100 protein-coding genes, 1 tRNA gene and 1 pseudogene are annotated in these 114759 nt (G+C 62.7%); 53 read left to right on the top strand and 49 right to left on the bottom strand.

All coding sequences use genetic code 11. From position 1 onward, the window contains the following. Positions 1-145: 145 nt before the first annotated feature. Positions 146-544, top strand: a complete 399-nt coding sequence (locus CHU94_RS10515; RefSeq protein ID WP_094479592.1) for an RcnB family protein — start codon at positions 146-148, stop codon at positions 542-544. Here CHU94_RS10515 and CHU94_RS10510 read toward each other — a convergent pair. Together CHU94_RS10510 and CHU94_RS10505 are read right to left on the bottom strand one after the other, a co-directional pair. After that, complete coding sequence (locus CHU94_RS10510) at positions 528-1961, bottom strand: DUF3999 family protein (protein ID WP_094479590.1); 1434 nt, start codon at positions 1959-1961, stop codon at positions 528-530. The two genes, CHU94_RS10515 and CHU94_RS10510, sit on opposite strands and share 17 nt — an antisense overlap. Continuing rightward, positions 1958-4861 (bottom strand): DUF2339 domain-containing protein, encoded by a 2904-nt coding sequence (locus CHU94_RS10505; protein ID WP_094479588.1) that lies wholly within the window; start codon positions 4859-4861, stop codon positions 1958-1960. The genes CHU94_RS10510 and CHU94_RS10505 overlap by 4 nt, the downstream gene beginning before the upstream one ends. 147 nt (positions 4862-5008) lie before the next feature. Here CHU94_RS10505 and CHU94_RS10500 point away from each other — a divergent pair, with 147 nt between their 5' ends. Further along, a complete protein-coding gene (locus CHU94_RS10500) occupies positions 5009-6154 on the top strand; it encodes an alpha-hydroxy acid oxidase (protein ID WP_094479586.1) in 1146 nt (381 codons plus the stop codon). Between the two features lie 18 nt (positions 6155-6172). Here the strand turns inward: CHU94_RS10500 and CHU94_RS10495 are convergent, their stop codons facing one another. Next, positions 6173-7534 carry an ABC transporter substrate-binding protein gene (locus CHU94_RS10495; protein WP_094479584.1) on the bottom strand — a complete coding sequence of 454 codons (1362 nt, stop codon included), beginning with the start codon at positions 7532-7534 and terminating at the stop codon, positions 6173-6175. 68 nt (positions 7535-7602) lie between these two features. Between CHU94_RS10495 and dinB the strand changes: the two genes are divergently transcribed. Further along, positions 7603-8868, top strand: a complete 1266-nt coding sequence (gene dinB / locus CHU94_RS10490) for a DNA polymerase IV (RefSeq protein ID WP_094479582.1) — start codon at positions 7603-7605, stop codon at positions 8866-8868. A gap of 28 nt (positions 8869-8896) precedes the next feature. On the opposite strand, the gene CHU94_RS10485 is transcribed toward dinB, so the two are convergent. The 4 genes from CHU94_RS10485 to CHU94_RS10470 all read right to left on the bottom strand — a co-directional run bounded on the left by CHU94_RS10485 (position 8897) and on the right by CHU94_RS10470 (position 13408). Further along, a complete protein-coding gene (locus CHU94_RS10485) occupies positions 8897-11413 on the bottom strand; it encodes an ATP-binding protein (protein WP_094479580.1) in 2517 nt (838 codons plus the stop codon). 15 nt (positions 11414-11428) lie between these two features. Beyond that, a complete protein-coding gene (locus CHU94_RS10480) occupies positions 11429-12268 on the bottom strand; it encodes an ABC transporter substrate-binding protein (RefSeq protein WP_255033917.1) in 840 nt (279 codons plus the stop codon). Position 12269: 1 nt separating this feature from the next. Then, on the bottom strand, positions 12270-12974 hold the full coding sequence (locus CHU94_RS10475) for an HD-GYP domain-containing protein (RefSeq protein WP_255033965.1): 705 nt from the start codon (positions 12972-12974) through the stop codon (positions 12270-12272). Positions 12975-13042: 68 nt separating this feature from the next. Then, complete coding sequence (locus CHU94_RS10470) at positions 13043-13408, bottom strand: response regulator transcription factor (RefSeq protein WP_094479578.1); 366 nt, start codon at positions 13406-13408, stop codon at positions 13043-13045. Positions 13409-13528: 120 nt separating this feature from the next. On the opposite strand from CHU94_RS10470, the gene CHU94_RS10465 reads away from it, so the two are divergent. Together CHU94_RS10465 and CHU94_RS10460 are read left to right on the top strand one after the other, a co-directional pair. Next, the gene (locus tag CHU94_RS10465; RefSeq protein ID WP_094479577.1) at positions 13529-14197 is read left to right on the top strand and encodes a response regulator; all 669 of its coding nucleotides are present in this window, start codon (positions 13529-13531) and stop codon (positions 14195-14197) included. Next, positions 14194-14943, top strand: coding sequence for a response regulator (locus CHU94_RS10460; protein ID WP_094479575.1), 750 nt, complete (start codon positions 14194-14196; stop codon positions 14941-14943). The genes CHU94_RS10465 and CHU94_RS10460 overlap by 4 nt, the downstream gene beginning before the upstream one ends. 4 nt (positions 14944-14947) lie before the next feature. Here the strand turns inward: CHU94_RS10460 and CHU94_RS10455 are convergent, their stop codons facing one another. Then, positions 14948-15403: a DUF1569 domain-containing protein gene (locus CHU94_RS10455; protein WP_255033916.1), complete on the bottom strand. Its 456-nt coding sequence runs from the start codon at positions 15401-15403 to the stop codon at positions 14948-14950. 271 nt (positions 15404-15674) lie between these two features. On the opposite strand from CHU94_RS10455, the gene CHU94_RS10450 reads away from it, so the two are divergent. The 4 genes from CHU94_RS10450 to CHU94_RS10435 all read left to right on the top strand — a co-directional run bounded on the left by CHU94_RS10450 (position 15675) and on the right by CHU94_RS10435 (position 23677). Next, complete coding sequence (locus tag CHU94_RS10450) at positions 15675-17234, top strand: PAS domain-containing methyl-accepting chemotaxis protein (protein WP_094479573.1); 1560 nt, start codon at positions 15675-15677, stop codon at positions 17232-17234. A 31-nt stretch (positions 17235-17265) separates the two neighbouring features. Continuing rightward, positions 17266-19881 carry an EAL domain-containing protein gene (locus tag CHU94_RS10445; RefSeq protein WP_094479571.1) on the top strand — a complete coding sequence of 872 codons (2616 nt, stop codon included), beginning with the start codon at positions 17266-17268 and terminating at the stop codon, positions 19879-19881. Between the two features lie 65 nt (positions 19882-19946). Beyond that, positions 19947-21026: a TRAP transporter substrate-binding protein gene (locus CHU94_RS10440; RefSeq protein ID WP_094479569.1), complete on the top strand. Its 1080-nt coding sequence runs from the start codon at positions 19947-19949 to the stop codon at positions 21024-21026. After that, complete coding sequence (locus tag CHU94_RS10435) at positions 21026-23677, top strand: EAL domain-containing protein (protein WP_094479567.1); 2652 nt, start codon at positions 21026-21028, stop codon at positions 23675-23677. The genes CHU94_RS10440 and CHU94_RS10435 overlap by 1 nt, the downstream gene beginning before the upstream one ends. Positions 23678-23722: 45 nt before the next feature. Here CHU94_RS10435 and queF read toward each other — a convergent pair whose 3' ends face one another. Genes queF through CHU94_RS10415 form a run of 4 tightly spaced genes read right to left on the bottom strand, consistent with a single transcriptional unit; the run spans position 23723 to position 26813 of the window. Next, the gene (gene queF, locus CHU94_RS10430; RefSeq protein ID WP_094479565.1) at positions 23723-24568 is read right to left on the bottom strand and encodes an NADPH-dependent 7-cyano-7-deazaguanine reductase QueF; all 846 of its coding nucleotides are present in this window, start codon (positions 24566-24568) and stop codon (positions 23723-23725) included. After that, the gene (locus tag CHU94_RS10425; protein ID WP_094479563.1) at positions 24565-25464 is read right to left on the bottom strand and encodes an alpha/beta fold hydrolase; all 900 of its coding nucleotides are present in this window, start codon (positions 25462-25464) and stop codon (positions 24565-24567) included. Before CHU94_RS10425 ends, queF begins: the two co-directional genes overlap by 4 nt. Positions 25465-25493: 29 nt before the next feature. Then, positions 25494-26420 (bottom strand): sugar kinase, encoded by a 927-nt coding sequence (locus CHU94_RS10420; protein ID WP_094479561.1) that lies wholly within the window; start codon positions 26418-26420, stop codon positions 25494-25496. 3 nt (positions 26421-26423) lie between these two features. Next, a complete protein-coding gene (locus CHU94_RS10415) occupies positions 26424-26813 on the bottom strand; it encodes a RidA family protein (RefSeq protein ID WP_094479559.1) in 390 nt (129 codons plus the stop codon). A gap of 216 nt (positions 26814-27029) precedes the next feature. On the opposite strand from CHU94_RS10415, the gene CHU94_RS10410 reads away from it, so the two are divergent. From CHU94_RS10410 to CHU94_RS10375, 8 genes are read left to right on the top strand one after another with little or no spacing between them, the layout of a single operon-like run. Beyond that, complete coding sequence (locus tag CHU94_RS10410) at positions 27030-28535, top strand: ABC transporter substrate-binding protein (protein WP_255033963.1); 1506 nt, start codon at positions 27030-27032, stop codon at positions 28533-28535. A gap of 7 nt (positions 28536-28542) precedes the next feature. Beyond that, positions 28543-29493: an ABC transporter permease gene (locus tag CHU94_RS10405; RefSeq protein ID WP_094479555.1), complete on the top strand. Its 951-nt coding sequence runs from the start codon at positions 28543-28545 to the stop codon at positions 29491-29493. Then, on the top strand, positions 29490-30347 hold the full coding sequence (locus CHU94_RS10400; protein WP_094479553.1) for an ABC transporter permease: 858 nt from the start codon (positions 29490-29492) through the stop codon (positions 30345-30347). The genes CHU94_RS10405 and CHU94_RS10400 overlap by 4 nt, the downstream gene beginning before the upstream one ends. An 8-nt stretch (positions 30348-30355) precedes the next feature. Beyond that, positions 30356-31417 (top strand): ABC transporter ATP-binding protein, encoded by a 1062-nt coding sequence (locus CHU94_RS10395; RefSeq protein ID WP_255033915.1) that lies wholly within the window; start codon positions 30356-30358, stop codon positions 31415-31417. Then, a complete protein-coding gene (locus tag CHU94_RS10390; RefSeq protein WP_094479549.1) occupies positions 31414-32409 on the top strand; it encodes an ABC transporter ATP-binding protein in 996 nt (331 codons plus the stop codon). Before CHU94_RS10395 ends, CHU94_RS10390 begins: the two co-directional genes overlap by 4 nt. After that, the gene (locus CHU94_RS10385; protein ID WP_094479547.1) at positions 32406-33677 is read left to right on the top strand and encodes an amino acid deaminase; all 1272 of its coding nucleotides are present in this window, start codon (positions 32406-32408) and stop codon (positions 33675-33677) included. Before CHU94_RS10390 ends, CHU94_RS10385 begins: the two co-directional genes overlap by 4 nt. 7 nt (positions 33678-33684) lie before the next feature. Further along, complete coding sequence (locus CHU94_RS10380; RefSeq protein WP_094479545.1) at positions 33685-34605, top strand: MurR/RpiR family transcriptional regulator; 921 nt, start codon at positions 33685-33687, stop codon at positions 34603-34605. A gap of 1 nt (position 34606) precedes the next feature. Then, positions 34607-36079, top strand: a complete 1473-nt coding sequence (locus tag CHU94_RS10375) for an amidohydrolase family protein (protein WP_094479543.1) — start codon at positions 34607-34609, stop codon at positions 36077-36079. 64 nt (positions 36080-36143) lie between these two features. Here CHU94_RS10375 and yaaA read toward each other — a convergent pair whose 3' ends face one another. Further along, complete coding sequence (gene yaaA, locus CHU94_RS10370; RefSeq protein ID WP_094479541.1) at positions 36144-36917, bottom strand: peroxide stress protein YaaA; 774 nt, start codon at positions 36915-36917, stop codon at positions 36144-36146. Between the two features lie 147 nt (positions 36918-37064). Between yaaA and CHU94_RS10365 the strand changes: the two genes are divergently transcribed. From CHU94_RS10365 to moaC, 3 genes are read left to right on the top strand one after another with little or no spacing between them, the layout of a single operon-like run. Next, complete coding sequence (locus tag CHU94_RS10365; RefSeq protein WP_094479539.1) at positions 37065-38441, top strand: esterase-like activity of phytase family protein; 1377 nt, start codon at positions 37065-37067, stop codon at positions 38439-38441. 40 nt (positions 38442-38481) lie between these two features. After that, complete coding sequence (locus CHU94_RS10360) at positions 38482-39375, top strand: MaoC family dehydratase (protein ID WP_094479537.1); 894 nt, start codon at positions 38482-38484, stop codon at positions 39373-39375. A 22-nt stretch (positions 39376-39397) separates the two neighbouring features. Then, positions 39398-39910 carry a cyclic pyranopterin monophosphate synthase MoaC gene (gene moaC / locus CHU94_RS10355; protein ID WP_094479535.1) on the top strand — a complete coding sequence of 171 codons (513 nt, stop codon included), beginning with the start codon at positions 39398-39400 and terminating at the stop codon, positions 39908-39910. 20 nt (positions 39911-39930) lie between these two features. Here the strand turns inward: moaC and CHU94_RS10350 are convergent, their stop codons facing one another. After that, positions 39931-40425 carry a cupin domain-containing protein gene (locus tag CHU94_RS10350; RefSeq protein ID WP_094479533.1) on the bottom strand — a complete coding sequence of 165 codons (495 nt, stop codon included), beginning with the start codon at positions 40423-40425 and terminating at the stop codon, positions 39931-39933. Positions 40426-40496: 71 nt separating this feature from the next. On the opposite strand from CHU94_RS10350, the gene CHU94_RS10345 reads away from it, so the two are divergent. Continuing rightward, positions 40497-43415 carry a valine--tRNA ligase gene (locus CHU94_RS10345; RefSeq protein ID WP_094479531.1) on the top strand — a complete coding sequence of 973 codons (2919 nt, stop codon included), beginning with the start codon at positions 40497-40499 and terminating at the stop codon, positions 43413-43415. Positions 43416-43567: 152 nt separating this feature from the next. On the opposite strand, the gene CHU94_RS10340 is transcribed toward CHU94_RS10345, so the two are convergent. The 3 genes from CHU94_RS10340 to cysM form a co-directional block, all read right to left on the bottom strand. After that, the gene (locus CHU94_RS10340) at positions 43568-43795 is read right to left on the bottom strand and encodes a sulfurtransferase TusA family protein (protein WP_094479529.1); all 228 of its coding nucleotides are present in this window, start codon (positions 43793-43795) and stop codon (positions 43568-43570) included. 9 nt (positions 43796-43804) lie between these two features. Further along, a complete protein-coding gene (locus tag CHU94_RS10335; protein WP_094479527.1) occupies positions 43805-44356 on the bottom strand; it encodes an NUDIX domain-containing protein in 552 nt (183 codons plus the stop codon). A gap of 77 nt (positions 44357-44433) precedes the next feature. Continuing rightward, positions 44434-45336 carry a cysteine synthase CysM gene (gene cysM / locus CHU94_RS10330; protein ID WP_094480987.1) on the bottom strand — a complete coding sequence of 301 codons (903 nt, stop codon included), beginning with the start codon at positions 45334-45336 and terminating at the stop codon, positions 44434-44436. A 41-nt stretch (positions 45337-45377) separates the two neighbouring features. Between cysM and CHU94_RS10325 the strand changes: the two genes are divergently transcribed. From CHU94_RS10325 to CHU94_RS10315, 3 genes are all read left to right on the top strand, one after another. Next, positions 45378-45462: transfer RNA gene (locus CHU94_RS10325), tRNA-Leu, on the top strand. Between the two features lie 152 nt (positions 45463-45614). Continuing rightward, positions 45615-46079 carry a (2Fe-2S)-binding protein gene (locus tag CHU94_RS10320; protein WP_094479525.1) on the top strand — a complete coding sequence of 155 codons (465 nt, stop codon included), beginning with the start codon at positions 45615-45617 and terminating at the stop codon, positions 46077-46079. Next, a complete protein-coding gene (locus CHU94_RS10315; protein WP_094479523.1) occupies positions 46076-48349 on the top strand; it encodes a molybdopterin cofactor-binding domain-containing protein in 2274 nt (757 codons plus the stop codon). The genes CHU94_RS10320 and CHU94_RS10315 overlap by 4 nt, the downstream gene beginning before the upstream one ends. A gap of 20 nt (positions 48350-48369) precedes the next feature. On the opposite strand, the gene CHU94_RS10310 is transcribed toward CHU94_RS10315, so the two are convergent. Next, positions 48370-48813: an META domain-containing protein gene (locus tag CHU94_RS10310; RefSeq protein ID WP_176452003.1), complete on the bottom strand. Its 444-nt coding sequence runs from the start codon at positions 48811-48813 to the stop codon at positions 48370-48372. An 89-nt stretch (positions 48814-48902) separates the two neighbouring features. Here CHU94_RS10310 and CHU94_RS10305 point away from each other — a divergent pair, with 89 nt between their 5' ends. Beyond that, a complete protein-coding gene (locus tag CHU94_RS10305; protein ID WP_094479519.1) occupies positions 48903-49610 on the top strand; it encodes a phosphatase PAP2 family protein in 708 nt (235 codons plus the stop codon). On the opposite strand, the gene CHU94_RS10300 is transcribed toward CHU94_RS10305, so the two are convergent. Next, positions 49599-50519: an SDR family oxidoreductase gene (locus tag CHU94_RS10300; protein ID WP_094479517.1), complete on the bottom strand. Its 921-nt coding sequence runs from the start codon at positions 50517-50519 to the stop codon at positions 49599-49601. The two genes, CHU94_RS10305 and CHU94_RS10300, sit on opposite strands and share 12 nt — an antisense overlap. 44 nt (positions 50520-50563) lie before the next feature. Here CHU94_RS10300 and CHU94_RS10295 point away from each other — a divergent pair, with 44 nt between their 5' ends. Next, a complete protein-coding gene (locus CHU94_RS10295; protein WP_094479515.1) occupies positions 50564-51616 on the top strand; it encodes a CDP-6-deoxy-delta-3,4-glucoseen reductase in 1053 nt (350 codons plus the stop codon). Between the two features lie 51 nt (positions 51617-51667). Here the strand turns inward: CHU94_RS10295 and CHU94_RS10290 are convergent, their stop codons facing one another. The 9 genes from CHU94_RS10290 to CHU94_RS10250 form a co-directional block, all read right to left on the bottom strand. Then, a complete protein-coding gene (locus CHU94_RS10290) occupies positions 51668-52051 on the bottom strand; it encodes a hypothetical protein (RefSeq protein WP_141211440.1) in 384 nt (127 codons plus the stop codon). A gap of 124 nt (positions 52052-52175) precedes the next feature. Continuing rightward, complete coding sequence (locus CHU94_RS10285; RefSeq protein ID WP_094479511.1) at positions 52176-52895, bottom strand: ABC transporter ATP-binding protein; 720 nt, start codon at positions 52893-52895, stop codon at positions 52176-52178. Positions 52896-52904: 9 nt separating this feature from the next. Then, entirely contained in the window at positions 52905-53675 is a 771-nt protein-coding gene (locus CHU94_RS10280) for an ABC transporter ATP-binding protein (RefSeq protein WP_176452002.1), read from the bottom strand. Positions 53676-53735: 60 nt separating this feature from the next. Continuing rightward, positions 53736-54821 carry a branched-chain amino acid ABC transporter permease gene (locus tag CHU94_RS10275; RefSeq protein WP_176452001.1) on the bottom strand — a complete coding sequence of 362 codons (1086 nt, stop codon included), beginning with the start codon at positions 54819-54821 and terminating at the stop codon, positions 53736-53738. Positions 54822-54834: 13 nt separating this feature from the next. Next, positions 54835-55764 (bottom strand): branched-chain amino acid ABC transporter permease, encoded by a 930-nt coding sequence (locus tag CHU94_RS10270; RefSeq protein ID WP_094479505.1) that lies wholly within the window; start codon positions 55762-55764, stop codon positions 54835-54837. A gap of 224 nt (positions 55765-55988) precedes the next feature. Continuing rightward, on the bottom strand, positions 55989-57284 hold the full coding sequence (locus CHU94_RS10265) for a replication-associated recombination protein A (protein WP_094479503.1): 1296 nt from the start codon (positions 57282-57284) through the stop codon (positions 55989-55991). An 11-nt stretch (positions 57285-57295) separates the two neighbouring features. Next, complete coding sequence (gene lolA, locus CHU94_RS10260; protein WP_176452000.1) at positions 57296-57928, bottom strand: outer membrane lipoprotein chaperone LolA; 633 nt, start codon at positions 57926-57928, stop codon at positions 57296-57298. 4 nt (positions 57929-57932) lie between these two features. Then, a complete protein-coding gene (locus CHU94_RS10255) occupies positions 57933-60254 on the bottom strand; it encodes a DNA translocase FtsK (RefSeq protein WP_094479501.1) in 2322 nt (773 codons plus the stop codon). 45 nt (positions 60255-60299) lie between these two features. Next, a complete protein-coding gene (locus CHU94_RS10250; protein WP_094479499.1) occupies positions 60300-60974 on the bottom strand; it encodes a Crp/Fnr family transcriptional regulator in 675 nt (224 codons plus the stop codon). A gap of 138 nt (positions 60975-61112) precedes the next feature. On the opposite strand from CHU94_RS10250, the gene trxB reads away from it, so the two are divergent. From trxB to rpmG, 3 genes are all read left to right on the top strand, one after another. Next, positions 61113-62063 (top strand): thioredoxin-disulfide reductase, encoded by a 951-nt coding sequence (gene trxB / locus CHU94_RS10245; RefSeq protein WP_094479497.1) that lies wholly within the window; start codon positions 61113-61115, stop codon positions 62061-62063. A 228-nt stretch (positions 62064-62291) separates the two neighbouring features. Next, on the top strand, positions 62292-62525 hold the full coding sequence (rpmB, locus tag CHU94_RS10240; RefSeq protein WP_087496789.1) for a 50S ribosomal protein L28: 234 nt from the start codon (positions 62292-62294) through the stop codon (positions 62523-62525). A gap of 13 nt (positions 62526-62538) precedes the next feature. Next, the gene (rpmG, locus tag CHU94_RS10235; RefSeq protein ID WP_029707149.1) at positions 62539-62709 is read left to right on the top strand and encodes a 50S ribosomal protein L33; all 171 of its coding nucleotides are present in this window, start codon (positions 62539-62541) and stop codon (positions 62707-62709) included. Positions 62710-63126: 417 nt separating this feature from the next. Here the strand turns inward: rpmG and CHU94_RS10230 are convergent, their stop codons facing one another. Further along, positions 63127-64341: an acyl-CoA desaturase gene (locus CHU94_RS10230; RefSeq protein WP_094479495.1), complete on the bottom strand. Its 1215-nt coding sequence runs from the start codon at positions 64339-64341 to the stop codon at positions 63127-63129. A 149-nt stretch (positions 64342-64490) separates the two neighbouring features. Beyond that, the gene (locus CHU94_RS10225) at positions 64491-65762 is read right to left on the bottom strand and encodes an RsmB/NOP family class I SAM-dependent RNA methyltransferase (protein WP_094479493.1); all 1272 of its coding nucleotides are present in this window, start codon (positions 65760-65762) and stop codon (positions 64491-64493) included. Positions 65763-65778: 16 nt separating this feature from the next. On the opposite strand from CHU94_RS10225, the gene CHU94_RS10220 reads away from it, so the two are divergent. Continuing rightward, complete coding sequence (locus CHU94_RS10220) at positions 65779-66018, top strand: DUF1653 domain-containing protein (RefSeq protein WP_094479491.1); 240 nt, start codon at positions 65779-65781, stop codon at positions 66016-66018. Between the two features lie 39 nt (positions 66019-66057). Here the strand turns inward: CHU94_RS10220 and CHU94_RS10215 are convergent, their stop codons facing one another. Both CHU94_RS10215 and CHU94_RS10210 read right to left on the bottom strand, forming a co-directional pair. After that, positions 66058-67278, bottom strand: a complete 1221-nt coding sequence (locus CHU94_RS10215; protein WP_094479489.1) for an ATP-binding protein — start codon at positions 67276-67278, stop codon at positions 66058-66060. After that, entirely contained in the window at positions 67266-68006 is a 741-nt protein-coding gene (locus CHU94_RS10210; RefSeq protein ID WP_094479487.1) for a response regulator, read from the bottom strand. Before CHU94_RS10210 ends, CHU94_RS10215 begins: the two co-directional genes overlap by 13 nt. 223 nt (positions 68007-68229) lie before the next feature. Here CHU94_RS10210 and xopAW point away from each other — a divergent pair, with 223 nt between their 5' ends. The 5 genes from xopAW (at position 68230) to CHU94_RS10185 (ending at position 73972) form a co-directional block, all read left to right on the top strand. Next, positions 68230-69066: a XopAW family type III secretion system calcium-binding effector gene (gene xopAW, locus CHU94_RS10205; protein WP_141211439.1), complete on the top strand. Its 837-nt coding sequence runs from the start codon at positions 68230-68232 to the stop codon at positions 69064-69066. A 121-nt stretch (positions 69067-69187) separates the two neighbouring features. After that, complete coding sequence (locus CHU94_RS10200; protein ID WP_255033914.1) at positions 69188-70690, top strand: efflux transporter outer membrane subunit; 1503 nt, start codon at positions 69188-69190, stop codon at positions 70688-70690. Continuing rightward, positions 70687-72018, top strand: a complete 1332-nt coding sequence (locus CHU94_RS10195; protein WP_094479483.1) for an efflux RND transporter periplasmic adaptor subunit — start codon at positions 70687-70689, stop codon at positions 72016-72018. The genes CHU94_RS10200 and CHU94_RS10195 overlap by 4 nt, the downstream gene beginning before the upstream one ends. Further along, a complete protein-coding gene (locus CHU94_RS10190; protein ID WP_094479482.1) occupies positions 72015-72764 on the top strand; it encodes an ABC transporter ATP-binding protein in 750 nt (249 codons plus the stop codon). Before CHU94_RS10195 ends, CHU94_RS10190 begins: the two co-directional genes overlap by 4 nt. Continuing rightward, positions 72764-73972, top strand: coding sequence for an ABC transporter permease (locus CHU94_RS10185; RefSeq protein ID WP_094479480.1), 1209 nt, complete (start codon positions 72764-72766; stop codon positions 73970-73972). The genes CHU94_RS10190 and CHU94_RS10185 overlap by 1 nt, the downstream gene beginning before the upstream one ends. A gap of 65 nt (positions 73973-74037) precedes the next feature. Here the strand turns inward: CHU94_RS10185 and purN are convergent, their stop codons facing one another. Beyond that, positions 74038-74628, bottom strand: coding sequence for a phosphoribosylglycinamide formyltransferase (gene purN, locus CHU94_RS10180; protein ID WP_094479478.1), 591 nt, complete (start codon positions 74626-74628; stop codon positions 74038-74040). Positions 74629-74641: 13 nt separating this feature from the next. Between purN and CHU94_RS10175 the strand changes: the two genes are divergently transcribed. From CHU94_RS10175 to CHU94_RS10155, 5 genes are all read left to right on the top strand, one after another. Further along, positions 74642-75310: a YceH family protein gene (locus tag CHU94_RS10175; RefSeq protein ID WP_094479476.1), complete on the top strand. Its 669-nt coding sequence runs from the start codon at positions 74642-74644 to the stop codon at positions 75308-75310. Positions 75311-75384: 74 nt separating this feature from the next. Then, positions 75385-76566: an acyl-CoA dehydrogenase family protein gene (locus CHU94_RS10170; RefSeq protein WP_094479473.1), complete on the top strand. Its 1182-nt coding sequence runs from the start codon at positions 75385-75387 to the stop codon at positions 76564-76566. Between the two features lie 12 nt (positions 76567-76578). After that, a complete protein-coding gene (locus CHU94_RS10165; RefSeq protein ID WP_094479471.1) occupies positions 76579-77694 on the top strand; it encodes an acyl-CoA dehydrogenase family protein in 1116 nt (371 codons plus the stop codon). Positions 77695-77934: 240 nt separating this feature from the next. After that, positions 77935-80133, top strand: coding sequence for a bifunctional diguanylate cyclase/phosphodiesterase (locus tag CHU94_RS10160; protein ID WP_176451999.1), 2199 nt, complete (start codon positions 77935-77937; stop codon positions 80131-80133). A gap of 27 nt (positions 80134-80160) precedes the next feature. Further along, the gene (locus CHU94_RS10155; RefSeq protein WP_094479467.1) at positions 80161-80466 is read left to right on the top strand and encodes a hypothetical protein; all 306 of its coding nucleotides are present in this window, start codon (positions 80161-80163) and stop codon (positions 80464-80466) included. A gap of 51 nt (positions 80467-80517) precedes the next feature. Here CHU94_RS10155 and CHU94_RS10150 read toward each other — a convergent pair whose 3' ends face one another. The 6 genes from CHU94_RS10150 to CHU94_RS10125 form a co-directional block, all read right to left on the bottom strand. Next, positions 80518-80814, bottom strand: a complete 297-nt coding sequence (locus CHU94_RS10150; protein WP_094479465.1) for a hypothetical protein — start codon at positions 80812-80814, stop codon at positions 80518-80520. An 84-nt stretch (positions 80815-80898) separates the two neighbouring features. Beyond that, positions 80899-81288 (bottom strand): hypothetical protein, encoded by a 390-nt coding sequence (locus CHU94_RS10145; protein ID WP_141211438.1) that lies wholly within the window; start codon positions 81286-81288, stop codon positions 80899-80901. Positions 81289-81344: 56 nt separating this feature from the next. After that, complete coding sequence (locus tag CHU94_RS19265) at positions 81345-81602, bottom strand: hypothetical protein (protein ID WP_176451998.1); 258 nt, start codon at positions 81600-81602, stop codon at positions 81345-81347. 551 nt (positions 81603-82153) lie between these two features. Then, positions 82154-82483, bottom strand: a complete 330-nt coding sequence (locus CHU94_RS10135) for a hypothetical protein (RefSeq protein WP_094479459.1) — start codon at positions 82481-82483, stop codon at positions 82154-82156. 312 nt (positions 82484-82795) lie between these two features. Continuing rightward, a complete protein-coding gene (locus tag CHU94_RS10130) occupies positions 82796-83188 on the bottom strand; it encodes a VOC family protein (RefSeq protein ID WP_094479457.1) in 393 nt (130 codons plus the stop codon). 118 nt (positions 83189-83306) lie between these two features. Next, the gene (locus tag CHU94_RS10125; protein ID WP_094479456.1) at positions 83307-84335 is read right to left on the bottom strand and encodes an AI-2E family transporter; all 1029 of its coding nucleotides are present in this window, start codon (positions 84333-84335) and stop codon (positions 83307-83309) included. 153 nt (positions 84336-84488) lie between these two features. Here CHU94_RS10125 and CHU94_RS10120 point away from each other — a divergent pair, with 153 nt between their 5' ends. Further along, a complete protein-coding gene (locus CHU94_RS10120; protein WP_094479454.1) occupies positions 84489-85415 on the top strand; it encodes a histone deacetylase family protein in 927 nt (308 codons plus the stop codon). Between the two features lie 8 nt (positions 85416-85423). Then, a complete protein-coding gene (locus CHU94_RS10115; protein ID WP_094479452.1) occupies positions 85424-88114 on the top strand; it encodes a bifunctional acetate--CoA ligase family protein/GNAT family N-acetyltransferase in 2691 nt (896 codons plus the stop codon). Positions 88115-88181: 67 nt separating this feature from the next. Here the strand turns inward: CHU94_RS10115 and CHU94_RS10110 are convergent, their stop codons facing one another. The 4 genes from CHU94_RS10110 to CHU94_RS10095 form a co-directional block, all read right to left on the bottom strand. Further along, the gene (locus tag CHU94_RS10110; RefSeq protein ID WP_094479450.1) at positions 88182-90698 is read right to left on the bottom strand and encodes an ABC transporter permease; all 2517 of its coding nucleotides are present in this window, start codon (positions 90696-90698) and stop codon (positions 88182-88184) included. 88 nt (positions 90699-90786) lie between these two features. After that, the gene (gene fdhD, locus CHU94_RS10105; RefSeq protein ID WP_255033913.1) at positions 90787-91614 is read right to left on the bottom strand and encodes a formate dehydrogenase accessory sulfurtransferase FdhD; all 828 of its coding nucleotides are present in this window, start codon (positions 91612-91614) and stop codon (positions 90787-90789) included. Beyond that, complete coding sequence (locus CHU94_RS10100) at positions 91592-91846, bottom strand: hypothetical protein (RefSeq protein ID WP_255033912.1); 255 nt, start codon at positions 91844-91846, stop codon at positions 91592-91594. The genes fdhD and CHU94_RS10100 overlap by 23 nt, the downstream gene beginning before the upstream one ends. Continuing rightward, positions 91843-94146 carry an FdhF/YdeP family oxidoreductase gene (locus tag CHU94_RS10095; RefSeq protein ID WP_094479443.1) on the bottom strand — a complete coding sequence of 768 codons (2304 nt, stop codon included), beginning with the start codon at positions 94144-94146 and terminating at the stop codon, positions 91843-91845. Before CHU94_RS10095 ends, CHU94_RS10100 begins: the two co-directional genes overlap by 4 nt. An 80-nt stretch (positions 94147-94226) precedes the next feature. Between CHU94_RS10095 and CHU94_RS10090 the strand changes: the two genes are divergently transcribed. Beyond that, positions 94227-94793, top strand: coding sequence for a nitroreductase (locus CHU94_RS10090; protein ID WP_094479441.1), 567 nt, complete (start codon positions 94227-94229; stop codon positions 94791-94793). Between the two features lie 60 nt (positions 94794-94853). Here CHU94_RS10090 and apbC read toward each other — a convergent pair whose 3' ends face one another. Next, positions 94854-95945, bottom strand: coding sequence for an iron-sulfur cluster carrier protein ApbC (apbC, locus tag CHU94_RS10085; RefSeq protein WP_094479439.1), 1092 nt, complete (start codon positions 95943-95945; stop codon positions 94854-94856). A gap of 139 nt (positions 95946-96084) precedes the next feature. On the opposite strand from apbC, the gene CHU94_RS10080 reads away from it, so the two are divergent. Next, a complete protein-coding gene (locus tag CHU94_RS10080; RefSeq protein WP_094479437.1) occupies positions 96085-97368 on the top strand; it encodes a patatin-like phospholipase family protein in 1284 nt (427 codons plus the stop codon). Positions 97369-97380: 12 nt separating this feature from the next. Here the strand turns inward: CHU94_RS10080 and CHU94_RS10075 are convergent, their stop codons facing one another. Continuing rightward, positions 97381-98316 (bottom strand): LysR family transcriptional regulator, encoded by a 936-nt coding sequence (locus tag CHU94_RS10075; protein ID WP_094479435.1) that lies wholly within the window; start codon positions 98314-98316, stop codon positions 97381-97383. A 116-nt stretch (positions 98317-98432) separates the two neighbouring features. Here CHU94_RS10075 and CHU94_RS10070 point away from each other — a divergent pair, with 116 nt between their 5' ends. Continuing rightward, a complete protein-coding gene (locus CHU94_RS10070) occupies positions 98433-99044 on the top strand; it encodes an FMN-dependent NADH-azoreductase (protein ID WP_094479433.1) in 612 nt (203 codons plus the stop codon). A gap of 109 nt (positions 99045-99153) precedes the next feature. On the opposite strand, the gene CHU94_RS10065 is transcribed toward CHU94_RS10070, so the two are convergent. Then, complete coding sequence (locus tag CHU94_RS10065; RefSeq protein WP_094479431.1) at positions 99154-99909, bottom strand: hypothetical protein; 756 nt, start codon at positions 99907-99909, stop codon at positions 99154-99156. 13 nt (positions 99910-99922) lie between these two features. Continuing rightward, positions 99923-100492, bottom strand: a complete 570-nt coding sequence (locus CHU94_RS10060; RefSeq protein ID WP_094479429.1) for a PadR family transcriptional regulator — start codon at positions 100490-100492, stop codon at positions 99923-99925. Between the two features lie 138 nt (positions 100493-100630). Here CHU94_RS10060 and CHU94_RS10055 point away from each other — a divergent pair. The 5 genes and pseudogenes from CHU94_RS10055 to nadB form a co-directional block, all read left to right on the top strand. Continuing rightward, positions 100631-102655 (top strand): annotated as a pseudogene (locus CHU94_RS10055) (FAD-dependent oxidoreductase); the annotation flags it as partial. Between the two features lie 575 nt (positions 102656-103230). Then, the gene (locus CHU94_RS10050) at positions 103231-104043 is read left to right on the top strand and encodes a crotonase/enoyl-CoA hydratase family protein (RefSeq protein WP_094479425.1); all 813 of its coding nucleotides are present in this window, start codon (positions 103231-103233) and stop codon (positions 104041-104043) included. A 339-nt stretch (positions 104044-104382) separates the two neighbouring features. Next, positions 104383-106569 (top strand): methionine--tRNA ligase, encoded by a 2187-nt coding sequence (gene metG / locus CHU94_RS10045; protein ID WP_094479423.1) that lies wholly within the window; start codon positions 104383-104385, stop codon positions 106567-106569. A 33-nt stretch (positions 106570-106602) separates the two neighbouring features. Continuing rightward, entirely contained in the window at positions 106603-108273 is a 1671-nt protein-coding gene (locus CHU94_RS10040) for a SulP family inorganic anion transporter (protein ID WP_094479421.1), read from the top strand. Positions 108274-108302: 29 nt separating this feature from the next. Beyond that, positions 108303-109910 carry an L-aspartate oxidase gene (gene nadB / locus CHU94_RS10035; protein ID WP_094479419.1) on the top strand — a complete coding sequence of 536 codons (1608 nt, stop codon included), beginning with the start codon at positions 108303-108305 and terminating at the stop codon, positions 109908-109910. Positions 109911-109916: 6 nt separating this feature from the next. On the opposite strand, the gene CHU94_RS10030 is transcribed toward nadB, so the two are convergent. Further along, positions 109917-111155, bottom strand: a complete 1239-nt coding sequence (locus CHU94_RS10030; RefSeq protein ID WP_094479417.1) for an EAL and HDOD domain-containing protein — start codon at positions 111153-111155, stop codon at positions 109917-109919. Between the two features lie 68 nt (positions 111156-111223). Then, a complete protein-coding gene (locus tag CHU94_RS10025; RefSeq protein WP_094480981.1) occupies positions 111224-111922 on the bottom strand; it encodes a glutathione S-transferase N-terminal domain-containing protein in 699 nt (232 codons plus the stop codon). Positions 111923-112010: 88 nt separating this feature from the next. Here CHU94_RS10025 and chrA point away from each other — a divergent pair, with 88 nt between their 5' ends. From chrA to CHU94_RS10010, 3 genes are read left to right on the top strand one after another with little or no spacing between them, the layout of a single operon-like run. Beyond that, positions 112011-113372 (top strand): chromate efflux transporter, encoded by a 1362-nt coding sequence (gene chrA, locus CHU94_RS10020; RefSeq protein WP_094479415.1) that lies wholly within the window; start codon positions 112011-112013, stop codon positions 113370-113372. 9 nt (positions 113373-113381) lie between these two features. After that, positions 113382-113705 (top strand): rhodanese-like domain-containing protein, encoded by a 324-nt coding sequence (locus CHU94_RS10015; RefSeq protein WP_094479413.1) that lies wholly within the window; start codon positions 113382-113384, stop codon positions 113703-113705. 37 nt (positions 113706-113742) lie between these two features. Continuing rightward, entirely contained in the window at positions 113743-114513 is a 771-nt protein-coding gene (locus tag CHU94_RS10010) for a DUF3592 domain-containing protein (protein ID WP_094479411.1), read from the top strand. The last annotated feature ends 246 nt before the right edge of the window (positions 114514-114759 follow it).

Raw genomic sequence — 114759 nt, 5'->3', positions numbered from 1 at the left:
GTAATACGGCGCTCAAACCACGATTTTGCACTTAAACCATGTGCAACATCAGGCCACCATTGCTTGCACAAACGCGCAAAGCCTTTACACGACCGATACCTGGGCGGGCGACCATGCAGGCTCCTTCACTTCCATAGGTCACTCTATGAAATCCACCGCCATGGTGTGCTCCATCGTCATCGCCAGCCTGGGCTTCAGCGCCCCCACACTGGCCAAAGACCAAGGGCGCGGCAAAGACCGGTATGAACACCACCACGATGACAGGGACATGCGCATTGACCACCGCCACGGCCCGCATCACGACCGCCGGGGGCAGTCCCGCTGGGATGGCCACCCCGGCTACTACGGCGCCCGCGGGCCTGACTTCCGCCGCGGCGGCTACCTGCCGCAGGAGTACCGCCGCCCGATTTATGTGGTGAACAACTATTACGGCCACCACCTGCCCCCGCCACGCCGCGGTCACCAGTGGGTGCAGGTGGGTGCGGACTACGTGCTGATTGCGATTGCCACCGGCGTGATTGCGCAGATCATTTTGAGCCAGTGAGCTGGCGCAACAGGGCGTAGGCCACGCCCGCCAGCACCAGCACGCCTGCCACCAGCACCAGCCACAGGGTGGCAGTGCGCAGGCTCACGCCACTGGGCAGGAGCTTGGCGGCCCACAACTGGGGGGCGTCCGGTGCATCGGCCCGCAACTGCTTCACGGCCGCCGCAGGCAACTCGGCCAGCCGAGCGGGCGATACCGCACCAAGCACACCGGCCTCTACGGCAGCCGATGTCGTGTTGGGGCGGCCCACGGCCAGCGTGAACGGCGCCGGGCCCGAGGCCAACACCGCCAACTGCAAGGGGGCCAGCTCCACTGTGGCCTGCAAGCCGCCTGCGGGCAGGGGCTGGCCATTGCTGGCCTCTACCCGCAGCGCCCGCACCGACGTGGTGGGCAAATCCAGCGCGCGGTTGCGGCTGCCCTGGCCCACCGTGTCGAGCCGGTAGACCACGCTGGACGCCAGCGCGCGCCAGGGCTGGCTCGCATCATTGCGGCCCGAAATACGCACAGGCACCAGCGTGTTGTCCTGCAGGGCTTCCACATGCAAGGCCAACAGGGGGGTGGCAAACGGCAGTGTCCATACCAGGCTGTTGCCGTCGGGTGCCCCCGGGGGCAAGGCAGCGCGCACCCGCGGGGCCTGCGTCTGCGCCGTGGCAACCTGACCGGTGAGTGCGGTGACGTTCACGCCGTCCTGCCCGGCCCAGGCCAGGCGCAGGTAACGCCCTTTCACCTCAAGTGGCTGTTGCAGCTCCAGCACCGTGTTGGCAGGTGCGTCGGCGCCGTCAAAACGAAATAGCGGGCCTTTCACCGGCACGCTCTGCCAGTCTTGCAGGTTGGCACTACTCTCCAGGCGCAGGTGCACCAGTGTGTTGCGGGGCAGCTCGGCCGTCAGGCGCAGGGCGGCCAGCGGGTGCTGCTCGGCCCGGGTGTCAAATAGGGCCGCTTGCAGCGGCTGCGCATTGGCAGGGATGGCAGCACTGGCCTTGGTGCCGGTCTTGTCTGCGGCACTCCATCGCACCCAGGCGCTGCCGGGTGTAGCGGTATCGGCTGACAGACGCACCTCTACCGCACCGGGTGCTGCAGGGGCACCGGTGCTGGTTGTGAACAAGGGGTAGGCCGGGTACGCCCGCGTTTGCACAGCCGGTGCACTGCGCTCCAGGTCGGCCGGGCGCAGCAGCGCGTAAGGCACCACGGCGCCATCGGCATTGAACACGCGCACATCGTGGCCTGCAGCACTCTGCATGCGCAGCAAGGCCTCGACCGGCAGCGCCGCCCGCACCAAGCTCGCGCCCGGGGGCAGCACCAGCTGGCCGCGCCAGGCAAATTCGGCTGGCGTGGGGGTATCGGCAGCCCAGGCCGGGCTACCCACACTGCACAGGGCCAGCAGCATGCTCACGATCCAGGGTTTGGACAGGTTCATGCGGCCTCTCCTTGGTCTGCATCTTCGTCTTTTGCCGCCGTTGCCGCCGGGGGAATGGGTGCAAAGTAGCCCACCACCAGCATCATCACGCCCACCGCAATAAAAGCCACGATGCGCTCCGATCCACCGCGGTTGCTCAGGTCCACCAGAAAGAGCTTGGCCACCGTCAGCCCCAGCAGGGCCGCACCGCCCATCCACACCGGGCGCGCCAAGCGACGGTGCGCCACCAGCATCAGGCCCAGCGCCAGCAGCGTCCACAGGATCGAGTAGCCGGCCTGCACCAAGAAGGACTCGAACAGGCGCTCGGCATCCCAGGGAACCCCTGCATACTGGTGAGCCACCCGCAGCCACACGGTGTTGACCGCCACAAAGCCCAGCGCGCACAGCAGCAGCGTCCAGCGACGGTCATGCACCCAAGCAGGCACAGGCAAGTCGCTGTGGCGCACGCGTGTGAGCCACAAGGCTGCAGCCAGCAAGGCCAGCGCCACCGTCAGGTCGGTCGGGTTGAGCAAGGGCACATAGGGCAAGGGCCGCGCATTGCCATCGGACGACACCGCCACCAGCACAGCGCCCAAACCTACCGCCACGGCCAGCGGCACGGCGGCATGCCACAGGTAGGCGTTGGCAAAGCGGTCCAGCGGCCAGGCCTGGCGCACGCGGCTGCCGGCGTCGTACAAACTGCGGCGGCACAGCGCCAGCAGCACCAGCACACTGGCCACCAAAAAGATCACGCTGGCCCACGCCGTGCCGCGCAACTGCGCCTGCTGCACCGCCCAGACCAGCAGGTTGCCCACCAACAGCGCCACCAGCCACACGCCGCCAGTGTGCACCACGCGCCACCAGCGCTGGGGTGGCAGGCTATCAAGGTTTTTGAGCGTGACAAAGTGCAAGGCCAGCGCCGCAGGCCAGACCAACCAGCCCCAAGCCTGGAACACATGGTCCAGCGCCACCACGCCCTCCAGCGCAAAGACTGCCATGATGGGCAGCGAGAACCAGGCAGGGGTAGCCGCAATGGCCCAGGGCTGCGCGCGCGTGGGCCATGCAAAGCGGTGCGCCACCCAGGCACTGAGCAACCAGCCCAGCATCTCCAGGTGGGACTGCAGGGCCGCGCCCAGCACCGGCACCCAGTTGCCATCTGGCCCGGGCAAGGCACGTTCGATGTCGTGCAACAGCGCAAACTGCCACCAGAGAAAGCCCACCCAGAACAACACGGGCGAAGCCTTCTGCTCCACGGTGGCCAGCAGCCGGCGGGCGCCCGAGTCCGAACCCGCAGGCGTTGCCGCGAACCGCGTCCAATGGGCCAAAGCCAGCGCCGACGCAGCCAGCAGCACCGCGCCAATGAAGGCAGGGTTGGCGATGGGCCAGGCGCTGGCATGCATCTGGTCCAGCCCGTTCAGGTAACTACCAGCAGCCAGCACCTGCAGTACCAGCCCGGCCAGGCGCGCCAGCCAGCGGCCCTGGCGCTGGCCCATCCAGTACACGGCGGCGCCCTCGGCCGCCCAGACGGCACTGGTCCAACGCGCATCCAGCGCCAGCGGCACGGCCAGCGTGACAAAGCCCAGGCCCAGCACGGCAAAACATTCGGCCAGCCACTGGCCCACAGCCTGTTGGGCTGGTGGACGCTTCACCGCCCACCAGCCCAGGCCCAGGTACAAAGCGCCCATCACCAGCGATGAAAAGGCGGTGGCGTATTCGATGTCTTTCACCAATGCGGCCTGCAAGCCAAAGGCCACCAGCGGTGTGCCAAACACCAGCGTGGCGTCCACCGCCTGTTTGGGCGCCAGCGAATGGCGCGTGGCGTACAGCAGGCTGGCTAGCAGGTAGATGGCGAAGAACGCGATGAGGAAAGGCTCGGTGCTGGCCAAGTGTTCGGGCTGGTACTTGAGCGCGCCCCAGGCCGTGGCCACGCCAAAGGTGGCAAAGAAGCCCAGCAGGTTCAGCGGCCGCCACGCGCGCAGCCAGGCCACGGCCACGATGGCCAGGTTCAGCACCAGGTAGTAGCTGAACAGCCCCACATGGCTGCCCTGCCCGGTGGACACCAAAATAGGCGCTGCAAACGCACCCGCAAAGCCGATGAAGGCCATGGGCATGGCGTTTTGCAAGAGCGCAATGGCGGTAGAGAACGCGCACACCAGCGCCAGCACGGCAAACGCCGCACCCGCCGGCAAAAACTGGTAGAGCCGGAAGGCAGCAAACACGGTGAGGTAAAACACCGCCACACCCGCGCCCTGCAGCGTCAGCGCGTAAGCCAGCTTGTCGGGCTGGCGGCTGCGCAGACGGAAGCCAAACACCAGCAAGCCAATGCCAGCCATGCCAATGGCCGCCAGGCGCAGCTCCGGCGGCAGCAGCGCGTTGTCCATCGCAAACTTGGCCAGAAAGGCCAGGCCCACGAACAGCACCAGCACACCGGCGCGCACGATAGTGTTGCCCCCGAGCAGCCAGCCCTTGGCCTGGTCCACCAGGCGGATCAGCAGGTCTGGCGGCTGCGCCACCCATTCGGGGGTGTCGGGCAGGTCTTCGCTGCGGCCCACACGCTCGCCGGGCGCGACAGGCGGGCGGACGGGCCGCGGGGCATCCAGAAATTCGTCAGGCTCCTCCTGCGGCACGCGGGGCCGGGGTGAGGCCTCTACCGCCACGGGCACCGGGCGCAGCGCGGCCGCCGCAGTGGTTACCGGCGTGGGGGGCTCAGTTGGTCCTGCAGCGGGGACGGCCGGGGCGACCACCGGTACCGACAGGGTCTGCTGTGCCCGCTGGGCAGCGATTTCACGACGCACCGCCATGCGCAGGGTCAGGCCCGCCAGTGCGCCCAGTATGGCCCCGATGAACAGTCCAGCCTCTTCGTCGTACTCCACCGTCAGAAAGCCAATGATGGCTCCCCAAATTGCGCCCCATAAGACCATGCCGTGACTCCCTTGTGCGTGTTGTCTGCCCTTGCGGCGGGCCAGTCTAGCCCAAGACCGGCGCAAATAATTTCAATCGACCTGGGGGGGATTTCACGCACCGTTTATCCCTGCGTCGCTACCATTTGTGCCATTACAGGAGACCCCATGGCCGTTATCACCAATATTGAAGACCTGCGCGTGCTGGCCGAAAAACGCGTGCCGCGCATGTTCTACGACTACGCCGACTCCGGCTCGTGGACCGAAGGCACCTACCGTGCCAACGAAGACGATTTCCAGAAGATCAAGCTGCGCCAGCGTGTGGCGGTGAACATGGAGAACCGCACCACCGCGACCAAGATGATTGGCATTGACGCCAAGATGCCGGTGGCCATTGCCCCCGTGGGCCTGACCGGCATGCAGCATGCCGATGGCGAAATCCATGCCGCGCGTGCGGCCGAGAAGTTTGGCATTCCGTTCACGCTGTCCACCATGAGCATTTGCTCCATCGAAGACATTGCAGAAAACACCACGGCCCCCTTCTGGTTCCAGCTCTACATGATGCGCGACCGCGCCGCCATGGCGAAGATGATTGAGCGCGCACGCGCCGCCCGCTGCAGCGCACTGGTGCTGACGCTGGACCTGCAGGTGATTGGCCAGCGCCACAAGGACCTGAAGAACGGCCTGACTGCACCGCCCCGCCCGACCTTGGCCAACATCATCAACCTGGCGACCAAGCCGCGCTGGTGCCTGGGCATGCTGGGCACCAAGCGCCACACCTTCCGCAACCTGGTCGGGCATGTGGAGTCGGTCAGCGACATGAAATCCCTGGCGGCCTGGACCAACGAGCAGTTCGACCCCCGCCTGTCGTGGGACGACGTGAAGTGGGTGAAGGAGAAATGGGGCGGCAAGCTGATCCTCAAGGGCATCCAGGACGTGGAAGATGCACAGCTGGCCGTAGCCAGTGGGGCCGACGCGATCGTGGTGAGCAACCACGGCGGGCGCCAACTCGATGGCGCCCCCAGCAGCATCAGCGCCCTGCCTGCCATCGTGGCGGCCGTAGGCAGCCAGATCGAGGTGTGGATGGATGGTGGCGTGCGCAGCGGGCAGGACGTGCTCAAGGCTTGGGCCCTGGGCGCCAAGGGCACCATGATTGGCCGCGCCATGGTCTATGGCCTGGGTGCCATGGGCGAGGCCGGTGTGACCAAGGCCCTGCAAATCATCCACAAGGAGTTGGACGTGACCATGGCCTTTTGCGGCCACACCAACCTCCAGAATGTGGACCAGCGCATCCTGGTTCCCGGCACCTACTGAAAGGTGCGGCGGGGTGGCTTAGCGGTAGCCCCCGGCCATCAAAATATCGGTCACCCGGCCCAAGATGGCGCCCAGCACCTGCTCGGGCGGCACGGCACCGGTCAGGCCCTGGTGCACGGCAGCGCCCAGGGGACCGGTGTTGATTTCATCCCACACGCTGATGATGGGGCGCCAGTCGGGGTCGGCATGGCGCAGCTGCTCGCGCAGCAAAGTGAATTCGGGGTAGCGGCGAAGCAGTGCCGGATCACGCAGAGTGGACAGGCGCAAGGGCGCTGCCCCCAGGGCGCAAACCGCTTGGTCCTGTGCTTTGGAAGTGAGCCACTGCATCAGCAAAAACGCTGCGTTGGCCCGTTCAGAGTTACGGGCAATCGCCAAACCCAAGCCCCCGGTCTGCGAGGCCCGGCGTACACCACGCGGGTGCAAGACGTAACCCACCTGACCGTTCACCCGGGACTGGGGCGAGCTGCGCACAGCACCAAATACCGCGGTGGAGTCCAGGTACATGGCGCTGCGGCCCTCCAGAAAGGTCTGCAGCATCTCGTTGTAGTCAAAGTTGGCCATGCCTTCAGGGCCGGTGTCGGCAATCTCTTTGAGCAGCTGAAGGGCCTGCACCCCAGGTGCCTGGTGGAAGGTAGGCACCCAACGCGCATCAAACACCCGTCCGCCCAGCGGACTGAGGTGCAGTAACCAGGCGTGCACACAGTTGTGCCCAATCTGTCCGCGCGAGGTGAGCGCTGCCATGCCAGATTGGCTGCGCAGCACTGGCAAGAGGCGGCGCAATTGGGCATAGGTGCTGGGCGGCTGCAGCCCCAGCTTGGCAAACACATCACGCCGATACGCCAACACCGAGGTTTCAGCGCCATATGGCAAGCCGTACAGGCGTGCGCCAGGCCCCGGCAAATAACCTTTCGGCCCGCCCACCAAACCGGTGTTTTGCAGGTACACGGGCACCACGTCAGCGAGATCAAAGGCAGGATCCACCAGCGCCGGATTCTGCAAAAAAGCGTCCAGTGGACGAATCAGCTGCTTGCTGACGTACTCGCTCTTCCAGGTGGCCACATACGTCACCAGATCGAAACCGCTGCGGGCCAGCGACAGCTCGGCAAGCTGCCGGTGTTTCATGCGCAGGATGTGTTCACGCGCCAGCTCCACCTTGATCCCGGTCTCTTCGGTAAACCGAGGCAGCAGTTTGACCGCGGCGTCGTAGTGCGGGTGGTCCGGGATGCTGAAGGCCACAGTCTGGCCCCGGTACTTGGCGTAGCGGTCCGAGGCATGGGTGCTGGCCAAGGGCAAAGCCGCACCAAACACGGAAACAGCCGCCTTCAGCACCTGACGGCGAGGCGGCAGGTACAGGGGCTGGAACGGTAACAACGACGTCATACGGAGGGCTTGGAATTGGGGAGCGCCCACCCCATTGTGACACCGGGCGCTTGGTATCCTTGCGCCTCATGAGTGCCGCCCCCCCCGCGATACGCCGCATCGCCCACCTGGACATGGACGCTTTTTACGCGTCGGTGGAGCTGTTGCGCTACCCGCAGCTCAAGGGGCTGCCGGTGGTGATTGGTGGCGGACGCCGCGCCCTGGATGATGCGCTGCGCGCGCGGTACGCCAAGCTGCCACTGCACGAGATTCCAGTGACCGCGTTTCCCCTGCTCAAGGACTACACGGGGCGCGGTGTCATCACCACGGCCACCTACGCAGCGCGCCAGTTTGGTGTGGGATCTGCGATGGGCATGATGAAGGCGGCCAAGTTGTGCCCGCAGGCGATATTGCTGCCGGTGGACTTTGCCCAGTACCGCCATTATTCGCAGCGCTTCAAGGCCATCATTACCGACATTGCGCCTCTGATGGAGAACCGGGGCGTGGACGAGGTGTACATCGACTTCACCGACGTGCCCGGCGGCCAGCGCGAAGGTGGCCGGGTGCTCGCGCGTTTGATCCAAAAGGCAATTTTTGACGACACGGGCCTGACCTGCTCGGTGGGCGTAGCCCCGAACAAGCTGCTGGCCAAGATGGCCAGCGAGTTCAACAAGCCCAATGGCATCGCCATCGTGTATGAGTCAGATGTGGAGACCTCGATCTGGCCACTGGCCTGCCGCAAGATCAATGGCATCGGCCCGAAAGCGGATGCCAAGCTCAAGGGCCATGGCATTGAGACGATTGGCCAGCTGGCGGCCAAAGACCTGCAGTGGCTGATGGACACTTTTGGCCAGCGGACCGGAGCCTGGATGTTTGATGCGGCGCGCGGACGCGACGACCGCCCCATCGTGCTGGAAAGCGAACCGGTGAGCATCAGCCGCGAAACCTCGTTCGAGCGCGACCTGCACGCCGTGCGCGACAAGGCTGAGCTGGGCGCCATCTTCACGCGCCTGTGCGAACAGCTGGCCGACGACCTGCAGCGCAAGGGCTATGTGGGCAAGACAGTGGGCATCAAACTCAAGTACGAAGACTTCACGGCGGTGACGCGGGACATCACCATCGCACACCACATTGCCGATTCCAAAGAAATACGGCGGGTGGCGGGTCTGTGCCTCAAGCGTGCGCCGCTGCACAAGCGACTGCGCCTGCTGGGTGTGCGCATGGGCACTTTGCTAAGCGCAGAAGACGCCCAGGCCCTCAATTTCAAACAAAATTGGCCTCCAGGCCATATGAATACTGCGCAAGCAGCTATCGATTCAGGAGCAAATGACCCACTGACGGGACAGCTCTTCTGATGCGCACACGCCCGAATACAGGGCGCGCTCAATAGATCGAATGGAAATCTGTCTCGCGCTGGGCGCTGCGGCGTGCAGGCAGGTAAATGCGGAACACAGCGCCGCCGTCCGGCGCGTTCTCTGCGGTAATACGGCCGCCGTGGGCGTCCATGATGGTTTTGCAAATCGCCAAGCCCAGGCCGGTGCCACCGGAGCCATCCTGGGTGCGGCTGGACTGGACAAAGGCTTCAAAAATGCGGTCCAGCTCTGCGGGGGGAATGCCCGCACCATGGTCCCGCACGCTGACGCAGATGCGGTCCTCCCCCGTCAGGTAGGCGCTGAGTGCAATACCGGTCTGCGCTGGCGCAAACTTGATGGCATTGGCCAGCACATTGCGCACTACCTGGGCAAATCGCACGGGGTCCACCTTGGCAATCAGGGGCACAGGTCCGAGTTGCATGTCAACAGCCAGGCTCTTGGCATGGATTTGCGGCGTGAGCTCCTGCAACACGGGTCCGATCAGTCCGCGAATGTCCGTGCGCTCCAAATTGACGGCGCCCAAGGTGCTAGCGATTTTGGAGACGTCCAGCAAATCGTTGACCAGAGCCAGCATGCGGGCACCGGCAGCGTGGATGTCGGTGAACATGCCCATCAGCCGGGGCTGATCCTTGCCACGCATCATGCCGAGTTCGGAGAACCCCAAAATGGATTGCAAAGGTGTGCGCAGTTCGTGGCTGATATTGGCAATGAAATCGGACTTGGTGCGCGACGATTCTTCGGCAGCATGCCGTGCCGCATCCTTGGCACGCTCGGCGGCACGGAATTCACTCACATCCATCAGGGTGCTGAGCAAGCCGCCGTTGGCATGTTGCTCATCGCCCGGCAAAACCACCTTGGTGATGATGACCTCCCGCAGGCTGCCATCACGGTGCCGGAGTGCAGACTCGTAACGCAGGCTGCCCCCGGAACGCCAGACCTCGGCATCTTTCGCTGCGTGTAATGCGGCATCGGCGGCGGCCATGAACGCACTGGCCGTCTGCCCAATCACCCGGCTGCGCAGCATGCCGGTGAAATCCTCCCACGCCCGGTTGACCGACACATAGCGGCCATAGCGGTCGAAGGTGGCCACTGGCAAGGGGCTGATTTCCAGCAAGAAGGCCACAAAGTCAAGCTGGTGCTGCAAGGCACTCTCGGCAGCCAGGCGTTCGGTCACATCCACTGCGCTGCCCGCAAAACCAATGATGTCTTCCCCCTCCCACAGGGGCACAACGGCGATATCAAAGCGGTGCAGGCTGCCATCGCTGGCACGCATGCTGGCAGTTTTCGTGCGCACGGCCGCCGTGTTGTCGAGCGCAAACAACTGTGCCACCCCTGCGCGGTCGGCCTCACAGACCCACTCCGTCAAAGCGTGGTTTTGTGCCTGCGCAACGCTGTGGCCCGTCACTGCCATCCAGCGCTCATTCACATAGGTCAACACTCCCTCAGGGTCGGTGCGGAACAGCAACTCTTGCACGCTCTTCACCAGCACATGCAGATCGTGTTCCTTGCGCACCACTTCCGCGCGCGCATTCTCCAGGGCCACCAGTCCCCGTTCCCGGGCGCGCAGGCTGCGGCGTATCCCCACTGTCGTGAGCACCAGGAACAACACACAGACTACAGCCGCGGTGATGAACCAACGCACGGATGTCAGCCAATGCTCACGCGTGAGCGCCAAAGGCTGCTCCACAACGACCACCAGAGGCCGGGTTTTGGACAGCCGGAATGACACCACCTGGGTACCGGGCGAAGCGCCATCACCTTCGTAAGTGAAATGCTCGCGGGAGGGCAAAAACTTGCGAAACACCGGATGGTCCGCAAACACGGCGCCCGGGTTGGCCGCACGCGGGCCACTGCTGACCAATACCACCCCCTGGTAGTTCAAAAGGTAGACACTACCGTGCTGGTCGCCCAAGGTGAGCAGTTGGAAGCTCGACAAGAAATCAGGATTGATCAGCGCAACCAGAAGCAGGGGCTTGCCATCGGCATTGCGCAGCCCCCGACTGAACGGAATGAATCCGATGTTGGTGGCAGCCGATGGGGCTGCACTACCCAAGGCGCTGAGCCCCCGGCCGTGCTGGAAGACACCCAGCACGTCCCGCCCCGGCGCAGGTGTGGGCCCCATGCGTTCCAAGGGTACTGCCATGCCCACATCACTGGCAGCAGTACTGGCCAGCACGTGGCCCGTGCCATCGAGCAAATGCAGGCTGCGCACAAACGGCAGCGCCGCCAAGGCCTGTGCCAGCAACGGGTCCGCCCGGTGGGCCTGTGCCATGTCCGCTGCATGCAGCTGACTGCCCACATAGGCCAGAACCAGCGACGCTGTCTCCACAGTACGGGTCGCGTGGTCATCAATCACGCGCGCTTCCAACTCGCTGCGGGCCCGGTCGGACTCCAACACCTCCTGGTACTCATACCAGCCCAACCACACCACCGCAGCCACAACCGCCAAGGACAGCACCAGCCCCAATGCCGTCGCCAGCGCTGCAAAGCGCCGCAGCGTGTGGGCAGAAAAATCAGGCTGCTGCATGCGGGATGTCACATCTCAATCGTTCACCACAATGGGCAATAGGCCGTGACGCGTGGCAGCCGCACGCAGACGCCCATCTTTTTTAATACGCGCCACAAAACCGTCGACCACGGCCAGCCAGGCGTCATCGCCCGGCTTGACGGCATAGCCGTAGGGCAAGACCGAGAACGGCATCGGCGGCTCAATCAGCTTGGCCCAGTCTGCATTGCTGAGCAAGCGGCGGCTGTAGGGAAAATCGGTCATGAAGACATCGATACGCCCTGCCTCCAGTTCGCGTTCGCGGGTCTGGGGTGGCTTGATGACCACCATCTGGGCCTGCGTCAGCTTGGCCTTCATCACCGGCTCCATGAAGGTGCCACCTTGCACGCCCACCAGCACGCCGGGCTGGTCGATGTCCGACCATTGCCGCACGGTACGGTTGCTCTTGGTGCTGATGGCGTAAATGTCACTCTGCATGTAGGGACGCGAAAACTTGAGATGCTGCAGGCGCTGGGCCAGCATGCCCACGGCAAACATGGCGACATCGCAGCGCTCCGCCGTCACATCGTCCACCAATGTGGCGAATGACGAATCCACATACTGCACCTTAGCCTTGAGGTCTTTTCCCAGCTCGGCCGACAAATCAATGTCCACACCTTCGAGCTGCTGGGTGTTGGGGTTGCGGTGGCTCACGCCAAAGTAGTCCGGCCAAATACAAACGCGCACGGTATCCGTAGCTTTAACGCGCTCCAGCACGCCTGCCGCAGTGACAGGTCCCGCTACAAGCCACCCAATGCACAGCGCACAGGCCCAGCCGAGCACTTTGCTGGGCATTGCGTGGGTGGCATGTGCGGCATTTCCAAATATCTTCATCATCTCAGAAACCTCCCTTTACCAAATCCGAATAACTCAAATGGCTGGCATTGATGCGCTCCCGCAGCGCATTGAGTTCTGCGGCGTTTGCCATGAATGTATCCACAATCTCCGGGTCGAAAGCCTTGCCACGCTGAGCATGCAGCATGGACAAAGCCACTTCGACCGACATGGCCGGGCGGTACACGCGGTCCATGGTCAAGGCATCGAAAAAGTCCACCACTGCCACTATGCGACCCGACAGGGGAATGGCCTGCCCGGCAAGCTGGGAGGGATAGCCGCCGCCATCCCAACGCTCATGGTGCGACAAAGCCAGCTCGGCCGCCAACTGAAACAAGGGAATACGCGATCGCCCCAGAATTTCAGCGCCCATGCGGGAGTGTTCATTCATGATGGCACGCTCTTCGGGGTCAAACGCACCGGGCTTTTTGAGTACGCGGTCCGGAATCCCAATCTTGCCAATGTCGTGCATGGGCGCCGCTTTGCGCAGCATGGCGGCTTTGGCGGGGGACTCCCCGATCAGCAGGGCCAGCGCTTCTGACAAGAAGCCAATTCGGATGATGTGCACACCCGTGTCGTCATCTTTCAGGTCAGCTGCCAAAGACAGACGGAAAAGCGCTTCATGGTGCGCATGGGCCACCTCATTGAGCGCATCGTTGCGCTCGCGGTACATGCGCCCAAAATCCCCGATCAGGCGCTCCATTTGCATCGAGGCCTCTGGCGAAAAACTGTTACCCCCGCCAGGCTCCGGCGGCAGCTCCGTGGCCTGCTCCGTTGTCATGCGGCCTCCCACTGCGCATTGATGGTTTCTATCAGTGCCAGCGGGCTGAAGGGCTTGACCAGATAGGCATCCGCACCGGCTTGCATGCCGGCTTCCAAGTCTTCACTGCGTCCGCGGGCTGACAGCAGGACCACCCGGGGGGGGGTGTATTGGAGCTTGATCATGGAACACACGTCCAGGCCACTGAGTCCGCCGGGCATCATCACATCCAGCAATAGCAAGTCCGGCTCAAATTCTTGGGCCATGGCCAGCGCAGAGTCGCCATCCTCGGCCTCACGAATGTCGTAATTGTCGAACTCCAAGGTCATTCGAATCAATCGCCGAATGTCTGCGTGGTCTTCCACGATCAATATCTTTTTCATAAGCCATCTCCGCACGCAGGGCGGCCTCGGTTGGTTGCCATCAGCGCATGAATCATATCTATCATTTCAATCAAATGCAATCATTTTTCTTCAAGTTGATGTTTTTGATAGACTTAATTGATGCAATCAGACAAGAATCCGCCTCAGAAGGTCGCCGCAGACGCCACTGTCACCACGCTGGAGGCTGCACGCCTGCTGGGGCTGGCGGTGCGCTCGGTCCAGCTGATGGTGGACCGGGGCGAACTGGAGGCATGGAAGACACCGGGCGGACACCGGCGCATCTCCCGTACCTCTGTAGAACGCTGGCGCCAGGGCGAACGGGCAGGCACAGCCTCACAGTCCCCTGCCGCCGCCCTTGCGGACCACCGAAGCGCCCCGCCCCCAAGAACCGCGCGCAACGTCCCCAGGGTGTTGTTGATCGAAGATTCGGCCCATTTCCAGAACCTGATCAAACTGCTGATGGGTCAACAGTTCCCAGAAGTCGAACTGCTGACCGCCAGCGATGGCATTGCCGGTCTGGCCATGGTCGGTCAGTACCAACCCGACGTTCTGATGGTGGACATCCTGCTGCCCGGCATTGACGGTGCAGCATTGATTACCCGCCTGCGTGCGATGCCCCAGTTTCAGGCCATGCAAATCATCGTGGTGACCTCATTGGATGCCTCGCAGCGGGCTCCCTACGCCTTGGCCTTGCACGATATTGCAGTGGTGCACAAGCCGCAGCTTGTAGTTGAACTGCCTGCCCTGCTCGGCGCCTGCCTGGGCAAGCGGGTGCTGCCATCACCATGACCTCCGCAGCGGCCCGCATTCTGCTGGTCGACGACGACCCGGCCTTGCGACGTTTTGTGCACATGGCCCTGGAAGACATGCCGCTGGAGCTGATTGCCTGTGACCGGGTTAACTCTGCGGTGCAGGTGCTGCAAGAAGGTGCCGTTCAGGTCATCATCACCGACCTCATGATGCCGGGTGAAAGCGGGTTGGGCTTGCTGCAACGCCTGAAGGAGCAACCTGCCTTGCGCGGCCCCGCCCGCGTGGTGGTGCTCAGCGCTGGGCTGACTCCCACCAGGCGCGAGGAATTGGTACACATGGAAGTGTGGTGCCTCTTGGACAAGCCAGTATCTGTCGTGCAATTGGTGGATTGCATCAACGAAGCACTTGCGCCGGCCGCACCCAAGCCACCAGCCAATGCCGCACCGGAACCTCTACCGGCAAACGCAGCCCGCGCGCATGCGCAGGCCTCCATTGAGGAATATTTCGGGGGCAATGGCGAGTTGTACCGGGCGTACCGGGCTACCTGCCTGGCCCAATTTGCGCACGATGTCCACAACGGGGACACAGCGGCAGCCACGCGTGACCTCGTGTCTCTGCGCCACCTGGCCCACAACGCCAAATCGGTGTTGCGAATGCTGGGCTACCCAACACAGAGTGCGCAAGCTTTGGCTCTGGAAGAAGACTGTGCTGCGGGGCGCACCCCAGAGTCACTTGCAGGCTGGGACACGCTGCGCTCAGCCCTGCAGGCGATCGGCAAGCCCTGAGGCTTCACACCACAGTAATTTCGTCCTGGTGATTGGCGATGTGCAAGGTGTGCGCCAGCGCAAAGTCGGCACGGCTCAGGGCGCCGTAAGCGAAGTGCGGGCGTAGTGGCCCCGCATACGCCTGAAAGCGCTGCACTGCATTGCGCAAGCGCGCAATCCCCGGTTTGAAGTCGTCACTCTGCGGCAAAACAGGCGCGCCGGGAATCGGTTCGGTCAAGCCATGCGACATCTTGCCGCGCAGTCGAAAAACAGCAAACGCTGCACTGCCCAACGTGGCTTGGAACAGTGCACTTTTGGGCTCCGGGAAACCGTCCATACTCATGTCCACACTTTGTGCCATGTGTTCCAGAACCGCCGACATCTTCCAGACCGTGTTGCTCTGCACTTGGCTGGCGCGGTCCAGTTTGTCGAGCCAATGCATGACGTCGTCCAGCGACTGGACTTTGGGTGTATCGGCCATGGCGGCTCCTGTGGTGAAAGCGAGGGGGCTCAGAAGAAAGTAGCGGCGTTGCATGCTGAAAATCATACTGGTACTACGAGCCTCACGGGAGCATCTACAACCAACAAGCTGGGTAGGCCCCGTTTTTCTGTGCGGGAAACAAGTTTGACGGCCGTCAATTAAGTAACACTCCCAATGTCACCCGAGTTGACTTCTAGCCCCTACTTGTTGCTAAATGTTTTTGCGGTTGATCTAGAACAGTTTTCCAAAATTCTTTGGGGGAGAAGAGCTGATGCGCACCAACCTACCTGTGACCCAACGGGAGTACGAGTACCCTGCCGACCACATGTTGGTGTCCATGACAGACACCAAAGGCATCATTACCCACTGCAACCATGCCTTTGTGGAAACCAGCGGCTTTACTTACGACGAGCTCATAGGGCAACCCCACAATTTGGTGCGCCATCCTGACATGCCCCCCGAGGCCTACAAGGACATGTGGCAAACCATAGGCCATGGCAAGCCCTGGACCGCATTGGTGAAAAACCGCCGTAAAAACGGTGACCACTACTGGGTTCAAGCCAACGTCACCCCGATCTTGGAGAACGGCAAGCCCAAGGGCTACATGTCGGTCCGCATCAAGCCCAGCCGCCAGGACGTGCAGGCTGCCGAGGCACTCTATGCCCAAATGCGCGCCGACAGCCAGGCTGGCAAAAGCCCCATTTACCTTCGCGCAGGCGAAGTACGCTACCGTGGCCCGCGCGGCTGGCTGGGCGCCCTCACCCGCATCACCTTGACAGCACGCTTGGGCCTGGCCCTGCTGGGCATGACGCTATTGGCCATGGTGCCGCAGTTCTTTGGCATGCAGGGGTGGGAGGCGGTGGCTGCACAGCTGGTTTCCCTGTTGATTGGGGCAGGCTGTGTGCTGGCTTGGTTTCAGTTGCGTTTTGCCGCAGCCATTGGTGCAGCAGAGAGCTTTGCCGACGACCTGGCCGGCTGCAACCTCACCACCTCGGTGGAGGGGCAGTATCCGCCGCCGCTGGGCACCATGATCCGTGCGCTGCGACAGATTCAGATCAATTTGCGCGCCGTCGTGGGCGATGTGCGCGGAGAGATTGCCATTTTTACGCGTTCTGCAGCGGAGATTGCGGAGGGCGGCATGGACTTGTCAGCCCGCACGGAAGCCCAGGCCAGCAGCCTGGAAGAAACTGCTGCCTCGATGGAGGAGTTGTCCAGCACGGTCAAACAAACGGCGGACACCGCTGCCCGCGTCAGCAGCCAGAGTGCCAGAAGCACCGAGGTCGCGACGCAGGGTGGCAATGCGGTACACCAAGTGAGCCAGGCCATGCAGGCGATTGACGCATCGTCCGGAAAGATGCGCGACATCATTGGTGTGATTGAGGGTATCGCCTTCCAAACCAACATCCTGGCCCTCAATGCCGCGGTCGAGGCGGCCCGCGCGGGTGAACAGGGCCGCGGTTTTGCCGTGGTGGCCACTGAAGTGCGGGCCCTGGCCCAGCGCAGTGCCGTGGCAGCCAAAGAGATTCGTGAGCTGATTGCGCAGTCGTCGGAGCAAATTTCGTCGGGCTATCACCAGATGACGGGTGCTGGCCGCACCATTGATGAAGTGGTCCAATCGGTGAAGGAGGTGGGTGACCTGATCCAGCTGATTGGAAGTGCGACCAAGGAGCAGGCCATTGGCATTGCACAGGTCAATGAGGCGGTGACGCAACTGGATACTGTGACGCAGCAAAACGCTGCGCTGGTGGAAGAGTCAGCTGCGTCTGCCGCAGGCCTGAACGCGAGTGCCGCCACCTTGGCGCGTTCGGTGCAGGTGTTCAAGCTGCCTTGACCTTTGGGTCAACACCGCACCTGTGTTGACCATGGCGGGTTCTCCCCTTCGCGTTCTGCCGCCCGCTGATCTGCAGCGCCTGCTGGACGCTGTTCCGGTGCCCTTGTTTGTGAAGAACGCACAGGGAGAAGTGCTGTTTTTGAACCAGGCATGGCGAAACACATTGGCTTTGGGCGATACGCCCTTGGCACCCCACGCCGAAGCAGCGTTCTTTACCCCTGCACAGATGGCGCATTTCGCTGCGCAAGACCGTACCGCCTTCACCCAAGGCCACGCCATCAGCAACGAGGACCTGGTGTGGCGGGCCGACGCCGTGCACCGCCGCATGCACACCACGCTGGCCCCGATTTTCGATGCAACGGGCGCACCGCAATACCTCGTGGGGACGACCCAGGACATCACGGAGCAAAGGCACCTGGAGCAGCAAGCCCGCTCCGAACGCAAGCTGCTGGAAATGCTGGCCAGCCAGGCTAAGCTGAGCGACATCATGCACAGCTTCATCCGGGACTTTGAGGCGACTTTCCCAGACGTTCAGTGCTCCGTGCTCCTGCTGGATGATGATGGGCTGCACCTGCGCCATGGCGCTGCGCCCAGCTTGCCGGCTGCGTACTGCGCGGCTCTGGACGGTGCCGCCATCGGCCCGAATGTCGGCTCCTGTGGCACGGCCGCATACACCGGCCGGGACGTGCTGGTAGCCGACATAGCCAACAATCCCCTGTGGGAGCACTACCGCGACCTGGCACTGGGATACGGGCTCAGGGCCTGCTGGTCCATTCCCATCCGGTCCTCGCAAGGCCAAACGCTGGGCACGTTTGGGAATTACTACCGTCACGTGCGTTCGCCGTCGGAGGCTGAACTGGGGGCCATTCAACGCAGTGCGTACCTGCTGGGACTGGCTATCGAGCGCGACCGTCATGCACAGAAACTGGAAGCCCATCGGCGAGCCCTGGAAGACGGTGGGCGCTACCGCCAAGCCATTCTGGACAGCATGGTGGACGGCCTGCTGACGATAGACCCGCAAGGTCAGATCCTGACGCACAACAATGCCGCGGCTGCCATGCTGGGCCTGTCTGCCCTGTCGACACCGCATGGCCACTTGTCCGATTGGCTGGCCAGTGCCACTGACATTCCGACACTGCTGGCCGAGATAGACGCACAAGAGGCTGGCGGAAAAACATTGGAGGCGCGGGCCCGCCGCCCCGGTGGCCCCAGTTTTCCGGTCAGCCTGTCGTTCTCGAAAATACCGAATGCATCGCAACAGAGTTATGTGGTGTTGCTGCGCGACATCACCCAACAACGCCAGGACGAAGAGGAAATCCGGCGCCTGGCCTTTTATGACCCCCTGACAGGTCTGCCCAACCGCCGGCTGCTGCTGGATCGGGTACGCCACGCCATGACCAGTGCTGCGCGGCTACAGCAGCATGGAGCCCTGATGTTCTTGGACTTGGACCACTTCAAGCTGCTCAATGACACGCTGGGCCACGATGTGGGTGACGAGCTGCTGCAGCAGGTGGCCGCGCGTCTGCGCAGTTGCGTGCGCGAGAGCGACAGCGTAGCCCGTCTCGGCGGTGATGAGTTTGTGGTGCTGCTGGAGGGTTTGCCACCCTTGGCCAGCGAAGCCGCAACCCAGGCCGAAGCGGTGGCGCACAAGATCCTGGATACGCTCTCGCAACCCTACAACTTGCGCCAGCACAGCTACAGCAGCACCCCCAGCATTGGCATAGTGGTTTTTATGCAAGACGTGGAAGGCATGGACGAATTGCTGAAGAAGGCCGACGTGGCCATGTACCAGGCCAAGGCCGCGGGGCGCAACACGGCGCGCTTTTTTGATCCCGTCATGCAAGCCGCCGTGGCCACCCACGCCGAATTGGCCAAGGAAATCCGGCGGGGCCTACAGCGGCATGAGTTTGTGCTGCATTACCAAGTGCAGGTCGACCAACAGGGCCACAGCTTGGGGGCAGAAGCCCTGGTACGCTGGCAGCATCCCACCCGCGGCTTGGTGGCGCCAGGACAGTTCATTGGTCTGGCGGAGGAAACCGGCATGATTTTGCCGCTGGGCCAGTGGGTCCTGGAAACAGCCTGCGTCCAGCTGCACGCCTGGAGCCAGCAGCCCGCTACGGCCCACTGGACATTGGCGGTGAATGTGAGTGCGTCACAGCTGGCACAAGCAGATTTCATCGACAACGTCGGCCAGGCTTTGCGCCAATCCGGCGCACCGGCAGCACAACTCAAGCTCGAAATCACCGAGAGCATGCTGGTTAATGACATGGAGGACCTCATCCACAAGATGGTGTCCATTCAGGCACTGGGCGTTGGATTTTCATTGGACGACTTTGGCACCGGCTACTCCTCGCTGTCCTACCTCAAACGCCTGCCCTTGTCGCAGCTCAAGATCGACCAGTCATTTGTGCGCGACGTGCTGACCGACCCCAGCGACGCGGTGATTGCCCGCACCGTGGTCGCCCTGGGCCACAGCCTGGGCCTGCAAGTCATTGCCGAGGGCGTGGAGTCTGCTGCTCAGCGGGACGCTCTGGCCGGGATGGGTTGCGACGCCTTTCAGGGCTATTTTTTGGGCCGCCCGGAATCTGCGCAAGACTTGGCGGCGCGCGCACTGCCAGACCCGCTAGACTTGGCGCCAGGAAGATAAACGCGCTGCATCCGCGCCACAGAAGCGCAAGCACGCCGGTCCCGGCCCGGGCGTGAAAGGTCGTTATGAACACACACACTGCAGCAAGCTTGTGCACCTTGGCTCTTTTGCTGAGCGCCGGGCTTCTGTCGCGCGCCTGGGCAGAGACCCCCGCGCCCCCGGCCGCGACACAAAAATTGCGCATCGTGGGTGGCCTGGCCGGCCTGAATCAGTACACCCGCAATGAAGAGCCGTTCTGGACCAAAGAGCTGCCGCGCTTGAGCCAAGGGCGTTACACCGCCGAAATTGCGCCGTTTGACCGTGCGGGAGTCCCGGGCTCCGAAATGTTGCGCCTGATCCAGCTGGGGGTCGTGCCTTTTGGCACGGCTTTGCTGAGCAATATCTCGGCCCAATACCCCGAGTACGCGGCCCCAGATCTGGCTGGCCTGAACCCCGACATGGCGACCCTGAAGAAGACTCTGGCCGCCTTCCGCCCCTACCTTGAAAAATCGCTGCGTGAGCGTCACGGTGTGGAAGTCCTGGCCGTCTACGTGTACCCGGCTCAGGTTATGTTTTGCAAGCGCCCGCTGGCTTCGCTGGCCGATCTGCATGGGCGGCGGGTGCGCGTCTCATCGGCTACGCAGGCCGACTTCATGGGTGCAGTAGGTGCCATCCCGGTATTGACGGGCTTTGCCCAAATCTTGCCCAATATGGCCTCGGGCAATGCCGAGTGCGCCATCACTGGCACCATGTCGGGTAATCTGCTGGGCCTGCACGAGGTCACCACCCATATCCACACCATGCCGCTGACCTGGGGCTTGGCCGTGTTTGGCGCCAATGCGTCTGCTTGGCAGGCCATGCCCGGCGACCTGCGGGCATTGTTGTCCCACGAGATACCCAAATTGGAGTCTGCTATTTGGAATGAAAGCGAACGAGAAACTGCCGAGGGCCTGGCCTGCAACCGCGGCCTGCCCAGCTGCACCACTGCGCGCAAGGGCCACATGAGCGAGGTGCAACGCAGCGCTGAGGATGAACGCAAGCGCAAGGACATTTTTGTTGGCACGGTACTCCCCCGCTGGTTGCAGCGCTGCAATCAGCGCTGCAAAGAACTTTGGGACCACACCATCGGGCAGACCCACGGCATCGTGGCCCCGGTGCCCAAGTGATGCGGCTAGTGTCCTCCCGAGCGACCCGTGCCGTTGTCGGTTCGGTTCTGCTGTTTGTACTGGCCATCGTATTGGTAGCCGTCCTGGTGGTGCGCGACAGCCATCGCACTGCTGTCACCAACAGCGAAGGCCAAGCCCTGCGGTTTGTGGCAGGCGCCGAAGCCGCTGTGAATCGCAATCTGCTGGGGGTCGATGTTTTGCTGGCCAGCTTGGACAATTTGCTGGGGCTGGCCAACCTGCAACCCGAATGGATCGACAGCACGCTGGCCAGCCGGCTGATCCAGGGTGCATTGCGGCAAAACCTGCTCGTGCGACATGTGGCTTTGCTGGATGATGCAGGGCGCATGTTGGCGTCTTCCGACGCGCGCGGTGCCGAACTGGAGCTGGCGGCCCCACAAGACTTTTTGACACAGGCGCAGGCGCAGGTTGTAGCGGGCTTGTCCATCAGCAAGCCGGTTGTCAATTTCGGCAGCTCGGAACAGGTACTCTATTTCGCCAGACCCATTCGACTGGCTGATGGATCCAAAGTGCTGGCCATAGCCGAGGTCCAAGTGTCCCTGCTCTCCACCATCCTGGTGCAAGGCGTGGACATTGAAGGGCTGGAGGCCACACTGGAACGTGGCAACGGCCAATTGCTGGCCAGCGCGCCGGCCATGGACTCGCTCTCGGGCACATTGCTGCGACCAGCGTTGGGTGAGCGCAATCCGCAAGGTGCGACGCAAATGGCGGCGCGCCTGAGCGGCGTGGACGCGTTGGTCGTGCAGCGCAAGATGCTGTACCACGACATCCTGATCACCGCCAGCATTCCCATGGAAACGGTATTGGGCGAATGGCGGCGCGAGAGCTGGCGGGTAGTCGGCGTCAGCGCGGTCTTTGTCATCATGCTGCTCTCGGCAGGCGCCGTGGCATTGCGCTACCTGCAGCAAATGGCCCAAGCGCAGCGCTCCATCTCGCAGGCCAAGTCCACCCTGGATCAGGCGCTGGAGTCCATGGAAAGCGGCTTCCTGCTGTTGGACGCTCAGCACTGCGTACTGAACTGGAACCGACGCTACTTGGAGATATACCCCTGGCAACGCGCCTACATTGCCGTGGGCATTCCGTTTGAGACCATGTTGGCGGCCACTGCGCGCATCACCCTGCCCCAGGCCGATGCACAAGCGCAACGCCAGTGGGTGCAAGACCGCATGGCCCTGTTGCACAAGCGCGTACACAGCCACGAACGCCATCTGCCCAACGGGCATGTGATCGAGATTACCGAGCGCACGACCCCCGATGGTGGCGTGGTCATCGTCTACCAGGACGTCACCCACATCCGACGCGCCAGCGCCGAGATCGAACAGCTTGCCTTTTTTGACCCCCTGACCGGCCTGCCCAACCGCCGCCTGCTGAGCGACCGGCTGCAACAGGCGGTGGTGGCTAGCGCCCGCAGTGGTCGCAAGGGCGCCTTGCTGTTCATGGATCTGGACCATTTCAAAACACTGAACGACACCCTGGGCCATGACGTGGGCGACCTGCTGCTGCAACAAGTAGCCAAGCGGGTGAGTGCCTGCGTGCGCGAGGCAGACACGGTGGCCCGCCTGGGCGGGGACGAGTTTGTGGTGATGCTGCAGGACCTGAGCCCCCACGCCATGGAGGCAGCATCACAAGCCAAGATCGTGGGCGACAGTATTCTGGCCACGCTGAACGAACCGTTTTCACTCAACGGTGTGGTTTACCGCAGCACCAGCAGCGTGGGCGCCACCCTGTTTGGGGAATCCCTGCAATCCAGCTCTGAGCTGCTCAAGCAGGCCGACATCGCGATGTACCAGGTCAAAAGTGCGGGGCGCAACGCCCTCTGCTTTTTCGACCCGCAGATGCTGGCTGCCATCGAGACACGGGCGGAACTGGAGCGTGACCTGCGCCAGTCCTTGGCGCAAGGCGAGTTTGCGCTGTACTACCAGCTGCAAGTCTCGGATGAAAATCGGCCCATGGGCGTGGAGGCGCTGGTGCGCTGGTGCCACCCCAGCCGGGGCATCGTATCGCCACTGGTCTTCATTGGCCTGGCCGAAGAGACCGGGCTCATCGTGCCGCTGGGCGAATGGGTGATGCGCACCGCCTGCGAACAACTGGCCCGGTGGGCGCGAGAGCCCGGCCGCGCCGAGCTTCAGATGGCTGTCAATGTGAGCGCTCTGCAATTCCGCCAAGACAGTTTCGTGGAATTGGTGCGCACCATCCTGCAAGACACTGGGGCCAATCCCGAACTGCTGAAACTGGAGCTGACCGAGAGCCTGGTGCTGGATGACGTGCAAGGCACCATTGCCAAGATGCGGGAGCTCAAGACACTGGGCCTGCGCTTCTCGATGGACGACTTTGGCACCGGGCAGTCCTCACTGACCTACCTGACCAAGCTGCCACTAGACCAGCTCAAGATCGACCAGTCCTTCATCCGCAACCTGGGCGAGCAAGCGGCCGACGCAGTGATGGTGCAAACCATTCTGGGCATGGCCGAGACCCTGGATCTGGAGGTAATTGCCGAGGGCGTGGAGACCGAGGAACAGTACGAATTCTTGATGGCCCACGGCTGCCACCTGTTCCAGGGTTACCTGTTTGCCACACCCCTGCCTGTGCGGGAGCTGGAAATCTTGCTAAATCGCAAGGAAATTGTGGCCTAGCTCTCGTGGAATATGCGCAATTAGCTCCTAAAGTAATAGCAACAATTACTGTCGTGCGGTGCGTATATTGCCCGGCAGCGCCCGCGGATGACTGGTGCGGAAGGGGTTGATGTCCAACCCGCCGCGGCGCGTGTAGCGCGCGTAAACGGTTAACTTGGTGGGTTTGCAGCGGGACCAGATGTCCATGAAGATGCGCTCCACGCACTGCTCGTGGAACTCGTTGTGGTTGCGAAAACTCACCAGGTACCGCAGCAGGCCTTCTTGCTGAATGGGCAGACCGGAATAGCTGATCTGAACGCTACCCCAGTCGGGTTGGCCGGTCACCAGGCAGTTGCTTTTGAGCAGATTGCTCACCAGCACTTCGTCCACCATGCCTTCGTCGGGCAGCGTGGTCAGCAACTCGGGCGCGGGTTGGTAGTGGGTGCACTCCACGTCCAGCCGGTCCAGGTTCAGACCATCCAACTCATGCACGGGTTCGCGGTCAAACAGCGCGGCATCAATCAGCGTCACGCCCACCGTGCCGGGCGTCGGGGCACCGCGCCATGCGGCTTCCGAAATATCGGCACGCAGCCGCGCCAGCACCTCGCCGGCATCGGCGAAGCGGGTGTTGTTGAAGCTGTTGAGGTAGAGCTTGAAAGACTTGCTCTCCACGATATTGGGCGACTCGCAGGGAAAGGTGAAGTGCACCAGCGCCACCTGCGGCTTGCCACGCAGATTCTGCCAGCTCAGCTCGAAGGCCGTCCACATGTCGGCACCAAAAAACGGCGCCGCGCCGGTGATGCCGATTTCGGCACGCTTGCCTGCGCGGGGAATGGGAAACAGCAGGCTGGCGTCGTACTGGTCCACATAGGCCGAGGCCTTGCCAAGTTGCGATTGTTCGGGGGTGTTCATGCGCTTGCTTTCAAATGGGGGATCAATGCGGCCAATATCTGGCGCACAGGTTCGGGTGGCAGGTCGTGGCCCATTCCGTCAATGGTAAGCAAGGTAGCACCGGGAATGCGGCGCGCGGTGTCTTCACCGCAGGCCAGCGGCACCAGCGGGTCCTCCTTGCCGTGCACCACCAGCGTGGGCGCGGTGATGCGCCCCAGCAGTGCAGCGCGCGTGATGTCGGTCAACACGGCCAGCATTTGCCGCGCCGTGCCCACCGGGTGGAAGGCACGCAGCACGCTGGCGCGCACACGCTCGCGCAGCTCGGGCTCGGGTGTGGGGTAGCCGGGGCTGCCTATAGTCTGGAACAGGCGCACCGATTGGTCCACCACCGCGTCAGTGCCCTTGCCGGCCGGGCGGCTGATCAGGGCGCGCACCACCTCGGGCGCCGCCTGCGGCAGGCCCCGCGCACCGCTGGTGCTCATGATGCTGGTCAAGCTCAGGGTGCGATTAGGAGCTGCCAGCGCCACGCGCTGCGCAATCATGCCGCCCATGCTCACGCCCAACACATGGGCCTTCTCGATCTTCAGCGCGTCCAGCACGCCAATGGCATCGGCCGCCATGTCGCTCAGGGTGTAAGGCGCGGCAGGCACCAGGCCCAACTTGTACTTGATGCTGGCCCACAGCAAATTGGGTTTTCCCAGAGCATCAAAGTGACTGGAGAGCCCGGCATCGCGGTTGTCAAAGCGCACCACGCGGTAGCCCGCCGCCTCCAACGCACGCACCATCTCGGGCGGCCAGGCAATCAGCTGCATGCCCAGACCCATGATGAGCAGCACGGCAGGCTTGTTGGCGAAGGACGCGTCCGTCTGGGCGCTGTCCTCGACTTCGATGGAAATACCGTTGGCAGTGACTTTCATGGCGGGGGCTTGGCTGTCAAACCCGCAGATTACAGCACCGCGCGCACCTCTGCCGCTGTGGGCAAAGGCGCCACTGCACCAAAGCCCTGCACCGCCAGCGAGGCGGCCGCATTGGCATAGCGCACGGAACGGGCCAGATCGTCCCCCAGCGCCAGCCGCGCAAGCAGGTTGCCGTCAAAACAGTCACCCGCACCCGTGGCGTCCACCGCCTGCACCGTGCGCCCCTGCACGCGCTGGCGTTGGCCGGCAGCACTGAGCAGCACGCCGTCCTTGCCCAGCTTCACCACCACCTGGCGTGCGCCCTGGGCGTGGCCCCAGTCGGCAATCGCATCGGGGTCGCTGATACCCAGCAGGGCCTCCATATCGTCCTGCCCCGGCAAGAAGATGTCGCACAGGGCTACCGCCTCGCGGATGCAGGCACGCGCACGCGCCAGCGGCCAGAGCTTGAGGCGCAGGTTCGGGTCAAACGCCACTTGGGCCCCGGCATCACGCGCCAGGCGCATGGCCTCGAACACCGTGTCGCAGGCACTGGCAGAAATAGCCTGCGAGATACCCGACACATGCAGGATGCGGCACTGCTGCAGCAAGCGCGCTGACGCCGCTTGCAGCCAAGCCGGCGTCATGCGGCTAGCGGCAGAGCCCGCACGCAAGTAGCTGAATTCGTGCCCCGCGCTACCGTGGGTCACGAAGTACAGGCCTGTGGGGTGGTCGGCATCGCGCTCCACCGCCGTGCTGTCCACTCCCTCGCGTGCCCACAGCGCCAACACCGCCTGGCCCCAGGGGTCTTGCCCCAGCCGGCTCAGGTAGGCCGTGCGCGCGCCAGCGCGCGCGGCGGCCACCATGGCGTTGCTGGTGTCGCCACCAAAGCCTTGCAGGTACTGTGGCTCGCCGGCGTGCGTTTGGTTGAACTCCACCAGCGCCTCGCCCAGCGCCACGACATCCCAGAGTTTGTCCATGGCTCAGCGGCGCGGCTTGTAGGCGGTGACATCGATCTCCACCTTCGCGTCGATCATCAGACGTGACTCCACGGTGGAGCGTGCGGGGCGGTGCTCGCCAAAACACTCCATGTAGACGCGGTTGAAGCTACCGAAGTCGCGCGCATCGGCAAGCCACACGCTGACCTTGGCCACATCCGCCAGAGTGCAGTCCGCCAGGGCCAAGGCGTCACTGATGCGCTTAAAGACCTGACGCGTCTGCGCCTCGATCCCCCCCACCACAACCTCGCCCTTGTCATCCGTGGGAACTTGGCCGGAGACGAATACAAAGTCACCTGCGCGCGTAGCAGGTGACAGGGGACGGGCCAGACGGTCCGATGCGAGAGGGGCTTGGCCAAGGGTTTCTACTGACATAAAAAACACTCCTTTAAGTAAAGAATTTACACACCTTCAACCGGAAATGCAAAAACACTGTGCAATTCTGGCATCGAATGTGCTTAATCGTGTAATCCTATTACTTCGAGGTGTAAAATGCAAACTTCTGAAACCAATGTGGTGCAAGCACTGTCCGGCACCCAAACCCCTCCCCGCCGCGCAATATTGAAGTCGGCAGCGCTGGCAACGGCCTGCATGCTCGCCTGCGGCGCAGCCTGGTCACAATCCACGGCCCTGACCAAGGGCGGAGCGGCCAACCTAGCGATGGTCGGCGAACCCCAAGGCCTGGACCCCATGGTCAGCACTGCCGACCTCGTGGGCACCATCATGCAGCACGTCTACGAGCCGCTCTACACCTTCGATGGCAACTGGAACATTGCCCCCATGCTCGCCGAGAGCCTGCCCAGCGTGTCCAAGGACGGCCTGAGCTACACCATCCCCCTGCGCAAGGGCGTCAAGTTCCACAACGGCCGTGACCTGAGCGCCGACGATGTGGTGGCCTCGCTGCAACGCTGGATGGAGCTGTCGCCCCGTGGCAAGGCCGTGGGCAAGGAAGTGGCTTCGCTCACCGCCAAGGGCTCGCTGAGCGTGGAGCTCAAGCTCAAGAACCCCTACGCCCCCCTGCTGGCCCAGCTCGCCCTGCCCAGCGGCATGGCCGCCATCATGGCCAAGGACAGCATCGCGCCCCAGCTCAAGGAATTCATTGGCACCGGCCCCTACAAGTTCAAGGAACGCCGCCCTGATCAGTTCACCGTGCTGACCCGCTATGAGGGCTATGCCTCCCGCAAGGAGCCTGCCAGCGGCTACGCAGGCAAGCGCGAAGCGGTGCTGGACGAACTGCGCTTTGTACCCGTGCCCAGTGCCAACACCCGCGTTGAAGGCGCGTTGTCCGGCCAGTTCCAGTATGCGGACCTGCTGCCCGTGGAAGCCATGGGCCGTGTGGAAAAAGGTGCGCCGGCCGTCGTGCCCATCGTGACCAAGAACTTCGGCTTCCCTTACATCGTGTTCAACACCAAGGAAGGTGTGCTGGCCTCGCAACCCGTGCGCCGCGCGGTGCAGACCGCCGTAGGCACTGGCGAACTGATGGCCGCCGGCTTCGGTGACAACCGCTTCTTCACCGTCGAACCCAACTTCTTCCCCAAGGGCACGCCTTACTACTCCGACGCGGGCAGCAAGCTCTACAACGAGCGCAATCCACAATTGGCCAAAGACCAGGCCGCCAAGGCCGGCTACAGCCCCGACCAGCCTGTACGCATCATGGCCAGCCGCCAGTACGAGTTCCACTACAACATGGCACTGGTGATGGCCGAGCAGCTCAAGAAGGCCGGCTTCAAGACCGACCTGCAGGTGGTGGACTGGGCCACCCTGGTACAACGCCGCAACGATGCCAAGCTATGGGATGTGTACTTCACCCACTCCGGCCTGCTGCCCGAGCCTATGCTCTCGCCCCCGCAACTGGGCGATGGCGCGCCGGGCTGGTGGGACTCCGCCGACAAGAAGGCTTCGCTTTCTGCCTTCAACCAAGAAACCAACCCTACCAAACGCGGCGCCTTGTGGGGTAAGGTGCAGCAGGTGGTGTATGACGAAGTGCCTTTCATTGAAGTCGGCAAGTTCAATAGCCTGTCCGCCCGCTCGGCCAAGCTGCAGGGCTACACCCCCGCCATCTGGCCTTTCTTCTGGAACACCGGCTTGAAGAACTGACGTAACCATGATGCGATTTCTGTTGAAGCGCCTGGGCGGTGCGGTGGTGGTGCTGGCACTGGTAGCGGTGCTGGTGTTCTGCCTCACCCGCCTGGCCTCGGGCGACCCGGTGGCCCTGTTGCTGGGTGACCAAGCCACGGTGGAAGACATTGCCGCAGCCCGCGCCCAATACGGACTGGACAAACCCCTGCCCGTGCAGTTTGCGCTGTGGGTCGGCGAGCTGCTGCAAGGCAATCTGGGCCACTCGCTGTTCCTGCAGCAGCCGGTCGCCCAGGCCCTGCTGGAGCGCGCTGAGCCCACGCTGTTCCTGGCCCTGTTTGCCGTGGGCATTGCAGCGCTGGTGGGCGTGCCCAGCGGCATGGCGGCGGCCATCTGGCGCGGCAGCGCGGCCGATCAAGCCGTCAGCAGCGTGGCCATGTTGGGAGCCAGCGTGCCCAGCTTCTGGCTGGGTCTGATACTGATTCAGCTGTTTGCCGTCAAGCTGGGCTGGTTTCCGGCCTCCGGCTATGGCGACCCCAGCGCCACGCTGGGCGAGCGCCTGCAGCACCTGCTGCTCCCAGCACTGGTGCTGGGCCTGCTCAATTCGGCCCTCATCATCCGCTTCACCCGCGCGTCCATGCTCGATATCCTGGGTGAAGACTATGTGCGCACCGCACGTGCCAAGGGCTTGTCTGAAGGCACCATCATGGTCAAGCACGTGCTACGCAACGCGCTGGTACCTATCGTCACTGTGCTGGGCCTGACCATGGCACTGATGATCGGCGGCACGGTGGTCACCGAGACCGTGTTCAACCTGCCCGGCGTGGGTAACCTGGTGGTGCGGGCCGTGCTGCGCCGCGACTATCCGGTCATCCAGGGCACGCTGCTGGTGATCGCTGCCATTTACGTGTTCATCAATCTGGCCATCGACTTTTTGTACACCTTGGTGGACCCGCGCATCCGCCTGGAGGCCCAATGACCCGCTCCCGTTTTCAACCTCTGGTGCGCACCTTGCGCAGGCTGTTCGCGCGCAAGGTCGTGCTGGCAGCAGCGGTCCTGCTCACCACGGTGCTGGCAATAGCTCTTCTCTTTCCGGCCTTGTCCAGCGCAGACCCGAATGCACTCTCCATCCCCGAGCGTTTGAATGCACCCTCTTCCGCCCATTGGGCGGGTACCGATGAGCTGGGTCGCGATGTGCTGCTACGCATCGTCCACGGTGCACGTTACTCGCTGCTGATCGGCTTTGTCACCGCAGCCGGCGCGGTGCTGCTGGGCACGCTGCTGGGTATGTTTGCAGGCTTCTTCCGCCGGCTGGATGCCCCCTTGATGCGGGTCGTGGACGCCATGATGTCCTTCCCTGACATCCTGCTGGGCATTGCGCTGGTGTCCATTCTGGGCGTCTCGCTGTGGAATGTGATTTTGGCGCTGGTCATCGTCTACACCCCGCGCGTGGCGCGGGTGGTGCGCGCTACCACGCTGGTGCTGCGCGAGCTGCTGTTTGTGGACGCAGCACGCGCCCTGGGTGTGCGTACGCCATTGATTTTGTGGCGCCACATCCTGCCCAACCTGATGTCGCCCATCCTGGTGCAGGTGACATTTATCTTTGCCTACGCCATCCTGGCCGAGGCGGGCCTGTCCTTTCTGGGCGTGGGCGTGCCGCCCGATATTCCCACCTGGGGCACCATGATTGCTGGCAGCCTGGACTACGCCGACAAGGCCTTCTGGACCATTTTTTCGCCCGGCGTCGCCATCGTACTGACGGCCCTCTCTTTGCAAATGCTGGGTGACGGCGTGCGCGACCTGCTGGACCCCAAATTGAAAAAGACCGTATGAGTAGCGCAATGCCCCCCACTGCCTTGCCCCCCGACGTGGCTACGCCGCGTCTGGAAGTGCAAGCCCTGTCCACCTCCTTTGCCACCGATGCAGGTCGCATCCAGAGCGTGGCCGATGTGTCCTTCAGCATCCAACCGGGCCAGACGCTGGCGCTGGTGGGCGAATCGGGCTCGGGCAAGTCGGTCACCAGCTTATCGCTCATGGGGCTGCATGCACGCACCTCGCAGGCACAGGTCAGCGGCCACGCCTGGTTTGTACAGCGCGATGGCCGCAAGGTCGATCTGCTGGCCTTGCCCGAGAGCGATAAGCGCAAGCTGCGCGGCAACGAGCTGGCCATGATTTTTCAGGAACCCATGACCAGCCTGAACCCGGTGCTCACCGTAGGCGAACAGATTGCCGAAGCCGCGCGCCTGCATCTGGGGCTGGACCGCAATGCGGCCCACGCCCATGCACGGCGCATGCTGGAGTTGGTGGAGATTCCCGCCGCTGCGCAAAGGGTCAATGAGTACCCGCACCAGCTGTCTGGCGGCATGCGCCAACGCGTGATGATTGCGCTGGCCATGGCCTGCGAACCCACGCTGTTGATTGCCGACGAACCCACGACCGCGCTGGACGTGACTATCCAAGCGCAGATCCTCGCACTCATGGGTCGCCTGCAAAAAGAAACCGGCATGAGCATGCTGTTCGTCACCCACAACCTGGGCGTGGTGGCGCAATACGCGGATGCCGTGGCCGTGATGTACGCAGGCCGGATTGTCGAATCGGCCCCTGTGCATGATCTGTTTGCCCGGCCTGAACACCCTTACACCCGCGGTCTGCTGGCATGCCTTCCCGGCGTAGCACGCCAACGGGAAAAGCGAGAAGCGTCTGGTGTAGGCACGGCACCCACCCGGCGCAAGCTGGTGGCCATTGCCGGTCAGGTATCCAGCCCGCTGGCACCGCCCCCCGGCTGCGCCTTTGCACCACGCTGCACCAGCCGCCAAACCGATTGCGATACTGCCATGCCCACCCTCGACACCACGGCTACCCAACGCCGCGTGCGTTGCATTCACCGCGAGGTGCACGCATGAGTACGACCACGCCTGACACGCCTCTGCTGCTGGACATCCGCAACCTTCGCAAACACTTCGGCCATGGCAACCACCCGGTGCGCGCCGTGGACGATGTGAGCTTCACCATCCGCAGCGGTGAAACCCTGGGTCTGGTCGGCGAATCAGGCTCGGGTAAAAGCACCATAGGCCGCCTGCTGACGCGCTTGCTGGATCCGACCAGCGGGCACATGCACTACCACGGCGCAGACGCACAGCAGGACCTGGCCAGCCTGACACAGGCCCAATACCGGCCGCTGCGTTCGGATATCCAGATCATTTTTCAGGACCCCTACGCCAGCCTGAACCCGCGCATGCGTATCCGCGACGTACTGGCCGAGGCGCTGGACACGCACGGCCTGGCCAAAGGCCCAGCACGCCAGCCGCGCATCGAGCAATTGCTGCAACAAGTAGGCTTGCGCCCCGAGCATGCAGACCGGTTTCCGCATGAGTTTTCCGGCGGGCAGCGCCAGCGCATAGGCATTGCTCGCGCGCTGGCGGTGGAGCCTCAGTTCATCGTGGCCGACGAGCCGCTCTCGGCGCTGGATGTGTCCATCCAAGCCCAGGTGGTGAATTTGCTGGGCGAGCTCAAAGAGCAACTGGGCCTGACCCTGCTCTTCATTTCGCACGACCTTGATGTGGTGGAGTACCTCTGCGACCGCGTGGTGGTGCTCTACCTGGGCCGCGTGATGGAGATTGCCCCCACCGAAGCACTCTACGCCAACCCGCAGCACCCCTACACGCGTGCATTGCTGGCAGCAGCACCGATTCCCGACCCGGCGCAGCGGCGTAGCATCCCTCTGCTGCAAGGCGACCTGCCCAGCCCTGCCAACCCGCCGTCGGGCTGCGTGTTCCGCACCCGCTGCCCGCTGGCCGAAGACCGCTGTGCCAGCGCCACCATGCAACTGCGCGAAATACAGAGCGGGCACTTTCATGCCTGCTGGAAGACCGCCACTACCAACGACACACCATGAGCTCCAATTTCATCCTCGACCACCGTTGCAAGAGCTACCCGCTGAAAGCCGCGCCCTGCCCCGCTTCTGAGCTGGGGCGCAAAGGCTGGAATGTGCTGGCTGGTGACCTTGCCTACCCGCTGGCAGTGCTGCGTAGCTCCGCACTGACCCACAACCTGGCCTGGATGCGCGACTTCGCGCAGCGAAAGGGCGTGGCGCTGGCACCGCACGGCAAAACCACCATGTCGCCCGAACTGTTTGAGCAGCAGTTGCAGGCCGGCGCCTGGGGTCTGACCTTTGCCACCATCTACCAGCTCTCGGTCGGCGTAGAGGCAGGGGCACGCCGCGCCATCATTGCCAACCAGGTGGTCTGCGATGCCGACTTGGACGGCCTGCAAACCTTGCTGGACCGCCATGCCGATTTGCGCGTGTGGTTTCTGGTGGACTCGCTGGGGCAGCTGGCGCTAATTGAAGACTGGGCCGTGCGCCGCAAGATCACACGCCGGCTGGACACGCTGGTAGAAATCGGCGTGCCCGGCCAGCGCACCGGCTGCCGCACGCTGGAAGACGCTGTCACGCTGGCGCAAGCCATTGCGCGCTCGCCCGCCGTGCAGCTGGGCGGCATTGAATGCTACGAAGGTGGCGTGGCCCGCTGCGACAGCGAACACGACGCGCGGGAAGTGACTGCCTTGGTGCGCCGCGTGACCGAGGTCACGCGCCAGTGCGACCAGCAAGGCCTGTTTGCGGATGCAGAGATTTTGCTGACCGCCGGTGGCTCGGCGGTATTCGACCTGGTGGTGCCGCTGTTGCGCACGCAAGGTCTGTCCAAGCCCGTGCTGGGCGTGCTGCGCTCGGGCTGCTACATCACGCACGACCACGGCAACTACCAGCGCTTCCTCAAACATGTGGAGCAGCGTGAAGGGCTGGACGCCTCGCTGCGCCCCGCGCTGGAGGTATGGGCCATGGTGCAGTCGGTGCCCGAACCCGGCCTGGCATTACTCACAGCGGGCCGGCGCGACCTGTCCTATGACCTGGAGATGCCGGTACCAGTGCGCTGGGCGCGACGCGGCGAGCGCAGCGCGCCAGATGTCCCCGCAGGCTGGACCATCAGCGCGCTGAATGATCAGCATGCCTACCTGCGTTTTGACCCCGCTGGCACAAAGCCGGCCGTTGGTGATCGGGTCGCTCTGGGCATCTCCCACCCCTGTACCACCTTTGACAAATGGCGCTGGCTGCCCCTGGTCGACGACAACTTTGCTGTCACCGGCGCCATCAGCACCCGCTTCTGACACCACCATGAGCACACCTTTGACCACCAGCCTGCTGCAGCAACTGCGCGAGCGGCAACCCGAACTGCCAGAGGCCCAGCGCAACGTGGTGCGCGTGGTGCTGGACGACCCGCGTGCAGCTGTCGTTGCCACCGTGGAGCAGCTGGCCCAACAGGCAGGCGTCTCCATGCCCACCATCGTGCGCACCTGCCGCAGCTTTGGCCATGACTCGGTGCGGGAGTTCATGGTCGCGCTGGCACAAGACCTGGCCGTCACCGGCTCCCACCTGCACCGCAGCGTGCTGGCCGACGACAGTGCGCAGGATGTAGCCAGCAAGATCGTGCACGCCGCAGTGTCCTCCCTGACCGAGCTGGGCCGTGCCATCGACGCCGATCTGCTGGATCAGGTGGCCGACAAGCTGGCGCAGGCGCGCCGCATTGACTGCTATTCGGTCGGTGCCGCGTCCACCTTCATGGCCAGCGAGCTGCAGAGCCGCCTGTTCCGCCTGGGCCGCACGGCCAATGCCATCTTTGACGCGCACCAGCAGTTGGTCTCGGCCAGCACGCTGGGGCCAGGCGGCGTGGCCTTTGTGATCTCCCACGTGGGGCGCATGCCCTACACGCTGGAGGCCGCCCGCTTCGCGCGCGCCCAGGGCGCCACCGTGGTGGCACTGACGCAACCCGGCACGCCGCTGGCCGAGGTGGCCGACCTGGTGCTGGAAGTTTCGGTGCCGCAGGACGCCGTGATGCGCGTGGGCACGGAGGCCTATCTGGCGCATCTGGTGGTCATCGAAATCCTCATGGTGCGGCTGGCGCAGAAGCTGGGCCCGGTGGCCACGCGCGACCTGCAACAGTTCAAGCAACTGCTGCACAAGCACGGCTTTGACAGCGCCGAGTACGCGGGCGCGCTGGACCAGAAGCCCCAAGGACATCCCGGGGCAGAGGACTGACATGGTGCAAGCCACACTGCTGAAAAATGGCCTCATCGTGGACGGCTCCGGCCAGCCCGGCTGGACGGGCGATCTGCTCATGGCGGACGAACGCATCGTGGCCCTGGCCACGCCGGGACAGATCAGCCCCGCGCTGCTGGCCAACGCCGAGAGCCTGACCGAGGTGGACTGCACCGAACAGGTCATCGCGCCGGGCTTCATCGATGTGCACACGCATGACGACGCCGCCGTGCTGGACGCACCCACCATGCTGCCCAAGCTCTCACAGGGGATCACCACCGTCATCGTGGGCAACTGCGGCATCTCGCTGGCGCCCGTCGTCACAGACGCGCCCTCGGCCCCGCTCTCGCTGCTGGGGCGCCTGCAGTTCCGCCACGGCAGCATGGCTGAGTACGCTGCCGCCGTGGATGCGGCCCGACCTGCGGTGAACGTGGCCGCTCTCATGGGCCACACGGCGCTGCGCATGCGCCACATGGCCGATCTGCGCCAGCCCGCCAACGCCCAGGAGCGCGAGGCCATGGCGGCCGACATGCAGGAGGCCATGGCGGCCGGTGCGTTGGGCCTGTCTTCGGGCATCTTCTACAACGAGGCCTACGCGGCCGACATGGACGAGCTTGTTGCCGTGGCCTCGGTGGCTGCGCGCAACGGCGGTGTCTACGCCACCCATATCCGCGACGAACTCGCCGGCATCCTGCCTGCGCTGCAAGAGGCCGCGCTCACTGCCAAACAGTCCGGGCTGCCGCTGGTCATCTCGCACCACAAATGCGCGGGTCCGGCCAATTGGGGCCGCACGCGCGAGACCCTGCCGCTGATCGAGCAACTGGCCCGGGGCCAGGAGATCGGCATGGACGTCTACCCCTACACCGCCGGCTCCACCGTGCTGCGCGAAGACCTGGTGGACGGCATCATCGACATCCTCATCACCGGCAGCCAGCCCCACCCCGAGATGGGCGGGCGTTACCTGGGCGACATTGCGCGCGAATGGGGCGTGAGCCAGCAAGAGGCCGCAGTGCGCCTCAAACCCGGCGGCGCCTGCTACTTCCAGATGCGCGAGGACGATGTAGAGCGCGTCATTGCCCACCCGCTGTCCATGATCGGCTCCGACGGCCTCCCGCACGACGAACGCCCGCATCCGCGGCTGTGGGGCGCCTTCCCGCGTGTGCTGGCGAGCTACTGGCGCGACAAGGGGCTGCTGGAGCTCGAAGAGGCCGTGCACAAGATGACAGGCCTGTCGGCCCGGCGCTTCCGCCTGGGCGGACGCGGGCAGCTGCAGGCGGGGTACATGGCCGATGTGGTGGTGTTCGACCCGCAGCGCGTGCGCGACCTGGCCACCTTCGAGCAACCGCAGCAGTTCAGCGAGGGGATCGAACAGGTGTGGGTCAACGGCGTGTCCAGCTACACCCGAACCGGACGCGCCAGCGCCAACCGCGCGGGCCGCTTTGTCCGCCGCAACAACGGTCCGCAGACCGCATAAGCGCTCTGGGTCAGTCGCAAGCTGCTATTGAATCAATAGCTGTTCGCGCACTATCCATGCCGCCTCAGGCCTGTTTTCTTCTGAAAACCAGGCGTTCCGGCGTGGATTCTTTTGCCGCATAGGCGTAGCCATCCACATCAAAGTCGCGCAGCTGTTCGGGCGTAAGCAGGCGGTTTTTGATCGCGTAGCGCGCCATCAGGCCGCGCGCCTTTTTGGCGAAGAAGCTGATCACCTTGTACTGGCCGTCCTTGTATTCCTGGAACACGCACTCCACCACCCGGCCGTGGAGCGCCTTGCGGTCCACCGCCTTGAAGTACTCGTTGGAGGCCAGGTTGATGACCACGGGCGAGGCGTCCTGGCGCAGGCGGGTGTTCAGGTAGTCAGCAATCTGGCGGCCCCAGAAGTGGTAGAGGTTGCTGCCATGCGGGCCCTTGAGCGTGGTGCCCATCTCCAGCCGGTAAGGCTGCATCAGGTCCAGCGGGCGCAGCACGCCGTAGAGGCCACTGAGGATGCACAGGTGCTCCTGTGCCCATGCCAGATCATCTTCACCAAGCGTTTTGGCCTGCAGGCCGTCATACACATCGCCGTCAAAGGCCAGCACAGCCTGGCGCGCATTCTTCTGCGTGGCACGGGATGACCAGGCGGCGTAGCGTGCCACGTTGAGCGCGGCGAGTTTGTCGCTCAGGTCCATGAGCTCGGCAATATGCTGCGGGGAGTAGTCGCGCAGCAGGGTGATGAGCTCTTTGGACTGTTTGACGAACAGCGGCGCGGTGTGCGGCTGGCCGTTCAGCGGGGTGTCGTAGTCCAGGGATTTGGCGGGGGAAAGCAGAAACAACATGGTGGTGTAGGCAGGGCAGACAGGCGGCGCCAGAGAGAGTGCGGGGCAGTTTAGCGTGAAAGGCACAGGCCGCGGGCGTCACGGTTTTTTCACATTCACCGCCTAGGCTTTGGCCCTTGTTCATCACCACCGGGAATCGTTTTCACCATGCGTATTTTTTCTCTGACTCACGTGGCTTTGGCCGCTGTCCTGGCCCTGGGTGCTAGCGCTGCATCCGCCCAAACCGAGGTCACCGCCGTGCTGGCTGGCCACGCCGCCCTGCCCACCAACACCACCGTGGCCGCGCCCAAGTCGGCTGGCAAGTTTTTTGAAACCGCTGGCAAATTTGCTGCGGCCAACCGCCAGCGCACCGAAGCATTGAACAGCATTGAGGGCATCAGCTTTGTGGGCGACCCCAAGTACCCGCGCAAATCCGGCGGTAGCTTGCCAATCAAAGGCCAGGCCGTACAAGGTTTCTCCGGCATCGTGTCGCTGGGCAAGGGCGAATTTTTGGCACTCACCGACAACGGTTTTGGCAGCAAGATCAACTCGCAGGACGCGCTGCTGATGGTGCACCACGTGAAAGCCGACTGGGCCAAGGGCCAGGTGACACGCCAGAAAACCACCTTCTTGCACGACCCCGACCGCAAGGTGCCGTTTGCCATCCAGAACGAAGCCACGACCGAGCGTTTTTTGACGGGCATCGATTTCGACCCCGAGTCCATCCAGATCGTGGGCAACGAATGGTGGATTGGTGACGAGTTCGGCCCCTATGTGCTGCGCGTGAACCACCAAGGCAAGGTGCTGGGTGTGGTGGAAACCATCGTCGACGGCAAGGCCTACCGCGGCCCCGACCATTACCTGAACGGCCGCCTGCCCAACTACCCCGGCGACGCTGGCTTCGAGGTGCGCCGCAGCGGTGGCTTCGAGCCCATGGCCAAGTCCATCGACGGCAAAACCGTGTACCCCATGTTCGAGTGGCCGCTGTGGGATGCCGCCGCCAAAACCCAGGACATGCGCAACGGCAAACCCTTCACACGCATTCTGGAACTAGACGTGGCAATGCGCACCTACGGCACCCGCCAGTGGAAGTACGCCTTTGAAGAGGCTGGCAATGTGGCCGCCGACTTCCAGATGCTGGACGCGACCACCGGCCTGGTGATCGAGCGCGACGATGCGTCTGAAGGCTCGGGCAATGTCTGCAAGGACGAACCCCGCACCGACTGCTTCACCCGCCCCGCCAAGTTCAAGCGCATTTACAAGATCGACCTGGCCCAGCTGGACGCCGACGGCTTTGTAAAAAAGGTGGCCTTTATCGACCTGACCAAGATCGCCAACCCCAACGGCAAAGCCAAACGCGGCCCCAACGAAGCCAACTTTGTGCTGCCGCACCTGGGACCTGAAGGCCTGACCGTGGTGGATGCCACCCACATCGTGGTGGTGAACGACAACAACTTCCCCTACTCCAGCGGCCGCACCCTGGGCCAGCCGGATGACAACGAGTTGACGCTGTTGGACATCAAGGCTTTGGTCGACGCGAAGTAAGACGCGACTCGGACATGGTCGCCATGCACAATGGCGCACCATGTCCGACGCCCCCATTTCTCTCCACTACAAAGCCGCACCACGCAACGGTGCGGCTTTGGTGCGTAGCCTGTTTGCCGGCCGCCCCACCCAGGTCGCTTCACAGCAACAGGCTATCCGTTTTGACGCCCACTGGCACGGTGCAGGCGCCGATGTCGCCCGCCTGGCGCAGTACCGTGCGGTGTGCGATCTGCCCGACACTGGCACCCTGCCCCTTCTCTATCTGCACGCCATGGCCATGTCACTGCACATGGCCATCCTCAGCCACGCACGCTTTCCGCTGCGCCTGCTGGGCTTGGTGCACTGGAGCAACCAGTTAGAGAGCATGCGCCCTATCCCCAACGATGCGGCCATGGACATGCACTGCACGCTGGACGGCATTGAATCCACCAAGCGCGGCCAGTCCTTCACCATCCACACCACGCTAAGCACCGGAGGCAGCGTGGCGTGGAGCGAGACCAGCACGTTTTTGTCACCCCTGGCCCGCAGCAAGAGCGGCAAAAAGCACGCGCCCGATGGCAGCGAGCCCGACTGGGGCGCGCCCGTCGCGCAATGGGCCGTGGCCGGCAATGCCGGTCGGCGCTTTGCCGGCCCCTCGGGCGACTGGAACCCCATCCATGTGAGCGCGCTCACCGCCCGCCTGTTCGGCTACCCGCGCGCCATCGCCCACGGCATGTTCAGCGCAGCACGCTGCCTGGCGCTGCTGCAACAAGGCCTGCCTGTTGACGCCCCGCTGGCGCTGGACCTGCGCTTCAAACGCCCCCTGTTGATTCCGGGAAAAGTGGCCTTACATACTGCGCAGGACGCGGAGTCTGGCCCGGCGGCGACCCGCTTTGTATTGAAAGTGCAGCCCAGTGGCGAGCCGCATATCGACGGCACGCTGCGCGTGCTGTGACGAACTGACGACAGGATGGACCATGACTGATACCAACCCCTCTGCCCTCACCCACTTCGACACCAAGGGCGACGCCCACATGGTGAACATCGGCAACAAGCCGCTCACCGCCCGCAAAGCCGTGGCGGGCGGGCGCATTCAGATGCAGCAGCACACGCTGGACCTGATCCAGAACGCCCAAGCCGCCAAGGGGGATGTGCTGGGCGTGGCCCGCGTGGCTGGCATCATGGCCGCCAAGCGCACCAGCGACCTGATCCCGCTGTGCCACCCCATCATGCTGTCGCGCGTGGCCATCGAATTTGAAGTGGTGCCTGCCACCGCCACCACCCTGCCCGCAGTGCAATGCCTGGCGATTGCCGAAACCACCGGCGGCACTGGTGTGGAAATGGAAGCCCTGACCGCCGTGCAGATCACCCTGCTCACCATCTACGACATGTGCAAGGCCGTGGACAAGGGCATGGTGATGACCGATGTGCGTCTGCTGGAAAAGCACGGCGGAAAGTCGGGCACCTACCTGGCACCACCCACCGCCTGAGGGTGCCCGGCGGCGTTGCCTCAGTAAGGCGTGCCGTCCTTGTGCAGAAAGCGCCATTGGCCTGTGGCCACCAGCACCGCCTGTAGGTCATCGTCGGGGTAGCTCCCCTCGTCCCCCGATGTGCGGTCGCCCACCTCGAGGTACAGCACCTCGGCATCGGTCTCGTTCTTGAGGCAATGGCCATTCCCTGTACCGGCCTTGAAGCCCGCGCACATGCCCGGCGCCAGCGCAGTCAATCCCTCATCGGTATCCAGCGTGGGGTTGCCCTGCAACACGTAGATGAATTCGTCCTGTTTGGTGTGCGCATGGCGCAGGGCCGACACGGAATGCGGTGCCAGCCGCACCAGGTTCACGCCAAAGTTGCTCAAGCCAAACAAGTCGCCCAGCTGGCGCTTCTCGCGCCCGGCCATGCGCGAGGCAAAGGGCTCGGGGTAGTTGGACGGCTTGGTGCGCGGCGCCACCTCGGTGGCGAGCACGGCAACGGGTACAACGGGGCTTGGGCGGGTGTCGGGCATGGGTCCTCCTGGGCGGGTCCCGTAGCTTAGCGCCTGCCCGGTAAAATCATGGGTCCTCCCAAGAGAACCCCATGTCTGACCAAGCTACCCCCACGCCCTCCGCCCCCGAACAACCCGGCCTGCAGTCCCTGTCCAAGTCCTTCGAGCCCGTCGCGCTGGAAGCGCACTGGGGCCCCGAATGGGAAAAGCGCGGCTATGGCATCGCGGGCTACCGCGGCACCCAGACGCCCAAGGCCGGTGAACCCGCCTTCGCCATCCAGCTGCCACCGCCCAATGTAACGGGCACGCTGCACATGGGCCACGCCTTCAACCAGACCATCATGGACAGCCTGACCCGCTACCACCGCATGGCTGGCTTCAACACCGCCTGGATTCCAGGCACCGACCACGCCGGCATTGCCACCCAAATCGTGGTGGAGCGCCAGCTGCAGGAGCAAAAGATCAGCCGCCACGACCTGGGCCGCGAGGCCTTCACCGCCAAGGTGTGGGAGTGGAAAGAAAAATCCGGCAACACCATCACCGGCCAGATGCGCCGCATGGGCGACAGCGTGGACTGGAGCCGCGAATACTTCACCATGGACCCCAAGCTGTCCAAGACGGTCACAGAGACCTTTGTGCAGCTCTATGAGCAAGGCCTGATCTACCGTGGCAAGCGCCTGGTGAACTGGGACCCCATCCTCATGAGCGCGGTGAGCGATTTGGAGGTAGAGAGCGAAGAGGAAGACGGTTCGCTGTGGCACATCCGCTACCCGCTGGCCGATGGCAGCGGTGAAATCACCGTAGCCACCACCCGGCCTGAAACCATGCTGGGCGACGTGGCCGTGATGGTGCACCCCGAAGATGAGCGCTACACCGCGCTGATCGGCAAGATGGTGAAGCTGCCCCTGTGCGACCGCGAAATCCCGGTGATTGCCGACGACTACGTGGACAAGGCCTTTGGCACCGGTGTGGTGAAAGTCACCCCCGCACACGACCAGAACGACTACCAAGTGGGCCAGCGCCACAAGCTGCCCATGATCTGCGTGCTGACGCTGGACGCCAAGATCAACGAGAGCGCCCCCGCGCCTTACCAGGGCCTGGACCGCTTTGTGGCGCGCAAGAAGGTCGTGGCAGATCTGGAAGCCGGCGGCTTCCTGGTGGAAGTGAAGAAGCACAAGCTCATGGTGCCACGCTGCGCGCGCACTGGCCAAGTGATCGAGCCCATGCTGACCGACCAGTGGTTCATGGCCATGAACACCGTGGGCAAGGGTGACGCCACCGGCAAGTCCATTGCGCAGAAGTCCATCGACGTGGTGCAAAGCGGCGAAGTCAAGTTTGTGCCCGAAAACTGGGTCAACACCTACAACCAGTGGATGAACAACATCCAGGACTGGTGCATCAGCCGCCAGCTCTGGTGGGGCCACCAGATTCCCGCCTGGTACGACGAAGACGGCAATGTTTACGTGGCGCGCAACGAGGCAGAAGCGCAAGCCAAGGCGCCGGGCAAAAAGCTGCGCCGTGACGAAGACGTGCTCGACACTTGGTATTCATCCGCCATGGTGCCCTTCTCCACCATGGGCTGGGGTAACGACGGTGCGGGCACCGGCACTACCGACGACTACAACCTCTACCTGCCCAGCAGCGTGCTGGTCACCGGCTACGACATCATCTTCTTCTGGGTCGCCCGCATGATCATGATGACCACGCACTTCACGGGGCGTGTGCCGTTCAAGCATGTGTACATCCACGGCCTGGTGAAAGACGCGCAGGGCAAGAAGATGAGCAAGTCCGAGGGCAATGTGCTGGACCCGGTCGATTTGATCGACGGCATCGCCTTGGCCCCGCTGCTGGACAAGCGCACCACCGGTCTGCGCAAGCCCGAGACCGCGCCGCAAGTGCGCAAGAACACCGAGAAGGAATTCCCCGAAGGCATTCCCGCCTACGGTGCTGACGCGCTACGTTTCACCTTCGCGGCACTCGCCTCGCTGGGCCGCAGCATCAACTTCGACAGCAAGCGCTGCGAGGGCTACCGCAACTTCTGCAACAAGCTCTGGAACGCCACGCGCTTTGTGCTGATGAACTGCGAAGGCAACGACTGCGGGCTGAACGAGCACACCAAGGAACAGTGCGCCCCCGGCGGCCGCGCCCACGGCTACCTGGAATTCAGCCAGGCTGACCGCTGGATCGTCTCGCTACTGCAAAAGACCGAGGCCGAAGTGGCCAAGGGCTTTGCCGAGTACCGCCTGGACAACGTGGCCAACACGATTTACGACTTCGTGTGGAACGAGTTCTGCGACTGGTACCTGGAAATCGCCAAGGTGCAGATCAACACCGGCAACGACGCGCAGAAGCGCGCCACCCGCCGCACGCTGATCCGCACGTTGGAAGTCATCCTGCGCCTGCTGCACCCCATTGCCCCCTTCATCACCGAAGAGCTTTGGCAAAAGGTGGCCCCCGTGGCAGGCCGCAGCGGCCCGTCGGTGGCCATTGCCGCCTACCCCGTAGCCCAACCCGAGCGCATTGACGAAGCCTCCATCGCCCATGTGGCCAAACTCAAGGCCCTGGTGGACGCCTGCCGCAACCTGCGTGGCGAGATGAACGTATCGCCCGCTGTGCGCTTGCCGCTCTATGTGGTGGCGCAGACGGCAGACGAGTCGGCTTTCCTGCAGTCGTCCGCCGCCGTGCTGCAGTCGCTGGCCAAGCTCAGCGAGGTGAAGGTGTTTGCCGACGAAGCCAGCTGGCAGACCGCCGCCCAAAGCGCCCCCGTGGCCGTGGTGGGCGAAGCGCGCCTGTGCCTGTTTGTAGAAGTGGACGTGGCCGCCGAGAAGCTGCGTCTGGGCAAGGAAGTGACCCGCCTGGAAGAGCAGATCGCCAAAGCCAGCACCAAACTCAGCAATGAAGCCTTTGTGGCCAAAGCCCCCGCCGCCGTGCTGGAGCAGGAGCGCAAGCGTGTGGCCGACTTTGCCGCCACGCTGGAGAAGGTGAAAGAGCAGCTGGCCCGTCTGGGCTAAGGAACTGGCCCCCACGCTCCGCCGCTGCGCGGGTCGCTTCCCCCCAAGGGGGCGCGTTTCAGCTTGGGGCGGCCCGGCGCTGAAACCTGCCCCAAAACAAAACGCCGCATGGGATAACCCTGCGGCGTTTTGCGTGGGAGCTGGGGAGCGGCTTAGCGTCGGCGCAGCACGTGGATGTACTCCGCGCCCACGGTTTCCTGCTCCAGCAGTTCGTTGCCCGTCTGCTTGGCAAAGGCCTGGAAGTCGCGGATGGAGCCAGGGTCGGTGGCCACCACCTTGAGGGTCTGGCCGCTCACCAGTTCGGCCAAGGCCTTCTTGGCCTTGAGGATGGGCAGCGGGCAGTTCAGGCCACGGGTGTCAACTTCTTTGTCGGTGTTCATGGGCTGATTTTAAGTCGCCAGCTTCTCGGCGTCCTGGCGCCACACGGGGTCGATGAACACGGGCTCATGCCCGCGTGAGCGTAAAAACTCGGCCAGCGCATAGCCGGTGCCGGCGGGCCAGCATTTCACGTCCTGCAGGTCATACAAACGGTAGTCCACCAGCTCGGGGCTGAGCTTCACCTCGCCATGGCAGACCGCGTGGTAGGCAATGATGACCTGGTTCATGCGCTGGAAGTCATAGGCGCCCAACAGCTTGAGCGCACTGGTGCTCAGGTTGGTTTCTTCCGCAATTTCGCGCGCAATGCCCTCCTCGGGCGTCTCGCCAGCCTCCATGAAACCGGTGATCAGCGCATACATCTTGCCGGGCCAAGCGGCGTTGCGCGCCAGCAGGATTTGGCCGTTGTACTCAATCACCGCGGCCAGCACGGGGGTGGGGTTGTTCCAGTGCGTGAAGTCACAGGCCGGGCAACGCAGGCGGGTCTTGTCACCACCGTCTTCGGCCAAGGTAATGTGCTCCAACGGCGTGGCGCATTGCGGACAAAACTTGAACACTGCAGACATACCCACCTTTCACGCTATACATTCAATAGCTGCTCGCGCTTATTCCACAGGGACTAAGGCCCTATTTCGCTTAAAAATCAAGCGGGAAACACACCCGTGGAGAGGTAGCGGTCGCCACGGTCACAGACCACGAAGACGATGACGGCATCTTTCTCACGCTTGGCAATCTCTTGCGCCACCCAGCAGGCACCGGCGGCCGATATGCCTCCGAAGATGCCTTCTTCACGCGCCAGACGGCGGCACATGTCCTCTGCATCAGCCTGGCTCACGTAGACCAGTTCGTCCACATTCTTGGGGTCGTAGATCTTGGGCAGGTAGGCCTCAGGCCATTTGCGGATGCCGGGAATGCGGGACCCCTCTTCCGGTTGGGCGCCAATAATGCGGATGGCCGGGTTCTTTTCCTTGAGGAAGCGCGACACGCCGGTGATGGTGCCGGTGGTACCCATGGCGCTCACAAAGTGGGTAATGCGACCTTGCGTCTGCGCCCACAGCTCAGGACCGGTCGTCTCATAGTGGATGCGCGGGTTGTCATCGTTGCCAAACTGGTCCAGCACACGGCCTTTGCCGTCGCGCTGCATCTGCTCGGCCAGGTCACGCGCGTACTCCATGCCACCGCTCTTCGGCGTGAGGATCAACTCGGCCCCAAAGGCTTTCATGGTCTGGGCGCGCTCGATGGACAGGTCCTCCGGCATGATCAGCACCATGCGGTAACCCTTGACGGCCGCTGCCATGGCCAGCGCAATGCCAGTGTTGCCCGAGGTGGCTTCAATCAGCGTGTCGCCAGGCTGGATATCACCACGCTCCTGCGCACGGCGGATCATGGACAGGGCGGGACGGTCTTTGACCGAGCCTGCGGGGTTGTTGCCTTCCAGCTTGCCCAACACCACAGTGTTGCGGGACTGGTTGTCACTGGCCTGGATGCGCTGCAGGGCAACCAAAGGGGTGTTTCCGATGGCGTCTTCAATAGTTGAGAATGTCATGGCCATAAATGTGCCATAATTCGTGCTTCACAGAATTACCTGCCCAGGTGGTGAAATTGGTAGACTCAGGGGACTCAAAATCCCCCGCCGCAAGGCGTGCCGGTTCGAGTCCGGCCCTGGGCACCACATACAAGCCAGACGTTCGCAAAACGTCTGGCTTTTTGTTTGGGCGCTCTAAAAGCCCTCATGGATTACCCGCTGTGTGGCCCTGCGTGACACAGGGACGCGGGCACCACCTCTATGATGCGGGCCACCAGAACCCGCAAGGAGTGCGCCCCATGGAACTGAACATCAATGGCAAGGTTGTCACAGCCGACGCCCCACCTGACATGCCCCTGCTCTGGGTGCTGCGCGACACCCTGAACATGACAGGCACCAAATTTGGCTGTGGTGTGGCCGCCTGCGGCGCCTGCACGGTGCACGTGGACGGCCAAGCGGTGCGCTCCTGCGTCATGCCAGCTTCCGCCGTGGTGGGCCAAAAGATCACCACCATTGAGGCCCTGGGCAGCCCTGACAAGATGCACGCCCTGCAGACCGCCTGGATCGCCGAGCAAGTACCCCAGTGTGGCTACTGCCAGAGTGGCATGCTCATGGCAGCCGCCGCCTTGCTGGCCCGCAAACCCAAGCCCACCGATGCCGACATCGACGAGGCCATGACTAATATCTGCCGCTGCGGCACCTACCAGCGGGTGCGCGCCGCCATCCACCGGGCGGCGGGTCAGCCCCAAGGAGCCGCAGCATGAAGCGCCGTACCTGGCTATTGAGCGCCCTGAGCGCCACCGGCGCCCTGGTGGTGGGTTGGGGCGTGATGCCCGCACGCTCCCGGATGGGGAGTCCTGAACTGATGCTGCCCGAAAGTGGCGAAGTGGCCCTGAACGGCTGGATCAAAGTGACCACCGATGGCACCGTGGTCTTGGCTATGCCGCGCAGCGAAATGGGCCAGGGCATCCACACCGCCCTGTCCATGCTGGTGGCCGAAGAGTTGGACTTGCCCTTGGCAAAGCTGAAGCTGCAACAGGCAGGGCCAGACACCATCTACGGCAACGTGGCCATGCTCAGCGCCAGCCTGCCCTTCCACCCGCTGGAGTCCGAGGGCGGCCCTCCCCCCACCAAAGTGAAATTGGGTGAATGGTTTGTCGGCAAGATCGCGCGTGAACTGGGCATCAATGCCACAGGCGGATCGTCCAGCGTGGCAGATGCTTGGGTGCCCCTGCGCACCGCAGCGGCAACGGCGCGCGCGGCGCTACTGGAGTCGGCTGCCAAACAATGGCAAGTGCCGGCGTCTGACCTGCGCATTGCTGCCGGGGTGGTCGCGCATGCGTCGGGCAAGTCAGCGCATTTTGGAGAGCTGGCTGCAGGCGCGGCTGGCGTCACCCCCAAGAATGTGAGCCTCAAGGCCCGCGAACAATGGACACTGCTGGGCAAACCCACGCCGCGTGGCGACATTCCGGCCAAGACCAATGGGACGGCCCAGTTTGGCATCGACGTGCGCCAGCCCGGCATGCTGTTTGCAGCCCTGCGCTTGGCGCCGCAAATCGGCGGCAGTGTCAAAGCGTTGGACACCCAGCCCGCACTAGCTCTGCCCGGTGTGCAGAAAGTCGTTCCCTTGGACGCCTTGGGTGGCTCCACGGCAGGTTTTGCCGTGGTGGCCCAATCCACCTGGCATGCCCGCCAGGCTGTGCAGGCGGTACAAGCGCAATGGGCAGCACCGGCCCATGGGGCTTTGTACACCCAGGCCATTGAGGCCCGGATGACGGAAACACTGAAAGCCGAAGAAGGTTTTGCCTTTTACGAGAAAGGCGATGCCAGCCAAGCCGAAGCCTCGGCTGCCAAATTGGTGGAGGCTAGCTACCAGGCCCCCTACCTGGCCCATGCCACCATGGAGCCCATGAACTGCACCGCCCAGGTCAAAGATGGCAAAGTGACCGTGTGGGTGCCAACCCAGGTGCCCGAAATGGCACGCGCCATAGCCGCCAAAGTGGCCGGCGTGGATGCCAAAGATGTGGTGCTGCATGTCACGCTGCTGGGCGGAGGCTTTGGGCGCCGGCTGGAGGTGGACTATGTGGCCCAAGCTGTGCAAGTCGCCATGGCCTGCGATGGCAAGCCAGTGCAACTTCTTTGGCCGCGCGAAGAGGACATGACGCACGACTTTTACCGCCCCATGCATGTGGCGCAACTACGCGCCGCAGTGGATACCCAAGGACAAGTCAGCAGCCTGCGCATCAAATCCGCTGGAGACGCCATCAGCCCGCGCTGGATGGCACGGGGCCTGCCCGCCCTGTCTGGTCCGGTGGACATGCCGGACAAGACGACGGCAGAAGGCCTGTTCGATCTGCCCTATGGCTTTGCCCACCAGCACATGGCCCATGTGGCCACGCGTATGGAAGTGCCCGTGGGCTTCTGGCGCTCGGTAGGCCACTCGCACAATGCGTTTTTCTCGGAAAGTTTTATCGACGAAATCGCGGCGGCGATCCGGCAAGACCCGCTGGAGTTCCGACTGGCAATGCTCAAAGACGCGCCGCGCTATGCCGCAGTGCTAAAACTGGCGGCAGACAAGGCAGACTGGGGTCAAACACTTCCGAAAGGACATGCACGGGGCGTTGCCTTGCACGAGTCGTTTGGCTCCATCGTGGCCGAGGTCGCCGAAGTGTCGCTACAGGACGGTGTTCCCCGCGTACACCGTGTGGTGTGCGCCATTGACTGTGGCACGGTTATCAACCCCGACACTGTGGCCCAGCAAATGGAAAGCGCAGTGATTTTTGGGTTGAGTGCCGCGCTGTACGGCAAGATCGATATCCAGGATGGCGTGGTACAGCAGACCAACTTTCCCACCTACCCGATGGTGCAGCTGGCCCAAGCGCCCCGGGTAGAGACACACATCGTACCCAGCACACGTGCACCTGGTGGCGTAGGCGAACCGGGTTTGCCACCTATTGCCCCCGCCGTGGCGAATGCTGTGTACGCGCTGACTGGCCAACGACACCGCAGGCTACCGCTGGTCAAAGCGGCCTGACGTCCCTGCGGAGGTACTGGCTAGCGTTTGGTGAAGCGGGCCAGCACTTGACCCGCTGCGTCCTCTAACAGCAAATGGCCCGCCACCAGCCGCACGGTGCGCGCTGACTCCAGAACCGAGAAAAATCGGTCCTCTTGCCCACCCTGCGGCAAGGCCATGCACAAACGCCCCGTTGCAGCAAGACGCCCCAACTGCAAAGCCCCCTGGTTCACCACGGCGCGGCCTGCAAAGGCATTGCACCCACCGCTTCCCGTGATCTGCTCCGCCGATGCCCAGCGCAAGCGGGGCGCTGGGGCGACCAACGTCGAGATACCAGCAATCTGGGTCGCCACCCACTCTTCGCCCACCAGCGCAGCTCCCGATGTAGGCAAGCCCCCGGACTGCAGCGGAGACTGCACACAGGCAGACACCAGCAGCGCCAGCAAGCTGGACACCCATACGCGCACATAAAAAGGCAAAGCCATACAAGCAGAAGGTAATGCAGAAGCGCCCATCTTAATCACACGCCGAATTACCGGACAATCAGCGTCTTCCTGAGACCAAGCCCCGCACCATGTCTACCGACTCCCCCACCCCAGCCACCACACCCCGTCTGTTTGCCGTGGTGCTGGCACTTTCCGTGGTAGCGGCCTTGGTACCCACTGTCTGGCCCAATGCCGATTTGATGCTAGCCGCCCTGTTCACAGGCACACCGCCCACTATCGACTCCAAAGAGTGGTGGTGGGTGCTTGGTATCAATCTCTATGTTCCAGCCCTGTTTCGCATCGGGCTGGCCCTCTGTTTTGCGGGCTGGCTACTGGTGACCTTTGGCAAGCGTTGGAAGGCCTGGCGCTTACCCTTGGCCTTTGTGGTGGTGGCCGGCATCATGGGGCCGGGCGTAGTCGTGAATGCGGTCTTCAAGGAGCATTGGCAGCGTGCGCGTCCCTACCAAGTGGAGCATTTTGGTGGCGAGCAGCAATTCACCCGTGCCACTGTCATCACCGACCAGTGCAACAACAATTGTTCCTTTGTCAGCGGCCATGTAGCCTGCGGCTTCTTCTTTGCCACACTGATGCTGGTACACCGCCGCCGACAAGCCTTGTGGGTGGCACTTGGAACGACAGCCGGCCTGGGAATTGGTTTTGCACGCATGTCAGATGTGGCGCACTGGTTCAGCGATGTGCTGTGGGCCTACCCGATTACTTTGGCTACCAGCTGGCTGGTCTGGCGGGGGTTGCTCTACGCCTACCAGTGGCGCGACAGGCGTAACTTAACTGCCTGACAACAGGCCCGTGTGGACTGTGGGGTAGCGCAGCTGAAGGCGCAACTCTTGGACCATACGCATATTCACCAAACGGCGGGATTCGTCCATAAAACTCAGCAGCATGACTGGTAGCTGCTCGCGTGCGCTGCTGCGCGATACCCTGGGCGGCCTTGGCAGGCCATAGAGATCGGCAGCCAAATCGAAGTAGTCGCCCATCTTGAGTTCCGAGTGATCGCTCACGTTGTAGATGCGCTGGGGCAAGCCCAGCCAGAGCGCACGCCAGCAAGCACGCGCCAAGTCATCGGCATGGACGTGATTGGTGTACACATCCTCTTGCGGTAACAACACGGGGGTGCCCTTGGCCAGTCGGGCTTGTGGTGTGCCACCTTCGCGGTCCGGCGCATAAATGCCGGGAATACGGAGCACCGACACCCGAACTCCACTGCTGCGGCCCCAAAAGCGCATGGCGTATTCCGCCTGAACGCGGCGCTGGGCACGCGGCGTTTGCGGGGCCGCCGCCCGGGTTTCGGCCACCCAGTCACCCTGGCAGTCACCGTACACACCACTGGTGGATCCATAGACCACGCTGGTAGGTGCTGTGCGACGGCGCAAGACCTGCGTGAGTGCCATCACCCGCGGGTCCGTCCAACCCTGCGATGGCGGGGGTGCCAGGTAGACCACTCTCTGGGCCAGGCCAGCCAAGCGCTGTAGCGTCTGGGGGCGGTCCAGATTCCCTAGCAATGGGGTGGCCCCAAGGGCGCGCAGCGCGGGAATACGCTCGGCCGTAGACGTCAGCGCCAGCCAACGGCCCTGGGAGCGCTGGGCTTTGAGTAGCCGCACCCCCACGTCGCCACAGCCCAGCACCAGCACCCGCTCTTTGCGAAAGCGGGAGGGCAAGGCACCGAGGGGAGATTGGTTTGAAGGCAAAATTGAGGGTTGACGATTTGAGAGCCCCTGAGGATACCCAAAAGATGACCGTTTCTCCCGCCAGCCATGCCGCCTTCACCATCACTGTGCAACCCAGCGGCCGGGTGTTCACGGCGGACACCGACGAAACCATCCTGGCCGCCGGCATCCGCCACGGCATTGGACTGCCCTACGGCTGCAAAGACGGTGCCTGTGGCTCCTGCAAATGCCGAAAGCTGAGTGGCGAGGTGATGCACGGCCCCCATCAAGCCAAAGCGCTGAGTGCCGACGAGGCCGCCCAAGGCCTGGTGCTGACCTGCTGCGCGGTGCCACAAAGCGATGTGGTGCTGGAGTCCCGCCAGGTGACGGAGCAAGGCGCCTTGCCTATCAAAAAAATGCCAACCCGCGTAACGACTTTGACGCGACTGTCGGACGACGTGATGGTGCTGAATCTGCAGTTACCCGCCAACGACAGCTTTTTGTACCGGGCGGGCCAGTATGTGGAGTTCATCCTGCGAGATGGCGCGCGCCGCAGTTACTCTATGGCGAACGCACCGGGCCAAGCCAATGCCTTGGAACTTCACATCCGCCACATGCCCGGTGGCAAGTTCACCGACCACGTGTTTGGCGCCATGAAGGAAAAGGAAATTCTGCGCATCGAGGGACCATTCGGCTCCTTCTTTCTGCGTGAAGACTCCGACGCGCCTTTGGTGTTTTTAGCCTCCGGCACCGGGTTTGCCCCAATCAAAGCGCTGCTGGAACATATGCAGGCCCACGACATCCAGCGCGCGGTAACCGTTTATTGGGGAGGCAGACGCCCTGCGGACCTGTATATGAATGCCTGGCTGCAGGACCAACAGATAAGCATGCCCCAACTACGCTATGTGCCCGTAGTCTCTGACGCGCAGCCAGAGGATGGTTGGACGGGGCGCACGGGCTTTGTGCACCGTGCAGTGCTGGAGGATGTACCCGACCTGTCGGCTTACCAAGTCTATGCGTGTGGAGCCCCTATCGTGGTGGACTCCGCGCGCAGGGACTTCTGTGGGCTGGCCCGCTTGCCCGAAGACGCATTCTTTGCGGATGCATTCACCTCCGAAGCCGACAAACACACCTCCTGAACAAAAAGGCCAGGGTGAAGTTCTGGCCTCTCTGGGTAGTGAACGGTCGGCTTACAGTTTGCCGTTCTTGGGATCGCGCTTGCCGTCGTGGTTTAGGTCTGCTTGGCGGTCGTGTTTCTGGTGAGCAATGTCGCGGCTCTCGGCGCGCTGCATGTGCGCGATCCGTTTGCGCTCCTGCCCTGTGACTTTTCCATCAGCAGCAGCGTGGTCTTGCGCCCTGTCGATACGGGCTTCTCCGCGGTTGAGCCTGCGAACCTCACGCTGGGTCAGCTCGCCTGACGCTATCCCCTGCTCTACGCGTTTGTCTTGGTTGGCGTTACGCTGGTCGATCTTGGGGGTTGCCAGTGGATCTTTTTGGGTGGGCGTTGCGGTTTGGGCAAATGCGACTCCGGTCGTAGCGATTACCAAACCTGCCAGCAAAACATGCAATTTCATGGTGAACTCCTGTTGAGGTTGTGCATGGAATAACTCCATGCGTAATCAACGGGTTCACCTAGACAGGGCGTGACATCCCGAATGCAAAGTGCCGTAACAGCTTGTATCCGGGATGCCTGCGGGCTTACTCGCCCAGGTAGGCAGCACGCACCTTGGGGTCGGTCAACATGTCGGCGGCATTGCCAGTCATGGTGACAAGACCGGACTCCATCACATAGCCGCGATTGGCAATGGACAGCGCACGGCTGGCGTTTTGCTCCACCAACAGCACCGTCACACCCTGGGCGTAGACGTCTTTCACCACCTCAAAGATCTTGTCCACCATGATGGGGGACAGACCCATGGAGGGTTCGTCCAACAACAGCACCTTGGGGCGACTCATTAGCGCGCGCCCCATGGCCAGCATCTGCTGCTCGCCACCGGACATGGTGCCGGCCAATTGGTCCTTGCGTTCGCGCAAACGCGGGAAGATGGTGAACATCTTTTCCATGTCAGCGGCGATGCCATCCTTGTCATTGCGGATGTAGGCACCCATCTGCAGGTTCTCAATGATGGTCATGCGGGTGAATACGCCACGACCTTCGGGCACCATGGCCAGTCCTTGCTTGACCAAGTCCCAAGGGCCTTGGCCCTTGATGCTTTTACCGAGGTATTCGATATCGCCGGCATTGATGGGCAGGGTACCCGTAATGGCCTTCATGGTGGTGGTCTTGCCGGCACCGTTGGAGCCGATCAGGGACACCAGTTCGCCTTCATGGACTTCGAAATCCACACCTTTGACGGCCTGGATGCCGCCATACGAGACCTTCAGGCCTTTTACTTTGAGCAGAGTCTGGGTTGTCATGCTGTTTCCTTAGTGGCCGCTCGTGCCCAAGTAGGCCTCAATCACTTTTTCGTTCTTCTGTACTTCGGCGGGGGTGCCTTCGGCAATCTGCTTGCCGTAATCCAGCACTGTCACGCGGTCACACAGGCCCATCACCAGCTTCACATCGTGTTCGATCAGCAAGATGGTGCGGTTGTCGTTGCGAATGCGGTCAATCAGCTCGCGCAACATGACCTTTTCGGTGGCGTTCATGCCGGCGGCCGGCTCGTCCAGAGCAATCAGCTGCGGGTCGGTCGCCAGCGCGCGGGCGATTTCCAGGCGGCGCTGGTCGCCATAGCTCAGGGTACGGGCCTTGTAGTCGGCAAACTTGCCAATGCCCACATAGTCCAGCAATTCTTGGGCACGCTTGGCAATCGCGATTTCTTCGGCCTTGAAGCCCGGGGTGCGGAACACCGCCCCCAACAAACCGGAGTGGGTGCGGATGTGACGCCCCACCATCACGTTTTCCAGCGCCGTCATTTCGGCGAACAAACGGATGTTCTGGAAGGTGCGGGCGATACCGGCCTTGGCCACCGTGTGCACGGCAGTGGGCTGGTAGGCTTTACCGGCCAACTCAAACTTGCCGCTGTCAGGCGTGTAGAGCCCGGTCAGCACGTTGAAGAAGGTGGTCTTGCCTGCGCCGTTGGGTCCGATCAGGCCATAGACCTGACCACGCTCAATTTTGATGCCGACATCGCTAAGGGCTTGCAAACCACCAAACCGCTTGGAAACGCCGGAGACGTTCAATACTGTATCTGTCATGTTGGATTCCATTCAGTGGAGGGCAGCCGCCAAGGCTCGCGCGGGGCTGCCCTGCAAGGTTCAGGTTTTGGCGCTTTGCAAAGACTTGCCGTGTTCAGGTGCAGGCCACAGGCCGCGCGGACGCAAGAGCATCACCGTGATCATGGCCAGGGCGATCAGCAACTGGCGCAGGATGGAGGCGTCCAGACGGCCACCGGTCATGGCCTGCAACGGGCCCGCCACGTAGCGCAGCACTTCAGGTAGCGCCGCCAGCAGGATGGCGCCAAGCACCACACCGGGCAAATGCCCCACACCGCCGAGTACCACCATGGCCACAATCATCACGGACTCCATCAGGCTGAAGGATTCGGGGGAGATGAAGCCCTGGAAGGCGGCAAACATGGCACCAGAAACACCACCAAAAGTGGCGCCCATGCCGAAGGCCAGCAGCTTGGCGTTGCGGGTATTGATACCCATGGCTTTGGCAGCAATTTCGTCTTCACGAATCGCCATCCAGGCGCGACCCACGCGAGACAGTTCCAGGCGATGGCAAATGATCACGCTCACCACCACCAGGGTCAGGAACAGGTAGTAGTAAAGCGTCACCGAGGGCAGCTCAAACCCAGCGATGTTGAGCCGCTTGCCAAGGCTAATGCCAAAGAACTGAATCGCATCAATCTGACCAATCCCCTTGGGGCCGTTGGTGATGTTGACTGGATGATCCAGGTTGTTCAGGAAGACGCGGATGATTTCGCCAAAACCCAGGGTCACGATGGCCAGGTAGTCACCGCGCAAACGCAACGTAGGGGCCCCCAGCAAGATGCCGAGAACGCCAGCCAGTGCGGCCGCCAGCGGAATCACCACCCACAGCGGCGTATGAAGACCATTGGGGAACATAGCGGCAATAGCGGGGAAAGTCTCCGGCAAATGGGGCGAAGCCATCAGACCAAACATGTAGGCACCAATGGCGAAGAACGCGACGTAACCCAGGTCCAACAGGCCGGCATAGCCAACCACGATGTTCAGGCCCAAGGACAGCAGCACAAACAGCAGCGCCATGTCAGCAATGCGCACCCAGGCGTTGCCAAAACCTTGCAAAACAAGCGGCAGGATCAGCAGACCTGCAGCGGCCACAAACATGGTGATCAGTCGTTTTTGAGAATTCATGTGTTGGGTCTCCTTAAGCACGATCGGCTACACGCTCACCCAGCAAGCCGGAGGGGCGCAGTGTCAACACGATGATCAGAACGATGAAGGCAAAGATGTCGGAGTAGTGACTGCCCAAAACTCCACCTGTCAAGGCGCCGATGTAACCAGCGCCAATGGACTCAATCAGGCCCAGCAACAGGGCACCCACCACAGCGCCTGCCAAGTTACCGATCCCACCAAAAACCGCAGCGGTGAAGGCCTTCAGGCCTGGCAAGAAGCCCATGGCATGCTGCGCTGTGCCGTAGTTGGAGGCGTACATCACACCGGCAATGGCCGCCAACACAGCACCAATAATGAAGGTGGCAGAAATCACCATGTCAGGCTTCACGCCCATCAGACCTGCAACACGTGGGTTTTCGGCCGTAGCGCGCATAGCGCGGCCCAGCTTGGTGTAGTTCACCAGCCACATCAGCAGTGCCAAAGACACAGCCGTCACGCCCAAAATCATGACCTGGGTGGGCGTAATCACCGCACCTGCCACGTCAAAAGGTGTGTTGGGCAATAGTGTGGGATAGGACTTGTAGTTGGGCTTCCAGATGATCATGGCCAGCGTCTGCAGCAGGATGGACATGCCGATGGCAGTGATCAGGGGGGCCAGCTTGGGACTATTGCGCAAGGGGCGGTAAGCCACCTTCTCAATCACAAAGTTGAGCGTAGCAGCGACCACACAAGCAATGATGAGGGCCAAGAAAAGGATGATGAAGCCGGGAGTGCCGGGCATACCTTCCTGCATGAGGCCGATCATGGTCCAGCTGGTGAGGGCACCGACCATCACCACTTCGCCGTGGGCAAAGTTGATCAGGTTGATGATGCCGTAGACCATCGTGTAGCCCAGCGCGATGAGCGCGTACATGCTACCTAACACCAGACCATTGATGATCTGCTGTATCAAAATATCCATAAGAAAACTCCGTTGTTCTTGTGTGCGAACGGCCGTGGCCGTCAACACTGGTGGTGTTAGACCATCGAAAGCAATAAGCCTGCCACGTCAGGTTCACCGGCGTCGCAGGCTAAAGCGGTGCCGGGATTCTAGCGGGGTCGGATTCCCCGGTCTTGGGGTGGCGGGGTGGGTTTACCCTTGAGTGCCATGCCGATTTGGCAACTCTTCGCGCATTTCATGCACTATTAGCTGGCCTTCTGATTACGCGCTTTGAGATCGCGCAGCTTCTCACTGATACGAATCTCCAGCCCCCGCTCCACGGGTCGGTAAAACTGCGTATCAGGCATTCCATCTGGAAGATAGCGCTCTCCTGCGGCGAAGCCATCTTCTTCATCATGCGCGTAGCGGTAGCCCTTGCCGTAATCGAGCTCCTTCATGAGCTTGGTGGGCGCATTGCGCAAATGCATGGGGACAGGACGGGTGCCGTCCTTTTTAACAAAGGCCTTGACCTCGTTAAAGGCCTTGTAGACCGCATTGGATTTAGGCGCCACTGCCAAATAAACGACGCATTCGGCCAGGGCCAGCTCGCCCTCGGGGCTGCCCAGGCGTTCGTACACATCGGCTGCGTCCAGCGCCAGGCGCAGGGCGCGTGGGTCGGCCAGGCCAATGTCCTCCGCAGCCATACGGATCAGGCGGCGCGCCATGTAGCGCGGTTCGGCGCCGCCATCGAGCATGCGCACAAACCAATAGAGCGAGGCATCCGGGTCCGAACCACGCACGCTCTTGTGCAGCGCAGAGATGGTGTCGTAGAACTGCTCGCCACCCTTGTCATAGCGGCGCATGCGCTCACCCAGCACCTTGAGCAACCAGACGTCGGTGATCTCACTCACCTTCTCTTGTACCGCCGCAACGGTCAGCGTCTCCAACGTGTTAAGTAGGCGCCGGGCGTCACCATCGGCGTAGGCGACAAGGCGATCAATCGCTATGGTTTCGATAGCTGGTAGCGCAGATTCCACCTGGGCTCGATGCACTATTTGCTTTAAATTGTCAGCATCCAGCGGCTGCAACACATAGACCGCCGCGCGTGACAACAGCGCGGAGTTCACCTCGAACGATGGATTCTCGGTAGTGGCGCCGATGAAGGTGAACAGGCCACTCTCCACATGCGGCAAAAAGGCATCTTGCTGGCTTTTGTTGAACCGGTGCACTTCGTCCACAAACACGATGGTGCGGCGCTGCTCCAACCCGTCCCGCGCCAGTTGGGCCTGCTCGACCGCCTCGCGGATGTCCTTCATGCCTCCCAGCACAGCGCTGATGGTGATGAACTGCGCATCAAACGCATCGGCCATAAGCCGCGCAATCGTGGTCTTGCCCACGCCTGGCGGCCCCCAGAGGATGCAGCTGTGCGGCTGGCCCGACTCGAAGGCCAGACGCAGCGCCATACCATCCCCCAGCAGGTGCTGCTGGCCAATCACCTCACCCAGCGACTTGGGGCGCAGCAGTTCGGCCAGGGGTTGGTGTTTGGAAGGTGCAGCAGCCATGGTCGCAGCGGTTACTGGCGAACCACGTCTGCGCCGGCGGGCGGCTTGAACTGAAAGGTGCCCGCGTCCAGCGCAGCATTGGGCTGGAAACCCACAAAGCTCAGCACAGAGCGCTGGCCGAAGCTATCCAAAATCTCCAGCACGGCCAACTGGTCTTGCTTGAAGCCCACGCGCACCAGTTGCAACTGGCTGTCTTTGGCCTTGGGCGTGCCCTGTACCCACTGCAAACCGTCCTTGTCGGGCGCATCGGCCAGCGCAAAATCGGCTTGCAGGGCCTTGAGGTCGGGCGCCGCAGCAATCAGCGCAGCGGGCGTGGAGCCCAAAGCGCTGGCCTGCTTGCGCGCGGTGACCTGGTTCAAGTCCACGTCATACAGCCACAGGGTCTGGCCATCGGCCACGATGGTCTGCTCGAACGGTTTTTTGTAGATGAATTTGAAGCGGCTGGGCCGCGCAAATTCGAAACTGCCACTGGACACTTTGCTGCGCGCGACCTGCCCTTCCTTGGCGGGCGAGGTCACTACCTGCGAAAACTCGGCCTTGCCGCTCTTCACCGTCTTGACGAAATTTTCCAGGCTTTCCAGCCCCCCGGCCCCTGCAGACATTGCGCAAGCAGCTATCAAAATAAGAGCAATTTGTTTGATCATGGGTTTACTCATTGCGCGCGGGAACCAAGATGTCACGCTGGCCGCTACCGCTCATGGCGCTGACCAGTCCGGCCTTTTCCATGTCTTCCACCAGCCGCGCGGCGCGGTTGTAGCCAATCTTCAGATGGCGCTGCACCAGCGAGATGCTGGCCTTGCGGTTCTTCAGCACCACTTCCACGGCCTGGTCGTACATAGGGTCCTTTTCACCGCCTCCATCTTCGCCGCCAGGGCCATCCTCACCATCCACCGTGCCGCCTTCCAGCACGCCCTCAATGTAGTCGGGCTCGCCCTGGCTCTTGAGGTAGCTCACCACGCGGTGCACTTCTTCGTCACTGACAAACGCCCCGTGCACGCGAATAGGCAGGCCGGTTCCGCTGGCCATGTAAAGCATGTCACCCATGCCCAGCAGGGCTTCGGCACCCATTTGGTCCAAGATGGTGCGACTGTCGATCTTGCTGCTCACCTGAAAGGCAATGCGGGTCGGAATATTGGCCTTGATCAGACCCGTGATCACATCCACGCTGGGGCGCTGAGTGGCCAGAATCAGGTGAATACCAGCGGCGCGGGCCTTCTGCGCCAGGCGGGCGATCAACTCTTCGATCTTCTTGCCCACCACCATCATCAGGTCGGCCAGCTCGTCGATCACCACCACAATGTGCGGCAGGCGGTTCAGCGGCTCGGGGCTCTCGGGCGTCAGACTAAACGGGTTGTAGATGAACTCGCCTTTGGACTTGGCGTCGTCGATCTTGGTGTTAAAGCCAGCCAGGTTGCGCACACCCATCTTGCTCATCAGTTTGTAGCGTTTCTCCATCTCGGCCACACACCAGTTCAGGCCGTGCGCAGCCTGTTTCATATCCGTCACCACCGGCGCCAGCAGGTGCGGAATACCTTCGTAAACCGACATTTCCAGCATCTTGGGGTCGATCATCAGCAGGCGAACATCGCGCGCCTCGGCCTTGTAGAGCAAGGACAAGATCATGGCGTTGATACCGACGGATTTGCCCGAGCCGGTGGTACCGGCCACCAGCACGTGTGGCATCTTGGCGAGGTCAGCCACCACGGGGTTGCCCACAATGTCTTTGCCCAGACCCATGGTCAACAGGGACTTGGCCTCGTTATAGACCTGCGAACCCAGAATCTCGGACAGCTTGATGCTTTGGCGCTTGGCATTGGGCAGCTCTAACGCCATGTAGTTCTTGCCGGGAATGGTCTCCACAACGCGGATGGACACCAGGCTCAGCGAACGCGCCAAGTCTTTGGCCAAGCCTACAATCTGCGATCCCTTGACACCCGTGGCGGGCTCGATCTCGTAGCGCGTGATCACCGGGCCGGGTTGGGCCAGCACGACGCGCACCTCCACGCCAAAGTCCTTGAGCTTTTTCTCGATCATACGGCTGGTCATTTCCAGCGTCTCAGGCGCCACGGTTTCCTGGCGCAGCTGGGCACCGTCCAGCAGATCAACTTGCGGCAGCTTGCTGTCGGGCATTTCCACGAACAGCGGCTTCTGGCGCTCCTTGGCTACGCGCTCGCTGCGTGGCGGCTCCACGATGACAGGCTCAATCAGCACCGGCGTGGGGTGATGAATCACCTCTTCCTCGCGCTCCTCCAGGAACACTTCTTCACGTTCGCGCACCGCCAACTGACCCAACTCACGGTCTTGAGCCTCTTCGCGCTTCTCGCGGCGGGACTCCAACAACGAGTCCAAATGGGCACCAATGCGCTCGGCCGTGCGTGTCCAAGAGAACCCAAAGACCATCGCCGAACCCAGCACGCCTAACGCAATCGCAACCAAGCCCGCACCGGCAAAACCCAACCAACGCAGCGCCCAGGGCCCTACAAGTTGCCCCAATGCGCCACCACTGCTGCCCGGTAAAAAAGACTCCAGACGGTAAAGGCGAGCCCACTCCAGCGAGGTACTGGCACACAACAACAGCAACAGGCCGAGACCTGCCGTCCACGCGCTGCGCCGCAAACCTGCGGGGCCGGCAGCCCCCCCCCCCTCACCCCGCAAGCGGCTGGCCAGCAAGGCAAGCCAAGCACGCCAACCCGCAGCCACACACCACCAGACCGAAAAGCCCAGCACGAAATAGCTCACATCCGCCATCCACGCACCCAAGCGGCCCACCTGGTTGTGCATGGCCATGCCGTTGCCCGAAGTGGACCAAGCCGGGTCTTGCGGCGAATAACTCAACAGGGCGATCAACCACAGCAGCAAAACCACAAAACCCGCCACCAGAGCGATTTCATTGACGAAGCGTGCAGCGCCCGATGCAGGACGAGACGCCTCCTGCGGAGAAGAATTCAATGTATGCAGTGAGTAGGTCATTTATTTCGCTGGCACTTCACCAGCAGCTAACAATACGGCAATGGCCTAGCGCGGCTTGGAGCGGCGCTCCCATACCCGCAGGCCACCCTCTTTGAGCGTCGTCACAAAGCCCTGGTCTTCAAAGTCCTTCATGACGCGGCTCACCATCTCTCGGGATGCTCCCACCATTTTGGCGAGGTCCAAGCGTGAGATTTTCTCGCGAATCAGCAATGCGCCGTCCTCATTGGGCTCCGCAGCATCCAAGAGCACATTGGCCACGCGACCATACACCCCCATCAACGCCAAGGAAGCAATTTTCTGGTCGGCACTGCGCAAGCGCTGCACCAATCCACGCATCACCGCCGATGCGATAGCTGCGTTTTCACCCACGCAGCGGGTGAAGTCTTCACGCCCCAACACCAGCACATCCATTTGCGTGTCAGCTACCACTGTCGCCGAATGTGCCGCGTTGTCAATCAGACTCATTTCACCAATGTAGTCACCTGCCTTGAGCGTGGCCACAATCACTTCACGGGCTTTGCTGTCCGTCATGACGACATGCGCCCGCCCCGTCAATATGAGGAACAAGGCGTTGGAATTTTTGCCCTGCTCCACCACATGGGAGCCGCGTTTGATGCGCGCCTTGGCCACATTGGCGGCCAAAGAGTCCGCCTCTGCGGAAGTAAGCATGGCAAACAGGGGCACTCTGCGTATCAATTCCTGGTTGCTCAGCATTGCCATTGGTCTGCTTCCTGAATTTTGAATGCCGGTTTCTTACAATCGAACGGACCGATACAACACAGCCACTTGTTTCCAGCAAGGGCCGCTCCGAAATGTACACGGCTGGCCCTCCGATTCTCTGACCACAAAGGTTACAACATGTCCTCACCCAAACACGCCAAAGTACTCATTTTGGGATCTGGCCCTGCCGGCTACACCGCCGCTGTCTATGCCGCCCGAGCCAACCTGAACCCCGTGCTGATCACCGGCATGGCCCAAGGTGGCCAGCTCATGACCACCACTGAGGTGGACAACTGGCCAGCAGACGTGCACGGCGTCCAAGGCCCCGAACTGATGCAACGCTTTCTGGAGCATGCAGAACGCTTCAAAACAGAGGTGGTGTTTGACCACATCGGCGCAGTGGACCTGTCCAAGCGCCCTTTCACCCTGACCGGCGACAGCGGCACCTACACCTGCGACTCGCTGATCATCTCAACCGGCGCGTCTGCCAAGTATTTGGGCCTGCCCTCCGAGACGGCCTTCATGGGTCGCGGTGTTTCCGGCTGCGCAACCTGCGATGGTTTTTTCTACCGCAATGAAGTCTGCTGTGTGGTGGGCGGAGGTAACACAGCGGTTGAAGAGGCGCTATACCTTTCCAACATTGCCAGCAAGGTGTATTTGGTGCACCGCCGTGACAAGTTCAAAGCCGAGCCCATCCTGGTGGACAAGCTGATGGAGAAAGTGGCGGCTGGCAAGATCGAGCTCAAAACCTTCAAAACGCTGGACGAAGTCCTGGGCGACGCCTCCGGTGTAACCGGCATCCGCCTCAAGAGCACCACCGACGGCAGCACCGAAGACATCACGCTCAAGGGATGCTTCATTGCCATCGGCCATTCACCCAATACCGACATCTTCAAAGGACAGTTGGAGTTGGAAAACGGCTACATCGTGACCCAGGGCGGCCTGAAGGGTTTTGCTACACAAACCAGCATTCCGGGTGTATTCGCGGCCGGTGACGTGCAGGACCATGTGTACCGCCAGGCGATCACCAGCGCCGGCACCGGCTGCATGGCTGCTCTGGACGCCCAGCGATTCCTGGAACAGGACTGAGCACTTTGCGGCCTCATGGCCAAAACAGCTATAATCCAAGGCTTTGCTGCGTTCGCCCCGTGAGGGGCTTGTCCTTTTGCAAGGAGCGCAACAGTTCCGCCAATGACCTTGGCGGGGGGTTACCGCCACCCCTTTTCATGGCGAGGTGAGGTTTGAGCGAGATCGGGCTGGTTTGTTTTTCAAACCGTTTTGATCGTCAGTGAAAACCGTTTATATCGGAGTGTCCACATGGCACGCGTATGTGAAGTTACGGGCAAAGGCCCCATGGTCGGGAACAATGTTTCCCACGCCAACAACAAAACCAAGCGCCGGTTCCTGCCGAACCTGCAATACCGCCGTTTCTGGGTCGAGAGCGAAAACCGCTGGGTGCGTCTGCGCATTTCCAACGCCGGTCTGCGTCTGATCGACAAGAACGGTATCGATTCTGTGCTCGCCGATCTGCGCGCACGTGGTCAAGCTTAAGGAGTAGAGCACCATGGCAACCAAAGGCGGACGCGAAAAAATCAAGCTGGAATCCACAGCTGGTACTGGTCACTTCTACACGACCGACAAGAACAAGAAAACCATGCCCGAGAAAATGCTGATCAAGAAATTTGATCCCGTTGCTCGCAAGCATGTGGACTACAAGGAAATGAAACTGAAGTAATTCAGCTTCTTCTGGTCCCAAAAAGCCCGCCCTGTGCGGGCTTTTTTACGTCTGTACTTTTTGGATGATTGATCGGAGGCATTTCTTTCGCCGGCATCAAGCAGGGCTTGGACACCCTGCTGCGTGTCCCCCGCCCTACGGGCTCCTCCTTTACCTACGCAAGGCACCCAAGCCCTGCTTGCTGCAGGATCAATTGGGACGCGCACAGTCACGCAAAATTTTGGTGCAACACCACCTCGCAAGAGCAGCCAGGGTGTGCGTTTTACGTAGGTAAAGGAGGAGGCCGAGGGCCGGGGGATACGAAGTAAAACGCATACCCCGACTGCTCTGGAGCCCGCAAACGACCCCAAACTGCGAATTACACGCGCACAAAAAAGCCCGCAGCAAGCGGGCTTTTCAGGAACCGAACGGATCGTCTTAAACGTGAGCAGCGCGCAACTTCAAAGAAAACTCGCGCAGCGCAGCGATGCCGCTTTCTTCAGCACGATGGCACCAGGCTTGCAGATCCTTGATCAATTGCTCGCGCGATACATGGGTGTTGAGCCACAGTTGGCGCAGCTCCTCGCGCATGGTCACCATCTTGTCCAGCACCGGCGAAGCCGCACGGGCCTGAGCCAGCTGAGATGCGGCGGCAGCGGGAACCTTCTCTTCGTCGCGGTGCATCCAGTGCTTGGCAGCCTTGATGACGGCAGCATCAGCGCTGCGCGCCTTCATGGCTTCCAGCTCCGCACGGGCAGCAGCACGCACCCCCTTGGCATAGGTGGCCATAATTTCGTAGCGGTTGGCAATCAGCGCCTCCAAGGTTTTCTCGTCGGCCACGGGGCGGATGTCGCCATAAGCGGCCTTCGGAGGCGTCTTCTTGACCTTGGCCAAGCCAACTGCCTGCATGATGGTGATGTACATCCAGCCAATATCGAACTCATAAGGCTTGACCGACAACTTGGCTGAGGTGGGATAAGTGTGGTGGTTGTTGTGCAACTCTTCACCCGCAATGATGATGCCCCAAGGCGAAATGTTGGTGGAGGCGTCAGGCGCCTCGAAATTGCGATAACCCCAGTAGTGAGCCGCGCCGTTGATGATGCCGGCCGCGGTAATTGGGGTCCACGCCATCTGAACAGCCCACACAGCCAAGCCGGCGGCACCAAACAGGAACAGGTCGATGATCATCATCAAACCTACACCTTGCCAGGAATAGCGGGTATACAGATTGCGCTCGATCCAATCATCGGGCGTACCGTGGCCAAAACGGGCCATGGTTTCCTTATTCTTGGATTCTGCACGGTACAGCTCGGCCCCCTTGAGCAGGACGGTCTTGATGCCGTACACGTGGGGGCTGTGCGGATCTTCAGCCTGCTCGCACTTGGCGTGGTGCTTGCGGTGAATGGAGGCCCATTCTTTGGTGACTTGGCCCGTGGTCAGCCACAGCCAAAAACGGAAAAAATGCGATGCGATGGGGTGCAGGTCCAAGGCACGGTGCGCTTGGTGACGGTGCAGAAACACGGTCACGCTGATCATGGTGACGTGCGTCAAGGCCAGGGTGAACAACACCATCTGCCACCACGCAATATTCCACATGCCATGGGCCAGCCACTCAATCGCTGCGTTTAGCACAGCCCAATCAGGTAACAACATAGTCTCAGCTCAATCTCTCAACGAGGTTTGGTAATTTATGAACCAAGGGCTAGATGCGCCCCTGTACACCCCAGATTTTAGGTGCTGCAGTCTTTTTTGGCCAGTTAATTCAAAAAGAAGTTAAAAAACATTAACTTTCATCAACCATTTCACTTCTTTTGCCAAACTGCCGCAAAAAAACCATCCGTGGCATGACGATGCGGCCAAAGACGAAGGTAGAGCTGGCCGTCTTCGCCACCAGCGCACAGGCTTGGTGCGTTCTCAACTTTCAGCCCAGCCAGCACTTCGCCTGCCGGCAAGGCCACAAAGTCCGGGTTGGCGGCCGCAAAGGCTGCAGCAATCGCCTCGTTCTCTTGGGGCAGCACGCTGCAGGTGGCATAGACCAGACGACCGCCAGACTTCACCATACGGGCAGCACTTTGCAGGATGGCAGCCTGCTTGACCGCCATTTCCTCCACAGCTTGGAGGTTTTGGCGCCATTTCAAGTCCGGGTTGCGACGCAGAGTGCCCATGCCAGTGCACGGAGCATCCACCAGCACCCGGTCCATCTTGCCGGCAAGGCGCTTCACACGGTCGTCGCGCTCGTGGGCAATCGCTGCGGGGTGCACGTTGGACAAGCCGCTACGGGCCATGCGGGGTTTGAGCGCCTCCAGGCGGTGGCCGGACGTATCAAAGGCATAGAGGCGACCGGTACTGCGCATGGCCGCGCCCAAGGCCAGGGTCTTGCCCCCGGCGCCGGCGCAAAAGTCCACGACCATCTCGCCGCGCTTGGCATCCACCAGCATGGCCAACAGCTGAGAACCCTCGTCTTGGACTTCAAAATCACCGCGGACAAAGGCTTCGTTCTTGTTCAGCGCTGGCTTGCCGGCAATGCGCAGCCCCCACGGGGAATACGGCGTCGGCACAGCCTTGATGCCGGCCTGTTGCAGCTCTTTTTGCACATCGGCACGTTTGGCTTTGAAGGTGTTGACGCGCAAATCCAGGCCCGCGCCCAGATTCAGGCTGTCCACCAGGGGCCAGAATTCCTCGCCCAGCTGCTCCTTGAGCGGCTGCACCAGCCACTCCGGCAGGTTGTGGCGGTGGCGCTCCATCAGGTCTTCAGGTTTCACGGCCTCGCACTGGTCCAACCAGCGCTTTTCCTGGTCGGTCAGCGCGCTGCGTAGAAAGTCGCCCGGGCCGTAGAAGCCCAGAATGGCCATGCGACGCTCCTTGGGGCCGCTGCCGCTAGGAGCCAGGTGGTCGAACAGCAGCTTTTTGCGCAGTACGGTGTAGGCGGTTTCGGCCAGCGTGGCGCGCTCGCGTGGGCCCAGGCCGCGGTTGTCGCGGAAGAAACGCGAGACGATGGCGTCCGCGGGATGGTCGAATTTGAGAACGAGCCTGACCAGTTCGGTGCAGGCTTCCAGCAGGGCTTTTGGATGCATAGCCTAGGATTGTCCCATGAGCTTCGAAAAACTCCCCCCACTCATCATCACCCCACCCGGCCGCTACCGCCACTACAAGGGCATGGAATACCAGGTGCTGGGCACCGTGCGCCACAGCGAAACCTGCGAGCCTATGACCCTGTACCGTGCGCTGTATGGTGAACTGGGCCTGTGGGTGCGGCCGGCCGCCATGTTTCTGGAGACGGTGGTGAGTGCAGGCGTGGCCCAGCCGCGTTTTACCCGGATCGGGGACTAAATTGATCCCGATCCCTTGCGAAATAAGCGCAAGCAGCTCCTAATTTGATAGCTTTTTGACAGGTGCAGCCAGCCGCGGCAGCCGCAGTTCGGCCTGCAAACCACCGCCCACGCAGTTGCTCAGCTGCAGGCAGCCGCTGTGCTGGCGCGCAATGTCGTTGGCAGAGGCCAGGCCCAGTCCGACGCCGCCGGTATTGCGGTTGCGCGAGGCCTCCACCCGGTAAAACGGTTGCAGCACCTCGGTCAATTCGGCCTCAGGGATGCCGGGGCCCCGGTCCAGTACCGTCACACACACGCCCTGAGCGTCCTCTGTCAGCCGCACCTGGGCGCCGCCACCGTAGCGCACGGCGTTGTCCAGCAGGTTGCTGATGCAGCGGCGCAGGGCCGAAGCCTGGGCCCGCACGGGAGCCAGCGGCACGCCTGTCCCCGGTTCAACCACCACCTCGTGGCCGGCCTCCTGCTGGTCCTGCACCAGGCTGTCCACCAGCGCGGCCAGGTCCAGCGCCACCCAGGGCTCGGAGTCGGCCGCACCGCGCAGGTAGTCCAGCGTGGCGCGGATCATGGTGTCCATCTCGGCAATATCGCGGCTGAAGCGCTGGCGCTCGCCCGCGTCCTGCAACGATTCCACACGCAGAGCCAAGCGCGTGAGCGGGGTGCGCAGGTCGTGCGATACGGCGGCGACAAACTGGTCGCGCTGGGCCAGCTGGGCGCGGATGTGCTGCTGCATCTGGTTAAACACACGCGTGGCCTCGCGGCACTCCAACGAGCCAGCCTCGGGCAAGGGGGCACGGTGGATGTTGTGTCCCAGCTCACGCGCAGCGCCCGCCAGGCGCCGTATCGGGTCGCTGAGCCAGCGCGCAGCCACCCAGGCGGCCAGCAACAGGGCAGCCAGGCGCACCCCAATGTCCAGCAGCAGGCCTGCGGGTGGCGGGCCGCCATGGTGGTGATTTTTGAAAGAGGCGAAGTCCGGTGGCGGGGGTGGCATACCGCCGTCCCAGCGTACGGCGCCGGGCGGCGGGCGGGGCAAGGGGCCGTCAGCCCGCAGGTCCGGGCGCATGTCCGGCCGCATCTCAAACATCAACGTGAGCGCCAGCACATGGCTGCACAGCACGGTCAGGCCCAGCAGCCAAGCCAGGCGGCCGAACAGGCTGTCGGGCACGAGTTTGGCAAGCCAGTTTTTCCGCAGGGCCGCCCCAAGGAAAAACGCGTCCCCTTGGGGAGCAGCGGCGGAGCGTGGGGGCGTTTCTTTCAGGCCCGCCACGCCATGCGCCCCTGCACCGACTGCACATTGAACATATAGCCCGCACCGCGCACCGTCTTGATCATGGAAGGCTCGTCCGGGTCATCCGCCAATTTTTGCCGCAGGCGCGAGACCAGCAGGTCGATGCTGCGCTCGAACGCATCCATGGCGCGACCGCGCGCTTGCTCCATGAGCTGGTCGCGGCTGAACAAGCGCCGTGGCGTCTGCAAAAACGTGGTGAGCAAGCGGAATTCGGCATTGGAAAGCGCCACCACCAGGCCGGTGGGCGAGACCAGGTTGCGCTCGTCGCGGTGCAGCTCCCAGCCATCAAAACAGACCACCTCGCTGCGCGCCAGGATGGGCGTGCTGTCCTTGCTGCCCAGGGCACGGCGCAGCACGGTATGGATGCGGGCCACCAGCTCGCGCGGCTCAAAGGGCTTGCCCATGTAGTCGTCGGCGCCGTTCTCCAGGCCCATGATGCGGTCAAAGGTGGTGGTGCGCGCGGTCAGCATGATGACGGGGATGTGCGAGCGCTCGCGAATCTCGCGCGAGAGCGTGAGCCCGTCGGTGCCGGGCAGCATGACGTCCAGCACCACCAGGTCCACGCGCTGGCGAGCGAGCTGCTGGCGCATGCTGTCGGCGTCACAGGCTGTGTGCACCGCAAAATTGAAGCGGCCGAGGTACTCCGCCAGCAGGGTGGTGATGTCGGCGTCATCGTCGACGAGGAGGATGGAAGTTTTGGTGCTCATGGGACGGTCCTGACGGCCGCCCCAGTGTAGAAAAAGCGCCCGCGCCCGAAGCGCGGAATTGGCTGGCAAGCGCACCCCAGTTGTGCGCCTGAATGGGGCTTTTGTACCAAGCCTGATACACAGCCGACAAACCCGCGATACCTGCGCTTCCAAGAATTGGTGACGTCGCTCGGTGCATTGCATTCCGGGTGGCACCCCACCACCAACCAGAAAGGAAGTGACCATGAGCACCATCAGCGGGGTGAGCGGTTCCAGCAACGCCTGGGCTGCCCTGAACACCCAACGCAGCCAGCACCAGGCCAAGATGTTCGCCAAAGTGGATACCGACAGCAGCGGCGGCGTCGACCAGACCGAACTCGGCACCATGCTGACTGACATCAGCGAAAAAACCGGCGTCAGTCTGGGCGATGCCAAGGAGCTGTTCACCCAGTTGGACAGCAACAGCGACGGCAGCCTTTCCAGCGACGAGCTGGAGGCGGGCATGAAAGCCCTGATGCCACCGCCCCCCAGCACCATGGAGTTTGCGCAGTCGCGCGGCATGGGCGGCAGCGGAGGCAGCCAGGACGACCTGTTTGCCAAGGTGGACACCGATGGCGATGGCTCTGTGAGCCAAGACGAACTCACCGTGCTGACCGACAAAATCAAGTCCGACACCGGCCAGGACGTGAGCCAGGACTTTGCCAAGCTGGACACCGATGGCAACGGCAGCTTGAGCCAGGCAGAGTTTGAAGCCGGTCGCCCGCAGCCCCCTGAAGGCGGCCAGGCCGCACCAGGCCCCGGCGGGCCGGGCGGTGTCCGTGGCCCAGGCGGCCCCGGCGGTGCGCAGGGCGCCTCGTCCAGCGACACCAGCTACGACCCGCTGGACACCAACCGCGACGGCACTGTGTCTGAGGTCGAACGCATGGTGGGCGAGCTGAAAGAAGCGATTGCCGGCCTCAGCAGCGGCGATGACAGTAGCAACACTGCCACCAAGCAGCAGATCGCCGAACTGGCCCAGAAGATCTACGCCCAAGTAGCCCAGGGCCTGACCGAGAACAGCAGCCTCAGCGTTTCAGCATGATTTAGGCCTCTGGACCTTGTGGAATCTGCGCAAGCAGCTCCTCTATTGATAGCAAACCAGGCCAATCCACGTCTTGTGGAACCGGCCTGGTGCCGTCTTTACCGGTCTTTACATCCAGGGCATGAAGGCGAAACCCATGGTCTGCACCATGGCGGCCATGCCCCCTCAACCCTCTTCTTTCTTGCGCCAGCCGCAGCTGCGGCATGGTGCTGCAGCCGTCCTGTTGACGGTGGCCACGCTGGCCAGCCAAGCGGTCGGCGCCCAGCCCGACAGTCCGCCCCTCCCCGCCCCAGCGGTTCCCTCCAGTTGGTCCCAGGCCAGCAGCGCCACGCCCGACAGCCTGGCCCAGTGGTGGGACAAGTTCAACGACGCCCATCTCTCCGCCCTGGTGACCCAGGCGCTGCAGGCCAACCCCAGCCTGCGCAAGGCCGAGGCCGCGCTACAGCAGGCCCGTGCCCTGCGCGATGCCAAGCAGGGCAGCCTGCTGCCCAGCCTGAGCGCCAGTGGCTCCGCCCAACGCAGCCAGACCGATAGCCAAGCCGCCACCAGCAGCTTCAAGGCCGGGCTGGACGCGAGCTGGGAGCCCGACCTGTTTGGTGGCAAGCGCGCCGGCCTGGACGCCACCGAGGCCGATGCCCAGGCCCAGCAGGCCACGATGGCCGATGCCCAGGTGTCGCTCGCCGCCGAAGTGGCGCTGGCCTACCTGCAACTGCGCGGTCAACAAAGCCAGCTCGCCATCGCACAGACCAACCTGGCCAGCCAGCAAGAAACCCTGCAGCTTACCGACTGGCGCGCCCAAGCCGGCCTCACCACCAGCCTGGAAGTCGAGCAGGCCCGGACCTCCGTGGAACAGACACGCGCCGAGATTCCCAGCCTGCAAGCCAGCATCGCCGCCAGCCAGCACAGCCTGGCGGTGCTGACCGGGCAGGCGCCCACGGCACTGACCGAGCAACTGGGCAGCGCCGGTCCGATCCCCAGCGCACCCGAACAGCTCGCCCTGGCCTTCCCCGCCGAGACGTTGCGCCAGCGCCCCGACGTGCGTGCCGAAGAGGCCCGCATTGCTGCGGCACTGGCCCGTGTGCAGGTGGCCGACGCGGCGCGCTACCCCAGCTTCTCCATCGGAGGCTCGCTGGGCGTGAGTGCGCTGACGCTGGCCGGGCTGACCAACGGCGCCAGCGTGCTGGGCAGCCTTCTGGCCAGCGTGTCGTGGCCGGTATTTGACGGCGGCGCGGGCAATGCCAATCTGCGAGCGCAGCAGGCCGCACTGACGCAGGCCCAAGCCAGCTACCAGAGCACGGTGCTCACCGCCCTCAAGGATGTGGAAGACGCCCTGGCCGCCCTGCGCGGCCACCGCACACGCTTGCAGCACTTGAAAAGCGCGGCCACAGCGGCCGAGCTGGCAGCCCTGCTCGCGCAGCAGCGCTACACCAGCGGCCTCATCGACTTCCAAACCGTGCTGACCACCCAGCGCACGCTGCTCAGCGCGCAAAACAGCGTGGCCAGCACCCTCACCGATCTGGGTACCGACCATGTGCGCCTCTACAAGGCGCTGGGCGGCGGCTGGCAGGCCACGCCCTCCACGACCGCCACCTCTGCCCCCTCTTCTTCCGCAGGACAACCATGAGCTCCGACCTGACTCCCTCCCCCTCCGCCACGCCCAGTACCGCTGCCGTTCAGGCCCTGCTGCAAGCCGCCCCGCAGCGCAGCTGGTGGCGCCGCCCCATCGTGCTGGCCAGTGTGGCCGCAGTGCTGCTGGCCCTGGGCGGCACCTACGCGCTGCGCGCGCGCAGCCAAGCCCAGGCCGCGCCCAGCTATGTCAGCGAAACCGTGCAGCGCGGCAACCTGACCCTGAGCGTGTCCGCCAACGGCACGCTGCAACCCACGCGCTCGGTCAATATCGGCAGCGAGCTGTCGGGTACGGTGCGCAATGTGCTGGTGGACGTGAACGACCGCGTGCGCAAAGGCCAGCTGTTGGTGGAACTGGACACCGCCAAGCTGACCGACCAGCTCACCAAAAGCCGCGCCACGCTCAGCGCCGCACAGGCCAAGGTCGCGCAAACCGTGGTCACCGTGAAAGAGGCGCAGGCCAACCTCGCGCGGCTCGAAGAGGTGTCGCGCTTGTCCGGCGGCAAGGTACCGGCCAAGAGCGAACTCGACAGTGCCCGCGCCACGCTGGAACGTGCCCAGGCCGACGAGGCCAGCGCGCGTGCCAACGTGACCGAAGCGCAAGCCGGCGCGTCGAGTGACGCGACCAACCTGTCCAAGGCCTCGATCCGCTCGCCCATTGACGGCGTGGTGCTTACGCGCAGCGTGGAGCCGGGCAACGCCGTGGCTGCCTCGCTGCAGGCCGTCACGCTGTTCAGCGTGGCCGAAGACCTGAGCAAGCTGCGCCTGCAGGTGAATGTCGACGAGGCCGATGTGGGCTCGGTGAAGGTCGGCCAAAAGGCCAGCTTCACCGTCAGCGCCTACCCCTCGCGCAAATTCCCCGCCACCATCACCCGCGTGGCCTATGGCTCCACCACCACCGAGAACGTGGTCACCTACATCACCTACCTGGAGGTGGACAACAGCGACCTAACCCTGCGCCCCGGCATGACCGCCACCGCCACCATCACCGCCACCGAACGCAAGGACGTGCTGCTGGTGCCCAACACCGCGCTGCGCTACAGCCCCAGCTCTGGCAGCAGCGCCGGCAAGCCTGCGGCCCAAAGCAGCAGCATTGTGGGCAGCCTGATGCCGCGCATGCCCAGTGGCAGCGGCAACCGCAAGAGTGCAGGCGCAGCCGCCGGCAGCGGCAGCAAGCAGGTTTGGGTACTGCGCGACGGCGCCCCCGTGGCCGTGCCGGTGCAGACCGGCATCAGCGATGGCCGCATGACCGAGGTCACCGACGGCGAGCTGACGGCTGACATGCGCGTCATCACCGACCAGCGCAGTGGCGGAGCTGGCAAATGAGTACAAGCACTGCGGCTGTTCCGCTGATCGAGCTACGCGGCGTGACTCGCACCTACGGCCAGGGCGCCACGGTGCTGCAGGCGCTCAAGGGCGTGGACCTGCGCATCGAGGCCGGTGACTTTGTCGCCATCATGGGCCCCAGCGGCTCCGGCAAGTCCACCGCCATGAACACGCTGGGCTGCTTGGACACGCCCACGACGGGCGAATACTTGTTCCAAGGCGTGCATGTGGAAACCCTGGGCCGCGACCAGCGCGCCCAGCTGCGCCGCCACTACCTGGGCTTTGTGTTTCAGGGCTTTCATTTGCTGCCACGCACCAGTGCGCAAGAGAACGTGGAACTGCCCCTGCTCTACCGTGGCGAATCGGCCAGCGCCCGGCGCAAGGCAGCCGCACGCGCATTGGCCCAGGTGGGCCTGCAGGGCCGCGAGCACCACACCCCGGCCGAGCTATCGGGCGGGCAGCAACAGCGCGTGGCCATTGCGCGTGCCATCGTCACCGAACCCACCGTGCTGCTGGCCGACGAGCCCACCGGCAACCTGGACACCCAGCGCAGCGCCGAGATCATGGAGCTGCTGCAGGACCTGAACGTGCAACACGGCATCACCGTGCTCATGGTCACGCACGAGCCCGACATGGCGGCCTATGCCAAGCGCATCGTGCGTTTTGTGGACGGTGTGATCGAGAGCGATGTGCAAAACGCCCACCCGGTGCGCCGCCACGCCCCAGTGCAAGAAGAGGTGCACTGATGTTGCTCAACACCATCTGGCTCGCGCTGCGCTCCATCCGGCGCAACCTCATGCGCTCCTTCCTCACCATCCTGGGCATCGTGATCGGCGTGAGCGCCGTCATCACCATGGTCACGCTGGGCAACGGCGCCACCCAGGCGGTGCAAACGCAAATCTCCAGCCTGGGCACCAACCTGCTACAGATCCGCCCCGGCCAGCGCATGGGGCCGGGCAGCGGCGGGGCGAGCGCGCCCTCGTTCAAGGAAGTAGACGCCACCGCCATTGCCAGCCAAATCGGCGGCATTGCGGCCGTGGCCCCAGAGTCACGCGCCAGCACCACCCTGGTCGCCAACGGGCGCAACTGGACGTCCAGCGTGGTGGGCAGCAGCAACGCCTGGCTCACCACCGGCAACTGGCAGCTGAAAGAAGGCCGCGAATTCAGCGACGACGAACTGCGCGCGGGCGCCGCCGTTTGTGTGATTGGTGAAACTGTGCGCCGCGAACTCTTTGGCAGCACCCCGGCCCTGGGCCAGGCGCTGCGCGTGAAGCAGGTGTCCTGCGAGGTGGTGGGCATCCTCGGCTCCAAGGGCCAAGGCAGCTTTGGGAATGACCAGGACGATGTGGTGCTGGTGCCGCTCAAGACCCTGCAACGCCGCATCACCGGCAACACCCGCGTCAACACCCTGCTGGTCTCCATGGCCGACGGCAGCGACGCCACCCGCATCAAAAGCGGTATCACTCAGTTGCTGCGCGAGCAGCGCAAGCTGGCCGATGGCGTGGAGGACAACTTCAACGTGCTGGACACCAAGCAGCTGGCCGACACACTGTCGGGCACCACGCAGATCATGACCACGCTCTTGGGCGCGGTGGCCGCGGTGAGCCTGCTGGTGGGCGGCATTGGCGTGATGAACATCATGCTGGTGAGCGTGACCGAGCGCACCCGCGAGATCGGCCTGCGCCTGGCCATTGGCGCGCTGGAGCGCGAGGTGCTGCTGCAGTTCCTGATTGAGGCCGTAGTGCTGGCCTCGCTGGGCGGCCTGCTGGGCGTGGCGCTGGCCACCGCGGCATCGCTGGGCCTGGCTGCGCTGATGCAAATCCCCTACACCTTCGACCTCGGCGTCAATCTGCTGTCGTTTGCCTTCTCAGCGGCGATTGGTGTGGTGTTCGGCTTTGTGCCCGCACGGCGCGCGGCACAGCTGGACCCGATTGAGGCGCTGCGGCACGAATAGCCCGTTCAGAGGCATCTTTTGAACAAAAGTACCTCAATCCCCCGCAGAATCTGCGCAAGCAGCTCCTATTTCGATAGCAAATCGCGCAGCGCCTGGGGGTAGATCAGGTGCTCTTGCGTGAGCACGCGGGCGGCCAGGGTGTCGGCATCGTCGGTGGGCAGCACGGGCACCACGGCCTGCGCCAGGATGGGGCCGTGGTCTAGTTCGGCGGTCACCAGGTGCACAGTGGCACCGGCAAACTTGCAACCCGCTTCGATGGCGCGCTGGTGTGTGTGCAGGCCGGGGAATGCGGGCAGCAGGGATGGGTGGATGTTGGTGAGGCGCCCTTCGTAGTGCGTGGTGAAGCCCGGCGTGAGGATGCGCATGAAGCCGGCCAGCACCACCAGCACCGGCGCCTGCGGCGTGTTGTGGCGGTCAATCTCGGCCATCAGCGCGGCGTCAAAGGCTTCGCGGCTCTCGAATGTTTTGTGGTCCAGCATGGCGGTGTCTATGCCCTGCTCTTTGGCAAACACCAGGCCGCCGGCCGTGCCTTTGTTGCTGATGACGGCGGCAATACGCGCGCCGTATTGGCGCTCCCAGTCTTCGCGCTGGGCGGCACGCACGATGGCGGCCATGTTGGAGCCGCCGCCAGAGATCAAAATGACGATGTTTTTCATAACTGGCTGAATTATGACCACCCCCGTTCTCTTGACCCCTGTTGAAGCCCGCGTGCTCGCCACGCTGATGGAAAAAGCACGCACCGTGCCCGACAGTTACCCGCTCACGCTGAACAGCCTGCTCTTGGGCTGCAACCAAAAAACCAGCCGCGAGCCTCTGATGGAGCTAAGCGAATCCGAGGTCAGCAGCGCGGTGGACACGCTGCGCGAAGCCGGCCTGGTGCACGAGACCACCGGCGGGCGCACCACCAAGTTCACCCACAACGCGCAGCGCGGCATTGGTGTGCCCGAGCAAAGCGCCGTACTGCTGGGCCTCTTGATGCTGCGAGGCCCGCAAACGGCGGCCGAACTGCGCCTGAACGCCGAGCGCTGGTACCGCTTTGCCGACACCTCGTCGGTGGAGGCATTTCTGGACGAGCTGCAGGAGCGCAGCGAAGAAAAAGGCGGCCCCCTGGTCATCAAGCTGGACCGCGCACCCGGCGCGCGTGAGCAGCGCTGGGCCCATCTGCTGTGCGGGCCGGTGGACGCCAGCGCCGCCGTGGCCAGCCGCATGGCTGCCCCTGCGAACGCGGACCTGCAGGCCCGCGTGACCCAGCTGGAAACTGAGCTGGCCGAGCTACGCGCCACGGTGCAAAAACTGTGCGCCGAACTGGGCATGTCACCCCCCGGACAAACCGAATAGAACGATCGTGCTAAAACACGGCTTGTAGCGGCCCTAGACCGCCCTGACACCAAGACACACTGGAGACCTCCCCCATGGATTTGGCTTTCACCCCCGAAGAACAGGCGTTCCGCGAAGAGATTCGCACCTGGGTTACCGCAAACCTGCCCGCCGACATTGCCCACAAAGTGCACAACGCCCTGGAGCTCACGCGCGACGATATGCAGCGCTGGGCCAAGATCTTGGGCAAGAAAGGCTGGCTGGGCTTTGGCTGGCCCAAAGAGTTTGGCGGCCCCGGCTGGACGGCCGTGCAAAAGCACTTGTTTGAAGAAGAGTGCGCGCTGGCCGGTGCGCCACGCATCGTGCCCTTTGGCCCGGTGATGGTGGCCCCGGTCATCATGGCCTTTGGCACGCCCGAGCAGCAGCAGCGCTTTTTGCCCGGCATCGCCAGCGGCGAAGTGTGGTGGAGCCAGGGCTACAGCGAGCCGGGCTCTGGCTCCGACCTGGCCTCCGTCAAGACCAGGGCCGAGCGCCAAGGCAACAAGTACATCGTCAACGGCCAAAAGACCTGGACCACGCTGGGCCAGTACGGCGAGTGGATCTTCTGCCTGGTGCGCACCAGCACAGAAGGCAAGCCGCAAACCGGCATCAGCTTCCTGCTGATCGACATGAAGAGTCCCGGCGTGACCGTGCGCCCCATCATCATGCTCGACGGCGGCCACGAGGTGAACGAGGTGTTCTTCGACAACGTGCAAGTGCCGGCCGAGAACCTGATTGGCGAAGAGAACAAGGGCTGGACCTATGCCAAGCACCTGCTGAGCCACGAGCGCACCAACATTGCCGACGTGAACCGCAGCAAGCGTGAGCTGGAACGCCTCAAGCGCATTGCCAAGCGCGAAGGCGTGTGGGACGACGCCCGCTTCCGCGACGAGATTGCCAAACTGGAAGTGGACGTGGTGGCACTAGAGATGCTGGTGCTGCGCGTGCTGTCCGCCGAGAAGAGCGGCAAGAACTCGCTGGACATTGCCGGCCTGCTCAAGATCCGTGGCAGCGAAATCCAGCAGCGCTACAGCGAGCTGATGATGCTGGCAGCCGGCCCCTTCGCCCTGCCCCTGGTGCGCGAAGCCATGGAGGCCGGCTGGCAAGGCGACTTCCCTGGCGGCGAGGTGGGCAACGCGCCCCTGGCCTCCCACTACTTCAACCTGCGCAAGACCACCATCTACGGTGGGTCGAACGAGGTGCAACGCAACATCGTGTCCCAGGTTGTTTTGGGCTAAGAGGAGAAGAACATGGATTTCGATTTTTCTGACGACCAGGAACAACTGCGCGACGCCGTGCGCAAGTATGTGGACAAAGGCTACGACTTCGAGCGCCGCCGTGCCATCACCAAGGCTGGCGGCTTTGACCGTGCCGCCTACACCGAGCTGGCCGAACTGGGCCTGACCGGCCTTTACGTGCCGGAAGACGATGGCGGCATGGGCATGGGCCCGATTGAAGGCATGGTGGTGATGGAAGAGCTGGGCCGCGGCATGGTGCTGGAGCCGCTGGCGCAGGCGCTCATCGCAGGCGCAGTGATTGCGGGTTATGCCGATGCTGCCACCAAGGCAGCATGGCTGCCCGGTGTGGCGAGTGGCGAAAAGCTGGTGGTGCTGGCCTACCAAGAGCGCGGCAGCCGCTACGCGCTGGACGCTATTGAAGGAAAAGCGCACCAAGCCCCCGGCGGATACGTGCTGAATGCGACCAAAAGCATAGTGGCTGCAGGCGACCAGGCCGATGCCTACCTCGTGTCCGCCAAGGTCAACAGCGTGATGGGCCTGTTTTTGGTGGAGCGCGAATCCGCCGGTGTGAGCACCCGTGGCTACGGCACCCAAGACGGCAGCCGCGCGGCCGAGGTGAGCTTCAAGAACGCGCCCGCCACCCTCATCACCACCCAAGGCCTGGCCGCGCTGGAGCATGCAGTGGATATTGGCATTGCCGCCACCTGCGCCGAGGCTGTGGGCGTGATGGACAAGACCATGGCGCTGACCGCCGAATACCTGAACACGCGCAAGCAGTTCGGCGTGGCGATTAGCAGCTTCCAGGCCCTGCGCCACCGCGCGGCCGACATGAAGATGCAACTGGAACTGGCCCGCAGCATGAGTTTTTATGCCAGCCTCAAGCTCAATGCCCCAGCGCCCGAGCGCCGCGCCGCGATGGCACGCGCCAAATACCAGCTGGGCCAGAGCATGCGCTTTGTCGGCCAGCAGTCCGTGCAACTGCACGGCGGCATTGGCGTGACCGACGAATACATCGGCAGCCACTACTTCAAGAAACTCACCCAGCTGGAAATGACGTTTGGCGACTGCCTGCACCACTTGGGCGAAGTGTCGGCGCGCATGCAAGACACGGCTGGCGTGTTTGCCTGATCCTCGTTCCTGAGGGCGCACGGTTCTAATCGCCACCACAGAAACGTCATTTCGCGGCAGCGCGAAATGACGTAGGATGGACTCAACCATCCGCTTATCAACGCAATGCCGCCGCAGACCGAAACGTCATTCCAGGGTGTCCTTGCGACCTTGCGAGAGATGTATCAATCGTCGGACCCAGAGATGGGCCGGATACGTGCCACGCATTTGGCCGCGGTTGTTCGTCTGACGCCCCACACCATGGCCGCCAACATCGTGTCGGGCGGAGTCGTCATTTGGGCTTTTTCGCCACAGGTTTCCGGCGCGATGTGGGCTTGGTATGCCCTCCTGGTCTTGACCAGCCTGTTTGGCCTGTACAACTGGTGGTCTCGACGCCATCGCAACATCCTGACCGCCAAACCGAGCGCCCTGTATCACGCTTCCGCACACGCGGCCATCTTGAGCTCTGTTTGGGCCGTGGTTACCGTCGTATGGTTTCCACATGCGAGTGGTGGGCAGCAAATGGTCATTGCCACCCTGGTCACCGGCATGATTGGGGCAGGCGGCTTTGTGCTGTACCCAGTCCCAACGGCCAGTGCTATCTACATCGTCATTTTTACTGCGGCTTCGTTGACGGCACTGTGGCTGGCGGGCGACCCTCTACTTTTCCCGGTCGCACTGCTTGTGATGGCCTATTCGCCCATGGTCTTGATGGCAGCACTGACCGCGTGGAGCAAATCGACAGAACTGATTCAGGCGCGCACGAGAGCGCACAAGCAAGAGCTCCTGGTGGCCGACCTGCTCAGTGACTTCGAACAGAATGCAGAAGACACACGTTGGGAGGTCGATCCCCGAGGGTGGCTGGTCCACATCTCGCCCAAGCTGTGCGAAATATTGGGTATCACCGAGGAATTCGCCAAGAGTCAGCCACTGGCCAACATCATGGTCGGACTGAACATCGTCAACCACTCGGAAGCCAAACGCATTCGAGATACGAGGTCCTCCTTCAGTGGCCTGGTGCTTACCTTTCGCGGCCCCAGCGGAGACCGGCACATTCAGTACAACGGCAAGACCCTGTTCGACGCGTCCGGCGCATTTGCAGGTTGGCGGGGTGTCGCCACCGATGTCACAGAAAAGGTCCAGAACCAGGAGCTGCTACGTCGTCTTGCGCACACCGACTCCCTTACCGGACTGACCAACCGCTTCATGCTCCGGGAACGTCTGACGGAGCTGCTACGCGACAAGCAGCCCCTGGCCCTAATGGCCATCGATCTGGACCGGTTCAAAGCCATCAATGACCAGCATGGCCACAGCACCGGCGACGAAATCCTGAAACTCGTTGCTCATCGTGTGCAAAACCAGCTTAGTGACAGCGCCATCATTGCGCGCCTGGGCGGTGACGAATTTGCGGTGGTACTCACCTCACCAGCGGATCTGGACAACGCATCTGGCATCGCCAACGGCTTGGTCGACCTTCTGGCGCAGCCTTTCGCTGTGCAAGAGCGTGCCCTATCCATTGGCGGGAGCATCGGCCTGGCGTTTTGCCATCACGGTGAACTTTCTCTGGACGAATTGATGGTCCAGGCAGACATATCCTTATATGCGGCCAAGGAGTCCGGCCGCAACAAGCACGTGGCCTTCTCCGCGGAGCTGGGGGAAAAGGTCCAGCGTCGCATGACCATTGAACAAGATTTGCGGCAAGCCTTGCGCGAGGGCGAGCTGCAGCTCTTCTGGCAACCCAAGGTAGACCTCTCCACCTGGAGGATCGTTGGCGCAGAGGCCTTGATGCGATGGAAACACAAGGACTATGGCTGGATCAGCCCCGGGGAGTTCATCCCGATTGCCGAGCAGGGAGGCAGCATTGCGGACCTGGGCCTGTGGGCCCTGCACGAAGCCTGCCGCTTGCAGACACACGCGCTTGCCAACATTCGCCTGTCCGTCAATGTGTCACCGTTGCAGTTTCTTGAGGACGGCTTTGTACCGGCTCTCGAGAAACTGCTGGCAGACTACGATGTCCAGCCAGGCAACCTGGAGTTGGAACTGACCGAGTCCGTGTTCCTCGACAACGCGGACAAAGCCCTGAGCACCCTGCATGCAGTCCGCAAGACCGGCGTCAAGCTCGCACTCGACGACTTTGGCACCGGCTACTCCTCCCTGTCTTACCTGCGCAGCTTTCCTTTTGACACCTTGAAAGTGGACCGTGCCTTCGTAATAGAACTGGAAACCCGAAGCAACGCCGTCGCTTTGGTTCAACTCATTGCGGGGCTTGCCGAGGTGCTGGGGATGCGCACCGTTTGCGAAGGCGTAGAGACCCAGGAACAGCTAGAAGCCGTACGCAAAACCGGCTGTATGGAAGTGCAAGGATTCCTGATCGCCAAACCCATGCCACTTCAAGACTTTGTCCAGTTTCTTGGCCATTGGGACAAGTCAATGGCACAAACTAGCCCGGTACAGGCCTGAACAACCAGCCCCACACCTGACTTCAATATGGCGGTCTATCTCCAATGTGTGGCCAAGCGCATGCGCGGTGGCTACAAACACGAACACATCCACATCCTGTGGTGGGTGCAGGTGGTGGACGGCAAGCCGACCAACGAGACCGGCTTCTCCACGAAAGAGCAGCTGATCGACTTCGTGGAATCCAGCGGCCCACACGCCCTGTGGTGCCCCGCCGCCAAACCCGGCCAGCCCGGTGCCTGGGTGGGTGTACAAACCCTTGGGCGCAAGAAGTATCTACAGGCTTATCGGGATGGGCGGCCTACGGAGGATTTGTTGGGGTTGCCGGACAAGTAAACCTGGATTCACCTTGAGCGGTTCGCGTTTGAGCTGAGCGTGAGGTAAAACCTAACCCCTCGCTGCGCGCTTACTCTTTGAAATGAGAACTTGCCCCAGCGGCTCATCGGGAGACTTCCGCCATTGCCGCTGTTTGGTTGCCCGCATGGTGTTCTCGGCCGCATCCAGTTGATCGATGTTAGTTGCCGCCACAGCCTTCGCCAGCGCCGAATCTTGTGCATGACGCTCGGACCGAATGTCGAGGACCTTCGACAAGGGGATGTTCTTCCGCGACGACTTGCTGTTCTCGCCGTATGCATTCCTGCGGTCCTTCGCGTAACTGAGGTGCTTCTTCTGTTGGGGCGTCATGAGGTTTAACGTTGGAGGTTACTGCCGCACAGCAAGCGCAGCGAAACGGCAACCCTCTGCCGTGTGTCCGAGCGGGCCGACCTGTTAGGCCTCATTGCTTGCAACCTTCGTAACGCGTTGTTTGAGAACGGCCAAACTCATTCGCAAATAGCCGAATGCGAAGACAAGTGCAATTGCAGAGTACATCGTGTAAGTCACGAGTAGCGCAAGCGGGCCAAACGTCACTTCAAGATCGCCGCCCATAAACTGAACTGAAGCCCACCATACAAAAAGAAGGATAAAGCTGAGAAACACGGCCCAACGGCCCGGGAGTTGCGTCTTAATAGCTACGACCAGCGCAGCACCAACAATCAACATGAAGGCTAAAAATCCGAGAACGAAGCTTACTGCACTGATTGTTGCGAGTTGGTCCACCTCTGCGGGCGTGGGAGGCCTCATAGTAAAAACTTCGGGCTGCGATGATTCACTGGTCATGTAAAGCCTCATGTAAAGGTGAGCGGACACCGCTGACGGTCCTAGCGATCGACGGCTTATGCATCGTGCTCTGGAATTTCCGCAAGGACTTCACCAGTCATTAATCGCACATAGCGAGCAACTACACCTGGATATGAACGAATTTCCACAAATTCCGTTGGACTGACGTTCACCAAGCGCTCGACGAGCAGCTCCGTTGCCGCACACACTGATTTCCGAGGATATGTGAGGCCTTGGCGCTGCATTTGCAAACGCACAGTCATCGTTTCAAGCAGTTCGCCAACGTTGGCAAGCGGAGGCTGTTCACTCTGCATAGCGTTCCGGTTCAGCGGCGGCGCGCAGCGCCGTCCGCTGGAAGGAACCAGTTGTTAGACCAAGACGTCATCTCTTCTCCGCTACCCATGTCCACCTTCGACCTGTAATGTTCCACGCTTGCCCTTCGATATGGGCGCCAGTGATCACCCCTTGGTACTCGGAGTACCTTTTGTTCGTCTCCATATAGATGGAACCCTTGTCCTGTTTCCATGTACCGTTTTTCCAGAACCCAGTTGGTGACTTGTAGTGCATGGCACCGTCCGCCTGGAAGTGATACTCGTAGTAATCGCCATCGGAGTCTGTGCCAACCCAAGTGGTACCAGCAATGCTTGCCGACACGGATTCGCTCGGAACAACGGGTTGCTGAACGGTCGGCGGCCTCGTTGCACAACCCGAAAGCGCTACAAGCAACACGAAAACCGGGAATATCGAAAATCGCATTCTCATTTGTTCTGCCTCATTTCTGCGGGCCTAACGTTGGAGCTGCCCGGCACGCAGCCCGTGCCGCGCAGCGGCAGCCTTCGGTTGCGTGTCCGTGCCGAGCAACCTATTAAACCTGCCGTTGATTGAACGAATTCCACTCTTTCCAAATTTGTTCGGCCACATCTTGATAGTCACCGGAAGTAAATGACTCTTCTACGCCGAACCAGCGGCAGAACTCCTCGTGGACGATCAATGCTACGTCGCGCACAGACTTGGCCTGCCCAAGTCTAGGCAGGATTGTTCCGACTTCGGGGTCGTACTCGTCGGTATTGCTTTCAAAGTTAATACCAACTAAGTCTGCCTTGAAAAGAATGGCAGACACGTTTTCAAAAAGCACGCCGTACTTGAGCTTTAGCGCCGCGCGCTCGCTTCTGATTGATGCTTGATCCGAGCCCATAAGGTTTAACGTGTTACAGACGTCAAACAGGTCTTATGAACAAGGTCATATGGCAGCATGTTTTCCTCCCGTGTGTTTGTTAAGTGCTTGATTTATATCTGATTTCGCAGACTGCAAGACTGCAGGGCTTTTATGAAAATGAAGCCAAACCCTGCAAAGCTGCTTATTAACAAGACAGCGTGCCTACTAACATGCCGAGCCGCTGCGCTGTAAGCCGTTGAATGGCTTGGCCTTTTAGATGCCTGATGATTTTTAGCGCTGTGATAACAGAATGGGGAAATCCTGCAAGAACGCTTTCAATTTAGCGTGCCATCACACCTGTTCCGCATGACAAGCCACACACAGCTTGTTCCCCTCCGTATCCCGAAAGTAGGCACCGTAGTAGTTCGCGTGATACTCCGGCCGCAACCCCGGCGCGCCTTCGCTAGTGCCGCCATGGGCCAACGCGGCTTGGTACACCGCATCCACCTGCACGCGGCTTTCCGCCAGAAAGGCGGTCATCTGGCCGTTACCGGCCGCATGCTCGCCTTCAAACGGCTTGCCAATCAGGAACAGCGGGCGCGCCACGCCTTCGGTCTGCCAGCCGGCCCAGGGGCGGCTGCGGTCGATGAAGCGTTGTTGTTGGCCCAGCGCCTGCATCACGGGGGTGTAGAAGCGCAGCGCGCGCTCGAAGTCGGTCACGCCGACAAAGATGTGGGAAAACATGGGCCCCTCCGGTAGGCTGCCCTGCCCTGTGGCAGAGACAGCAGCCTCAACATGCTATCAAATCAGAAGCTGCTTACGCAGTATCTACGGGGTCTAGAGGCCTAAAAGGCTTAAAAACCTAGACCAGCCCGGCCTCCAGCAGCTCGCGCTTCACATAGGCGTAGTACAGCGGCGCGGCCACCAGGCCCGCCACGCCAAAGATGGCTTCACCCACAAACATGACGGTGAGCAACTCCCAGGCAGTGGTGCCGGTGCGTTTACCCACCACCTTGGCGTTGATGACGTATTCGAACTTGTGAATGGCAATGAGGAACATGAGGCAGGCCAGGCCCACCATGGGCGCCACCGACATGCCGGCCAGCGTGAGCACGCCGTTGCACAGCAGGTTGCCCACGATGGGGATGAGGCCGGCAAAGAAGGTGAGCGCCACCAGCATGCCCGAGTACGGCACCATCACGTCAAACAAGGGCAAGGCGCCAAACAAGAACAAGGCGGTGCAGACGGCGTTGAAAGCGGCGATCCAGAACTGCGCGACCACAATCTGGCGGAACGCGCCGATGAAGTGCCGGGCCCGGGTGCGGGCCGCAGCACGCAGGGGCGCGGGGTCGGACACACCGGGGGTGCCCACAATCAGGCCGCCAATGACGAGGCCGACGTAGGCGAGCAGCAGGCCCTGCAGGCTGGCAGAACCAAAGCCGGTGATGGCGCGGGCCTGGCTTTGCAAATAGGCGGCCAGCCAGGCTTGCGCAGCCACCAGGCCATCGGGCAGGTGGGCAGCCAGGTCCGGCGGCAGCTTTTGACGAATCTCCAGCACAGTGCCTGCCAGGTGGTGCAGCAAGGCCGCGTATTGGGCACTGGCGCCCAGCACCATGCCTTTGGCATTGGACAAGACCAGACCAAACAGCACCAAAGGCACCAAGATGACCCACGCCGCCGCCACAAACGGGCTGGGCCGCCACCGCCCCAAACGCTGGCTGGTGCTGAGCGCCTGCGCCACCATAAAGCCCAAACACACGGCCAACAGGCCGGGCAACATGCCGTAGACCAAGACGGTCAAACAAATAATGCCCACCAGCACATAGGAGCTGGCGACGACAAAACGGTGGGAGGTGACCGTGCGGCCAGAAGGAAGGGGCTTGGATGTCATGGGTGCCGCGATGGTATCAACAGAGCCTGCCGGGGGCAGGAATCCCCAAGGATTCAGGGGATGTCTACCCACGCCACTGCCTATTGCGCCATGTCAAGACTGGTGTCAGCATGGCTGCCTAGACTGGCTGGAACATCCCCTGCAGGAGACAACGTGCTGCCCGCCTATATTTCGCACCCCGATTGCGCCCGCCATGAGATGGGGCCCCACCACCCCGAATGCCCGGAACGGCTGGGCGCCATCCACGACATGCTGCTGGTCAAGGGGCTGCTGGACTACATGAACACCTACGACGCACCGCTGGCCACCGAGGAGCAGCTGGGCCGTGCCCACGCTAGCAACTACGTGCACGAGCTGCTGGACGCGGCACCCACCGAGGGCTACCACAAGGTGGACCCCGACACCGACATGAACCCCTACACGGTGCCCGCCGCCCTGCGTGCCGCAGGGGCTGCCGTGCAGGCCACGGATCTGGTGCTGGCCGGCAACGTGCCCAGCGCTTTTTGCTGCGTGCGCCCGCCGGGCCACCATGCCGAGCGCGCGGCGGCCATGGGCTTTTGTTTCTTCAACAATGTGGCGGTGGGCATACGCCATGCGCTCAATGTGCACGGCTTGCAGCGCGTGGCGCTGATCGACTTTGACGTGCACCACGGCAATGGCAGTGAGGACATTTTCAGGGGCGACGAGCGGGTGTTGATGTGCTCCATTTTTGAAGAAGGCCTCTACCCCTTTACCGGCGAGAACGCCACCGGCCCGAACATGGTGAATGTGGGCCTGCCTTCGCGCTCGGGCAGCGACAAGTTTCGCGAAGCGGTGCTAACCCAGTGGATTCCGGCACTGGATGCGTTTGAGCCGCAACTCATCTACATTTCTGCCGGGTTCGACGCCCACCGCGAAGACGACATGGGCAACCTGGGCCTAGTGGATGCCGACTACGCCTGGGTCACCCGGCAGCTGATGGACGTGGCCCAGCGGCATTGCCAGGGGCGCGTCATCTCGTGCCTGGAGGGCGGCTACGTGCTGAACCCACTGGCCCGCAGCGTGGCCGAACACGTCAAAGTATTGATAGGCGCAGACTAGAGAACCCCATGGACAAACACTTTCTCACCCCCCTGTTCGCCCCCCAGTCCATCCTTGTGTTTGCGGGGCCGGTGGACGACCCCGAGGCGCAGACACCGCAAGCACGCGCCGTGGTGGCCTCGCTGAAGGCGCAAACCTTCAGCGGCAGCCTGCGGTTTCTGGACATTCACAGCAGCGGCACGCTGGCAGAGCTGGCCCAGGCCCGATCGGACCTGGCCATCATCGCCCTGCCCCCCAAGGATGTGGCGGCGGCGCTGGAGATTGCGGGCCGGGTGGCCTGCCGCGCGGCGCTCATCATCTCTAGCGGTATCACCGCCGAACAAGCAGCCGAGCTGAAGAAAATTGCCCGCCGCGAGGGCGTGCACCTGCTGGGGCCCAACGGCCTGGGCCTGCAGCGCCCACAGTTGCAGCTCAATGCCAGCGCAGCCGGGCCACTGGCCCAGCGCGGTTCGCTGGCGCTGGTGTCGCAGTCGGGCGCGCTCACTTCGTCCATGCTGGACTGGGCGGCCAACAATGCGGTGGGGTTCTCATCGGTGGTCTCGCTAGGGCCGCACACGGTGGTGGACATTGCACATGTGCTGGACTTCTTGGCCAACGACGCGCAAACGCAAAGCATCGTGGTCTACCTGGAGGGCATTTCCAGCGCGCGCCGTTTCATGAGTGCACTGCGCATGGCGGCCAATGCCAAGCCGGTGGTGGTGCTGAAGGCAGGACGCAAACCTGCGGGCAACGAGGCGGCGCAAACCCACAGCGGCACCATTGTTGGCAGCGACGATGTGTTTGACTCCGCGCTGCGGCGCGCCGGTGCGGTGCGGGTGCGCTCGTTTGTGGAACTGTTTTCAGCGGCCAAGTGCCTGGCCTCGCGTTACCGGCCCGTGGGCAAACGCCTGGCCATCGTGACCAACGGCGGCGGCCCCGGTGTGCTGGCGGCCGACTGGATCAACGAGCTGCAGCTGGCGCTGGGCAAGCTGTCAGCCGAATCGGCCGCGCAGCTCAAGCCGCTGTTGCCCGAACTAGCCTCGCTGACCGATCTGCTGGACCTGTCGGAGGACGCCGGGCCCGAGCACTACCGCGCCGCCATCCAGGCCGCCAGCCGCGACCGCGGGGTGGACGGCGTGTTGGCCATCTATTCGCCCAAGGCTGGCAACGATGCGTCTGCCGTGGCCACGGCCCTGGCCGACGAAAAAAAGACCATGGGCAAGCCGCTCTTGTCGTGCTGGATGGGCGACACCACGGTGAACGCGGCGCGCAGCATCCTCAAAGAGGCAGAGATCCCGAGCTTTCGCACCCCCGAAGCGGCGGTGGGGGCCTTTGGCAACATTGCATCCTTCTACCAAAACCAGCTACTGCTGCAACAAACGCCGCCGCCGCTCTCCACCCTGGCCAAGCCCGACATTGAAGGCGCACGCTTGGTGATTGAGAGTGTGCTGGCCGAGCGCCGCAAGGTGCTGACCGAGATGGAGTCCAAGACGCTGCTCTCGGCCTTCCATATTCCAGTCACGCAGACCATCCTGGCGCGCAGTGCCAACGAGGCCATGATGATTGCCACGCAGCTGGGCTTTCCGGCGGTGCTGAAGATCGACTCGCCGGACATCAGCCACAAGTCAGATGTGGGCGGCGTAGCGCTCAACATCATGAACGCCACCGGTGTGCGCGACACCTACAACGACATGGTGCAAACCGTGAAGAAGCTGCGCCCGGATGCGCGTATCAACGGCGTCACCGTGCAGAGCATGGTGCGCCCGCGCCACGGGCGCGAGATCTATATTGGCCTGGTCACCGACGATCCATTTGGCCCTGTCATTGCGTTTGGCGCCGGTGGCACCATGATCGAGCTGATCAACGACCGGGCCATGGAGCTGCCACCGCTCAACCAGTTTTTGGCACGCCGCCTGATTGAGCGCTCCCGCGTGGCCGAGACGCTGGGCGAATGGCGAGGTAGCCAGCCCGCCAACGTGGACATGCTGGAGCAGATTCTGCTGCGCATCTCCGAGATGGTGTGTGAGCTGCCCCAGCTGCGCGAGATGGACATCAACCCCATCATCGTGGATGAGCATGGCGCAGTGGCGGTGGATGCGCGCATTGTGATCGACCACGCCACCCAGGGCGTGAGCAGCCGCATCCACAACTACAACCACCTCTCCATCCTGCCCTACCCCGCGCAGTACGAACAGCTGTGGCCCATGCGCGATGGCGGCGAATACACCGTGCGCCCCATCCAGCCCGACGATGCGCAGATGCTGCAAACGCTGGTGCAAGGTCTGTCCAAAGAAAGCCGCTACTTCCGTTTTGTCTCCAGCATGCACGAGCTCCCCCCAGCCATGCTGGCGCGCTTCACGCTGATCGACTACGACCGCGAGATGGCACTGGTGGCGGTGCACAAGGAGCGCGTGGCCAATGGCGAGGGTGACTTTACCGAGACCGAACGCATCATCGGCGTGTCGCGCTACGTCACCAACCCCGACCAATCGAGCTGCGAGTTCTCATTGGTGGTGGCCGACGACTACAGCGGCAAGGGCCTGGGTTCGCGGCTGATGCAGTCCATCATGGATGTGGCCCGCGACAAAGGCCTGAGCGAGATCGACGGCCTGGTGCTGGTGCACAACCCCGGCATGCTGCGGCTCATGCGCAACCTGGGCTTCACCGTCAAGACCTACGCCGAAGACCCTGACTTCAAGCTGGTGAGCCACAAGCTCTGATTTTTAAGCATTTTTGGCCTATAAGCCCCGGAAATACTGCGCAAGCAGCTCCTAAAACAATAGCGTTTTAGGTGGCTGCGCGGCGCAGAGTCTCCACCACCGGGCGGCGCAGCACATCGCGCAGGCCCCACCAGCCTGCAGCCAACGCCAGCACGGCGCCCGCCAGCGCGCCCACCAAGGGCACCCAGAACTGCACGGTCCAGTCGAACTCGAACACAAAGCGCGCCAGCGCCCAGCCCACGGCTGCCGCCACGATGGAGGCCAAGAAGCCTGCCAGCAGGCCCACCCCCGCCAGCTCCGTGCGCTGCACCTGGCGCAGCAGGCTGCTGCCTGCGCCCACGGCGCGCATGATGGCGAACTCGCGCGCGCGGTCCTCGCGCGTGGCCGTCACGGCGGCAAACAGCACCACCAAGCCTGCTGCCAGTGTGAAGCCGAACAGGAACTCCACCGCGCGGATCACCTGGTCCAGCACCCTCTGCACCTGGTTGATGGTGCTGGTCATGTCCACGTTGGTGATGTTGGGAAACGCACGCACCAAGGCGTTGTCAAAGCCCTTGGTCTCGGGTGCCTTGAAGGCGCCCATGTAGGTGCTGGGCACGTCCTTGAGCACACCCACCGGGTACATGACAAAGAAGTTGGCGCGCATGGAGCCCCAGTCCACCTTGCGCAGCGAGGTGATCTTGGATTCGGTCTGCACGCCGCCAATGTCAAAGCGCAAGCTGTCGCCCAGCTTGAGGTTCAACGTTTTGGCAATGCCCTCTTCCACACTTACGGCGCCCTCTTCGTCTTCCGTCCAGCGGCCGGCAATCACGTCGTTGTGCGGCGGGTTCTTGCTGCTGTGCGAGAGGTTGAACTCGCGGTCCACCAGGCGTTTGGCGCGGTCTTCCGTGTAGTCGTCGGGTGACACGGCTTTGCCATTCACCGCCACCAGGCGGCCGCGGATCATGGGGTACCAGTCAAACTTGGTCACGCCGCCCTCGGTCAGCGCTTTCTGGAAAGCCTCCGACTGCTCAGGCATCACGTTGATCACAAAGCGGTTGGGCGCATCGGGCGGCGTGGCTTTGCGCCAGCTGCTGATGAGGTCAGTGCGCAGCAGCACCAAGAGCACCAGTGCCAGCAAGCCCACCGACAGCGCACTCACCTGCACCACGGTGTAGGCCGGGCGGGCCGAGATTTGGCGCGTGGCCAGCACCAGCCAGCGCGGCGCCGTGGCCTCGTTCACGCTCTTGCGCAAGACCTTGACGGCCACCCAGCTCAGCGCCGCAAACACCAGCACCGCCGCCGCAAAGCCGCCCACGGCAATCAGGCCCAGCAGTAGGTCGCTACTCACGGTCATCAAGAGCGCGGCAAAACCCGCCACGCCAATGGCCAGCACGCCCAGCGATGCGGGGCGCAGGTTGCCCACATCGCGCCGGATCACGCGCAGCGCGGGCACCTGGGCCAGCTGCAACACCGGCGGCAGGCCAAAGGCCATCAGCAGCGTGAGGCCCATGCCCACACCCAGCAACACCGGCCACAGCGATGCGGCAGGCAAGGCGGCATCCACCAGCCCCGCGAGCAGCGCCACAAACAGGTAATGCACCCCAAAGCCCAGCGCCACGCCAAGGCCGCTGGCAAACAGGCCAACCAGCGCAAACTCCAGCGCGTAGGCGCTGGCAATGGTGCGCTGGGACAGGCCCAGCACGCGCAGCATGGCGCAGTCGTCCAGGTGATTGGCCGCAAAGGCGCGCGCGGCCAGAGCCACCGCCACGGCGCTGAGCAAGGCCGCCAAGAGCGCTACCAAGCTCAAGAACTTTTGCGCACGGTCCAGCGTCTGGCTCATCTCGGGGCGGCCACTTTGCAGAGACTCCACGCGCACGCCACGCACGCCGCTTTTCACCTGAGCATCGGCCCAGTCCACAAAGCGCTTCACCGCGGGCTCGTCACCCGCCACGGCCAGGCGGTAGTTCAGGCGGCTGGCCGGTTGCACCAAACCGGTGGCAGCCAGGTCGGGCTGCCCAATCATCACGCGTGGCGCAAAGTTCATGAAACCGCCACCGCGGTCGGGCTCGATCACGATAATGCGGTCCACCGTAAATTGGCTGTCACCCAGCAGCAAGGTGTCGCCCACCTTCAGGCCAATAGCTTCCAGCAGCGGGGCATCGACCCAGGCTTTGCCTTGGGCGGGCGTGTCTTTCGTAGGGACATCGGGCGCGTCGGGCGCACTGCTCACCCGCAGGCTGCCGCGCAGGGGGTAGCCGGGCTCCACCACCTTGAGGGCCACCAGCTTGGCCGCCCCACCCTGCGCATCGCTGGCGCGGGCCATGGTCGGAAAGCCCAGCGTGTGCACGACCTGCAGGCCCAAGGTCCGGGCTTGTGCCTCAAAGGCCTCTGGCGGCGGGTTGTCGCTGGAGACGACCGCGTCACCGCCCAGCAGCTGGCGCGCGTCGCGCTGCAGGCCGCCTTGCAGCCGGTCCGCAAAAAAGCCCACCGCCGTGAGGGCCGCCACCGCAAGCGTCACGGCCAGGATGAGCAGGCGCAGTTCGCCCGAGCGCACGTCGCGCCAAAGCGTTTTCCAGCCCAGGGCAAAAAAAGACAGTTTCAAGGAAGGCTCCTCAAGGAGATGCGCAAAGCGGCATTATTCACCCGGGGCCCTATTCCCCAGAGCTTTGGGGGGCAGGCAGTGGCCGAGCTCAGGGCGTGTAGAGCACGGCGCGTGGTGCGCGGCACAGGCCCCACAGCTGCAAGCCGGTGCGCTGCGCCATGGCGACGGCCAGGTCTGTCGGGGCCGAGATGGTGGCCAAGAGCGGCACCTGCAGGCGCACACACTTGCGGACCAGTTCATGGCTGGTACGGCTGCTCATCAGCACCCAGCCGGGCTGGTTGATCTGGCCACTGCGTGTCACGGCACCGAGCAGTTTGTCCAGTGCATTGTGGCGGCCTACGTCTTCCATCAGCAGTGTGACCTCACCTTCCGGTGTGGCCCAGGCCGCAGCGTGCAGGGAGCCACAGGCCGCATTGAGTACTTGCAGCGGCGCCATGGCCTCGAACGCCCGCAACACGGTCGCCGCGGGCAGGTCGCGTACCCAGGGCTTTTCGGGCATGCGCGGTGGCGCCAGGTCCAATGCCTGCAAGCTGTCCAGCCCGCACACGCCGCAGCCGGTGCGGCCGGCCATGCTGCGGCGCTGGTCTTTCAAACGGGCAAAACAAGGGGCAGCAATCTCCAACTGCACTTCCAAGGCTGCACCACCGTCGATCTGAACCGGCAGCACGTCCATGCCAAAGCATTGGCTGGCGCTGTCCAGAATGCCCTCGCTCAGGGCAAAGCCCAGGGCAAAGGCCTCCAGGTCTTGCGGCGTGGCCATCATCACCGCGTGTGAAATGCCGTTGAACACCAGCGCAACCGGGACCTCGGCCGCCAAGGCGTCGCTCAGCAGCACGCCTTCGGGCTGGCGCAGCACGGGGCTGCGGCTCAACGGTGTGGGCAGGTCCACCACGTCATCCATGGCGTTGCTGGGCACAGTGCTGGCGTCCGGCCTCGGTCAGACCCGCCACCCAGCGCCCATCCTCGTTGCGCATATGCACCCAGCCCGGACCGGCCTGGCCACCCAATACCGCATCCCCCATCAGCGTGAGGGTGCGCATGACCACGCTGGCGCCCACGCCCAGGCGTTTGCCCAAGCGCGGAATCGAGACTGGCGCGGCCTCCTCGGCCAAAACGCGCAGCAATGCGGCCGACAACGCGTCACTCACGCGGCCTGCGCCTCCTGGCGCTGGTGCGGCAGCATGAGCACGGGAATGCATTTGGAGGTGGGCGTACCCGCATTGGCTGCCACCGAAGACAGCGGCACCAGCGGGTTGGTCTCGGGGTAATACGCCGCCACACAGCCGCGCGGGATGTTGTAGGCCACCAGCTTGAAGCCATCAGCACGGCGCTCTTCGCCGTCGTCCCACACGGTCTGGAAGTCGATCCAGTCGCCGTCTTTCATGCCCAGCGCGCGGATGTCTTCAGCATTGGCAAACACCACGCGGCGCTGGCCATACACGCCGCGGTAGCGGTCGTCCGCGCCATAGATGGTGGTGTTGTACTGGTCGTGCGAGCGCGTGGTCATCAGCGCAAACACAATCGCATCACCCTTGCGCTCGCGTGCGCGCTGCAGCGGCGTGCTGGTGGGGACCGCGTGGGTCTTGAACACGGCCTTGTGGCTGGCGGTGTTCCACACCCGTTCGCTGGCCGTGTTACGCAAGCGGAAGCCGCCGGGCACCTGCACACGGGTATTGAAATCCTTGAAGTCGGGGAACACGGCCTCGATCTTGTCGCGGATGCGGCTGTAGTCTTCCAGCAGCCAGAGCCAGGGCGTCTGGCTGCGCGCCCCCAGCGTGGCGGCCGCCAGGCGGGCCACGATGGCGGGCTCGGACAGCAGGTGCTCGGACGCGGGTGGGTTGATGCCCACCGAGATGTGCACCATGCTCATGGAATCTTCCACCGTCACGCCCTGCACGCCACCGGCTTGCATGTCGATCTCGGTACGGCCCAGGCAGGGCAAGAAGAGCGCGGCCTTGCCGTGCACGATGTGGCTGCGATTGAGCTTGGTGGTCACATGCACGGTCAGGTCGCAGTTGCGCAGCGCCTTCCAAGTCTGCACGGTGTCGGGCGTGGCTGCAGCAAAGTTGCCACCGAGTGCGAAAAACACCTTTCCTTTGCCGTCGAGCATGGCCTGGATGGATTCCACGGTGTTGTAGCCGTGGGCGCGCGGGGGTTCAAAGCCAAACACCTTCTGCAGCTTGTCCAGCAGCGCCACGGGCGGCGCCTCCCAAATGCCCATGGTGCGGTCACCCTGCACATTGCTGTGGCCGCGCACGGGGCAAGGCCCGGCGCCGGGGCGGCCGATGTTGCCGCGCATGAGCAGCAGGTTGACGATCATCTGGATGGTGGCCACCGAATTGGCATGCTGGGTGATGCCCATGCCCCAGCAAGCGATCACGCTTTTGGCCTGGCGGTAGACGTCGGCAGCGGCGCGGATGTGCTCCTGCGCCAAGCTGCATTCGGCTTCCAACAACGCCCACGACTCGGCGCGCAGGTCGGCCAGCAGAGCATCAAAACCTGTGGTGTGCTCGGCAATGAAGGCCTGGTCCAGCACGTCTTCGCCAGCGTCCTGCAACTCGACCAGATGTTTCATCATGCCTTTGACAAAGGCAAAGTCACCACCAATCTTTAACTGGAAGTAGTGGGTGCTGATGGGCGAGTCGCCACCCGTGGCCATCTGCAGTTTGTCCTGTGGGTCGGCAAAGCGCTCCAGCCCGCGCTCACGCAGCGGGTTCAGGCTCACGATGCGCGCGCCGCGCTTGGCGGCCTGGCGCAGTTCACCCAGCATGCGCGGGTGGTTGGTGCCGGGGTTTTGGCCAAAGATAAAAATGGCGTCGGCCTGCTCGAAGTCGTCCAGCGTGACGGTGCCCTTGCCCACGCCCACGCTCTCGCGCATGCCGGTGCCACTGGGCTCGTGGCACATATTGGAGCAATCGGGGAAGTTGTTGGTGCCGTACTCGCGCACAAACAGCTGGTACAAAAATGCGGCTTCATTGCTGGCGCGGCCCGAGGTGTAGAAGATGGCCTGGTTCGGGTCCGGCAGCGCGTTCAGATACTTCGCAATCAGTGCAAAGGCATCGTCCCAGGCAATGGGCTGGTATTGGTCGGTCGTGGCGTCGTAGACCATGGGCGCAGTCAAGCGGCCTTGGTCCTCCAGCGCAAAGTCACCCCAGGTGGCCAGCTCGGCCACGGTGTGTTGCGCAAAAAAGTCTGCCGTTACACGGCGTGCGGTCGCCTCGGCGGCTACGGCCTTGGCGCCGTTTTCACAAAATTCAAAGGTGGAGGCGTGGTTGCGGTCGGGCCATGCACAGCCGGGGCAGTCAAAGCCATCGGGCTGGTTGGCAGATAGCAGGGTCTTGGCTCCCTTGAGGGGAATGTCTTGGTGCAGCAGGGCATTGCCCACACTGCGCAGCGCGCCCCAACCACCGGCCGGGCCTTTGTACACTTCAATTTTCTGTTCGCTCATGGCGGCTCCTTGCGACCGCGCGTGGTCATCATTCCAACTAGCATAGCCGAGGACACGCACCCTTGGATTGCCTTCTGCCCATGCCCTCTTCCCCCCCTGGCCTTGCCCCGTTGCTCAGTCGCTACTCGCTGGGCGTGAAGCACCTGACCGACCCCGCCCCGGATGCTGCCCAGCTGCAGAGCATGCTGGCCGCTGCGCTGCGCGCGCCCGACCACGCCGAGTTGGTGCCGTTTCGCTTCGTGGTGGTGCAAGGCGATGCGCGCCAACGCCTGGCCGACCTGTTTGCCGAACATGCCCACCGCAAGGGCAAGGACGCGGAGGGCGTGGCCATGGAGCGCGAGCGCGCGCTGCGCGCCCCCATGACCGTGGCGGTATTGGCCCGCATCGACCTGGGCCACCCGCTGGTGCCCGCGCATGAACAATGGATGTGTGTGGGTGGCGCGGTTACCAACTTCCTCAACGCCGCCCATGTGCTGGGTTTTGCCGGCAAGATGCTCAGCGGCGACAAGGCCCGCGCGCCGCACATCGCCCAAGCCTTTTGCGAGCCCGGCGAGACGCTGGTGGGCTGGGTGGCGCTGGGCACCCCCACCCGCACACCGCACGGTGAAGCGCGCAAGGACACTACACAAGCGCTACGTTTTTGGTAGCTGATTGCGCAATATCCACGAGGTTAAGCACCCTATTTGACTGAGAATAGGACGTGCAGCTCAGCTGTTCTTGCTGATGGTGATAGTGGGGAACTTGCTGGAAAAATCCTTCGCCTGGGCCGCAATCTTGACGGCTACCTGGCGCGCCATGCCTTTGTAGAGCTTGGCCACGTCACCCTCAGGCTCGGCCACCACGGTGGGGCGGCCGCTGTCAGCCTGTTCGCGAATATGCAGAGCCAGGGGCAAGGCGCCCAGGTAGGCCATGCCATAGCCAGCGGCCATCTTCTTGCCGCCGTCGGCGCCAAAGATGTGCTCCACATGGCCGCAGTTGGTGCACACATGCACCGCCATGTTTTCCACGATGCCCAGAATCGGTACACCCACCTTCTCGAACATCTTGATGCCCTTCTTAGCGTCCAGCAGCGCAATGTCCTGCGGCGTGGTCACCACCACGGCGCCCGTCATGGGCACGCGCTGGCTCAGCGTGAGCTGGATATCGCCGGTGCCGGGCGGCATGTCGACGATGAGGTAGTCCAGGTCTTGCCAATTGGTCTGGCGCAACAGCTGCTCCAGCGCCTGGGTGGCCATGGGGCCGCGCCAAATCATGGCCTGGTCGCCATCCACCAAGAAGCCGATGGACATGACCTGCACGCCGTGGTTGCGCATGGGGTCCATGGTCTTGCCGTCAGACGACTCGGGGCGACCTTCGATGCCCATCATCATGGGCTGGCTGGGGCCGTAGATATCAGCGTCCAGCAGGCCCACGGTGGCGCCCTCGGCGGCCAGCGCCAAAGCCAGGTTGGCGGCGGTGGTGCTCTTGCCCACGCCGCCCTTGCCCGACGCCACCGCCACGATGTTCTTCACGCCCGGCAGCAGCTGCACGCCGCGCTGCACCGCGTGGGGAATCACCTTGGTGCTGGGCGTGATGGTCACGCTGCTGACGCCGGGCACGGTCTTGGCGGCGGCGCTGAGCGCCTCCACCATGGCGGGCCACTGGCTCTTGGCGGGATAGCCCAGCTCCAGGTCCAGGCGCACATCGCCGCCTTGCACGGTGATGTTCTTGAGCGCCTTGGCACTGGCGAAGGTGTGCTGGGTGTTGGGGTCGATGACGCCTTGCAAGGCGTCGTGGATGGCTTGAACGGTGACGGACATGAAAACTCCTGAATCCGCCGAGTCTAGCGGCCACCCCATGCCCGCAAGGGCATTGGGTGCATGAGAGGCCAACAATCGCTAGGGTTAACCCCCCGAATTTAGTTGTTTACAAGCGTGGCGGTCTTTTCATAATGGCCGCATGGAGCAAACCCCACCACCCCTGCCGGCCAATGGCCTCTTGCTGACTGGCGGCGGCGCGCGCGCGGCCTACCAAGTGGGTGTGCTAGAAGCCATTGCCGACATTCGCCTGGCCTGTGGCGCGGGCGACGAGCCCAACCCCTTCCCCATCATTGCAGGTACCTCGGCCGGCGCCATCAACGCCGCCGCCCTGGCCTGTGGCACCGACAACTTTGATGCCACGGTGCGCATGATTGCCCACACCTGGCGCAACTTCCACGCCCATGATGTCTACCGCGCCGACCACCTGAGCATGATCCGATCAGGCGCCACCTGGCTCACGCTGCTGTCGCTGGGCTGGTTGCTGGCCAAGTGGCGGCGTATCAAGCCCCGCTCCCTGCTGGACAACGCCCCCCTGGCCGAGCTGCTGCAAAAACTGGTGCCGCTGGAGAGGCTGCCAGACCTAGTGCGCCAAGGCCATCTGCAGGCGCTGGCCGTCACCGCGTCGAGCTACAGCACGGGTGACCACGTCACGTTTTTTGAGGGTGACAAACGCATCATGCCGTGGATGCGCACGCAGCGCTTTGCCGTGCGCGACCGCATCACCCATGCGCACCTGCTGGCCTCCAGCGCCATCCCCTTTGTGTTTCCGGCTACGCAGTTGCACATCAACGGGCGCAATGAATACTTTGGCGACGGCTCCATGCGGCAAAGCGCACCAGTAGCGCCCGCCATCCATCTGGGTGCAGAGCGCATCCTTGTGATTGGCGCCGGTCGCATGCATGAGCCCAAGAACGAAGCCCACCTGCACACCACCAGCAGCTACCCCAGCATTGCCCAGATAGCGGGGCATGCGCTGTCCAACATCTTTTTGGATGCCTTGGCGGTGGATGTGGAGCGCGTGCGGCGTATCAACCAGACCATCAAGCTGGTGCCCGAAGAGGCACGCAAAGCCAGCGCACTCAAACCTGTGGAGCTGCTGCTGATTGCGCCCAGCCAGCGGCTGGATGCCGTGGCCTCGCGCCACGTGGGCGACCTGCCCCACGCTGTGCGCACCATGCTCGGTGGCGTGGGCGTGTCGTCCCAGAAGGCTGACGTGAAAGGAGCGGCCTTGGCCAGCTACCTGCTGTTTGAAAGCGGCTACACCAGCGAACTGATGGCGCTGGGATATGCGGACGCGCAGCGCCAGCGGGCCGAGGTCTGCAAGTTTTTTGGCTGGACCGACCCCGACGCCATCACCGAGCCTGGCGCCCTGGAAAGTTCCGCACGGCCAGAGCGGCGCGTGGACCCGCTGCGCCTGCGCTGATTGCGCACCGCCTCAGTCGATGGAGGGGCAGCCTGGCGGTAGCACGGGCATGCCTTCGTTGCTGGTGTGTTCGTCCAGAAAATCCAAAAACCGCCGCACCGCAGGCACCATGCCGCGGCGCGAGGGGTACACCGCATGGAAAATGCCGCGCGGCGGCGCCCAGCCCGGCAGCACATGCACCAGCCGGCCTTGCTCCATCTCGCGCCGACACATGTAGTCCGGCAAAAAACACATGCCCGTGCCCTGCAACGCAGCGTACTTGAGCGTGAGCAAATCATCGGCCACATAACGCGGCTGGTGCACCAGGGTGTGCGTGGCGCCACCCGCCCCCCGCAACAGAAGGCTGGCGCGGCCATCCACGGCCGACATGGAAATCGTATCCATGCGCGCGAGGTCATCAATCGAGACAGGCTGCCCCTGCCGCTCCAGCTGCAGCGGACTGGCCACCAGCACCGTGTTGGACTCGCCCAACTTCTTCACCACCAGGCTGCCGCTGTCGTCCAGCGAAGGGCGCACACGCAGCGCTACATCCACGCCCTCTTCCACCAGGTCCACTACGCGGTTGCTGATCCGCATGTCCACCTTCACCAGCGGGTGGCGCGCCAAAAACAGCGCCATGATGGGCCCCACCGTGCTTTGGGCCAGCGTCACCGGGCAGGCAATCCGAATGGTGCCGCGTGGCTCAGTCTGCACCTGCTCCACTGCCTCGGCGGCCGCCTCCGCGGCATCGCGCATGGCAATGCAGTGGCGCAAATACACCTCGCCCACCTCGGTGACTGAAAGCTTGCGCGTGGTGCGCTGCAACAGGCGCACACCCAGCCGGGTTTCCAGCTCGGCCACGCGGCGCGAGAGCTTGGATTTGGGAATGCCCAAATGCCGCCCGGCAGCGGCAAAGCCACCCCGCTCCACTACCTCGGCAAAGTACAGCATGTCATTGGTGTCTTGCATAAGCGCCCTTCATTGTTCCAATTTCAGGACAATCTAACGCAAATATGCTGACTTATCAAACATTAAGCTTTCAATGACACTAGTTCCATCGAACCAACCTCATCAAAGGACCTGTCATGAAACTCTTGCACATCGACTCCAGCATCCTGAGCGCACACTCTGTCTCCCGCCAACTGACCAAAGACACCGTGACCCAGTGGGTCAGCAACCACCCCGGCACCACCGTGGAATACCTGGACCTGGCCGTGGACACGCCCAGCCACCTGTCTGCCGACTCCTTGGGCTTCCGCGCCCCCGCTGGTGCTGAACAAACGGATGTGCAGAAGCGTGAAAACGTCATCTCTGAGGCGCTGGTGACCCAGTTCCTGGCCGCCGATGTGATCGTGGTGGGTGCCCCGCTGTACAACTTCAGCATCCCCAGCCAGCTCAAGGCCTGGGTGGACCGCATTGCCCAAGTCGGCCGCACCTTCAAGTACACCGAAACCGGCCCCCAAGGTCTGGCCGGCGGCAAAACCGTGATCGTGGCCTCCACCCGCGGCGGTGTGTATTCCACCAACGACTGGGGCCGTGCTGCTGAACACCAAGAGAGCTACCTGCAAACCGTGTTCGGCTTCCTGGGCATCACCGACGTGCGCTTTGTGCGCGCCGAAGGCGTGGCCATGGGCGACGCCAAGAAGGCGGAAGCGTTGGCTGAAGCAGCCAATGGAATTGCGAAGCTGGCAGCTTAATTTGCTTGCCTTTCAGTATTGCCCGCTAGGTACTGCTTAAAGTAACAAAGCCCGGCATTTCCGGGCTTTGTTATTGGAGACTCAGTCATAAGGGAAACTGCACGTCCTCTCAGTCGACCTTCACCATATTCAAGCCTGAGAGGTCCAACTCCATCTGTTTTGCAATTCGAACTTGGATGGCCTTGCGGATCTCATCAAAAAGTGGCTCTGCTTGCTCCTCTAACTTTTTCCACCCCTCCTGCTGCAATTTCCAATCAGCTGCTTGGCCACCAACGGACTTCGCCACACTCGCCGACCAAAGCAAGCTCTTGATTGCATCAAACTGAACTCGCAGTTCCTCGGGAAGGAAAATGCTGTGGCGCGTCGCATACACATGAAAATCCCGAATAGCTTTCTCTGCCAGCCAATTTTTATGCGCATCGTAGAGACGGTTGTACTCTCTCTGTCGATATTCAGTGTGCACGCCAAGCAGGTAGCGCTTATTTGCCTTGCCGAATGCCTCAACACCTTCAATAAAGTCGCTCCAGTCTTCCTCGCTCATCCTTGAAACGTCTGGGTAGGACTGCATCGGCGATACGACCCATTTGAGAGTGCCCATAGCTTCGTCGAGAAGACCCCACGCTTCTGGCAATACCTCGAATTCCTTCTGATGAATACGATTGAGTCCATTCGCGGCTGTATCCAATCTCTGTTTGAGCTTGGACAGCTCAACCGAATAACCGTGCTCAACTAACTTCAGCCGTTCCTTGAACTTGTTTTCGAGCCATCTATCACCAAGCGTCTTAAAGATGATATATGCCAGTGCGGTTGATCCCCCTCCATAGGCCAGAAGTTCGAAAATGAACTTTCCAATTTGATCTCCCATTGCGCCCCCCTAATTAGTCATTCAATATTATTGGTTTTGCGGCACCCGCCGACACCTCCAACACTGCCAAAGCCTCCCGCGCCCAGGCAATGCTGCCCTCCTCAAACATGATCCCCTTCTTCAGGATCAGATGCTGCAGCCGCTTCGCCCGCGGCATCGCATCCCCCCGAGCAAAGTCGCGCGCCTCTATCGCGCGGTAATGCGCTAACCGCTCGGTGTGCTGGGCAATGCGGGCGCGGAGTTCATCACTCAAGTCCACTTCATTCAAAGCGGCATCGGCGCGGATTTTGACTGTGAACTCATCCCGCAAATCCATAGGCGCAGCAGGCTCGCTGGTCCAGCGCACCAGTTCGGCCCGGCCGTCCGGCAGCACCTTGTACTCCCGCTTGCGGGTGGCTCCGGCGTCGGGCGCGCTGTCAGAGACGATCCAACCCTTCTCTTCCATGCGGGCCAGTTCGCGGTAAATCTGCTGGTGCGTGGCGTGCCAAAAGTAGCCAATGGACTTGTCAAACCGCCGCGCCAGCTCGTACCCTGAGGAAGGTTTTTCAATCAACGATGTGAGCACGGCATGGGCAAGCGACATGCGGGCGAGTCTAAGGGCAGCACTCTAACTATGCAACCAGTTGCATAAATCTGGCTAGACTTCTACACTGCAACTGGTTGCATAGCCGCGCGTGACTTGGTAACGGCCGGCCACCCGAACACATAACAGGAGACACCCATGACTGCCACGCTCACCTACCCCCACATGCTCGCCCCTCTGGATTTGGGCTTTACCACCCTGAAAAACCGGGTGCTCATGGGCTCCATGCACGTGGGCCTGGAAGAAGCCAAAGACGGTTTCACCCGCATGGCCGCCTTTTACGCCGAGCGCGCCAAGGGCGGTGTAGGCCTGATCGTGACCGGCGGCATTGCCCCCAACGACCGCGCCCGCCCCATGCCCGGGGGTGCAGCCATGACCACGCAAAAGGAAGCCGACAAGCACAAGGTGGTGACCGACGCCGTGCACGCTGCGGGCGGCAAGATTTGCATGCAGATCCTGCACTTCGGCCGCTACGCCTACCACCCCGAACTGGTGGCACCCAGCGCCCTCAAGGCGCCCATCAGCCCATTCCGCCCCCATGCGCTGACCACGGAAGAAGTGAGCCAGACCATTGAGGATTACGCCAACGCGGCGGCCCTGGCCCAAAGCGCGGGCTACGACGGTGTGGAGATCATGGGCTCTGAGGGTTACCTTATCAACGAGTTCATTGCCAAGCAAACCAACCAGCGCGACGACGAGTGGGGTGGCAGCTACGAGAACCGCATCCGCTTTGCCCTGGAGATCGTGCGCAAGACGCGCGCACGGGTGGGCGCTAACTTCATCATCATCTTCCGCCTCTCCATGCTGGACTTGGTGGAAGGCGGCTCAACCAAAGAAGAAGTGGTGCAGCTCGCCCAGGCTTTGGAAGCCGCTGGCGTCACCATCCTGAACACCGGCATTGGCTGGCACGAAGCCCGCATTCCCACCATCGCCACCAAAGTGCCACGCGCCGCGTTTGCCTGGGTCACCGAGCAGCTCAAAGGCAAGGTGAAGATTCCGCTGATTGCCACCAACCGCATCAACACGCCTGAAGTGGCCGAGCAAATCCTCAGCAGCGGCCAGGCCGATATGGTGAGCATGGCCCGCCCCTTCCTGGCCGACCCGTTGTTTGTGCAAAAGGCGGCTGAGGGCAAAGCCGACCAGATCAACACCTGCATCGGCTGCAACCAGGCCTGCCTGGACCACACCTTTGGCGGCAAGATCACCAGCTGCCTGGTGAACCCGCGCGCCTGTCACGAAACCCTGATGGTGGACAGCCCCGCCCCCAGCAAAGAGCGCATTGCCGTGGTGGGCGCAGGCCCGGCCGGTTTGGCCTTTTCGACCGAAGCTGCCAAGCGCGGCTTTGAGGTGACGCTGTTTGACGCTGCCAGCGAAATCGGTGGCCAGTTCAACGTGGCCAAGCAAGTGCCCGGCAAAGAAGAGTTCTACGAGACGCTGCGTTACTTCGGCAAGCAGATTGAGCTGACCGGCGTGAAGCTGCAGCTGAATCAAAAAGTCAGCGCACAAGACCTGACAGCCGCCGGCTTCAAGCACGTGGTGCTGGCCACCGGCGTAACACCACGCATGCCTGAGATTGAAGGCATTACTCACCCCAAAGTGCTGGGCTACCTGGACGTGCTGCGCGACAAAAAGCCCGTCGGCAAAACTGTGGCACTGATTGGCGCAGGCGGCATCGGCTTCGATACCGCCGAGTTCCTGCTGCACGAAGGCACCAGCCCCAGCCTGGACCAAGCCAAATTCTTCGCTGAGTGGGGCGTGGACACTGCATATGCCAGCGCTGGTGGCTTGAAGCCCGCGCACATCGAGAAGACACCGCGCAAGGTCTACCTGCTGCAGCGCAAGACCAGCAAAGTGGGCGACGGCCTGGGCAAGACCACAGGCTGGATTCACCGCACCTCGCTCAAGAACCGCGAGGTGGAAATGATCAACGGCGTGACCTACCGCAAAGTGGACGACGCCGGCCTGCACATCACCGTGGGCGACAAGGACATGGTGCTGCCGGTAGACAACGTAGTGGTCTGCGCCGGCCAAGACCCGCAGCGCGCGCTGCAGGCTGACCTGCAAGCCGCAGGCGTCAACGTGCACCTGATAGGCGGCGCTGATGTAGCTGCCGAGCTGGATGCCAAGCGCGCCATCAAGCAAGGCACCGAGCTGGCTTTGGCGTTTGGTGCTGTGCCTGCTCAGGCTGCTGAAGCAGGCGCTGCCCCCACGTTGGCGCAAACCCTGCCCGCACCGGTGGCTGCCAGCCTGAAGCTGTGGCACGAGATGATCGATTCCAAAAACTTGGGCGAACTGCCCAGCATCCTGCACCGCAAGGCCGTGTTCCGTTCGCCCATGGCGCACACGCCCTACCCCAGCGCGCAGGCAGTGCAAGTCATCTTGAGCAACGTGATTCAGGTGTTTGAAGACTTCCAATACCACCGCGAGCTGGCAAGCGCGGACGGACACAGCCTGGTGCTGGAGTTCAGCGCCAAGGTCAACGGCAAAGAACTCAAGGGCATTGACATGGTGCAGTTCGACGCCGAGGGCAAGATCACTGATTTTGAAGTGATGGTGCGCCCCATGAGCGGCCTGCAAGCGCTGGGCGACGAGATGGGCAAGCGCTTGGCGCCCTATCTGGCCATGATGAAGCCAGCCAAGACCTGAAGGCTGGATTCATCAACACTATAAAAACAATAGCTGCTCGCGCACATTCCATGGGGGCTAGCAGCCAAAAACACTCATAAACAGGAGACACTATGCAGTTTGAAACCCTCAGCGTCACGCTGGACGCGCACATCGCCACCGTGCGCCTGAACCGGCCCGACAAAGCCAATGCTATGAGTGCCACCATGTGGCAAGAGATTCGCCAAGCTTTCGAGTGGGTGGACCGCACGCCCGAGGCGCGCGTGGCCGTGCTGCAAGGCGAAGGCAAGTTGTTTTGCGCGGGCATCGACCTGCAGATGATGATGGGCATGAGCGCGCAAATCGCCAACGACTGCGATGGTCGTAGCCGCGAAGCCATGCGCCGCGTGATCCTGGACATGCAGGACACGCTGACCAGCCTGGAGCGCTGCCGCAAGCCGGTGCTGGCTGCTATCCACGGCGGCTGCATCGGGGGTGGCATCGACCTCGTCACCTGCGCCGACATGCGCTACGCCAGCGCCGACGCCTACTTTTGCATCAAAGAAATCGACATCGGCATGACTGCCGACGTGGGCACTCTGCAGCGCCTGCCAAAGCTGGTGGGCGATGGCATCACCCGCGAACTGGCCTACACCGGCCGCAAGATGGATTCTGATGAGGCCAAGCAGATTGGCCTGGTGAACCGGGTGTTTGAAAGCCGCGAAGCTCTCTACGTGGGTGTGCAGGAGATTGCCGCCACCATTGCGGCCAAGTCTCCTCTGTCGATCCGCGGCACCAAAGAGATGATCAGCTACGCCCGCGACCACAGCGTGGCTGACAGCCTGAACTACATCGCCACTTGGAACGCCGCCATGCTGATGAGCAAGGACCTGACCGAGGCCATGACGGCGAACATGCAGAAACGGGTGCCGGTGTTTAAGGACTGAGTTTCTTTTAGCTCCTGCGTTTTTGCTGAGCCCGCAGCAGGCTTGGGGTACGTTCCTCCGCTCGTGTCCCCCGCCCGCTCCAGCGGGCTCCTCCTTGACCTCGCTGCGGCACGCACCCCAAACCTGCCGCTACGAAGGGGGAGTTTCACGGGCCTACACACCAAGTCACTTCGGGAGCGGGGTGGCTGGTTGTTTTGCGCAGGTAAAGGAGGAGCCCGCACAGCGGGCGGGGGACACGGAGCAAAACAGCCAGCCGCCCCGCTCCTGAGCCCGTACTGGCGGCAGGCCACCCCACCCCCGACTAAAATCACCGGTTCCTCTGTGAAAGTCGATTTCCCCATGCCCCGCCAACTCTTCGTTACCACCGCCCTACCCTACGCCAACGGCAACTTCCACATCGGCCACATCATGGAATACATCCAGGCCGACATCTGGGTGCGGTTCCAGCGCATGCAGGGCAACGCGGTCAACTTTGTGGGCGCAGACGACACCCACGGCGCGCCCATCATGATTGCGGCCGAAAAGGCCGGCAAGACACCCGAGCAGTTCGTGGCCGACATTGCCGCCGGACGCAAGCAGTACCTGGACGGCTTCCACATCAGCTTCGACAACTGGCACAGCACCCATTCGCCCGAAAACACCGAGCTGGCCCGCCAGATCTACCGCGACCTGCGCGACCGCGCCGATGGCAGCCTGATTGAAGTGCGCACCATTGAGCAGTTCTTCGACCCCGAGAAGAACATGTTCCTGCCGGACCGCTACATCAAGGGCGAATGCCCCAAGTGCCACGCCAAAGACCAGTACGGCGACAACTGCGAGGTCTGCGGCTCGGTCTACGCGCCCACTGACCTGATCAACCCATTCTCGGCCCTCTCTGGTGCCAAGCCCGAGTTGAAGAACTCCGAGCACTTCTTCTTCAAGCTCTCCGACCCACGCTGCGTGGAATTCTTGGAGAAGTGGACACAAGGCCCTGATGAAACTGGCAAGCCGCGGCTGCAGCCCGAAGTGGCCAACAAGATCAAGGAGTGGTTCAGCGTGCGCACCAACCCGGACGGCACCCAGAGCGAAGGCTTGGGCGACTGGGATATCAGCCGCGATGCGCCCTACTTCGGCATCGAGATTCCCGATGCGCCGGGCAAGTACTTTTATGTGTGGCTCGACGCGCCTGTAGGCTACTTGGCGTCGCTCAAGAACTGGTTCGACAAAGGCGGCCCCAAAGCCAAGCACGGCGACACGCGCAGCTTTGAAGAGTACATGGCAGCTTCTGATACCGAGCAGTACCACTTCATCGGCAAAGACATCGTCACCTTCCACACGCTCTTCTGGCCCGCCATGCTTAAGTTCAGCGGCCGCAAGACGCCCAATAACGTGTTCGTGCACGGCTTCCTGACCGTGAACAACGGCGAGAAGATGAGCAAGAGCCGCGGCACCGGCCTGGACCCACTCAAGTACCTGAGCCTGGGCATGAACGCCGAATGGCTGCGCTACTACCTGGCGGCCAAGCTGAGCGCGCGCAATGAAGACATCGACTTCAACGCCGACGACTTCATGGCACGGGTGAACAGCGATTTGATTGGCAAGTACGTGAACATTGCTTCGCGTGCGGCGGGCTTTATCACCAAGCGTTTTGACGGCAAGCTCAGCACCAGCTTTGGTGCCACCGGCGCCGCCCTGCTGGCCGAGATTCGTGGTGCCGCTGACGGACTGGCTGCCAGCTTCGAGGCCCGCGAGTACAGCAAGGCCACGCGCGAGATCATGCTGCTGGCCGACAAGGTCAACGCCTATGTGGACCAGAACAAGCCCTGGGATCTGGCCAAGGACGTCGCCAACAACGCGCAGCTGCATGAAGTTTGTTCCGTGCTGATCAACGCCTTTACCGCGCTGACCCGCTACTTGGCTCCGGTGCTGCCTGGCTTGGCGCAAGCCGTGGAAGGTTTTGTGGGCCAGAGCATGCAGCAGTGGACAGTGGCGGGCGACGTGCAGTCCATCCAGCCCTACCAGCACCTGATGCAACGCGTCACCCCCGAGCAACTGGACGCACTTTTTGAGCCAAAAGAGTCTGTAACCCAAGAGGAACCTGCGCAAGCAGCTCCTAAAAAGGTAGCGAAATCAGCGCCCTCAGCGGTGCCTGCTGACCCCAACGCCCCCGGTGGCGAGGCACTGGCGCCCACCATCGGCATTGACGATTTCGCCAAGATCGACCTGCGCATCGCAAAAATCGTGAACTGCGAAGCCGTCGAGGGCTCCACCAAGCTGCTCCGCCTGACCCTTGATGTGGGTGAGAAGAACGCCGAGGGCCAGCCCACCACGCGCAATGTGTTCAGCGGCATTGCCAGCATGTACAAGCCCGAAGATCTAGTGGGCCAGCTCACCGTGCTGGTGGCCAACTTGGCGCCGCGCAAGATGAAGTTCGGCATCAGCGAAGGCATGGTCTTGGCGGCCAGCCATGCGGACGAAGCCGCACAACCCGGCATCCACGTCCTCACCCCCTGGCCCGGCGCCCAGCCCGGCATGCGCATCCACTAAGGCACGCCAAACCCGCCCCTGCCCTCGCACCGCATGCAAGCTCCGTTGGAATTTCGCCCCAAGCTCTTGCAGGCTTTACAGGGCTATTCCCGCCAGCGGTTTTGGGGCGATGTGGGGGCCGGCCTCACGGTGGGCGTGGTGGCGCTGCCGCTGGCCATGGCCTTTGCCATTGCCAGTGGGCTCAAGCCCGAGGCAGGGCTGTTCACCGCCATCATTGCGGGATTTCTGATCTCGGCCCTGGGTGGCAGCCGTGTGCAGATTGGCGGACCGGCGGGCGCCTTCATCGTCATCGTGTATGGCATCGTGGAGCGTTATGGCCTGGCCAACCTGATCATTGCCACGGCCATGTCGGGCGTCATGCTGTTTGCGTTTGGCCTGTTCAAGCTGGGCACGCTGGTGCGCTTCATTCCCATCTCGGTGGTGATTGGGTTTACCAATGGCATCGCGGTGCTGATTGCGGTGTCGCAGGTCAAAGAATTCCTGGGGTTGCAAGTACCCCAAATGCCGGGCAATTTCTTTGGCATTGTGCAAACCATCTTCCAGTCACTGCACACCATCAACGGGTACGCCACCCTGCTGGCGCTGGCCTGCCTGGGTCTGATCGTGGGCTGGCAATGGGCTGTGCCGCGGCTGGCAAACACACGGGCTTGGGCGCGCAAGTGGACGCTGGTGCCAGGCTCCATCGTGGCGCTGGTGCTGGCCACGCTTCTGGTCAGCGTCAGCGGCATTCCGGTGGAAACCATTGGCACCCGGTTTGGCGGCGTGCCCAGCAGCCTGCCCACGCTGGACTGGCCCGAATTTTCGTGGGAAACCGCGCGCTTTTTGTTGCTGCCGGCCTTCACGCTGGCGCTGTTGGGCGCGATTGAATCATTGCTGTGCGCACGTATTGCCGACAGCATCATCGACGACCGCCACAACCCCAACCAGGAGCTGATGGCCCAAGGCATTGCCAACTTTGTGACGCCGTTTTTTGGTGGCATGCCCGCCACCGGCACCATTGCCCGCACGGTAACCAATGCCAAAAGCGGCGCCACCAGCCCGGTGGCCGGCATGGTGCATGCGGCCACACTCTTGCTGGTAGTGCTGGTGGCCGCACCGCTGGCACACAACATTCCGCTGGCGGCCATGGCCGCCATCCTGATGTTTGTGGCCTGGAACATGGGCGAGTGGCGCGAGTTTGTGCACCTGCGCCAGTACCGCTTGCCCTACCGCGCCACGCTGTTGGCGGTGTTTTTTCTGACCGTGGTGTTTGACCTCACAGTGGCGGTGGAAGTTGGCCTGGTGGCGGCCTGCGTCACCTTCATCTACCGCATCTCCAGCCTCTCGCGCTGCGAGCAGGTCAGCACACACGACTACCAGCCACTGGCCGGGCTGGAGGCACGCGTGGCGGCCTACCGGCTGCACGGCGCCATCTTTTTTGGCGCGGTCAAACTGATCGAAACGCTGGAAGACCGGCTACCCCAGCGCGTGCTGGTGCTGGACTTCAAGAATGTGCTCTACATCGACTCGTCAGGCGCCGATACGGTGGCCGACCTGGTGCGCACCTGCCACAAGCGGGGTGTGCGGTTTATCGCCTGCGGGCTGGCGTTCCAGCCGCAGGACATTTTGCTGCGCTGTGGTGTGATCGAGGCCCTGGGCCCCGAAAACCTCAGCCCCACGCTGGCCCAAGCCTTGGAGCTGGCGGTGCACGACGCCCAAGGCTAGCGCAGCGTCTCAATCCACTACCTTTTTGCATGTCCGCTATTACCTCTTCTTCTCTGCAATTTGATGTGCTCATCGTGGGCAGCGGCTTGGCCGGGCTCAGCGCCGCACTCTTGCTGGCGTCTACCCACAAGGTGGCCATACTCACCAAACGGGCCGTGCGCGAAGGCAGCAGTGGCTGGGCGCAAGGTGGCATTGCCGCCGTGTGGGACAAGGACGACAGCTTTGCCGCCCACGTGGACGACACGCTGGTGGCCGGCGCCGGCCTGTGCGACCTCAAGGCCACGCAGTTTGTCGTGGAAAACGCGCCGCAGTCGATTGCCTGGCTGCAAAAGCTGGGCGTGCCCTTCTCGGAGGAGGCAGGCCACGCCGGGCAGTTGCACCTCACCCGCGAAGGCGGCCACAGTGCGCGACGCATCGTGCACGTGACCGATGCCACGGGCGCCGCCGTACAACAAACGCTGATCGAACAAGTCAAAGCCAGCCCCAACGTGACGCTGTTTGAACACCACACGCTGGTGGACCTGATCACCACCGCCAAACTGGGCCAGCCGGGCGAGAACCGCTGCGTGGGCCTGTACGCGCTGGACGACGACACCGACGAGGTGCTGACCTTCCAGGCGCCACACACCATCCTGGCCACGGGCGGTGCGGGCAAGGTCTACCTCTACACCACCAACCCCGACACCGCCACGGGCGACGGCATTGCCGCCGCCTGGCGCGCGGGCTGCCGCGTGCAGAACATGGAATTCATCCAATTCCACCCCACCTGCCTGTACCACCCGCACGCCAAGAGCTTTTTGATCAGCGAAGCCGTGCGTGGCGAAGGTGGCCGCCTGCTGCTGCCCGACGGCACCCGCTTCATGCCCGCGCACGACCCACGTGCCGAGCTGGCACCGCGTGACGTGGTGGCACGCGCAATTGACTTCGAGATGAAAAAAGGCGGCTTCGATTGCGTCTACCTCGACATCTCGCACCAGCCCCTGGCGTTCATTCAAGAGCACTTCCCCAACATCTACGCGCGTTGTCTGGAGCTGGGCATCGACATGTCCAAGCAGCCCATCCCGGTGGTACCCGCTGCGCACTACACCTGTGGTGGCGTGGTGACCGACCTGGACGCGCGCACCGATGTGGCGGGCCTGTATGCCGTGGGTGAAACCGCTTGCACCGGCTTGCACGGCGCCAACCGTCTGGCATCGAATTCGCTGGTGGAGTGCATGGTATTTGCGCGAGCAGCTACTACTTTGATAGCAAACGAGCTTGCCAACGGCAGCACCAATGCCCCCCGCCAGTTGCCCGCTTGGGACGACAGCCGCGTGACCGACTCCGATGAATCGGTGGTGATCTCGCACAACTGGGACGAGCTGCGCCGCTTCATGTGGGACTACGTGGGCATTGTGCGCACCAACAAACGCCTGGACCGCGCCGCCCACCGCATTGCACTGCTGCAAGACGAGATTCAGGAGTTTTACGCCCACTTCCATGTGAGCCGCGACCTGCTGGAGCTGCGCAACCTGGTGCAGGTGGCCGACCTGATCGTGAAGAGTGCCCAGGCCCGGCACGAAAGCCGCGGCCTGCACTTCAGCCGCGATTACCCCGCGCTGCTGGCGCAGGCGGTGCCGACCACGCTGGTGCCCTGAGACTCCCTACTGGTACACCGCATCGGCCCAGACAATGGCTTCCATGTGGGCCACGTTGATCTCGCGGTAAGAGAGCTCCAGCCGCTGTGCCGCCTCTGAAAAAATGGTGGCGTCTTCCATTTCGCAGGCAATGGTCATGGCCAGCAGGTCCATGTATTTGCCAGAGCCCTGGAGCAGCGCCTCGGTAATCGCGCCATCCAGCCCCAGCATGGACAGGGCCTCGGCCAGCGTACAGCCCAGCATGCGGTCCAGCAGAGAGAAGAGGCCAATCAGAAACGCCTCCTCCTGCTCCTCGGGCGATAAGGTTTTGGCACCCAGCAGCTCCATCATCTTGGCGCGCACCACGGCCATATTGCCAGCGAGACTGGGCTTGCCGTCCACCCCCGCCGTCATCAGCATGGCAGCCCAGCGCTGCAGGCGCTCGTTGCCCAGCAGCATCACCGCCTGGCGGATGGACGTGATCTTGGTACGAAGGCCCAGTCCGGCGGAGTTGATGAGACGCAGCAGGTTGTAGCCCAGCGCCGCGTCCTTCTTGATGGCGAGCTCGATCTCGTCCACATCGGCCTCGCTGCGCAGCTTGTTGAACAGGTTGGCAGCACTGGCCTGGCTGGGGCTAACCACCTGGCTCTTGAGCACCTCGGGCTTGGAGAACCAGTAGCCCTGGAAGAAGTGAAACCCGATGTCACGGAACACCTCAAACTGCGCCGCACTCTCCACCTTCTCGGCCACGGCAATGGCACCCGTGCGGCTGTGGATGGCGTCCACCAGCGCCTTGAGTTTGGCGGGGTCGATGGCGCGTACGTCCACCTTCACAAAATCAGCAATGCCTTGCCAGGACTTGTAGACCGGTGCCACCACCGTGTGGTTGAAGGCCAGCCGGAAGCCGCGCTTGCGCAGCGTCATCATCTTCAGGCGCGCCTCCTCAATACCCGCAGCATCATGGCCGGGGAAGGGCGGCACCTCGATGATGGTGCGCTGGGGCACCAAAAAGTCCCAGTGCGAGCCAGTCAGGCTCTCATGCGTGGCGTTGATGAAAAGGTCGGCCTGGCCATTGACCAGCTTGCTGCTGCTCTGCGCCATGACGTTGAGCACCAGCGACACATCGCTGGCCAGCGTGTGCGCCCGGTCCCCCTGCGAGCGGTTGAACAGCTCGTAGCCCACGATGGACTTGTCAGCGTCGACGATGTGCTGGCGGGCAATGGAAAAACTGGATACGTCAGAGTTTTCAGCGTCTGAAGAATTCACGGCGACCTTTCTGCAGCGCGGTGGGGGTGCCCACCGCCTCTCGGCACGGCAATGATGCCTGAATTGGCTCAGGCTGGAATGGTCAGCCCACGCTCGACCGCTGGCCGCGCCACAAACGCAGCCAGCACACGCGCCACCTCGGGAAAGTCGGCAAAACCCACCAGCTCACCCGCGCCATAGAAGCCGATCAGGTTGCGCACCCAGGGGAAGATGGCAATGTCGGCAATGCTGTAGTCCGCGCCCATGATCCAGTCGCGGCCGGCCAAGTGCTTGTCCAGCACACCCAGCAGGCGCTTGCTCTCGGCCACGTAGCGGTCGCGCGGGCGTTTGTCCTCAAAGTCTTTGCCGGCAAATTTGTGGAAGAAACCGAGCTGGCCAAACATGGGCCCAATGCCGCCCATCTGGAACATCACCCACTGGATGGTCTCGTAGCGCTGGGCCGGGTCCTTCGACATCAGCTGCCCGGTTTTCTCGGCCAGGTAGATCAGGATGGCGCCGGACTCGAACAGCGCCAGCGGCTGGCCGCCGGGACCGTGGGGGTCAATGATGGCGGGGATCTTGTTGTTGGGGTTGAGCGACATGAACTCGGGCGTGAGCTGGTCGTTGGTCTGGAAGCTGACCAGGTGCGGCTCGTAGGGCAAGCCCAGCTCTTCCAGCGCAATGCTCACCTTCACGCCATTGGGCGTGGGCAGTGAATACAGCTGCAGGCGGTCCGGGTGCTGGGCGGGCCATTTGGCGGTGATATGGAAGGCAGACAAATCGCTCATTTGCATATTCCTTTTTGCTCTGATTTTGATAGCTGTTTGCGCATATTCCACGAGGGCTAGAGGCACAAACCGCTTAGACTATCCGACTATGAATGCCCAAGCATCCACCAAGGATACCGCCCCCACCGAAGCACCGCTGTCCGTGTCGCCTTGGCAGGCCTTTGCCTTCTGGCTGAAGCTGGGCGTTGTGAGCTTTGGTGGGCCTGCCGGGCAGATTGCCATCATGCACACCGAACTGGTGGAGCGGCGGCGCTGGATTTCGGAGAAGCGTTTTTTGCACGCACTCAACTATTGCATGCTGCTGCCCGGCCCGGAGGCGCAACAGCTCGCCACCTACATAGGCTGGCTCATGCACCGCACCTGGGGCGGCGTGATGGCGGGGGCGCTGTTTGTGCTGCCCTCGTTATTCATTCTGGTCGGCCTGTCCTGGGTCTACATCGCCTTTGGCGACGTGGGCTGGGTGGCCGGCATGTTCTACGGCATCAAGCCCGCGGTGACGGCCATCGTGCTGCAGGCGGCACACCGCATCGGCGCGCGCTCGCTCAAAAACAAGGCCTTGTGGGGCATTGCCGCAGCCTCGTTCGTGGCCATCTTTGCGCTGCAAGTGCCCTTCCCGCTCATCGTGCTGGGCGCGGCTTTGCTGGGCTACGCCGGTGGGCGCTGGGCGCCCGCCCTGTTCAACAGCACGGGCGGGCACGGCGCCGCGGCCAAACATTTTGGTGCCGCGCTGATGGACGACCACACCCCCACACCGGCCCACGCCCGCTTCCATGGCGGCCGCCTGGCCATAGTGGTGCTGGCAGGTGCCGTGCTGTGGGCGCTGCCCATGGGCGCGCTGACCTGGGGTCTGGGCTGGGACCACACCTTCACGCAAATGGGCTGGTTCTTCACCAAAGCAGCCCTGCTCACCTTTGGCGGGGCCTATGCGGTGCTGCCTTATGTGTACCAGGGCGCGGTGGGCCACTACGGCTGGCTCACCCCCACCCAAATGATCGACGGCCTGGCGCTGGGCGAAACCACGCCAGGGCCACTGATCATGGTGGTGGCTTTTGTGGCGTTTGTGGGTGCGTATGCCAAAGCGGTGCTGGGGCCTGACCAGCTGTTTCTGGCCGGTGCCATGGCCGCCTGCCTGGTCACCTGGTTCACCTTCCTGCCGTCCTTCATCTTCATCCTGGCCGGCGGCCCGCTGGTGGAGAGCACCCACAACGATGTGAAGTTCACCGCGCCGCTCAACGGCATCACCGCTGCGGTGGTGGGCGTGATCGTCAACCTCACGCTGTTTTTTGGCTACCACGTGTTGTGGCCGCAAGGCTTTGCCGGCACATTTGATGCGGTAGCCGCGCTGATTGCATTGGGTGCCGCTATCGCGCTGTTCCGCTACAAACGCAACGTGATGCACGTCATTGCGGCGTGCGCACTGGTCGGCTTGCTGTTGTCACTTTTTCCCTAGGAGACGCCCATGGACGCCATCACCGCCACCGAACTCGCCCAGCTCCAAGCGCAAGGGCAGGCCCTGACCTTGCTGGACGTGCGGCGCGACAGCGCACGCCTGCGCGACGGCACCCAGATTGCCCGCAGCGCCTGGCACAATCCGGCCCAGTGGCTGGACTGGAAAGACCAAGTCCCCAAAGATGTGCCGGTGGTGCTGTACTGCGCGCACGGCCAAGAGATCAGCCAAGGCCTGACCACCGTGCTGCACGTGATGGGGTTGAACGCGCGCTACCTCGATGGCGGCATTGCTGCTTGGCAGGCGGCAAAACTGGCCACCGAACCAGCCGCTTGATGCTGCCTCCCTTCAACCGATCAGATCGGTCGCAACCATGCAACTAACCTCCGCCGGTGTCGTCTTTCTGACCAGCAGCGCCGCCTTCCTGGCGGCTGCGGTCTGGCTGGGGCGGCGCGTGTCGCGGCGCAGTTCCGGCAAGAAAGGCGGCAGCGCGCTGCTCGTCATCATCATCTTTGCCTTGCTCGCCTTGTTCGTGCCCTTCACCTACTTGACCGGCCAGGCGCTCTACGCCTTGGCCACCAAACCCAGCTACCGCGCCACCGTGGTGGGTTATACCTCCGAATTGCGCGATTACGAAGAAAAAGACTCCCATGGCCGCACCGTGCGGGGCCAGCGCATGATGCACACGGCCCAAGTGCGCTTCACCGGGCCCGATGGAGAAACGCTGGAGTTGCCCAACTCGGTGGCCTCCACCAACGTGCCGCGTGAAGGGAGCCGGCTCACGGTGGTGTACGCGCCAGGCGACAGATCCGCCACCGAACTCAGCCCCCGCAGCGTGGGCCTGTGGCTGGGGTCCTGCGTCATGCTGTTCATCCTAGGCTACTTCTTGTGGGCCACCCTCTGGTACGCACTGGGTCGCCCCATGGCAGGCGTAGCGGCCTTCGGCACCATGTTCTTGTTCCGCATCTTCTTGCCTGGCGTCAGCCTACTCATGGCGCTGACCCTGGGCTACGTAGCGCTCAAGTACTTCGCCCTGGGCAACCCCGACGGCTACCCGCTCTGGGTGGCAGCCATGTGCGCCTTGTTTACGCTAGCGCTGCTCCCCTTGTTGGTGACGCTGTTTACGCGGGGGAAAAGGGAATAGGCGGGTTGAGATATGCGGGGAGCACGCTTGAATTGCTACTTATTTAATAGCTGCTTGCGCATATTCCGCGAGGGCTAGAGGCAAAAAATGCTCAAGAATAGGCCGGCGCCGAGAGCCAGAGGCAACACGCCCCTTGGATGCCTGCTCTCCAATGCCGCACGGCTTTCCCTCGACGGTCAACGCGGGGACACGGAGACAGCTGCTTCAGACTGACTGCCGACATTTGGTGCGCTCCGAAGCAGTCGT

The sequence above is a fragment of the Rhodoferax sp. TH121 genome (assembly GCF_002251855.1).
In the GTDB taxonomy this organism is placed as follows: Bacteria; Pseudomonadota; Gammaproteobacteria; order Burkholderiales; family Burkholderiaceae_C; genus Allorhodoferax.
The sequence above is the reverse complement of the archived record's forward strand: the minus strand, read 5'-3'. Positions and strand labels throughout refer to the sequence as shown.

What these genes read in the sequence shown, in the direction of transcription:
- CHU94_RS10515 (WP_094479592.1), top strand. Translation starts at nt 146, where the DNA reads ATGAAATCCACCGCCATGGTGTGCTCCATCGTCATCGCCAGCCTGGGC.
- CHU94_RS10510 (WP_094479590.1), bottom strand. Translation starts at nt 1,961, where the DNA reads ATGAACCTGTCCAAACCCTGGATCGTGAGCATGCTGCTGGCCCTGTGC.
- CHU94_RS10505 (WP_094479588.1), bottom strand. Translation starts at nt 4,861, where the DNA reads ATGGTCTTATGGGGCGCAATTTGGGGAGCCATCATTGGCTTTCTGACG.
- CHU94_RS10500 (WP_094479586.1), top strand. Translation starts at nt 5,009, where the DNA reads ATGGCCGTTATCACCAATATTGAAGACCTGCGCGTGCTGGCCGAAAAA.
- CHU94_RS10495 (WP_094479584.1), bottom strand. Translation starts at nt 7,534, where the DNA reads ATGACGTCGTTGTTACCGTTCCAGCCCCTGTACCTGCCGCCTCGCCGT.
- dinB (WP_094479582.1), top strand. Translation starts at nt 7,603, where the DNA reads ATGAGTGCCGCCCCCCCCGCGATACGCCGCATCGCCCACCTGGACATG.
- CHU94_RS10485 (WP_094479580.1), bottom strand. Translation starts at nt 11,413, where the DNA reads ATGCAGCAGCCTGATTTTTCTGCCCACACGCTGCGGCGCTTTGCAGCG.
- CHU94_RS10480 (WP_255033917.1), bottom strand. Translation starts at nt 12,268, where the DNA reads ATGATGAAGATATTTGGAAATGCCGCACATGCCACCCACGCAATGCCC.
- CHU94_RS10475 (WP_255033965.1), bottom strand. Translation starts at nt 12,974, where the DNA reads ATGCAAATGGAGCGCCTGATCGGGGATTTTGGGCGCATGTACCGCGAG.
- CHU94_RS10470 (WP_094479578.1), bottom strand. Translation starts at nt 13,408, where the DNA reads ATGAAAAAGATATTGATCGTGGAAGACCACGCAGACATTCGGCGATTG.
- CHU94_RS10465 (WP_094479577.1), top strand. Translation starts at nt 13,529, where the DNA reads ATGCAATCAGACAAGAATCCGCCTCAGAAGGTCGCCGCAGACGCCACT.
- CHU94_RS10460 (WP_094479575.1), top strand. Translation starts at nt 14,194, where the DNA reads ATGACCTCCGCAGCGGCCCGCATTCTGCTGGTCGACGACGACCCGGCC.
- CHU94_RS10455 (WP_255033916.1), bottom strand. Translation starts at nt 15,403, where the DNA reads ATGGCCGATACACCCAAAGTCCAGTCGCTGGACGACGTCATGCATTGG.
- CHU94_RS10450 (WP_094479573.1), top strand. Translation starts at nt 15,675, where the DNA reads ATGCGCACCAACCTACCTGTGACCCAACGGGAGTACGAGTACCCTGCC.
- CHU94_RS10445 (WP_094479571.1), top strand. Translation starts at nt 17,266, where the DNA reads ATGGCGGGTTCTCCCCTTCGCGTTCTGCCGCCCGCTGATCTGCAGCGC.
- CHU94_RS10440 (WP_094479569.1), top strand. Translation starts at nt 19,947, where the DNA reads ATGAACACACACACTGCAGCAAGCTTGTGCACCTTGGCTCTTTTGCTG.
- CHU94_RS10435 (WP_094479567.1), top strand. Translation starts at nt 21,026, where the DNA reads ATGCGGCTAGTGTCCTCCCGAGCGACCCGTGCCGTTGTCGGTTCGGTT.
- queF (WP_094479565.1), bottom strand. Translation starts at nt 24,568, where the DNA reads ATGAACACCCCCGAACAATCGCAACTTGGCAAGGCCTCGGCCTATGTG.
- CHU94_RS10425 (WP_094479563.1), bottom strand. Translation starts at nt 25,464, where the DNA reads ATGAAAGTCACTGCCAACGGTATTTCCATCGAAGTCGAGGACAGCGCC.
- CHU94_RS10420 (WP_094479561.1), bottom strand. Translation starts at nt 26,420, where the DNA reads ATGGACAAACTCTGGGATGTCGTGGCGCTGGGCGAGGCGCTGGTGGAG.
- CHU94_RS10415 (WP_094479559.1), bottom strand. Translation starts at nt 26,813, where the DNA reads ATGTCAGTAGAAACCCTTGGCCAAGCCCCTCTCGCATCGGACCGTCTG.
- CHU94_RS10410 (WP_255033963.1), top strand. Translation starts at nt 27,030, where the DNA reads ATGCTCGCCTGCGGCGCAGCCTGGTCACAATCCACGGCCCTGACCAAG.
- CHU94_RS10405 (WP_094479555.1), top strand. Translation starts at nt 28,543, where the DNA reads ATGATGCGATTTCTGTTGAAGCGCCTGGGCGGTGCGGTGGTGGTGCTG.
- CHU94_RS10400 (WP_094479553.1), top strand. Translation starts at nt 29,490, where the DNA reads ATGACCCGCTCCCGTTTTCAACCTCTGGTGCGCACCTTGCGCAGGCTG.
- CHU94_RS10395 (WP_255033915.1), top strand. Translation starts at nt 30,356, where the DNA reads ATGCCCCCCACTGCCTTGCCCCCCGACGTGGCTACGCCGCGTCTGGAA.
- CHU94_RS10390 (WP_094479549.1), top strand. Translation starts at nt 31,414, where the DNA reads ATGAGTACGACCACGCCTGACACGCCTCTGCTGCTGGACATCCGCAAC.
- CHU94_RS10385 (WP_094479547.1), top strand. Translation starts at nt 32,406, where the DNA reads ATGAGCTCCAATTTCATCCTCGACCACCGTTGCAAGAGCTACCCGCTG.
- CHU94_RS10380 (WP_094479545.1), top strand. Translation starts at nt 33,685, where the DNA reads ATGAGCACACCTTTGACCACCAGCCTGCTGCAGCAACTGCGCGAGCGG.
- CHU94_RS10375 (WP_094479543.1), top strand. Translation starts at nt 34,607, where the DNA reads ATGGTGCAAGCCACACTGCTGAAAAATGGCCTCATCGTGGACGGCTCC.
- yaaA (WP_094479541.1), bottom strand. Translation starts at nt 36,917, where the DNA reads ATGTTGTTTCTGCTTTCCCCCGCCAAATCCCTGGACTACGACACCCCG.
- CHU94_RS10365 (WP_094479539.1), top strand. Translation starts at nt 37,065, where the DNA reads ATGCGTATTTTTTCTCTGACTCACGTGGCTTTGGCCGCTGTCCTGGCC.
- CHU94_RS10360 (WP_094479537.1), top strand. Translation starts at nt 38,482, where the DNA reads ATGTCCGACGCCCCCATTTCTCTCCACTACAAAGCCGCACCACGCAAC.
- moaC (WP_094479535.1), top strand. Translation starts at nt 39,398, where the DNA reads ATGACTGATACCAACCCCTCTGCCCTCACCCACTTCGACACCAAGGGC.
- CHU94_RS10350 (WP_094479533.1), bottom strand. Translation starts at nt 40,425, where the DNA reads ATGCCCGACACCCGCCCAAGCCCCGTTGTACCCGTTGCCGTGCTCGCC.
- CHU94_RS10345 (WP_094479531.1), top strand. Translation starts at nt 40,497, where the DNA reads ATGTCTGACCAAGCTACCCCCACGCCCTCCGCCCCCGAACAACCCGGC.
- CHU94_RS10340 (WP_094479529.1), bottom strand. Translation starts at nt 43,795, where the DNA reads ATGAACACCGACAAAGAAGTTGACACCCGTGGCCTGAACTGCCCGCTG.
- CHU94_RS10335 (WP_094479527.1), bottom strand. Translation starts at nt 44,356, where the DNA reads ATGTCTGCAGTGTTCAAGTTTTGTCCGCAATGCGCCACGCCGTTGGAG.
- cysM (WP_094480987.1), bottom strand. Translation starts at nt 45,336, where the DNA reads ATGACATTCTCAACTATTGAAGACGCCATCGGAAACACCCCTTTGGTT.
- CHU94_RS10320 (WP_094479525.1), top strand. Translation starts at nt 45,615, where the DNA reads ATGGAACTGAACATCAATGGCAAGGTTGTCACAGCCGACGCCCCACCT.
- CHU94_RS10315 (WP_094479523.1), top strand. Translation starts at nt 46,076, where the DNA reads ATGAAGCGCCGTACCTGGCTATTGAGCGCCCTGAGCGCCACCGGCGCC.
- CHU94_RS10310 (WP_176452003.1), bottom strand. Translation starts at nt 48,813, where the DNA reads ATGGCTTTGCCTTTTTATGTGCGCGTATGGGTGTCCAGCTTGCTGGCG.
- CHU94_RS10305 (WP_094479519.1), top strand. Translation starts at nt 48,903, where the DNA reads ATGTCTACCGACTCCCCCACCCCAGCCACCACACCCCGTCTGTTTGCC.
- CHU94_RS10295 (WP_094479515.1), top strand. Translation starts at nt 50,564, where the DNA reads ATGACCGTTTCTCCCGCCAGCCATGCCGCCTTCACCATCACTGTGCAA.
- CHU94_RS10290 (WP_141211440.1), bottom strand. Translation starts at nt 52,051, where the DNA reads ATGAAATTGCATGTTTTGCTGGCAGGTTTGGTAATCGCTACGACCGGA.
- CHU94_RS10285 (WP_094479511.1), bottom strand. Translation starts at nt 52,895, where the DNA reads ATGACAACCCAGACTCTGCTCAAAGTAAAAGGCCTGAAGGTCTCGTAT.
- CHU94_RS10280 (WP_176452002.1), bottom strand. Translation starts at nt 53,675, where the DNA reads ATGACAGATACAGTATTGAACGTCTCCGGCGTTTCCAAGCGGTTTGGT.
- CHU94_RS10275 (WP_176452001.1), bottom strand. Translation starts at nt 54,821, where the DNA reads ATGAATTCTCAAAAACGACTGATCACCATGTTTGTGGCCGCTGCAGGT.
- CHU94_RS10270 (WP_094479505.1), bottom strand. Translation starts at nt 55,764, where the DNA reads ATGGATATTTTGATACAGCAGATCATCAATGGTCTGGTGTTAGGTAGC.
- CHU94_RS10265 (WP_094479503.1), bottom strand. Translation starts at nt 57,284, where the DNA reads ATGGCTGCTGCACCTTCCAAACACCAACCCCTGGCCGAACTGCTGCGC.
- lolA (WP_176452000.1), bottom strand. Translation starts at nt 57,928, where the DNA reads ATGATCAAACAAATTGCTCTTATTTTGATAGCTGCTTGCGCAATGTCT.
- CHU94_RS10255 (WP_094479501.1), bottom strand. Translation starts at nt 60,254, where the DNA reads ATGACCTACTCACTGCATACATTGAATTCTTCTCCGCAGGAGGCGTCT.
- CHU94_RS10250 (WP_094479499.1), bottom strand. Translation starts at nt 60,974, where the DNA reads ATGGCAATGCTGAGCAACCAGGAATTGATACGCAGAGTGCCCCTGTTT.
- trxB (WP_094479497.1), top strand. Translation starts at nt 61,113, where the DNA reads ATGTCCTCACCCAAACACGCCAAAGTACTCATTTTGGGATCTGGCCCT.
- rpmB (WP_087496789.1), top strand. Translation starts at nt 62,292, where the DNA reads ATGGCACGCGTATGTGAAGTTACGGGCAAAGGCCCCATGGTCGGGAAC.
- rpmG (WP_029707149.1), top strand. Translation starts at nt 62,539, where the DNA reads ATGGCAACCAAAGGCGGACGCGAAAAAATCAAGCTGGAATCCACAGCT.
- CHU94_RS10230 (WP_094479495.1), bottom strand. Translation starts at nt 64,341, where the DNA reads ATGTTGTTACCTGATTGGGCTGTGCTAAACGCAGCGATTGAGTGGCTG.
- CHU94_RS10225 (WP_094479493.1), bottom strand. Translation starts at nt 65,762, where the DNA reads ATGCATCCAAAAGCCCTGCTGGAAGCCTGCACCGAACTGGTCAGGCTC.
- CHU94_RS10220 (WP_094479491.1), top strand. Translation starts at nt 65,779, where the DNA reads ATGAGCTTCGAAAAACTCCCCCCACTCATCATCACCCCACCCGGCCGC.
- CHU94_RS10210 (WP_094479487.1), bottom strand. Translation starts at nt 68,006, where the DNA reads ATGAGCACCAAAACTTCCATCCTCCTCGTCGACGATGACGCCGACATC.
- xopAW (WP_141211439.1), top strand. Translation starts at nt 68,230, where the DNA reads ATGAGCACCATCAGCGGGGTGAGCGGTTCCAGCAACGCCTGGGCTGCC.
- CHU94_RS10200 (WP_255033914.1), top strand. Translation starts at nt 69,188, where the DNA reads ATGAAGGCGAAACCCATGGTCTGCACCATGGCGGCCATGCCCCCTCAA.
- CHU94_RS10195 (WP_094479483.1), top strand. Translation starts at nt 70,687, where the DNA reads ATGAGCTCCGACCTGACTCCCTCCCCCTCCGCCACGCCCAGTACCGCT.
- CHU94_RS10190 (WP_094479482.1), top strand. Translation starts at nt 72,015, where the DNA reads ATGAGTACAAGCACTGCGGCTGTTCCGCTGATCGAGCTACGCGGCGTG.
- CHU94_RS10185 (WP_094479480.1), top strand. Translation starts at nt 72,764, where the DNA reads ATGTTGCTCAACACCATCTGGCTCGCGCTGCGCTCCATCCGGCGCAAC.
- purN (WP_094479478.1), bottom strand. Translation starts at nt 74,628, where the DNA reads ATGAAAAACATCGTCATTTTGATCTCTGGCGGCGGCTCCAACATGGCC.
- CHU94_RS10175 (WP_094479476.1), top strand. Translation starts at nt 74,642, where the DNA reads ATGACCACCCCCGTTCTCTTGACCCCTGTTGAAGCCCGCGTGCTCGCC.
- CHU94_RS10170 (WP_094479473.1), top strand. Translation starts at nt 75,385, where the DNA reads ATGGATTTGGCTTTCACCCCCGAAGAACAGGCGTTCCGCGAAGAGATT.
- CHU94_RS10165 (WP_094479471.1), top strand. Translation starts at nt 76,579, where the DNA reads ATGGATTTCGATTTTTCTGACGACCAGGAACAACTGCGCGACGCCGTG.
- CHU94_RS10160 (WP_176451999.1), top strand. Translation starts at nt 77,935, where the DNA reads ATGGCCGCCAACATCGTGTCGGGCGGAGTCGTCATTTGGGCTTTTTCG.
- CHU94_RS10155 (WP_094479467.1), top strand. Translation starts at nt 80,161, where the DNA reads ATGGCGGTCTATCTCCAATGTGTGGCCAAGCGCATGCGCGGTGGCTAC.
- CHU94_RS10150 (WP_094479465.1), bottom strand. Translation starts at nt 80,814, where the DNA reads ATGACGCCCCAACAGAAGAAGCACCTCAGTTACGCGAAGGACCGCAGG.
- CHU94_RS10145 (WP_141211438.1), bottom strand. Translation starts at nt 81,288, where the DNA reads ATGACCAGTGAATCATCGCAGCCCGAAGTTTTTACTATGAGGCCTCCC.
- CHU94_RS19265 (WP_176451998.1), bottom strand. Translation starts at nt 81,602, where the DNA reads ATGCAGAGTGAACAGCCTCCGCTTGCCAACGTTGGCGAACTGCTTGAA.
- CHU94_RS10135 (WP_094479459.1), bottom strand. Translation starts at nt 82,483, where the DNA reads ATGGGCTCGGATCAAGCATCAATCAGAAGCGAGCGCGCGGCGCTAAAG.
- CHU94_RS10130 (WP_094479457.1), bottom strand. Translation starts at nt 83,188, where the DNA reads ATGTTTTCCCACATCTTTGTCGGCGTGACCGACTTCGAGCGCGCGCTG.
- CHU94_RS10125 (WP_094479456.1), bottom strand. Translation starts at nt 84,335, where the DNA reads ATGACATCCAAGCCCCTTCCTTCTGGCCGCACGGTCACCTCCCACCGT.
- CHU94_RS10115 (WP_094479452.1), top strand. Translation starts at nt 85,424, where the DNA reads ATGGACAAACACTTTCTCACCCCCCTGTTCGCCCCCCAGTCCATCCTT.
- CHU94_RS10095 (WP_094479443.1), bottom strand. Translation starts at nt 94,146, where the DNA reads ATGAGCGAACAGAAAATTGAAGTGTACAAAGGCCCGGCCGGTGGTTGG.
- CHU94_RS10090 (WP_094479441.1), top strand. Translation starts at nt 94,227, where the DNA reads ATGCCCTCTTCCCCCCCTGGCCTTGCCCCGTTGCTCAGTCGCTACTCG.
- apbC (WP_094479439.1), bottom strand. Translation starts at nt 95,945, where the DNA reads ATGTCCGTCACCGTTCAAGCCATCCACGACGCCTTGCAAGGCGTCATC.
- CHU94_RS10080 (WP_094479437.1), top strand. Translation starts at nt 96,085, where the DNA reads ATGGAGCAAACCCCACCACCCCTGCCGGCCAATGGCCTCTTGCTGACT.
- CHU94_RS10075 (WP_094479435.1), bottom strand. Translation starts at nt 98,316, where the DNA reads ATGCAAGACACCAATGACATGCTGTACTTTGCCGAGGTAGTGGAGCGG.
- CHU94_RS10070 (WP_094479433.1), top strand. Translation starts at nt 98,433, where the DNA reads ATGAAACTCTTGCACATCGACTCCAGCATCCTGAGCGCACACTCTGTC.
- CHU94_RS10065 (WP_094479431.1), bottom strand. Translation starts at nt 99,909, where the DNA reads ATGGGAGATCAAATTGGAAAGTTCATTTTCGAACTTCTGGCCTATGGA.
- CHU94_RS10060 (WP_094479429.1), bottom strand. Translation starts at nt 100,492, where the DNA reads ATGTCGCTTGCCCATGCCGTGCTCACATCGTTGATTGAAAAACCTTCC.
- CHU94_RS10050 (WP_094479425.1), top strand. Translation starts at nt 103,231, where the DNA reads ATGCAGTTTGAAACCCTCAGCGTCACGCTGGACGCGCACATCGCCACC.
- metG (WP_094479423.1), top strand. Translation starts at nt 104,383, where the DNA reads ATGCCCCGCCAACTCTTCGTTACCACCGCCCTACCCTACGCCAACGGC.
- CHU94_RS10040 (WP_094479421.1), top strand. Translation starts at nt 106,603, where the DNA reads ATGCAAGCTCCGTTGGAATTTCGCCCCAAGCTCTTGCAGGCTTTACAG.
- nadB (WP_094479419.1), top strand. Translation starts at nt 108,303, where the DNA reads ATGTCCGCTATTACCTCTTCTTCTCTGCAATTTGATGTGCTCATCGTG.
- CHU94_RS10025 (WP_094480981.1), bottom strand. Translation starts at nt 111,922, where the DNA reads ATGAGCGATTTGTCTGCCTTCCATATCACCGCCAAATGGCCCGCCCAG.
- chrA (WP_094479415.1), top strand. Translation starts at nt 112,011, where the DNA reads ATGAATGCCCAAGCATCCACCAAGGATACCGCCCCCACCGAAGCACCG.
- CHU94_RS10015 (WP_094479413.1), top strand. Translation starts at nt 113,382, where the DNA reads ATGGACGCCATCACCGCCACCGAACTCGCCCAGCTCCAAGCGCAAGGG.
- CHU94_RS10010 (WP_094479411.1), top strand. Translation starts at nt 113,743, where the DNA reads ATGCAACTAACCTCCGCCGGTGTCGTCTTTCTGACCAGCAGCGCCGCC.